We start from the raw sequence: 112,667 nt of genomic DNA on the forward strand, positions 1-112,667 counted from the left end.
TGGCATCAAGCCGGAACTGATTGAGGCGTCGTTCGAGATTGTAGTTCTCGACGAGATAGGTTCCCCCTGTCGTGACCACCATGTCCGCGTCGGCGTAAATGTCGAGACCGCGCCGGTCGCCCTGGCTGAAAAAAGTGCCAAGCGCGCTGGTGCCAAACCAGCGCAAAGCCTGGAGAACGAGCCGATTGTAGATCGGCTTGAACCGATCCTTCAGCCCGCTGCCATTCTTGTATCGGAACAGGGACTCCGACAGCAGCTTGTGAAATTCGAGGTCCGGATAATCCTTCTTCGGATAGAGCCTTTCTGCAACCTCGGGCTGGCTGTCGAACACGGCGAACCGCAAATTGCCCGGCACGATCGTCTTGAGAATGTGGCGGATCGCCAGCAGAATCGCCGCATCTCCGGTATTCAGGCAGACTGTGTTTTCGACGACGATCTTCATGGAATTACCTCATTTCGTCAGCAGGTCCCGCGGCAGGGCCCGCGGTGCTCAAGACGGGCGTAGTGACCGAAAATGCTGCACGCCAGGACAATCCCGATGCGGTCCGCGTCACGATTTAGGGCGTTGCACCGGGCTGGTGGCCAACGCACGGCCCGAGCGGCACTCAAGCAGGTCCGAGATTAGCTGATCAATTTTGCGCTGCAACAAAAAAACGTCCGCCTATTGCTACGGCGCACCAAAAATGTTGCGATGCAGCATCAAGTCGCACCGGCACGACCCAACCATCTGCTCGATATTCGACATAAGCAGCTTTCGCTGCCGGTTTCTTGACTTCACGGGCCGATATCGCTTCGCCTGTAACCGTGAAGGGTCATGACCAATCTGTCCGAGGCTGCCATTGGCTCCCATTTGCCGGCCCAGCGTGTGTCCATGACAGCGCCTGCCGCAACCCAAAGGTCGAAATATGGCTTCATGGGCTGGTTCGGAAAGGCGCCGCCAGTGGTGTCAGCCGGCGTGACGACAGCAGCTTCCTTCCCGTCGATGAAGAAGGCAACGCGTTTCCCGGCCTCATACTCTATGCCAAGGCGGTATCGCTTGCCCGACAGATCCCCAAGCAGAATCCATTTTACCCAAACGCTCTTGTGCTGGTTGTCGACGTCCGCCCAGACGGTGAGCTGCAACCCGTTCGTGCCGACGATCTCAAAATCGATTTCCTCATGGGCTTTGTCGTTGAATGTCCAAAGCGGCGCTGCGATCAACCCTGGCTTCATCGTCGGGAGCGTTACGTCCACTTCCCACCTTGCCGAAGAAGAATCGGATTTGCCGCCGGATATCACCTGCGCGGACGCTTTCTCGCTGACACTAAGCTGGAGTGCGCCGTCGACGATTTTGACGTTCGCGGCCTTCCAGTCATAGCCTCCGAGCTTGGGCTCGCTCCATTGCGACGGCACGAAGGGATTGGTGTATTTCCAGAGCTGGAGCTTGACCGCCGACCAGTCGGGAAGCTTGTCGAGGGCAGCGTCCCCTGCTCCTGCCGCGACGCTCTCCGCCAGCCCCTGTCCAGCAACCGATTGCACTGCCGTGGAGGCAGCCAGAAGCACCAGAAGTTTTCTGCGTGTGCAATTCATGCATGGCCTCCGTTGGCGCCTTTAACCTTTCGGCGGCGACTTCAAGCCGGCCGTTTGATGCAGCCCTTCGACGTATAGCAGCTTACGCGCCGCCTTGATCATTGAGCCGTGCACCAAGGATATGGCAACTTTTCGCCGCACTGCATCAAAAATGTTGCGAAGCAGCAAATGCGATCTCCTTTGCCCCACTCTCCTGGAACAAACCGCCCCTTCTGACCGACGGGCCAATGCGCCACGGCAAAGGAACCGCTGCCGCAACCTTCGGCGGTGCCCGGTGCTCAAGCCGCAGAGGCTGTCCGGATGGGGCGGGGCTGCTCCAGCGCATTCTGTCGGTTCGGCACGAGCGGCGATGATACAATTGGAATGGTTTCAGCCTGCAAGGATTGCGGAGAGGAAACGTCAAGAGCCGGATCGAGTTGCGCCGGATCCGTCGCGCGCTCCAGCGCAACACGATCGTAAAGCGCATCGAGAAATGCACCTGCGGGTTCGGCCGCAAACATGGTTTCCGCCGTCCTGCGGGCTTGGCGCCGTAGCGGCGCCATCAGTTCGGGGTGGCCTATATAGGTCTTCAACCGGTCAATCGCCAAGCAGGCAAGGCGCTCGACTTCATCGCGGAAATATTGGGCAAAATTCGCGTCGCCGCGGAAGTCGTATCCCGGGTTCCACCAATCACCGACCTCGTTCAGCTTCACTGGCAATGAAATCCCGTTGACGCCGTCCTCCAGGAATTCCGGCAGAGCGCAGACTCCCGTCCCAAGAATCGGAGTGTGCTCGGACATCGATTCCAGTGCAGAGTACCCAAACGTATCGCCGAACGTGGCGAGGATGCCGAAATGCGAATTGCGCAGCAATTCTCGCACCGCCTGGTTTGGCAGCACCCCGTGATGTTGGACATTCTTCAGTCCGAGCAGCTTGAGATAGGGGTCGAAGAACCCTGGAGCTGTCGGGTCCGTCCATATGGGACCACCAACCTGGAGACTGGAAACGATGTTCACCCGGATTGGCAAATTCTGCTCCAACGCCTTTTCCGCGATTTTGACCGCAACACATCCGCCCTTTCGGCCGAAATGGGCACCGACGAATGTCAGTACCAGTTCCGCTGCGGTGTCTTGGGACATCGCATCCTCAACCGCGGGCACGACGATATTCGGGTGACGAACCATCAGCTTTGCGGTCAGGAGGTCCAGCTGCGGATTTCCGGCATGCTGGGCCAGAAAACATCTGCGGGCAAAATGCGATAAGGCGATAATGCGGCGGCAGCCGGGGTTCGTGATCCGCGAGACCAGGTAACGCGCCATAAGTCCGCGTTTGCGAAGCGCGAACTGCCGCGGCAAATGGGATTCGAATGACATGATGTACTTCGAGGAATTGACAGGTATCCGATTGAACGCATGCACCATGTCAACGGACAGAGCAGGTTCGATCAGCGTCACACCTTCCAGCTTCGAAGAGATCAGGTTAAACGGCAGAAATCGCTGTCGCAGGATCGTATGTCGGGACGCTCGTGGCGTAACGAAACTGGTCGGATACTTGTCGTCATAGACGGCAATACGAAGAGACTTGCCCATACAGCACCCACCCGTATTTAAACAGTTGGCATCAGGAGTCTTCGCAAGCTATTTCAAAAGTGCAGCTGAGCTGCCATGCGCTCATCATCCCGCACTGCGGCAGAATGCAGCGCGGATCCCCTAGCCAATTCAAAACCCCAACTTCCCTAGGGTGAATTCAACATCATTTTTTGTTGCGGTGCAACACAATATTAGCAATTGGTTTACCACGATCGCCGGCATCGGAATTTTGATGGTCGGCGTGATCGGATCGCGATTTTGCCGCGCACGGGGGCAAAATTGCCCGAAACTGCCGGCTCCGCATGTCGTACCATTTTCTGCGGCTCACCTGTGTAGCCACTTTTTGCGCTGCCGCCTTCCGGCGATGTATTTGTGCGGCGCGGTAGAGGCGGCTAATTTTGCTACGGTGCACCAAAAATGTTGCGATGCAGCAAAAGCTGCGTTAGCATTCCTTTGGGTGGGCCAATAGTGGTCGAGTTTTCATGCTGCATGTCTTGTACCTTGTGCACGACGTTTCCGACCCGGCCGTGCGCCGGCGGATCATAATGCTCAGGGCAGGCGGCGCGCGGGTCACATTGGCCGGCTTCCGTCGGACCACAAATGCTGTTCCCGACGTCGAGGGCCTGCAGCCGATCGACCTTGGCGCGACGCGTGACGGCCGATTCGGCCAGCGCATGGCGGCGGTCGCCAAGGCGGCGCTGTCGATAGGCTCGAAGCTTGGGGCGATGCCGAAGCCCGATCTCATCATTGCGCGCAATCTGGAAATGCTGGCGCTGGCCAGACGTGCCAAGGCGGCGTTCCGGGGCGTGCCGATCGTCTACGAATGCCTCGACATCCACCGCCTGGTGCTGCGCAACGACATGCTGGGCAAGGCGCTGCGCACCGCGGAGCGCTATCTCGCCCGCGACGTGAAGCTGCTGGTGACCAGCTCGCCGGCCTTCATCGCCAATTATTTCAAGCCGTTCGGGCAAGTCGCAGCTCCGGTGGAGTTGGTCGAAAACAAATATTTCGAAACCGCGCCGGTCTCCACGGACGATCGCTTGAAGGCCGAAAACCCTGTCGCGCCGCCGTGGCGCATCGGCTGGTTCGGCGCGCTGCGCTGCCGCCGCTCGCTGGAACTGCTGGCCGATTTCACCCGCCGCCAGGGAGGGCGCTTCGAGGTGGTCCTGCGGGGCCGTCCGGCACTCTCGGAATTCCCGGATTTTCACGCGTTTGTCGAAGCCGAGCCCTATCTCTCTTTCCATGGCCCCTACCGCAACCCGGAAGACATGGCGACGATCTACGGCGAAGTGCATTTCTCCTGGGCCATCGACTTTTTCGAGGAAGGGCAGAATTCGGAATGGCTGCTGCCCAACCGTCTCTATGAGGGCTGCCGCTTCGGTGCCGTGCCGATCTCGATGGGCAACACCGAGACCGGGCGCTTCCTCAACCAGCAGGACATCGGCGTCCTGCTGTCCGACGCCACGCCGCAGACGCTGGAAACCGCGCTCGGCCGCATGGACCAGGAGCGCTTCGGCAAGGCCAAGGCACGCGTGTTGGCCCGCAATCCGCGAACCTGGAGCTACGATCGCAGCGACTGCCGCGCCTTTGTCGACCGGCTGCGCGGCCTGGCGGTTTCACCCGGCTCCTTCGTCACCGAGGCACTGGCTTAGGGATGATTGGCGATGACAAAAATACAGAGCGCGGTAAGGCACCGATGACGCAAACGAAAGCGCTTCCGCCAAGCCTGATCGTTATCCCGTGCCTGAACGAGGCGACGCATATCGGTGCATTGCTCGAGCAACTGAGGCCAGTCGCTGCAAGGCTCGGCGCCTGCATCGTCGTTGCCGATGGCGGCAGCACGGACGGCACTTTGGCCATTGTCGAGGCAGTTGCGGCCAAGGACCCTCAGGTCGTCCTCCTGCACAACCCAAAGCGCATCCAGAGCGCCGCGATCAACCTCGCCGTCGCCAGCTACGGCGTCGGCGCCGAGTATCTGATCCGCATCGACGCCCATGGCGGCTATCCCGCCGATTATTGCGACCGGCTGGTCGAGGAGGCGCTGGCCACATCAGCCGATTCGGTCGTCGTCTCGATGTTGACCAGCGGCAGCGGCGCGGTGCAGAAGGCAGTCGCGGCGGCGCAGAATTCCAAGCTTGGCACCGGCGGCTCCAAGCACCGGCACCTCTCGGCCGGCGAATGGGTCGACCACGGCCATCACGCGCTGATCCGGATCTCGGCCTTCACCGCGGTCGGCGGCTATGACGAGACCTTCAGCCACAATGAGGATGCCGAGCTCGACTACCGGCTGCGCCAGGCCGGCTACCGCATCTGGATGAGCGGTAAGACGCAGATGGTCTACTATCCGCGTTCCTCGCTGAAGGGCCTGTATTTCCAATATCTCGGCTATGGCCGCGGCCGCGCCAAGAACGTGCTCAAGCACCGCATGATCCCGAAGGTCCGGCAGATGATCCCGCTGCTGGTGGCGCCGGTCGTTCTTCTCGCGGCATTTTCCTTCATCCACTGGCTGGCGGCGGTGCCGCTGCTGGTCTGGGCCTCGGTCTGTCTCGGCTATGGCGTCTGGACCGCGATTGCCCAGCGCAACCCCAACAATGTGCTGACCGGCATTTCGGCGATGGTCATGCATTTCGGCTGGTCGGTCGGGTTTTGGCTGCAACTGCTCGGGGCGCGATCGCAGCGCAAGGTGGCGTCATGAGCATGGCCGCCAGGGATCGCCGCATCGACATCTGCGTCTGCACGTTTCGCCGGCCGGAACTGGCCGAAACGCTGCGCTCGCTCGCTGCCATGAACATGCCTGCCGGCTTCGGCATCGGCGTCATCGTTGCCGACAATGACGACGAGCCGACCGCACAGGCGCTGGTGACCGAGCTGGCGCGGGAATTGAAGCTGGTGGTCCGCTACCGGCACGCCCCGGCACGCAACATCTCGGTCGCCCGCAACGCCTGTCTTGACACCAGCACGGCGGATTTTGTCGCCTTCATCGACGATGATGAGACCGCCTCCGCGCAATGGCTTGCCGAGCTGGTCGCCACCGCCGAGACGAGCGGCGCCGAGGCCGTGCTCGGCCCGGTGCGGGCGCTCTACCGCGCGGACGCGCCGGACTGGATGCGCAAGGGCGATTTCCATTCGACCTTGCCGGTCTGGGTGCAGGGCGAAATCCGCACCGGCTACACCTGCAACGTGCTGCTCAGAATGGGCGCCGACAGCCTGCGCGACCGGCGTTTTAGCCTGGCGCGCGGCCAAAGCGGCGGCGAGGACACTGAATTCTTCGATCGGATGGTCAGGGACGGTGGCCGCATCGCCTTCGCACCGGAAGCCTGGGTCGAGGAAGTAGTGCCTTCCGCCCGTGCCGCGTTCGACTGGCTGCGCCGCCGCCGCTTCCGCTTCGGCCAGACACATGGCCACCTCATCGGCCAAAATGCCGGTGCTGCCAGACGCGTGAAGGACGTCGGCCTTGCCTCGGCCAAGGCCGCCTACTGTTTCGGCATGGCGGCGCTCACCGCGATCAGCCCGGTTCGCCGCAACCGCAGCGTGCTGCGCGGCATCATGCATGTCGGCGTCGTCAGTGGCCTGGTCGGTATCAGCGAGATTCGCCAATACGGCCTGCCTTCGCCACAGCAAGGAGGCAAGCGTGCAGCCTGACGTCTCCTTTGTCATCGCCGCGTACAATGCCGCGGCCACGCTTGACCGGGCGATCGTCAGCGCCATGGCCCAGCGCGATGTGAGCGTCGAAATCATCGTCGTCGACGACCAGTCGCGCGACAACACGCTCGACGTCGCAAGAGCCTACCCGCAGGACACCGTCCGCGTCGTCGCATTGCCCGCAAACCGCGGACCGGGCGGCGCCAGGAATGCCGGGCTCGAGCTGGCTTCCGGCCGCTGGGTCGCGGTGCTCGATTCCGACGATGCCGTCCTTCCCGGGCGGCTTTCCGCCATGATCGCGCGGGCGGAAAAGGCAGGCGCTGTGATCGCCGTCGACAACCTCCAGGTGGTGCGCGAGGACGGCGTTGCCGAAGCGACGATGTTTCCCGCCGAATATCTGGAAGGCCTGCGTGAGATCACGCTCGCCGACTACATCGCCGGCAACATCGTTTTCGAATCCACGTTCAATCTTGGCTATCTCAAGCCGATCTTCCAGCGCCGCTTCCTGACCGAAAACGGGCTCCGCTATGATGAAAATCTGAGCATCGGCGAGGATTACATCCTGCTCGCCAACGCACTGGCCAAGGGCGGCAAATGCGTGGTCGAGCCGACGACCGGCTATATCTACCACATCCGCACAGGCTCGATCTCGCGTGTGCTCGAACTTCACCATGTCGAGGCGATGCGAAAGGCCGATGCGGTCTTCGCTGAGACCAATTCCATGGACGCGGCTGCCGCGGCCGCCTTCGCCAGGCGCGCCCGCAGCCTGCGCAAGGCGGCATCGTTCCTGTCGCTGGTCCAGCACATCAAGGCGCGCTCGCCGTTGAAGGCGATACGCACCGCGCTAAGTGATCCGGCAGCTGTCAGGCATATGTCGATGCCGATCGCCGTCCGGCTGCGGAGGGTTGCGGCACAGTTTGCCGTGGGGACGGGGAGATGAAGCATGCGGGCCAGAGCATGATCCCGAAAAGTGGGAACCGGTTTTCTCGGACAAAACGGTTCCCGTTTTGTCCGGAGATCATGCTCCAACAGTGAATCGGCCGGCGATAGGTAGAAATCTTTTCTCTCAAGAAGGAATACCAGATGCAGAAAGTCAGGAAGGCAGTCATCCCGGTGGCGGGGCTCGGAACACGGTTCCTGCCGGCGACCAAATCGATGCCCAAGGAAATGCTGCCCGTGGTCGACCGGCCCGTCGTCCAATATGCGGTAGACGAGGCCTTCGAAGCCGGTATCGAGCACGTTGTGTTCGTCACCGGCCGCAACAAGGCTGTCATCGAGGACTATTTCGACCTGCATCCTGAACTGATCGGAACGCTTGAGCAGACCGGCAAGAAGACCCAGCTGGAGGCGCTCGAAAGCATGCTGCCGGTGGCCGGCGCCACCAGCTTCATCCGCCAGCAGTCGCCGCAGGGCCTCGGCCATGCCGTGTGGTGCGCACGCGAAGTCATCGGCGACGAGCCGTTTGCGCTCCTGCTTCCCGACATGGTGTCGTTCGGCGGCCGCGGTTGCCTCGCCGAAACCATGGATCTCTACCGCCAGACCGGCGGCAACGTCATCGCCGTCGAGCGCTGCGACCCGTCTGAGACCAGCAAATATGGCATTGTCGGCCGTGGCACTGAGGCCGGCAGCGGCTTCGAGGTGACGGCAATGGTCGAAAAGCCGGCGCCGGCCAATGCGCCGTCGAACTATTATATCAACGGCCGCTACATCCTGCAGCCCGAGATATTCTCACTGCTGGGCAATCAGCAGCGCGGCGCCGGCAACGAAATCCAGCTCACCGACGCCATGGTCCGCTTGGCGAAAAGCCAGTCTTTCTATGCCCAGCCCTTCAACGGCCGCATGTTCGATTGCGGCTCCAAGGAAGGCTTCATCGAGGCCACCATCGCCTTCGCGCTGGCGCGCGACGACATGAAGGGTCCGGTGCTGGAAATGCTGCAGGCGTTCGTGCGGTCGCATGAGCGTCAGGAAGTGGCCGCATAATGCCCATCTTTCGAGGGCATATGCGTTTGGACGATGGCGCAGCTCATGCTTGCGCGCCTGGCCGTTCAGGCCCGGCGCCAGATGGCATGAAGCTTGCGTTGCATACCTTGCCCCCGATCTCCGCAGCTTCGGATGAGACGGGGCCTGACCCCGTCTCGCTCCGGCGCCTGTAACCTAGAATTGGACCGAAGATGAATTATGCCAGCTTTCCTCTCGACAAGAGGATGCCATTGCCCAACACCGATCAGGAAAAGGGTGAAGACTTCATCGACGTCGAGCGCCTGCTTGGCATGGCGGCGCGGCAGGTCAAGGTGGTGGCGGTCTGCGCCATCATCGGCCTGTTCATGGGCGTGCTTTATCTGCAGACCACGCCCAAGCAATACACGTCGGTCGCCAGCGTGCTGATCGACGAAGGCCTGAACAAGGTGGTCGACGACATCTCGGCTACATCCGTCACCATGCAGACCGACGCCGCCCTTCTCAGCCAGATCGAAATCATCAACTCGGCGCGGCTTGCCTCGGTGGTGGTCGACAAGCTGAAGCTTGACCAGAACGCAGAATTCATGAACCCGCCGCAATCAGCCCTGGCCAAGGGCATCGGCTTCGTGCGCGGCGTGGTCGGCTATTTCCGCTCAAGTTCCGCCGACCAGATTCCCGGCATGGAAAATATCGATGAAGCGACGCGCCAGGCGATGATGCAGACGGCGCGCCATGACTATGCCGTGCTGAAGCTGCAGAGCGAGGTGCTGGCACAGCGCACCGGCCGCAGCTATGTGATTGCCATCGGTTACCAATCGACAAATCCGGCGCTGGCCACCGCCATCACCAAGGCCTATGCCGACGCCTATCTCGCCGACCAGCTCAACGCCAGCTTCGACGCCACCGAGCGCGCGGCGGTTTGGCTGCAGGGCCGGCTGACCGAACTTCGGCAAAACTCGCAGGCAGCGGCGCTCGCGGTCGAGAAGTTCAGGTCCGAGCACGGCCTGGCCGCCAACAGTGACGGCCAGCTGATCAGCGACAAGCAGATCGCCGACCTCACCGCCCAGCTGATCGTCGCGCAGGCCGATACGGCGCGCGCCGGCGCCCGCTACCAGCAATACAAGGCCATCGTCGAAAGCGGTTCCGACAACGCCTTCAACGATTCCGCCATATCGAGCGACCAGCCGGCGAGCTCGGTCATTGCAACGCTCAAGACCCGCTATCTCACGGTCGCCAAGCGACTGCAGGACGTGACGGCCAATTTCGGCGCCGAGCATCCGCAAGCCGTGGCGCTGACCAAGGAGAAGGCCGATCTGTCGACACAGATTTTCGGCGAGTTGAAGCAACTGACCGAAAGCTATCGCAACGAATATGAAGTGGCTCTGTCGCGCGAGACGGCGTTGAGGCAGAAGATCGCCGACGCCGCCGGCAAGAGCTCCGTCGACAACCAGTCGCAGGTCAAGCTGCGCGAACTCGAGCAGCAGGCGCAGGCGCTGACCACGCTCTACCAGACCTTCCTCGGCCGCTATGAGGAAGCCTCGCAGCAGCAGTCCTTCCCGGTCGGCAAGGTCCGCATCATCTCGGATGCGTCAGCACCGCTTTCCGCCTCGAGCCCGCGCACCTCCAGGGTGCTGGCGCTTGCACTGGTGCTTGGCGTGCTGCTCGGCGCCGGCTTTGGCGGCCTTAACGAGTTCAACGAGCGGTTCTTCAGGACCGGCGAGGACGTTCGCGATCGCGTCGGCCTCAAATTCCTCGGCTATCTGCCGACGATCGGCGGCAGGCTGAGCAAGGACGCCGATGAGGGTGCGGCGGATGCCAAAGGCACCAACACCTTGTCGGCGGCCGAGAAACGGGCGCGCATGCGGGTCAGCGTTGATGCGCCGGCCTCGATGTTTTCCGAAACGCTGCGCAACGCCAAGATCGCCTTCGACGTCGTCATGGAAGGGCAAGGCAGCCGGGTCATCGGCGTGATCTCGATCCTGCCTGGCGAGGGCAAGTCGACGGTCGCCGCCAATCTGGCTGGATTGCTTGCCGCCAACGGTTCGAAAACCCTTTTGATCGACGCCGATCTGCGCAATCCGGGCCTCAGCCGCAACCTCGGCATGGAGGCCGAGCAAGGGCTGATGGAAGCCGTGGTCAACGGCCAGACCTGGCAGTCGGTCGGAAAGGTCGACCGCCAGACCAAGCTGGCGATCATCCCGGCCGTGCTGCGCGGCCAGTTCTCGCACACTAGCGAGCTGCTTTCGTCGGCCGGCATGCGGCGCTTCATCGACAACGCCAAGGAGACATTCGAGTACATCGTCGCCGACCTGCCTCCGCTCGGCCCCGTGGTCGACGCCAAGGCCTTCGCGCCGCTGGTCGACGGCTTCGTGCTGGTCGCCGAATGGGGCCGCACGCCGCGCGCCATGGTGCGCTCGCTGCTGGAGCAGGAGCCCTATGTTGCCAACAAGATCGTCGGCGCCGTGCTCAACAAGGTCGACCTGAAGAAGCTTGCGAAATACGGTTCGCTCGGCGGCTCGGAGAAATTCTTCGACCGCTATTCGACCTATTATCTCGAAAAGTCGGATCTGCGCGCCAAGAAGGCCGCTTAGAGCCGGCGCAGAACGAGTTCAAGCAGGCCAGCGTTAAACGCTGGCCTGGCCGGAATGCCGCCTCTCATCCTCGCGCGCCTGGCAACTGTCAGGAAAAGATCAGCTTGCCGAACTTGTCGGCGATCCTGACGGCGGTCAGCCGGCCGCTGTGAAAGGCGCCCGTGTCGATGTCGAGCCTCCGTCCATCGAGCCGGGGGATGTCGACCGGCGTGTGCCCGTGCACAACAAAGCGGTCCAGCAGATGGGCAGCGTCGAAGAACTCGTCGCGGATGTTGAGCAGATCCTGCTCGTCCTGCGCCACAAGGTCGATGCCCGGCCTGATGCCGGCATGGACGAAGACGAATTTGTCCGAACAGAGTAATACCGGCAGGCTACGCAGGAAGTCGATATGATCGACCGGGATGACCTCCCTTATGCGCCTGTCGACCTCGTCGCTGGATGCATAGAGGCTGCTCAGTCGCTCCGGGTCGACGCCGTAGGAAAACAGCGTCTCGCGGCCGCCGACCGCCAGCCAGCGGTCCCGCGACAGATAGCCGTCGAGATAGTTCAGCATCGCCACTTCATGGTTTCCCGCCAGGCAGACGCGCAAAAACCCTTTCGGCGGCGGCGCCAGCAGATGATCTAGCACGCGCGCCGATTGCCGCCCGCGGTCGATATAGTCGCCAAGCATGACGATGATCTTGCGCCCGCGAAATTGCAGCCCGTCGAGCGCGATCTTCTCTTCCAGCGACAGCAATTCTTTGTAGCAGCCATGCACGTCGCCGATCGCGTAGACGACTGTATCCTCCATATCCATTTCCAGGCGCTCGCGCGGCGCCGGCCGAGGGGGTCTGGATCGCTGAAACAAGGCCACTGGGGCTCGATGCCTGCCGAAAATCGTGTTTCGTTTCCACGGGCGCGCCTTTGTGACGCGCCGCAAACCCGTGGATACATGGCAGGTGTTGGAAATTCCATAACGGCGGCTGCTTTCGCCGCCGGCCTCAAGGCCCGGTGGTCAGGCGGCGTTCAGGTCGAGCAGCAGCCGGATCCGTGGCTCAGCCGATCGCCACCACGCCTCTGCCCCGGCTCGGCCCCCGCAGCGCGAGTGGTCAGATTCCGATGCCGCGTCCTTTAAGCGCCGCGGTGATCTCGTCGAGGATGACGGGATCGTCGATGGTCGCCGGCATCGTCCATTCTTCCTTGTCGGCGATCTTCTGCATGGTGCCACGCAGGATCTTGCCGGAGCGCGTCTTGGGCAGTCGCTTGATCGTCACCACCGTCTTGAAGGCAGCGACCGGACCGATCCGTTCGCGCACCAGCCCCACCACCTCGCTTTCGATGGCAGCGGCATCGCGGGCGACGCCGGCATTGAGCACGACGAAGCCGAGCGGCACTTGGCCTTTCATAGCGTCGGCGATGCCGATGACAGCGCATTCGGCGACATCGGGATGCGCTGAAAGCACCTCTTCCATGGCGCCGGTCGACAGCCGGTGGCCGGCGACATTGATGATGTCGTCGGTGCGCGCCATGACATAAAGATAGCCGTCCTCGTCGATCATGCCGGCATCGGCCGTCTTGTAGTAGCCGGGGAACTCTTCGAGATAGGCTTGCCGGAAGCGGGCGTCGGCGTTCCACAATGTCGGCAGGCAGCCGGCCGGCAGCGGCAGTTTTACCACCACATTGCCAAGTGTGCCGCGCGGCACTTCATGGCCGGCATCGTCGAGCACGCGGATGTCGTAGCCCGGCATCGGCACGCCGGGCGAGCCGTATTTCACCGGCAGCAGGCCGAGGCCCGCCGGATTGATGGTCATCGGCGATCCCGTCTCGGTCTGCCACCAATGGTCGACCACCGGTACGTTGAGTTTCTGTTCCGCCCATTTGATGGTTTCGGGGTCGGCGCGCTCGCCGGCGAGGAACAAGGTGCGGAATTTGGACAGATCGTATTTCGCAACGAACTCGCCTTTGGGGTCCTGCCCCTTGATGGCGCGGAAGGCGGTTGGCGCGGTGAACAGCGCGACGACCCCATGCTCGGCAATTATTCGCCAATAAGTGCCGGCATCGGGCGTGCCGATCGGCTTGCCCTCGAACAGCACGCTTGTCGCGCCATGCAGCAGCGGCCCGTAGACGATGTAGGAATGGCCGACCACCCAGCCGACATCGGAGGCCGCCCAGAACACTTCGCCCGGTTTGACGCCGAACTCGTTTTCCATGGTCCATTTCAGCGCGACCATATGGCCGCCATTGTCGCGCACGATGCCCTTTGGCTGGCCGGTCGTACCGGAGGTGTAGATGATGTAGAGCGGGTCGGTGGCGAGCACCGGAACGCAGTCGACATTGGCGCCTGCCGCGCGCTCGCGCGCAACTGCGTCGGCAAAATCGATGTCGTAATGCTCCTTCAGATCGCAGCGCAGCTGGTCGCGCTGCAGGATCAGGCAGGCGTCCGGCTTGTGCCGCGACATCTCGATCGCCTTGTCGAGCAGCGGCTTGTAGGCAACGACGCGTCCGGGCTCCAGGCCGCACGACGCCGAAATGATCAACTTCGGCTTGGCATCGTCGATGCGGGTGGCAAGCTCGTGCGAGGCAAAGCCGCCGAACACGACCGAATGCACGGCGCCGATGCGGGCGCAGGCGAGCATGGCGATCGCCGCTTCGGCCACCATCGGCATGTAGATGATGACGCGGTCACCCTTGACGATGCCGCGGTTCTTCAGCACCGACGTCAGCGCCACCACTTCGCGCTTCAGCTCGGCATAGGTGAATTTCTTGACCGTGCCGGTGATGGCGCTGTCATGGATCAGCGCGATCTGGTCCGCGCGGCCGCCGGCGACATGGCGGTCGATGGCGTTGTAGCAGGTGTTGCAGGTGGCGCCGTTGAACCAGCGCCCGTAAACGCCCGCACTGGCATCGAACACGCTGGTCCACGGCGAATACCAGTCAATCGCCTCGGCGGCATCGGCCCAGAACTGTTCCGGGTCGCGTTTCCAGCTGTCATAGACCTCGTGGTAGCGTGACGCCATTCATCCCTCCCTCGGGAAAATTCCCTGTCTTGCAATAGCCTATGCGGGTTTTCCGGGCCATGTCTTCCCCGAAATGCCATGTGGCTCCCGAAATTTGGCGCATAGGCGATCTCGCCTTGGCCACAAATTGCATGCACGATTGCCCGGGTTTGAAATCGGGGCAGGGCGCGCAATGATGGTGCGATACGGGATTGCATTTGCCGTTGGAGCAGCGCTGCTGTTGACGATCGTTTCCGCCGCCCAGGCCGGCGATGCCGCGGCTCGGCGCATCATCGGCTTTTCGCCCGACGGCAATTATTTCGCTGTGACCGGGTACGCACGATAATCCGCGGCCTGCCTTGCGGCAGGCAGCAACGGTTTATGCGCCCCGTGAGGCTCGTGTCGGATATCAGCTCTTAAAGCGGCAAGGCCGCCAGCATCAGGCCGACGCCACCTGCAATCAATATGGCGGCTGCCAGTGCCTTCCGATGGCGTTCGAACGCCGTCGGAGCCCGCTCCCAATTGTAACGCATACTCGTAAGTCTCCCAAAACCCGGCGACTCAATAGCTTACTTAAGGTAAGAAAAGCAACACCTTGACCCTGTCCGACAGCCGGCTTGACGGTTTGCGCACCGACTATTTCTGGGGAGGGTTCCTGCTCTCAGCCTTGCGACGGCGTGGAAGTTACCACAACCCAGGATTGGATGTCTCCACCGTGTTTTGCTTGCGTGTGTCGTAGAGGTGTTGCCGTTGCCGGATTGCCACAGATCGTTTCGACCGGCCTGTTCTCCGTCCCGTCCGCGTAATGGACATCGCCGCATCGCCGCGCTATCTCCTCTTCAGGAAAGAGGTCTGGAGGGGCGCCATGGCCCAAATCGCTTCTGAAATGGTTCTGCGGCTGGCCGACGACGCCTCGGTCCAGCATGTCGGCGATGGCGCTGTCGTGCTCCTCGCACGCAGCGGTCAGCTTTACACCTGCAATGGCACCACGGAAGCCTTTCTCGACAAGGTCGACGGCGCCCGCAGCCTCGACCAGATCGTTGTCCTGCTTTCCGGCGAGTTCGAGGTCGACAAGGATACGCTCGACCAGGACATGGCGGCGCTGGCTGCCGAACTGGTGAGCGAAGGCATTCTCGCCGCCCCGGCTGTGTGATGGCGGACGGTGTTCTCCTGCGCACCCTGTTTCGCGTCCATTTGTGGACAAGTGCGCGGCTGATGCCGGTTCTGATCGGCCGCCGCAGCTTCGAATCGGTGTTGAAATGGGCGCCGCTCAGCGCGCCTGCCCCCTATCGCGGCCTGTCGTCCGCCTACATCGTGGCTGCCGTCAACCGCACCGTCCGACACCCCTGGCTCATGCGCGATCGCAGATGCCTCAGGGAAGGCCTGCTCGCCCACCGCTTCCTGCGCTTTGCCGGCTTCGATCCGGATCTGCGCTTCGGCGTCGATCCAAACTCGATGCAGGCGCCGCGCATGTCCGCCCATTGCTGGGTTTGCCTCGACGGCCGGCCGGTGGTCAGCGACTGCCTGCCCGGCATGGTGCAGATCTATCGCCATCACGCCGATGCCGGAAAGGCGCACGCTGCTTGACCGGTTCGGCGGCCACTTTCTGCTATGACCTCAAGGGCCAGGTCATCAGCATATCGGCCTCGCGGGCCGATCTCTGGCCGAGTTTCGACCTCATGCTCGGCACGTTGCGTGTGGCCGAACCCGTCGAGCCCGCTTTCCGCGTCAACATCGTCGAGACGTCGGCGCTGCAGGAATCGCCTGCCGGCAACCTCGCTTTCGACGGCGAGGTGCCGGAGGAAGGCCATTGCCGGATGATCGACGGCGGCGGCATCGTTCACCTGATCTTTCCCGGCCTGCAGACCGCCTCGATCAACGCCGATGAGGGCCGGGCCGAAATCCGTGTTCATCCCGACGCCAAGGTCAAATGGACGTTGCTGATGATGGTGCTGGATGCCGCCCTCGATGCCGGCGGCCAGCATATGCTCCATACCGCCGGCCTGACGTTGCCCGACCGCGAGGCGCTCGTGCTGATCCATGCGCCGAGCGGCACCGGCAAGTCGACGACCTCGCTGGCGCTGGCATCGCAAGGCTTCGGCCTGTGCTCGGACGACGTCATGATCCTCAAGCTTGCGTCCGACGGCGGTATCACGGCCTGGGGCTTGCCGCGCAAGGTGAAGGTCCACCGCAACACGGCGGCAATGCTGCCTTTCGTGGCTCCCTGCCTTGGCGACAAATGGGATACCAATGGCGAGCAGGCCGTCTCGCTGGAACGTCTCGCCGAGATCATCCGCATCGAGGAGACAGTCGACCGGCCGGTTGTAGCATTGCTTCATCTCGCCCGCTCGGCGGACGCGCAAACCCGGCTGGTGCCGATGGCCAGGACCGACGCCATGGTGGCGCTCGCCGCCGACAATGTCAGGACCGGCATGACCGGCCTTTTGCCGGCGCAGAAGCGCCGCATGGCAACGATCGCGATGCTGGTCAAAGCCGTTCCGACGTTTACGCTGGAAGTCGGCGCGAACCCGGCCGAGGCGGCCCCGTTGATCCGCTCGGCGCTGGCGGCGCGGGACTAAGCACCATTCAGGCGAAATGCGGCTTTGGCCTGGCAAGCCGCTGAACCCAGCGGAAGGCGTCGCGGCGCAGACGCGAATGCATCTTGTCCCTGGAATTGACGCCGAGCAGCGTATCGCCAGTGATGAGCCATTTGGCCAGACGTATCGTGAGATCGGGTTTGATGCGGTCGGCCAGTTCGACCGCGCGCGGTGCATTAAACAGCCGCCCCGTCACATTGAGAACCGTCGCCAGTTCCAGTTCGATGCCGCTCATGCGCGCCGCCTCGAACAGCCGGTCCTCGTCCGCAGGCGAGCGCAGTGCGCGTACGCCTTGCAACACGTCGACGCAAAGCTGCAGCCGGTGGAACTTGTGCCCGCCAGCGGCATGCACGATGGCGATGGTCAGCAGCGCGGCCGGCGTGTCGGCCTCGCCCCCGTCGATGATCTGCAACTCGCGAAAGCCCAGCGAAAGCCGCCGCCGCATGCCGGAATCATGCACCAGATTGCCGTGCAGTTCGATCAGCAGGCTGGTATTCTCCTTCTCCAGCCATTTGAACTCCTGCAGATCCTGCGACTGCGCTTCGCCACTCCAGAGATCGAAGCCGCATCCGGCAATTACGGCATTGGCCTCGACGATGCTGGCCGGCTCAACCAGAATGTCGATGTCGGTGAACGGCCGGTCGGCGGCGTGGCGATAAAGCTTGCGTGCGAACACCGGGCCTTTGACGATCCGAGCCGGAACGCCCTTCGCCGCCAATGCCTTCATGATGCGATCGCCATGATACTGCAGCAGCATCGACTGGCCGGTCGCCAGGGTCGACTGGTCGCGCAGTTCCGACAGTTTCTGTTGCAAGGCGGCGTCGACCGGCAGTTGGGCGTCGCCGATTTCCCTGAGCTTGCGCAGCATGATCGGCAGCACGCCGTGGAACTCGGCATTGGCGAGCAGTGCCAGCAAGGTTTTGGCAGCAACGTCACTGCCAACAGCAGCCGACGCCTCCGGGTCGGCGAAGGTCAGCAGCAGTTTTTCATCGGCAGGCGTAAGTGGTGGCAGCATCAACCCGGATGACGTTGGCTTCTGGAAGGGCGTATGTTGCAGAAAAGCATGCATGAAGCCAGCATAGGGTCGCAGAACCGGGCTCATGAATTGACTTTCTACCGTTTCCGTCCATTCTTTTTCGTTGGACTCAAAGGGTGTTTGGAAATGATCAAGAAAAAGTATGAGGCGCCTGTGCTGCGCAAGGCGGGAAAATTGTCCAGTCTGGTGGCCGGTGGAGCGTCGAAGGCACTTTAAGACTTCTGAGACTTCGGTTTGGCTGAGGCCAGATACCGGTGTCCTTGTCGGGGCCACCACTGGAGTTGCCGACAAAGGGGGAATGAAATGACCAAGAAGCAATACGAAGCGCCGGTGCTGCGCAAGGCGGGCAAGCTGTCCAGCGTGACCGCGGATAACGGTGCGTCCGGTCCGGCGGGCTAAGCGGCAAGTTTCATAAGACCGCCTGATCGAGGTATCGGGCAAAGCCTCTCCGTTACATTCCCCAGCGCAGCGCCGCCGTATGCACCGGCGCGTCCCACAAGCCCGTCATTTCGCCGTCCAGCATGGTCAGCGTGATCGAGCAGCCAGCCATGTCCAGAGATGTCACATAGGATCCGACCAGCGAACGGGTCACCGTCACGCCGTGCTTTTCAAAGATTGTGCGGGCGCTGTTGTACATCAGGTAAAGCTCCATCAGCGGCGTGCCGCCGAAGCCGTTGACGAACAGCAGCGCCGGGCCTTTCGCCCTGTCACGGAGATCGCCCAGGATCGCGGCGCAAATTTCGCCGGCGATCGCATCGGCGCTTTTCAATGTATCGCGACGCCGGCCGGGCTCGCCATGGATGCCGACGCCGAATTCCATCTCGCCATCGCCAATGTCGAAGGTCGGCTTGCCCGCCGCCGGCACGGTGCAGCTGGTCAGCGCCACGCCCATTGAGCGCGTTGCGCCGTTGACGCGATCGCCGAGCGCCTTGAGCTGCGTCAGCGCCATGCCTTGCTCGGCGGCGGCGCCGATGACCTTTTCGACCACTAGCGTGCCGGCAACGCCGCGCCGGCCGGTTGTATAGGACGAGTTTTCGACCGCGACGTCGTCATTCGTCACAACCTGCAGGACGCCGTCGGCCATCTCGGCGGCCATGTCGAAATTCATCACGTCGCCTTCATAGTTCTTGACGATGAACAGGCAGCCGGCACCGGTGTCGACGGCTGTGGCCGCCGCCAGCATCTGGTCCGGTGTCGGCGAGGTGAACACCTGGCCGGGGCAGGCAGCATCCAGCATGCCGTGGCCGACAAAGCCGGCGTGCAGCGGCTCGTGGCCGGAACCGCCGCCTGAGATCAGCGCCACCTTCCCCGGCTTCAGCACCTTGCGGCGGATGAATTTGTGCTCGTCACCGAGCACTAGAATGTCGGCATGGGCGGAAACGAAGCCATCGAGGCTTTCGCTCAGCACCGTGTCGACGGAATTCATAAACTTCTTCATGTGTCCTCCCGACACGAGACGATCAGCCACCACTCCTGCCGGTGATGCTGGTGATCTTCTGGATGAATTCGTTGATCGCGCGGTCGAGCGCCGCATTCTGCTTGTCGTCGCCGAAATCGGGCACGATCAGCGAGACATGCCGCGTCTTGCGCATGCCTGCGGCGATCGACATTTTGCCGGGATGCGCCAAATGGTAGGCGGCGAGAAAGTGGTCGCGCTCGACTGGGCTGAAATGGCAGACGGAAAAAATAGCCGGCAAATGTTTTGAAGGAATCGGGATCGAATAGGCCGCGCTGGAGATTTGCGTCACGAAGCTGCGGTGCTTGCCCAGCGCATCGGCAAGGCGCTGGCGCATGCCCGACGGGCGCTGGTCGATGACCTGCGACAGGATCGTCTTGTAGGCGCGGATCGCCTCTTCGGAACCGGGTTCTGGTGTCTTGTCGACCATCTCAGCCACGCCTAGATCGCAACATCGGCTATAGCCGCCTTGGCCATGGCGAGTTGTGCCGGAGCGACCGAGAGATCGCGCAGGCCGGCCTCGATCAGCGCCGGTATCGCCGCAGGGTCGCCGCCGGCATCGCCGCACAGGCTGACCGGAATCTTTGCGCGCAAGCCGAACGCGGTCACTTCCGCAATGAGCCGCAGCACGGCCGGATGTCGCACCGAATTGAGATGCGCCACGGCAGAGTTGTCACGGGCGGCCGCCATCACATACTGGGTCAGATCGTTGGAGCCGATCGAGAAGAAGGCGACATCGGCAAACGCCTCCGGCGCGATCGCCACCGACGGCACCTCGATCATGATACCGAGCGGCGGCATTTTTTGCGCGACGCCGCGGGCGACGAGCCCAGCCTGCTCCTCCGCGAACAAAGCGGTGGCGCGCTGGTACTCCTCCGTGACGGCGATCATTGGGAACATCACCTTCAGATTGCCGTGCACCGCGGCGCGCAGCAACGCCCGAATCTGCACACGAAACACGTTCGGCCTTGCCAGCGACAGCCTGATGCCGCGCAGGCCGAGGAACGGGTTGCTCTCCTCGACCGTAAAGCCTGGCACCGGTTTGTCGCCGCCGGCGTCGACGGTGCGGATGGTCACCGGCTTGTCGCCGGCCCATTCCAGCACTTTGCGATAGCAGCTGTATTGCGTCTCCTCGTCCGGCGGCGCCTTGCCGAACAGGAATTCGGTGCGCATCAGCCCGACGCCGTCGCAGGTTGCGATGTCGATGCTGTCGACCTCGGACGGATCGGCGATGTTGACCTGCACGCGCACCGTAGTGCCGGCCTTGGTCACTGCCGGCCTCGCCAGATAGGCTTCGGCCTTGTCGCGGCGTGCCGCAAACGAAGACGACGAACGGCGAAAGGTTTCGATCTCGGCCTTTGAGGGCGCCAATACAATGCCGCCATGTTCGGCATCGAGCAGGGCCAGGCCATCGGGATTAGCCGGCGAAGAGCCAAGCCCCACCACCATCGGCACACCGCGTGAGCGCGCGAGCATGGCAACATGACTGGCGGTGCTGCCGGCCCTTAGCGCGATGCCGCCGCCGGCGCTCCAGTCGGTCTCGAGAAAGCGCGTCGGCGCAATGTCCTCGCCATAGAGAATGGCGCCCGCTGGCGCAGCGCTCTCCTGCTCCTCGGTCAGGGCGCGCAGCACGCGGTCGCGGATATCGCGCATATCGGCAGCGCGCGCCCGGAAATAGTCCTGGTCTGACGTTTCATAGCCGGCAATCTCAACGTCCAACGCCTGCCGCCAGGCCAGGTCAGCCGGCATGCCGGATGCGATCGCGGCGAAGGCCGGACCGGTCAGGGCATCGTCCTCAATCATGGCGATCTGGAACTCAAGGATGCCGGCCGCCTCGCCATCGGCGGTTTCTATCAGGGTCGCGAGCCGACCCGTCGCGCTGACGAGTGCTGCTTCCAGTGCAGCCTTCTCCTCGCCGGCTGTCGCCTTGCCCGTGTAGCGCGCAGGGCCGCGGTCGAGATTGAACAGCGGCCCTTCGGCATAGCCGGCCGAAGCCGAAATGCCTTGCAGCCTAAGCGGTTCGGGCATGGCCCGCGCCCTCGTCGAAATCGCGCCGCACCAGTTCGGCCAGCGCGCTCACGGCATCCTCGGCGCCGTCGCCGGTGGCCCTGATATGCAGCATGGTGCCTTTCGGCGCCCTGGTTGCCATCACCTTGACGATGCTCTTGGCGTCGAACCACGGACCGTTGGCGGCAAGCGCTATTTCCACCTCGGCGGCAAAGCTCTTGGCAAGCTTGGTGAACTTCACCGAAGGGCGCGCATGCAGACCCACCTCGTGGGTGATCAGGACGGTCGCTTCGGCAAATGCGGACATGCGCTCAAAATTCCCGTTCACTCACGACGGCGACAATTCATGCGCCGTCGCCACCACTTCCTTCAGCGAGGCGCCGCCGGACGCCTCGGTCGCCGCCATCACGGCACCTTCGACGATCGGCGCGTTGCAGACGACAATCTTCTGCGCCCGCGGCTCACCGATCATTTCCACCGCCATCTCCGAGTTGGTCTCGGCGCCGCCGAGATCAACGAGGATGGCGACTCCGGCCTCCGACCAGGCCTTTTCGATGGCGCCCATGATCGCCTCGACACTGGTGCCGAGCCCGCCATGGCCGTTTCCGCCGCACCATGCAAGCGGCACTTCGTCGCCCACCATCTGGCGCACCATGTCGGCCGTGCCTTCGGCGACCAGCGGCGAATGCGAGACGATGACGATGCCGACATTGCTCATACGCTTTCCCCGATGGTTTCGGCGACGGTCCGCACCAGCAGCGCAGTCGAACGCGCGCCGGCATCCATATGGCCGATGGAGCGGTCGCCGAGGAATGAGGCGCGCCCGCGCAGCGCCTTCATCGGAATGGTCGCGTCGGCCGCCGCGTCAGCGATATTAGCGATCTCAGAACCTGTCTTTCCATCCGCAAGCGCGTCATGCACCGGCTGCAGCACGTCGAGCATCGTCTTCTGGCCGACCTGCGACTTGCCTCTGGCGGCCACCGCTTCGATCGCCTTGCCGAAGGCAGCTGTCAGGTTGGCGCGATCCGGCTCTGCCGAAATTTCCTTGCCGAACGCCAGGAAAAGCGTGCCGAACAGCGGCCCGGACGCGCCACCCACCGTCATCACCAGCTTGGTGCCGATCCCCTTCAGGGCCTCGGGCAGCAGCTTGGCCGAAAAAGCCTCGGCCTCGTTGCGCACGGCTTCAAAGCCGCGCTTCATGTTCAGCCCGTGGTCACCGTCACCGATCGCCTGGTCGAGCGCGGTCAACTCCTCGGCGTGAGCGGCAATCGTATCCGCGGCGGCCGTGATCAGCCCGACAAGGTCCAACGCCGCCATATCCAAATTCCCGGTTTCGGTCCTGCCGGCAGTATCGAAAGAATTTTCATTCGACAACTGAAGCATGCCATCAGGCCGCTGCATACAGCGCGGCGGCGGCGGCGAACACTTCGGCCACGGCATGCGCGCCGGGGTCGGCCACGCCCTGCAATTTTGTGCCGACATAGGCCGATCGTCCGGCCTTCGCCTTCTCCATGGCCGCCGTCGCCTCGGCGCCGTGCCGGGCTGCTGTCGCCGCAGCGTCCAGGCCATTGGCGTCGAGCGCTTTCAGCGCCGGTTCCAGCGCATCGACCATGGTGCGGTCGCCGATCTTGGCGCCGCCGTAGAAGGTCATCCGGTCAAGGCCGGCAAGCAGCGCCTTGGACAGGGTCGCACTCGTATTCGTAGCCTGCGCTGCCGCCGTGAAGAAGATCGACAGCAGCACGCCCGAGGAACCACCCATGGCGACACCCAGGAGATCGCCCACCGCCGCCAGCGTGGCGGCCGGATCGGCCAGCGGCAGCGCATCGAGCTTTTCCAGCACGCTGCGCGCGCCGGTCGCTACCGTCGAGCCTGTATCACCATCGCCCGCCTTGGCGTCCAGTCCGTTTAAAGTCTCTTCAAGCGCAATCAGCCGTTCGCAGATCGTGATGACAAGGCGCCTGGTGCCGGCGTCCTGGCTGGCCTTTTGGGCTGCGCTCTTTCCGGCCGCTTTCGCCATTGGCACAATGGCAGGCGCTGCAACGGGCTTTGCCGGCATCCAGGCGTGCGGTCCGACCGGCGCCAGCAAGGCCGCCTCGCGCGCGGCATCGAGCTTGATCAGCGACAGCGAAAAGCCGTTCATGTTGAGCGCCGTCATCAGCGGGCCGGGGCCGATGGCAAGCTTCACGGTCCTGGCCAGCGGCGAGGTCAGCACTGCATTGGCAACCAGCGACATTTGGAGCGGCGGCACCGAACCGAGATTGCTGATCAGCAGCGCATGCTTGGCCGACGGGTCGAGCCGTGCCGTAAGCCGCTCCGCCATGATCGCGACAAGCTTGTCGGCGCTCTGCACCGCGATCCGCTCGACGCCCGGCTCGCCATGGATGCCGAGGCCGAGTTCGCCATCGTTTTCGCCGAACCGCTCTTCATGTGGCTGGCCGGGGATCGAGCAGGATGACAGCGACATGCCGAGCGAGATGACGTCCTTCGCCGCCGCGCGCGCCGCCGTCGCGATCGCTGTCAGATCGCTTCCGGCCTCCGACAGATGGCCGGCTATCTTGTGCACGAACAAGGTGCCGGCGACCCCGCGCGGTTGGTTGATGTCCGGCAAGGCGATGTCGTCGGCGACGATCGCCATCTCGACACGAAACCCCTCGGCGCGCGCCTTCTCGGCCGCCAGGCCGAAATTGAGCCGGTCGCCGGTGTAGTTCTTGACGATCAGCAGGCAGCCGGCCGGACCGGTCACCGCGCGGATGGCCGCCAGCACCGCTTCGACGCTTGGCGAGGCGAAGATCTCGCCCGAAACGGCCGCCGTCAGCATGCCCTTGCCGACGAAGCCGGCATGCGATGGCTCGTGCCCGGCGCCGCCGCCGGAGACGACGGCAACTTTTGCCTTGTCCCAGTCGGCGCGCAGCACGACCTTGATCTCGGGATAGCCATCGAGGCGCGCCAGATCACCCGAACCGATGGTCCGCAACAGACCGTCCAGCGCCTCGGTGACGATCGTTTCCCTGCGGTTGAAAAAATGCTTCATCGAATTCGTCCTGTATTCGTCAATCAGAAGCCGGTGCCGTACCCTTGGCGAGACACCGAAACCTCACATCAGTCGTTGCCCATCGGCGCCGAAATAGAGTGGCGAGCGGTAGCGGATCACCACTTTGTCGCCTTGCGCCAGATCCGTGTCGGGGTCGGTCAGCGTCACCAGCTTCTTGGCCCCCACCGTCACATGCAGATGGTTCTGGTCGCCGAGATGCTCGACCCAATCGACGACGCCGTCGGCGAGGCCGTTCGCGGCCTTCGCGATCGACAGATGCTCGGTGCGTGCGCCGATCGTCTTGGTGCCGGTTGGAGCGCCGCCATCGGGCAACAGTCCGGCCGGCAGAAGATTGATCGCCGGCTGGCCGAGCCGTGCCGCGACATGAAGATTTGCCGGCTCGGAATAGATCGTGCGCGGCGTGCCGATCTGCACCAGCACGCCATCGGCGAGGATGCCGATGCGGTCGGCCATGGTCATAGCCTCGATCTGGTCGTGGGTGACATAGAGCATGGTGGCGCCGAGTTCGGCCTGGATACGTTTCAGCTCGAGCCTGAGATCGGCGCGCAATTTGGCGTCCAGCGACGACAGCGGTTCGTCCATCAGATAGATCGACGGTTTTCGCACCAAAGCGCGGCCGATGGCGACGCGCTGCATTTCACCGCCGGACAGCTTGGTCGAGCGGTTGTTCAGCTTGTGGTGGATGCGCACCATTTTCGCCACCTCCTCGACGCGGCGGCGGATCTGGTCCTCCGGTATTTTCCGCGCCGGCGAGCGCAGCGGGAAGGCGAGGTTGTCGTAGACCGACAGATGCGGATAGAGCGAATATTGCTGGAACACGAAAGCGGTGTCGCGCTCGGCCGGCGACAGCATCGTCGCATTTTGGCCGCCAATATGGATCGTGCCGCTGTCGGGCCGCTCCAGCCCGGCGATCAGGCGCAGTGTCGTCGTCTTCCCGGCGCCGGTCGGCCCGAGCAGCACGACGAACTCGCCATCCTTGATCTGGAGGTCGAGATTGCTGACGGCGGCGTGGTCGCCAAACGTCTTGGTCACGCCTTTGATGTGTACGTCAGCCATGCTGCGCTCTCCCTTGAGAGGCCGTGTCGTGAATCGCGGTGCGCACGGCGCGGCCCGATCCCTTGTCGAACAGCGACAGCCGCGCGCTGTTCAGGGTCAGGCCGACATGATCGCCGGCAGCGAGCCGGATTTCGGCCGGCACCCGCGCCTTGATGATGCCGTCCGCCGTCTCCACCGCGACGATCTGCGTGGTGCCGAGATATTCCGTGCCGTAAATCGCGCCGCGCAGTTTCGAGGCGTCGTCGAAGCGGATGTGTTCCGGCCTTATGCCGAGCGCCATGTCGGCTGGTGCGATGTCCTCGCGCACCTCCGGCACCGCCACCTTGGCGCCCTGGACGACGATTTCCTTTGCCCCCTTGGCCAGTCCGCCGCCAAAGCCCAGAAAGTTCATCGGCGGCGAGCCGATGAAATCGGCGACGAACATGGTCGCCGGGCGGTCGTAGATTTCGCGTGGGCTGCCGAACTGTTCGATGACGCCATGGTTCATGACAGCGATCTTGTCGGCCATCGACATCGCTTCCATCTGGTCGTGCGTGACGTAGACGGTGGTGGCGTGAATGCGGTTGTGCAGCTCGCGCAGCTCATGCACCATGAGGTCACGGAACTCGGTATCGAGCGTGCCGAGCGGCTCATCCATCAAAAAGCATTTAGGCCGCCGCACGATGGCGCGGCCGAGCGCGACGCGCTGGCGGTCGCCGCCGGCAAGCCCTGAGACCGATTTGTTCAGCAGATGGTCGATGCGCAGCAACTTTGCGGTCTGTTCGACGCGTTGACGGATTTCGGCCGACGGCATGCCTTGCGCCAAAAGCGGGAAGCCGATGTTCTTGCGCACATTCATGTGCGGGTAGAGCGCGAACAGCTGGAAGACGAAGGCGATGTCGCGCTCCCGCGCGCGCCGCATGGTGACGTCCTCGCCGCCGAGCAGGATCTGGCCGCCGGTCGGCAGCTCCAACCCGGCGATCATGCGCAATGTCGTCGTCTTGCCGCAGCCCGACGGCCCGAGCATGACGAAGAATTCGCCATCCTCGACGACGAAGCTCGAATCCTGCACGGCGACGAAATCGCCGAAGGCCTTTCTCAGGTGTTGGACGCGGATCTCGGCCATGACTATTCCGGGAATTTCGAGACGATGATGAACATCACCGTGCCGGCGAGCATGGTGATGAAGGAGTAGGTGTAGAGAGCCAGCGCGAAGGGCTGGAACAGCATCAGGAAGCCGATGGCGATGATCGCCGTGGCGATGTTTTCCAACAGGCCGCGCCGAGCCCAGCGCGGCCAGCGCGATTTGCGTTTGGTGGGTTGGCTGAGGCTCATTTGCGCACCGCGCCGAAGGTGATGCCGCGCAGCAATTGTTTGCGAAGCAGGATGGTGAAGACCAGGATCGGCACCAGGAAGATCGTCGTGCCGGCAGCCACCGCCGGCCAGTCCTGGCCGCCTTCGCCGATGATGGTCGGGATAAAGGGCGGCGCGGTCTGCGCCGTGCCCGAGGTGAGCAGGGCTGCGAACGCATATTCGTTCCAGGCGAAGATCAGGCAGAAGATGGCGGTCGCGGCAATGCCGGTGGTGGCCTGCGGCAGCACGGTGCGCCAGAAGGCCTGCAACCTGGTATAGCCGTCGATCATCGCCGCTTCTTCGTACTCGCGCGGGATCTCGTCGATGAAGCCTTTGAGCAGCCACACCGCCAGCGAGACATTGACCGCCGTGTAGAGCAGGATCATGCCGAGCGCGGTGTCGGACAGGCCGAGCTCGCGGTACATCAGGTAGATCGGGATCGCGACCGCGATCGGCGGCATGAAGCGCGTCGACAGGATGAAGAACAGCAGGTCGTCGGCCAGCGGCACCTTGAAGCGCGAGAAACCGTACGCCGACAGCGTGCCGAGGAAAACCGCGCAGAAGGTCGAGCCGAAGGCGATGATCAGCGAGTTGACGAAGCGCGGCAGGAAGTTGGACGGGCCGGCAATCACCATGTTGCGCTTGCGCACGGTCTCGTCGCAGAAGCCGGTCGCCGGTCCCAGCGAGTTGATGTATTCCGGCGTCTGCCGGGTGCGGGTCGTGAACAGGTTGCAATAGCCTTCGATGCTCGGTTGGAAGACGATTTTCGGCGGATAGGCGATCGAATCCGGCGGCGTCTTGAAGCTGGTGGCAAAAATCCACAACAGCGGCACGATCGAGATCAGCGCATAGGCGACGATGATCGTGCCGGCGATGCCTTTTGCCGTTCCCGACGGGGCGACGACGGAGTGGGCGGTGGTCAGGCTCATCTCTGCTTCACCTTGTTGAGCGCCTTGACGTAGATGTTTGCGAGGCCAAACACCGCGACGAACAGGATGATGGCGAAGGCCGAGGAATAGCCGGTGCGCCAGCTCTCGAAGGCCTGCCGTTTCAGCGTGATCGAGGCGACCTCGGTGGTGGAGCCGGGTCCGCCGCCGGTCAACAGATTGACCATGTCGAACATCTTGAAGTTCTCAATGCCGCGGAAAAGCACCGCCAGCATGATGAAGGGCAGCGCCATCGGCAGCGTGATCGACCAGAACTGCCGCCAGTTGGAGGCGCGGTCGACCTCGGCCGCCTCATAGATGTATTCGGGGATGGAGCGCAGGCCCGCGAGGCAGATCAGCATCACGTAGGGCGTCCACATCCAAGTGTCGACGATGATGATCGACCACGGCGCCAGCTCGACGTTGGACAGCATCTGGATGTTCGTCGGCGGAATGCCGGTGACGAACGAGATGGCGTAGGCGAACAGGCCGATCTGCGGTTCGTAGAGGAAGCGCCAGAAATTGCCGACCACCGCCGGCGACAGCATCATCGGCACCAGGATGATGGTCGTCCAGAAGGCATGGCCGCGGAATTTCCTGTCGATCAGCCAGGCGAGCGTAAAGCCGATCAGCGTCTGCAACAGGATGGTCCAGAACACGAAATGTGCCGTCGTCTGCATGGCTATCCAGATGTCCTGGTCGCCGAGGATGCGCTGGTAATTGGCAAAGCCGAGGTTCTTCACCACCTCGTTCGGCCGGTTGGCGCGGAAGTTGGTGAAGGACAGGTAGATCGCCCAGAACAGCGGGAAGATGTTGATGGCGAGCAGCAAAAGGATCGTCGGCGAGATGAACAGCCAGGCGAGGCCCTTGTCGCTGATGCCCCGGACCTTGCGGGCCAACGGCTCCGGGGTGGCCCGGGCAACGTTCTCCGCAGTCCGATTGAGCATGGTGAGTCCTGCTTCGGTCACGTCAAGTCTCGACACTGGAATTTATCTGAACTGCGTCCCGTGCCAAGGGCGGCACGGGACGCGTCGGTCTGGCTCGGGAGGAGCCGTTGGTCCGGTTACATCTTGCCGTCGTCCTGGAAGACTTGCGTCCAGTCCTTGACCAGGCCGTCAAGCGCATCCTTGGCCGAACCCTGGCCGGCAACGACATAGTCGTGGAAGCGCTTCTGCGAGGCCTGCAGCAGCGGTGCGTAGCTCGGCTCTGCCCAGAAGTCCTTCACGATCGCCATCGAGTCGAGGAAGGTCTGCGCATAGGGCTGGCTGGACGGGAAGGCCGGGTCCTTGACCACCGCGTTGAGGCAGGAATACCCGCCGAGCGACCACCACTTGGCCTGCACGTCCTTGTTGGCGAACCACTTGATGTATTTCAGCGCCGATTCCTGCTTGTCGGAATAGGACACGACCGAAATGCCCTGGCCGCCGAGCTGGGCGAACTGGTCGCCGTTCGGACCCTTGGGGTTGACGAAGTAGCCGATCTTGTCGCCGCCGACATTCTCGTCCTTCTGCAGGCCGGGCCAGGTGAAGGCGAAGTTCATATGCATGGCCACCTGGCCGGATTTGAAGGCGTCGACGCCTTCGCCCATGTAGCTGTTCGATGCGCCGGGCGGGGTGCAGCAATCATAGAGCGCCTTGTAGAACTCCAGCCCCTTCACCGATTTCTCGGAGTTGACGTAGCCTTCCATTTCGTAGGGCTTCTTCGGGTTTTCATACTGGAAGCCGAAGCTGTAGAGCACGTCCATGGCGCCCATGGTGATGCCTTCCGAGCCGCGCTCGGTGTAGATCGAGGCGCCATAGACAGTCTTGCCGTCGATCTCGCGCTTCTGGAAGAATTCGGCGATCTGCTTCAGCTGGTCGAACGTGGTCGGCGGGCCGAGGTCCCAGCCGTACTTTTCCTTGAATTCCTTCTGCAGTTCCGGCTTGGAGAACCAATCCTTGCGATAGGTCCAGCCGACAACGTCGCCCATGGCCGGCAGCGCCCAGTAATTCGGCGTGTTCTTCGGCCATTCGGAATAGCCGACGACGGTTGCGGGGACGAAATCGTCCATGCTGATCTTCTCCTTGTCGAAGAAGTCGTTCAGCTTGACGTAGTGGCCGTTTTCGGCCGAGCCGCCGATCCACTGGCTGTCGCCGATGATCAGGTCGCAGAGCTTGCCGTGCGAGTTGAGCTCGTTGAGGAAGCGGTCGGCATAGTTGGTCCACGGCACGAACTCGAATTTCATGCCGATGCCGGTTTCCTTGGTAAAGTCCTTGGACAGTTCGACAAGTGCGTTGGCCGGGTCCCAGGCGGCCCAGCACAGCGTCAGGTCTTCAGCGTGCGCAACGTTCGAGACGGCTGTCGACGCAGTGATCGCCGAGGTCAGTCCCAACGCCAGTTTCAAGCTCGATTTCATGCCTTCCTCCCATTTGCGAAACGCGCCCGGATGGCGGTTTCAAGAGCCCCTCAACCCTCGCTCCTCCGAGGGCCTAAACATGGCGGCGCGGTGCGTCGCGGATGTTTAGTAATTTGTTTAGTGATGCAATTTTTACTAAACAAGGCAAGCGAATTCGTTGCTGCGCCGCAGCATTGCCAAACGAGGATTGAAATCGTTGGGAAATGATTGTCGGAGGGTTCGCCCGGAAGTTGCTTAGCCGGCGTCTCTTACAATTTTCGTCTGTGGCGTCACTGGTCGCACAGGCGGCGCGGGCGGCAGCAATGCGCGAATATCGGCGAAGGGAAATGTCGGCTCGAAGCGGAAAGCCTCGGCCAGTGAGCCGGCGACGCCGTTGCACTGCCCGGCGCGAAACTCGTTCTGGACGCGCGCCCTGTCGACATATTGCTCCGGCATCTGCGAGCGATGCGCGCGGATCGCCTGTGTTTTGATATCCCGGTAGGCGGAAATGTCGACATAGTGCGTCGGCGAAAATCCGGTTCCGCCCATCGTGTCGGCATGCAGCACCGGCACCGCGAAGGAGGCCGCGATGCGCACGCCGTCCGACAGCGCGCGGTGGTCGGCGTGATAGTCGTTGGGCGCATGGGTGATCACCAGATCCGCTGCTGTCTCTCTTATCAGCGCTTTCAGCGAACTGATCAGCGCTGCATCGGCCACCAGTTCGCCGTCGGGAAAGTCGAGGAAGCGCGGGGTCGCGCCGAGCAAAGCCGCAGCGGCAGCCGCTTCCTCGCGCCGGACACGAGCCAAAACGCTTGGGTCGCCCTTGCCGCCCTTGGCGCCATCCGTGGCCACGGCAAAAGTGAGTTCTGCGCCTTGCGCCGCATAGGCGGCCATCGTACCGAACATGAATATCTCTATGTCGTCCGGATGCGCGCCGAGCGCCAATACCTTCACCGCACTCTCCCCGGAAATGGAAAAACGTGACGAACGGAATCCTGCTCGCTCTCATCGCCTATGCAAGCTATTCGTGCAGCGACGCCGTTATCAAGAGCCTTGGCGGACAGTTCACCGTCTTCGAGATCGGTTTCTTTGTGACGCTGTTTTCCGGCTTCTTCCTGCTCTTCACCCGGCCGAAAGGCGAGCGCTGGCGGGACTTCTGGCGGACCAAACGGCCGTGGGCGGTGCAGGCCCGCACTTGGGCCGGCATCGCGTCGGGCGTGCTCGGCGTTTATGCCTTCACCACCATCCCGCTGGCTGAGGCCTATGCGTTGATCTTCCTGGCGCCGCTCTGCGTCACCGTCCTTTCTACCGTCATTCTCAAGGAGAAGGTCGGCCCATGGCGCTGGCTGGCTGTGGTCGCCGGCTTCGCTGGTGTCATGCTGGTGGTGCGGCCGGGCTTTCGCGAGCTGCATCTCGGCCACCTCGCCGCTTTCGGCGTCGCCTTCCTTGCCGCCACCAGCATCATCCTGACGCGTTCGCTCGCCCAGCAGGAAAAGCGCACGACCATGCTCGGCGTCCTGGTCGGCTGCGCCCTGGTCTTCAATGGAATCGCCGCCGCCGCCACCTCGTTCAAGCTCCCGGATGCCAGGCAGCTGGTATGGTTTGTGATATCGGGCGCCTTCACCTCCTGCGGGCAGTTCCTGCAACTGCTTGCGGTCAAATACGCTCCCGCCAACCGCATCGCGCCAACGCACTATTCGCAGATCGTCTGGGCGGTGATCCTCGGGGCGCTGTTCTTTCAGGAATATCCCGACTGGCTGTCCCTGGTCGGCCTCGCCGTCGTTGGCGCTTCCGGCCTGCTGACCATGGTGCGCGAGGAAGTGCGGTTGGGTACGGTGCGCTGGAACCCGCTGTCGCGGACAAGACTGTGAGCGAGCGCCGGTTGCACGGCCATAGTGACCGCTGATATGCGGACGCGATGACGACAAGACCCTTGCCGGAGCTTCCGGTGTCCGCCGTACTGCCGGCGCTGAGCGAGGCGCTCGGCGCTAGCAACAGCGCCGTGCTGGTGGCGCCGCCCGGCGCCGGAAAGACGACGCTGGTGCCGCTGGCGCTGCTCGATGCGCCGTGGCTGGGCGCCGGCAAGATCGTCCTGCTCGAACCGCGCCGGCTCGCCGCCCGCGCTGCCGCCCGCCGCATGGCCGAATTGCTCGGCGAGGAGCCCGGCGCCACCGTCGGCTATGCCATGCGCATGGAAAACCGCACCTCGGCCCGGACAAGAATCCTGGTCGTCACCGAAGGCGTGCTGGCGCGCATGATCCTCGACGATCCGGAGTTGCCCGGCGTCTCCGCAGTGATTTTCGACGAGTTCCATGAGCGTTCGCTCGACGGCGATCTCGGCCTCGCTTTGGCGCTCGATGTGCAAGACGCGCTGCGGCCGGATTTGCGGCTGCTGGTGATGTCGGCGACGCTCGACGGCGCGCGCGTTGCGAAACTCTTGTCCGGCGCGCCGGTGATCGAAAGTCAAGGCCGGGCCTTTCCCGTCGACATCCGTTACGACGAGCGGCCGGCTGGCGTTCCCGTCGAAGACGCCATGGCCAAGGCAATCCGTTCGGCGCTTGCCGAGGAGAGCGGCAGCGTGCTCGCCTTCCTGCCGGGGCAGCGCGAGATCGAGCGCACCGCCGAGCGGCTGCAGGACCGCCTCAGCGCCGACACCGACATCGTGCCGCTCTACGGCCAGCTCGACAACAGGGCGCAGGACGCCGCCATCAAGCCGGCGCCATCGGGCCGCCGCAAGGTGGTGCTGGCTACGTCGATCGCCGAGACCTCGATCACCATCGACGGCGTGCGCGTCGTCATCGATTCCGGCCTGTCGCGGCTGCCGCGCTACGAGCCGGCAAGCGGCCTGACCCGGCTGGAGACGGTGCGGGTTTCCAGGGCATCGGCCGACCAGCGCGCCGGGCGCGCCGGGCGCACGCAGCCCGGTGTCGCCATCCGCCTGTGGCGGGCCGAACAGACGGCGGCACTTCCTGCCTTCACGCCGCCCGAAATCCTCGAAGCCGATCTGTCCAGCCTGCTGCTCGATTGCGCCGCTTTCGGCGTCGCCGATCCGGCGAGCCTGTCCTTCCTCGACCCACCGCCTACGCCGGCGCTCAACGAGGCGCGGGCGCTGCTCAGTGCGCTGCACGCCATCGACGCGACCGGACGGCTGACCGAGGCGGGCGGCGCGATGCGTAAGCTGGCGCTGCCGGTACGGCTGGCGCACATGGTCGCCGAAGCTGCGGGGACCGGCCATGCGACGGAGGCTGCGATGCTGGCGGTGCTGCTCACCGAACGCGGCCTCGGCGGCGACGGCGCCGACCTCGAACGGCGGCTGATGCGCTTTCGCACCGAGAAGTCGCCGCGCGCCGTGGCAGCAAGGCAGCTGGCTGAGCGGCTGGCGAAGCAGGCGGGCGGCGGCAAAGGCGATGCGCCAGCAGGTGCCGGCGCTCTCCTCATCCACGCCTGGCCGGACCGGGTAGCCAAGGCGCGCGGCGAGCGCGGGCGTTTCGTGCTCGCCAACGGCTCCGGCGCCATGCTCGACGCCGCCGACCCGCTGGCGGGCGAGGCCTGGCTTGTCGTCGCTGATTTGCAAGGCAAGGCGCAGAATGCCCGCATCACCGCAGCGGCCGCCGTCGACGAGGCCGACATCCGCGCAGCACTTTCCGACAGGATCGAGACCCGCCGCGAAGTGAGCTTCGACCGCGAGAGGCGAGCGGTGCGCGTGCGCGAGACCGCCCGGCTCAGCGCCATCACTTTGTCCGAGCGCATGCTGCCGGCGCCGTCCGGCACCGACGCCGACCGCGCCATTCTGGATGCCTTGCGCGAACACGGGCTCTCTCTGCTGGAGTGGGGCAAGGAGGGGGAGACGCTACGCCAGCGCCTTGGCTGGCTGCACCGCGGCCTCGGTGCGCCCTGGCCCGATGTTTCGGACACGGCCCTCATCGAACGCCTCGACGACTGGCTGCTGCCGTTCCTGCCCGGCAAGGCGTCCTTCGCCGCGATCGATCCGGGCACGCTGTCTTCAGGCCTGATGGCACTGGTGCCGCATGAATTGCAGCGCAAGATCGGCTCACTGGCGCCGACCCATTTCGATGCGCCGTCCGGCAGCCATGTGCCGATCCGCTATGACGGCGAATGGCCGGTGCTGGCGATCCGCGTGCAGGAGCTGTTCGGCCTCGACCGCCATCCCGCTATCGCCAACGGCACCGTGCCGCTGACGCTCGAACTTCTGTCGCCGGCCCACCGGCCGATCCAGACGACGCGCGACCTGCCCGGCTTCTGGCGCGGCTCCTGGGCCGACGTGCGCACCGACATGCGCGGCCGCTACCCCCGCCATGTCTGGCCGGAAAATCCGCTGCTCGCCGCTGCTACCGCGCGGGCAAAACCGCGCGGCACCTAGCGTTTCTGCTTTCCTGGCTATAATCCTTGGCCATGATCAACATCCTGCGTGCGCCCGACTTCCAGCAAAGCCAGCGGCTGCGCCTCAACACGCTGATCCGGCTGCGCTGGCTGGCCATTGTCGGCCAGAGCCTGACCGTGCTGGTCGTCGCCTATGGGCTGAAATTCCCGCTGCCGGTCAGCCTCTGTTTCGCGCTGATCGCATGTTCGGCCTGGCTGAACCTGGTTCTGACCTTCCGCTATCCGGCGGCGCACCGGCTGACCCCGTTTTCGGCCTTCGTCATCCTGACCTTCGACAGCCTGCAGCTTGCCGGCCTGCTCTACATGACCGGCGGTCTCACCAATCCGTTTTCGCTGCTGATGACTGTGCCCGTCGTTGTCTCGGCGACATCGTTGCCACTGCGTCTCACCGCCATTCTCGGCGGGCTGGTGATAGTGGGAGCAAGCTTGCTGGTGTTCTTCCATCTGCCGCTGCCCTGGTACGAGGGCGCGCCGCTGCCAATGCCGTTTATCTATGTCGCCGGCATTTGGATGGCGGTGTTTTCCTCGATCGCCTTTACCGCCATCTATGCCTTCCGCGTCGCCGAGGAAGCCCGCCTGCTCGCCAATGCGCTTGCCGCCACCGAACTGGTGCTGCAGCGCGAACAGCATCTGTCGGCGCTGGATGGCCTGGCTGCCGCCGCAGCACACGAGCTCGGCACGCCGCTCGCCACCATCGCGCTGGTCTCCAAGGAGATGGAAAAGGCGCTTGGCGACGACCCGAAATACGGTGAGGACGTCAAACTTCTGCGGTCGCAGAGCGAGCGCTGCCGCGAGATCTTGAAACGCCTTACCAGCCTGTCCTCGGAGGGCGAGGCGCATCTGTCGCGGCTGCCGCTGACCTCGCTGGTCGAGGAGGTGACGGCGCCGCACCGCGATTTCGGCATCTCGATCAAGCTTCGGCCGGGCGAGCGCATCGGCCCCGAACCGGTCGGGCGGCGCAATCCCGGCGTCATCTACGGCCTCGGCAATCTGGTCGAGAATGCCGTCGACTTCGCCCGCAAGACCGTCACCGTGCGATGGAGCTGGGACGAGCTCGACGTCACCTTTTCGATCATCGATGACGGGCCGGGCTTTCCGCCCGAAATCATCGACCGCATCGGTGAGCCCTATATGTCGACGCGCCAGGGCAACGAAGCCGGTGGCGGCCTGGGTCTCGGGCTGTTCATCGCCAAGACCTTGCTCGAACGCTCCGGCGCCACGCTCGACTTCCGCAATTCGAGCGGACTGGGCGAGGGCGCCATCGTGCAGATATCGTGGCCGCGCACGGTCTTCCTCAACCCGGAATCGGTGGGAACGTCGATGTTCGACACCGCCTGAAGCTTTGGCCGCAGCCGGCAAAATTGGACAATGGCGTTCAGGAACTATATCTGCGTAAAATTAAGGCAGCAGGATTTTTTGAGACGATGACTGGCGAAGAAACAATTGGCGCAATGGTTGAAGGCGAGGACACCTCGCTGCTGATCGTCGACGACGACAAGCCGTTCTTGACGCGGCTGGCGCGGGCCATGGAAACCAGGGGCTTTGTGGTCGAGACGGCCGAGAGCGTCGAGGAGGCGGTGGCCAAGGCGCGCGCCCATCCGCCGGCCTATGCGGTGGTCGACATGCGGCTCGGCGACGGCAACGGGCTCGACGTCGTCGCCGCCATTCGCGAGAAGCGCGACGATGCCCGCACGGTCATCCTCACCGGCTATGGCAACATCGCTACCGCGGTGACGGCGGTAAAGCTCGGCGCCATCGACTATCTGTCGAAGCCCGCCGATGCCGACGATGTGTTTGCGGCGCTGACCCGCACCGCCGGTGAACGCGCCGCCCCGCCCGAAAACCCGATGTCAGCCGATCGCGTGCGCTGGGAACACATTCAGCGCGTCTACGAAATGTGCGATCGCAATGTGTCTGAAACCGCGCGAAGGCTGAACATGCACCGCCGCACGCTGCAGCGGATACTGGCCAAGCGCGCACCGCGCTGAGGTTCACGCGGCGCAGGCCGCCAATTGCCGAACGTCAGCGCTGCCCCTCACCTGCCTGCCGGCATCCTCTCCCCGTATAGAGACGGGGAGAGGGGCGCTCTCATCGCTGGTTTCGCCAATCGCCGGCGTTGCAGGAAACGACGGCTAGGCTGAAGCTGCCCCTTTCTCCCCGTCACTATACGGGGAGAAATGTCCGGCAGGACAATGAGGGGCGGCGCCAACGCTGGAAAGAGTTGCGCTTGCCCTGCCATCGACCTTTGCGCATCATCGCTAACGCCACCGGGAAACCCGGCAACGGAGGAAACATGCGCGACGAGCGGCCGAAATCCATCCTGCGCGAATTCCTCGATGGCGAGGCGGCGGGCGGCATCATCCTGATGGTGGCGGCAGCGCTTGCGCTGATCGTCGCCAATTCGCCGCTGGCCGACACCTATTTCGCCGCACTCCACGCCTATCTCGGCCCGCTCAGCCTCTCGCACTGGATCAATGACGGGCTGATGGCGGTGTTCTTCCTGCTGGTCGGCCTGGAGATCAAGCGCGAGATGCTGGACGGCCAGCTCTCGACCTGGCCGCGCCGCGTGCTACCGGGCGTCGCTGCCGCCGGCGGCATGCTGGTCCCGGCGCTGGTCTATGCCGCCATCAACCGCAACAATCCGGCCGCGCTCTCCGGCTGGGCGATCCCGACCGCCACCGACATCGCCTTTGCGCTCGGGGTGCTATCGCTGCTCGGCAATCGCGTGCCGGCCTCGCTGAAAATCTTTCTCACCGCGCTCGCCATCATCGACGATCTCGGCGCTGTCATCATCATCGCCATCTTTTACACAAGCGGGCTGTCGCTCGCCTATCTCGGCGCCGCCTTCGCCGTCATTGCGGTACTCATCGTGCTCAACCGCATGCGGGTGACGGCTCTGACGCCCTATCTCGTGCTCGGCGCCATCCTGTGGGTGCTGGTGCTGAAATCAGGCGTCCATGCGACGCTGGCCGGCGTTGCGCTGGCGCTCACCATCCCGCTCAAAGTCTCTCCAGGCAGCGGCCACGATCTCGACCATTCGCCGCTGCACCGGCTCGAACACGGTCTGCACAAGATCGTGCCTTTCATCGTCATTCCGATCTTCGGCTTTGCCAATGCCGGCGTGTCGCTGGCCGGCCTCAGCGCCGCTGCCCTGGTCGAGCCACTGACGCTCGGCGTTGCCGCCGGCCTCGTGCTGGGCAAGCTGGTCGGCGTCTTTGGCTCGTCGGCGCTGGCGATCCGGCTCGGCTTCGCCGACCTGCCGGTCAACGCCGGCTGGCTGCACATGATCGGCATTTCGCTGCTCTGCGGCATCGGCTTCACCATGAGCCTGTTCATCGGCTTGCTCGCCTTCGCCAACGACGTGGCGCTGCAGGACGCGGTCAAGGTCGGCATCCTGGCAGGCTCGTTCATCGCCGCACTGCTCGGCGCCGCCGTGCTGCTGATGGCGCCGGCCGTGGGGGAGATTGACGAAGACTAGATTGGCGGCAGGCCGAAAGCCGCGAACAGTTCGGGTCCGAGCGGCGGCACGTAGATCGTCAGCGAGGCGATTTTGCCGTCCGCAGCTTCGATGACATGCAGCGAATGCGGGCGCCATAATAGATCCTGATGGCTGCGTGCGTAGACGCCGACCGCCGGTTGGGCGTTGGCTCCGATGGCCACCGTGCGGTAGCCCGAAAAATTGCCCCAGACGGTCTCGAAGAAAGCATGGATTGCCGCGCGTCCCCGGTACCATTCCCGCCATGGCGGCATGTGGTAGGTGGCGTCCTCCTTCAGGAGCTCGATGAGGCTGTCGAGCTTGGCCGCCTGCCAGGCCTGCATGTAGCGTTCGAGCAGCAAGGCCTCTTGCCGGCTGGGCCGTGACCGCTGCTGCGGACGCCCCTGGGGATATCGCTGGCCCAGCGTTGCGCGGGCTCGCTGCAAGGCGCTGTTGATCGAAGCGGTCGAGCCGCCCAGCAATTGCGCCGTCTCGACAGCCGACCATCCCAGCACATCGCACAGAAGCAGAATGGCCCGCTGCCTGGGCGGCAGAAGCTGGATCGCTGCCACGAAGGCGAGTTGCACCGCTTCACGCGCTTCGTAGCGCGCTTCCGGACCGGGCTCGCCGTCAACAAGGTCCGGAAGCTCTGTGTCCGGATACGGTTCCAGCCAGGTGAACTCGGCGGCAGGCCCGCCGGTGGCCCGCCCGTCGGTCTCAAGTCGTCCGGGCTGCTGGAGAATGCGATGCGCCGTCGACCTCGCCTTGATGGCGTTGAGGCAGCTGTGGGTGGCGATCGTATAGAGCCAGCCGCGCACCGAGCCCCGGCCGTCGAATTGCGACCTGCCGCGCCACGCCCTCAGGAACGTGTCCTGGACAAGGTCGTCTGCCTCGTGCAGCGAGCCCATCATCCGATAGCAATGGAGTTTGAGCTCGCGGCGGCGAGCCGCCGTCAAACGCTCGAAGGCCAGTCGATCGAGGATCGGCCGGCCCAGGGGCTCAACGGGGCGAGGAGCGTCTGTCATGGAGGAGCCTGCGGTGCTGAAGCTTCCTGGCATCGTGCGCGCCTCACGCCGCTGCCGCAAGTCCGCTGCCGCTGACGGTGAAGGAGCTGCCTTCCGATTTGCCGGTGGCGAGCGCGACCACCGCGCGGCCGACATCGGCCGGCGTCTGCAAGTCGGTCATGCTCGCGAGGACGTCCGCAGGCCGGATGCCCAAATAGGCCGCAAAGCCATCGAGCCCGGCATCGCCTATGCCGGTCCCTGGCATGATGCGAGCCGGTGCGAGCGCCATAAAGCGCAGGTCCAGTCCAAGCCGATCCGATTCCTTCTGGCAATGACCGGCCAGGAACATCTGCATGCGTTTTGCGCCTGCATACCCGCCGGCGAACGGCGGTCCGCCGGTCAAGGCTGCGCCACTGGAGATCAGCACAACCCGGCTGCCTGGCTTCAGCCGGCCCTGGAGCGCGGCCTTGCAGAACAGGAACGACGCCTTGACGTCCATTTCCCAGTTCACCGAGAAGTCCTCCCAGTTCTGATCCTGGACGGGCGCGGACGGGGCAAGGGCGCCGGCGCAGATCACCAGCACGTCCGGCGCGAGCGCGGCGAAAACCGCATCGGGTGCGGTCTCGTCGGTGGCGTCGACCGCAAGCGTCTTCACACCTGATGTCTCCCAGGAGAGTTCCTTCAGCGCCGCGGCACCACGGGCAACGGCGAGCACTGTCGCGCCCTCGCCAAGCGCAGCCTCCACGATTGAGCGGCCGACGCCCCGGCTGCCTCCAATGACGACGACATTCTGACCTTGTAACGATCCCATGGATCACCTCTCGTTCCGGCCACTGGACCATCCAGCGCCTATTGATCAGGACAATCGAGGTGATCGGAAATCATCGGTGCAGGTCAAAAATTGTCTCGATGGATCGGCGGGCTCGCGCGAAGCCATGGTCGGGCACAAGCGGGACGCGCCACCGTCGACCCGGCGCACACTGTTATTCGCTCTCTCCCTCCAGCGCCGGCACCGCCACGCCCGCCAGCTCCGCCGCCAGCAGCCGTGCAGCACCCGCCCTTGCAATGCGCAGCATCAGCGCCTTGCGCGTTGCCGCCGCCATGCGGTGCTCCGGCGCATCGCGCAGGACCTCGGCGCCGTAGCCGTCGGAAAGGATGAAGCCGCATTCCTCGGGGAAGATCTCCGCCGGCACGCCGGGATGGGTGGCGAAGAAGAAGCGGTCGGAATGCAGCCGGTAATCCGGCCATTTGCGGTCGACGCGAAAATCCTCGATCGAGGATTTGATCTCGATGATCCAGATGTCGCCCTGCCGGGTCAGCGCCACCAGATCGGCGCGCCGGCCTGTGGCCAGCGACAGTTCGGGCAGCACATGCATGCCCATCTGCATCAACAGCCGCTGCACGCCGCGCCGCACCAGCATGGCGCGTTCCGACTGGCGGCCGTCGATCAGGGGATTGAGGGGAATCGGCGAAATGATCGGCATGGCAGCCACCATGCCAGATTTTGTTCACGGTTTGAACCTGTTTTTGGAAAGGGATTGTGTACTTGGCAAACAGACACCCTCAAAGCACCTCAACCCTATAAAGATTTTGGGGATTTGTGGATTAGCGTCGCTGCGAACTCATCCGGGTTTTTCGGTGTGATCGCTAAGAACCTGGGCCACCACCGCTTTTCGACCAAGACCACCTTCCGAGGCCAACGATTGACGATGCTGACGGTATTCCAAGGATGCGAGCCTAGATTCAAGATAGCGGCGAAATTGAACCGACCTTCGATGACGTGGGCGGCGACGATGTTCGTCGCTTTCAGCCGATAGATTGGCAGAAACCGAAAGAGTCGAATCTCAAAGCATTCGGGCGTCGCATAGAACTCCCAGAGCAGACCCCACATTTCTCATGTCCGTCGCTTGCTACCGCATCAGGCGCCTTCGCTCGCGCGATCCTTCCCGTGTTTGTAAGGTACATAATCGCCTCCCAAAAGGGGATTATGTACTTTACAAACGCCGCCCCGCTACGCTTGAGATAGGCTACTGGGGGATGCAAACCATGAAGCGTAGAACCACACTCACCGCGCTGCTCGTATCGTTGGCTACGATAGGCCTCATCTTGCTGGGGATTGGCCTTCTTGCTAGCGCGGGAATCGTAGCGAATAAGGGTACTTGGCCGCATATTGTCGGTGGCTTCATTGCGGTATCGATGATGCCGATAGCGTTTGTGGCGTTTCTGTCCTGTATGTTTTCAGTTCTGACCGCCCTTCTTCTTGCGGCTATGCCGCGAGAAAAGCTGATCCCGTATCTCAGAGCGTGGCCATTCAAGTTCTTGCTCTGGAAGGAAGTCAGAGAAAAGTTTGAACCTACCTCGAGCTAGGTCTGCTTCTTACTCGTTCGGTCTGAAGGTGGCAGTCGCTTTCGGATTTTGATCCCAGCATCAGCGCCTCATTAGGCGATTATCCGGTTGGCAAACCTGGGGTGACGGCTTGATCCGAGCGCCGCGATTGCACCATATTCGTCTGGGTGCGGTCTGGTATTAATCAGCGGCGGCCCTATGTCGTGCCAATCAACTTCCGTTCTTAGCTATAAGACGGCAGGACTAAAGTCTTGCGCCGTGAGCGCAAAGGTCTGATGTAACCGCTTTGGTTCCGTTCTTGTCCATTGGACGTTCCGTATTTTAGTCAAGCGAGATATTAGACCTACCGAAGTCAGCTTTCGTGCGCCACCCAGCCATGGCGGCCCGAACCGGCCCGTTCCATACCATAGCGGCACCCTATCAACCCCTGGGGCATGCCTTCAGGCCACCTCGATCGTCACCGGCACGGCCCGCCGCAGCGAGTTGCTGATCGCGGAAATCTCACCGGCTTTGTCGATGACCTTCCGGGGATCTGAACCGTCCAGTGTTTCGCAGGAAACGGTCATCGTGGCTGAGGTCGCCAGCAACGGCTTGCCGTCCAGGTTCACGGTCACGCTGACGGCAATCTTCCCCAGACCAACGCCCATCTCCTCGGCGACATAGCGCAGGTCGTTGCAGAAGCAGCCGCCGATCGCCAGCGCCAGCATCTGGGCGCCGTTGAAGCCCAGGCCCATGCCGCCGGCCTTGCCTTCGGGCCGGTCGACCACCACCGTATGTCCGCCGGCCCAGCCCATCGCGGCCTGCGTGCCCTCGACCGTGCGCAGTTCAACGGTTGCCGACATCATTGCTGGATCGCCCTCCCTGCGAAGCGCCGAAAGCGTCCGGCGCCCAGTCCTTCAAGCCGTGGCCGAGGCCGGCCTGTCTCCGGCCGGCGCCGATCCCGCAATATCGTCCAGGATCGGGCAGTCCGGCCGGTCGTCGCCATGGCAGGCGTGGATCAGCTTCTGCAGCGTCGCGCGCATCGACTGCAGCTCGCGCACCTTCTCCTCGATCGCACTGACATGGGCGGCGGCGATCTCGCGCACGTCATGGCTGGCGCGGCTGCGATCGCGGTAGAGCGCCATCAACTGGCGGCAATCGTCGATTGAAAAGCCGAGGTTGCGGGCGCGGCGCAGGAAGGCCAGCCGGTGGATGTCGTCGCTGGAATAATCGCGATAGCCATTGCCGGCGCGCGCCGGCGCGATCAGGCCGATCTCTTCATAGTAGCGGATGGTCTTGGCCGGCAGGCCGGACCGCACCGCGGCATCGCCAACATTCATAGTGGTTCCTCGATTCCGGGCCATCCGACAGGACCGCCCATTGTTTTTCCTTCACAATCCCGTGACCCCTGTTGCCGAAATGCCATAGTTGACGGCTTACCAGCAGGTAAGGTCTCGCATATAGGCATCGCGCGCTTGGCAAGCAAAGCAAATGCCAGCATGAATGATTTCAGGAAAAGCGGCCGCAACGTGCCGCTCGATTCTGGGCGGGGCATCGGACCATTTCATGCGCATGAAGTCATTTGCAATCGTCGCTGCACTTGCGTTGTCGACCGCGATCTCGGGTTGCAGCACGATCGGCTCGCAGCTCTTCAGCAACAACTACGGTGCGGTGAACGATGCAGGCTATCAGCTGCCGCGCATCCCGATCGAGAAAGTGCCGCTGAAGTACCACCGGCAGGAGGTGAACTACGACACCTCGGAAAAGCCGGGCACCATTGTCGTCGATACGCAGAACAAGTTTCTCTACTTCGTCGAAGGCGACGGCCGGGCGATCCGCTACGGCATCGGCGTCGGCCGCGAAGGTTTTGAATGGCACGGCACCGCCCACATCGCGCTGAAGCGCGAATGGCCGACCTGGACCCCGCCGCGGCAGATGATCCAGCGTCAGCCGGAACTGGCCAAGTTTGCCGGCGGCATGGAGCCGGGCCTGAAGAACCCGCTCGGCGCGCGCGCCATGTACCTGTTCAACAAGGGCGGCGACATGGGCTACCGCCTGCATGGCAGCCCGGAGTGGAATTCGATCGGCAAGGCGATGTCGTCGGGCTGCATCCGGCTGATGAACCAGGACATCATCGACCTCTACGACCGCACGTCGGTCGGCGCCAAGGTCATTGTGATGTGATTACAGTTCGTGCGCGGACCGTCTAGGCAACAACGGACGTCCCAAACAGAAAACCGGGCAATTTGGCCCGGTTTTTTGTTTTTTACGGCACTGGCGGAAGATGTACGCTGAGAACTCTCAGGAAACCTGTTCGACTTGCTGTACTTCCGGCACAAAGTGGCGGAGCAGGTTCTGGATGCCGTGCTTCAGCGTCGCCGTCGACGACGGGCAACCGGCGCAGGCGCCCTTCATGTGCAGGAACACAGTGCCGTTCTCGAAACCGCGGAAGGTGATGTCGCCGCCATCCTGGGCGACCGCCGGGCGCACCCTGGTATCGAGCAGTTCCTTGATGGTGATGACCAGTTCCTCGTCGGCCTTGTCGTAGAATTCGCCGGTCTGGCTGGTCTCGGCGGCGGGGCCGGCGTTGACCATGACAGGCGCGCCCGACATGAAATGCTCCATGATGGCGCCGAGGATTGCCGGCTTCAGATGCTGCCAGTCGGGGCCGTCCTTGGTCACGGTGATGAAGTCATAGCCGAAGAACACGCCGGTAACGCCGGGAATCTCGAACAGCCGGCCGGCCAGCGGCGAGGCGCTCGCTGCACTGTCGGCGTCGCGGAAGTCGGCGGTGCCTTCAACAAGCACTTCCTTGCCGGGCAGGAATTTCAGCGTTGCCGGGTTCGGCGTCGATTCGGTCTGGATGAACATGGCCGTCTCCGTGCCCCAGTCGGGCAGCTAGTTTGGAATAATTCTAAATAGGCTCAATCGGCTGGACATTCAAGCGAAACGCATCGCTCAAAGGGCTGGCTGGCGGAATGTTTTTGCTGGCCCGAGCACTCACATCGAGATGTGCCGAGATTCAGGTCAGGCCGAGTCGAAAATGGCGGTTTCCGAGAACCGGAGCGGAGCGTACTTGAAGTACGTGAGCACCGGAAGCGCAGGAAGCCGTCATTTGCAGGCCGGCCTCACCTGAATATCAGCATATCTCAGGCGAGGCTGTCGATCTCCTCGTCCGACAAATTCTGCGGCACCACTGTGACCGGAATAGGGAAGGCCGCGCCCTTGCCGGCGACAGCGCCGACCAGCGGTCCGGGACCTTCCTTGCCGGCGCCTGCCGCCAGCACCAGGATGGCGATATCCTGGTCTTCCTCGATCAGCTTGTGGATCTCTTCGGTCGGCTTGCCTTCGCGCACCACCATTTCGGGCTCGATGCCGAGCTTCTGGCGCACCTTGTTGGCATAGCCGTCCAGCGCCGCGCGCGCCGTGGCGTTGGCCTCCTCGCGCATGATCTTCTCGACGCCCAACCAGTGCTGGAAATCATCCGGCGTGATGATGTAGAGCAGCACCAGCGTGCCGCTGGTGCTCTGCGCCCGCTTCGAAGCGTAGGCGACGGCGCGCTCGCACTCCGGCGTGTCGTCGATGATCGTCAGGAATTTCCTGCGATGGCCGGCTTCGCGACTGAGGCGTTTGGAGACCATGTCTATCTACTCGATGCTATTTCGGCCGCAATCTGCCACCACGGCAGACCGGCGGCAAGCCGCCGGCCTTGTGCCAGTGTGGTGCAGTGCACTGTGACGGCTAGAGCATGATGCCGAAAAGTGTGAAGCGGTTTTCTCGGACAAACGGGAAACCGTTTGTCCAGGCATCATGCTCTATCTCTTTGATCTAGGGCCGGATTCAGATTTCAGGTCGATTCGACCTGAAATCATCCGGCTCTAGGCTCAGCCCTGCAGCAGGCCGATAATGTCGCGCACGGTCTTCATCGTGGTCTCGGCCAGCACCCCGGCTCGTTCGCCGCCATCCTTCAGCACCGCATCGACATAGGCGCGGTCGCCCTCGATGCGGCGCATCTCGCCGGCGATCGGCGCCAGCTTTTCCACGGCAAGGTCGGCCAGCGCCGGCTTGAACACGGAAAACTGCTGGCCGCCGAATTCCTTCAGCACGTCGGCCTTCGACATTTCGGCCAGCCCGGCATAGATGCCGACCAGGTTTTCCGCTTCCGGGCGGCTTTCCAGTCCGTCGACTTCGCTCGGCAAGGCCTCCGGGTCGGTCTTGGCCTTGCGAATCTTCTTCGAGATGGTGTCGGCATCGTCGGTCAGATTGATGCGCGACAGGTCGGACGGGTCCGATTTCGACATTTTCTTGGAGCCGTCGCGCAGGCTCATGATGCGCGCTGCTGGGCCGCCGATGACCGGTTCGGTGATCGGGAAAAAGCCGTTCACGGTCTCTTCGCCGACCTGCATCTCGACGCCGACGCCAAGGCTGGCGATCCGGTTCGAAAAGTCATTGTTGAATTTTTGCGCGATGTCGCGGGTCAGCTCCAGATGCTGCTTCTGGTCCTCGCCCACCGGCACATGGGTGGCGCGATAGAGCAGAATGTCGGCCGCCATTAGCGAGGGATAGGCAAGCAGCCCCAGCGAGGCATTCTCGCGGTCCTTGCCGGCCTTGTCCTTGAACTGCGTCATCTTGTTCATCCAGCCGATGCGCGCCACGCAGTTGAAGATCCAGGCAAGCTCGGCATGCTGCATCACCCGCGACTGGTTGAAGACGATGTGCTTCTTCGGATCGATGCCGGAGGCGAGGAAGGCGGCGGTGATCGAGCGGGTCTGGTCGGCGAGGTCGTCATGGACGAGTTGCGCGGTCAGCGAATGCAGGTCGACGACGCAATAGATGCAGTCGGACGTGTCCTGCAGGGCGACGAATTTCTTGATGGCGCCGAGATAGTTGCCGAGATGCAGATTGCCGGTCGGCTGGACGCCGGAAAAGACGAGCTGTTTGAAGGCGGTCATGGGTTCCTCATGGCTTGTGGAGGGCCGTTTCGCACGCGGCGAAAGTCTTGCGACGGCGCGCTTATGGACGAAGGCGTGGAGAGGATCAAGAGGCGGGGGATGGTCCCTGAGCAACTGTTTCAGGCGGACTACTTGTTCGTTTTGTTCGTATCACGCTTGTTGGGTCTGTATCTCGGCCTGACAGGTCCGCGCCGCCCCTCATTGTCCTGCCGGACATTTCTCCCTGTATCCGGACATTTCTCCCTGTATATTGACGGGGAGAAAGATGCAGCCGTCGCCGATTTCGCCATCACCAGCGTTGCCAGGGAGGCGCAAGCGCCCGCCCAGCTTCTTTCTCCCCGTTTACGGGGAGAAATGCCCGGCAGGGCAATGAGGGGCGGCGCCGACATCGACATTCATGATATGGTGGGATGTGTCTTGCAGATAATGAGAAGATGGATGCCTCTCGCAGCTGACGACGACGAGCAAAGCGCGCCCAAGCGCCCACACGCCCGCGAGATGCCGCTGGAGACAGCGGCACGGCTTCGCGCCGAGTTCGGAATCCAACTTAGCAAGCAGGCTCGCGAACCCCTGCCACGCTCGGTCTACGACGAATTGTCTGGCGACGACTGATGCTTGCCGAGCGAGTCGCTACGGTCCGCCTTACGGATCTGGAGACGGTTCCTTAACGGGTGGCACCTTGCCCGATCCGCGTTTCACATTGCGCCGGATCATGCCGAAATCGGCGCCGCCTGTGGCAAAGGCGGTGACGAAATAGAGCAGGGCGCCGCCGGCGACCAGCGCCAGCAGCGTCGTCGCCTTGATCACCAGTGGCGAGCCGGGGCCGAGCCTGACGGCCAGCCAATGCTCGGCGAAATAGAGTGCCGCTGCCATCACCGCCGCCGACAGCACCAGCCGGGGAATACGCTTCAACAGCGGCACGTCGCGCCCCCAGTGGCCGCGCCGGATCAGCACTGCAAGCAGCATCATAGCGTTAACCCAGCCGGCGACGGCCGATGCCACGGCAATGCCGGGTGCACCCATCCTCGGAAACAGCGTCAGCGCCGTGATCACGTTCACGCCGACCGAAATGGCGGCGAACATCATCGGCGTGCGCGTGTCCTCGCGGGCGAAATAGCCGGGGGTGAAGGCCTTGATCAGCACGAAGGCCGGCAGGCCGAGGCCAAAGATCGCCAGGATCGCCGCCACCGTCGGCGTCGAATGGTTGGCTGCGAAGGCGCCGCGCTCGTAGACCAGCCGCACGATCGGCTCTGCCATCACCCAGAGGGCTGCCGCCGCCGGCAAGGTCATGAACAAAGTGAACTCCACCGAGCGGTTCTGCAGATTGGCCGCCTCGACCAGATTGCCCGATTTCAGCGCCCGCGACAGTTCCGGCAAAAGCACGATCGCCACCGCGACGCCGACGACGCCGAGCGGCAGCTGGTAGATGCGGTCGGCGTAAGCCAGCGAGGACACGGCGCTGTCCTGCGCCGAGGCGATCGCCGTGCCGATCAGCTGGTTGATCTGGGTGATGCCGCCGGTGATCGCCGCCGGCAGCGCCAGGATCAGCAGCCGCTTGACGTTGGGCGTCATCTTCGGCCGGCGAAAGCCGATTGCGATGCCGGCATTGCGCACCGCGATCCAGACGATGGCGAGCTGCACCAACCCCGCCGCCAGGACGCCCCAGGACAGGCTGAAGCCGACATCATGCGCATCCATGCCGTGGTACCAGGCGTAACCGAGCACGCTGATCAGGATGATGTTGAGGAAGGCCGGTGCGACGGCAGCCGCGAAATAGCGGCGCAGCGAATTCAGCATGCCGGCCATCATGGCCGCGAGCGACATGCAGATGAGATAGGGGAACATGATCGTCGCAAGCAGGACGGTCGTCTCGAACTTGCCCGGCGTGTCGGCAAAGCCCGGCGCCACCAGATAGCGCACGATCAGCGGCATCGCCAGTTCCATGACGATGGTCAGCGCCAGCAGCGCCGAGAACAGCACGCCGAACACTTCCTCCGAAAAGCGCTTGGCGCCGTCGGTGCCGTGGGTCTCGATCTCCTTGGCAAACAGCGGCACGAAGGCGGCGTTGAACGCGCCCTCGGCAAACAGCCGGCGGAACGTGTTGGGAAACTGGAACGCGGCGTTGAAGGCGTCCGCCACCGGCCCGGTGCCGAGTGCGGCCGCCATCAGCATTTCGCGGCCAAAGCCGAGCGCGCGGCTCATCAGCGTGCCGGACGCAACTGTGGCGAATTTCTTGACGAGGCTCATGCGCGCGGAGATTGCCTAGATGATTGGGAGAAAGGGGGTGATTGGGACAAAGTGATGGTCACTCGGCCGCCGCCTTGGCCTTGCCGCCGCGCTCGGGGGCCACGCCCTCGAGCGCTGTGATAAGCCTGGTGCGGATGGCGGCGGTGCGCGCCGGGCTGTCGATCTTCTGTCCCGTCAGGTCGGTGACATAGAAGGTGTCGATGACCTTCTCGCCGAAGGTGGTGATGTGGGCCGAGGCGATGTCGAGCGACAGGTCGGACAGCGTTCCGGTGATCTCCGACAACAGCCCGGGCCGGTCCAGGCCCTCGACCTCGATCACCGAAAACCGGTTCGACAGCGTGTTGCGGATCTCGGCGCGCGGCGGAATCCTGAACACCTTGGCGCCGCGCCGCGGCCTGGTGCGTTTCTCGATCATCTCCGGCAGCCAGCTCTTGCCCGACAGCACGTCCTCGATCAGCCGGCCGACGCGCTCGGCGCGGCGGCGCTCGTCCTCGTCGCGGTCGAACTCCCTGGAGATCAGGATGATGTCCAGCGCGCGGCCGTCGGATGTGGTGAAGATCTGCGCGTCGACGATGTTGCCGCCGGCCCCCGCACAGGCGCCGGCAATGACAGAGAGCAGGCGCGGATGGTCCTGCGCCAGCACGGTGATCTCGGTCACCGCCTCGAACTGGTGGGTCCTGACGACGGTGGCGAGCTTCTTGCCCGCCGCGTCCGCCTCGCGGATGAATTCGGCATGGCGCAGCTGATCGGCAAGATCGACGGTCAAGAGGTAATTCTCATAATGCAGGCCGACATAGCGCTTGCGCGCCTTGTCCGGCCAGTCGGCAAGCGCCTCGGCCAGCCGTTCGCGTGATGCCGCCGTGCGCTGGGCGCGCGACACTTCCGAAAAGCCGCCGGTCAACAAGAGTTCGGTCTCGTAGTAGAGCGTGCGCAGGAGCTGGCCTTTCCAGCCGTTCCAGACGCCCGGACCGACGCCTCTGATGTCGCATACGGTGAGAATCAGCAGCATCTTCAGCCGTTCGACCGACTGCACGATCGCAGCGAAATCCTCAATCGTCTTGCGGTCGTTGAGGTCGCGGGTCTGCGCCGTCATCGACATGACGAGATGGTTCTCGACCAGCCAGGCGACGGTCTCGGTGTCGGCCGCCGACAGGCCCATATGCGGACAGATGCGCCGCGCGATCCGGGCGCCGGCCTCGGAGTGATCCTCGGGCCTGCCCTTGGCGATGTCATGCAACAGCACGGCGACATAAAGCGCCTCGCGGCTTTTCTTCAGCCCCGGCATCAGCGTGTGCGACAGCGGATGCACCTTTTCGCCATCGCCGCGCTCGATCTCGGCCAGCACGCCGATGCAGCGGATCAGGTGCTCGTCCACCGTATAGTGGTGGTACATCGAGAACTGCATCATGGCGACGATCTTGCCGAAGTCGGGGATCAGCTTGCCGAGCAGGCCCGCCTCGTTCATGCGCCGCAAATTGAGCTCGGCATTGCGGTCCGAGGTCAGGATGTCGAGGAACAGCCGGTTGGCTTCCACGTCGCGCCGCAGCGACTTGTTGACGAGACCGAGCGAACGGGTGAGCAGCTTCAGTGCATCGGGATGGAATTCCAGCCCGTGCTTGTCGGCAAACCAGAACAGCCTGAGCAGATTGACCGGGTCGCGCTCGAAGACTGTGTCGTCGGCGACGTTGATGCGATGGTTGTCGACGATGAAATCAGAGGTGCCGGCCAGCTTGCGCTTGCGGCGCTGGAAGGTGAGGAAGATGCGGTTGAAGCCCGGCACGTGCTTGGCCTGCTCTTCCTCGAGCGCGGCGCAGAAGATGCGGGTCAGGTCGCCGACATCCTTGGCGACGAGAAAATAGTGCTTCATGAAGCGCTCGACCGCCGACAGGCCGGGATGGGTGGTGTAACCGAGACGCTCGGCGATTTCGCGCTGGATGTCGAAATGCAGCCGTTCCTCGGGCTTGCCGGTGAGGAAATGCATGTGGCAGCGCACCGCCCACAGAAAGTCCTCGGCCTTGAGGAACTCCCTGTATTCGGCCTCGGTGAAAACGGCCTTGTCGACCAACTCCTCGCCGGTGCGCACGCGATAGAAGTATTTCGCGATCCAGAACAGCGTCTGCAAATCGCGCAGGCCGCCCTTGCCGTCCTTGACGTTGGGCTCGACCAGATAGCGGCTTTCGCCGGCCTTGGCATGGCGCTCGTCGCGCTCGGCGAGCTTGGCCTGCACATATTCCGGCCCGGTGGTGCGCACCACTTCATGGTCGAAGCGGATCAGCAATTCGTCAAAGAGCTTTTGCTCTCCCCACAGGAACCGGGCCTCCAGGATCGAGGTGCGGATGGTGATGTCGCTGCGCGACAGCCTCAGGCATTCGTCGATGTTGCGGGTGGCGTGGCCGACCTTCAGCCCGAGGTCCCACAGCATATAGAGCATGTATTCGACGATCTGTTCGCCCCACGGCGTCTGCTTGTAGGGCAGCAGGAACAAGAGGTCGATGTCGGAACCCGGCGCCAGCGTGCCGCGACCATAGCCGCCGACCGCGACGACGGCCATGCGTTCGGCGGTCGACGGGTTTTTCACCCGATAGACATGGGTCGCGGCGAACTCGTAGAGGGCACGGATGATCTCGTCCATGAGATGCGACAGCCGGGCAGCACAGGCCGCGCCGCTGCCATCGTCCATCAGCATGCGCTCGGCGATCTTGCGGCCCTCGGTCAGGCGTCCCTTCAACAGCTTGAGCGCACCGACGCGCGCGCCGGACTCGGCGCCGTTGCCGGCCGAGGTCAGCGCCGTCATCTCGCGGCGCAAGGCCTCGCTGTCGATCAGCTCGTCGAGCTTGAGGGAGATTTTTGCCATAGATTGCCGGTTGGCCTCGCCTTTGCGCGGCGTCTATAGCGCGTTTTCGCGGCGCTGTGTATGGGGCCGACGGACGCGTCGGCCGCGATACTCGAACGGAATGATTTTCTCCCGCCGTAACCGGAAGAGATCGGCGATTTGCCGCGCCAGTCGCCTTATCTCGATCCCTATCTTGGCCGCAATCGGCTTGTGGCGTTTCGTGCTCATCCCGCTTGCCACCCGTTCCTCTGCGCGCTCCTGTTTGAGCAGGCTCGGCAATTGCACCGGTTCGCCGCCAAGGAACTGAGCCTGCAGGCACAAAGCCGGCACAAGCTGATAAATGATCTTGTCGGACGAAGTCGCAAAACGCGGATTGAAGACGAGATGATCGACGGGCATGGCGATCTCATTCGTCGCCTCGATGAGGTCTCGTGCAGCCTGTCTCGACAGGATGTACCCGGCCGCGCCGATATGGACGGCGTGCAGCCTGCTCGCAGAAAAACCGTGGCCACAAGCGACCCCCTTGCGTGAGATCACGGTTCGATTGAAGAATGTTTCCAGCTTGACAATGTCCGCATCGGCGGGGATCCAGGCCATATCGGCAAGCAAAGCGCCGGCATTGTCAGAGAAGACGACATCGTCCTCGAAGATGGCGCCATAGGCGTCATCGCCTGCCGCGATCATCGACCAGCACTGTTTGTGACTGAGCAGGCAAGCGATCTCGGTGTCGGCCATACGCAAACGCTTTTTCCTTTGCGGCATTTCGGCCAGATCAGGCCGATCGCGCGCGTCGATGGCGACGACCCGTTCAAAGGCGACGCCGATGCGGGCGAACTCGGCCGTCATATGGGCGAGGCGGTCGCGGGACCGATCGAGATTGATGACCAGGCATTTCATGTGGGTGGGTTCGATGCAGCGGATGCAGTTGGTCGCGTCCATAACATAGGAAAGAAATTGCGTAAGCGACTTTTCCCTCGATGCCGTCCGATGGCGGCCATGATCGAAAAGTGGAAATCGCCCCTTGACCTTCCAGTTACTGGAAGCACTACCTCCGCATCCAGACAGACATGAAGGCATTTATTCGATGGCGCATTCCGAGCATCACCACCATGGCGGCTGCTGTGCGGCAAAGGCGGCTGCACCGGCCCCCGAGGCCGTGGTGCGCGATCCCGTCTGCGGCATGAGCGTCGATCCGGCAGCGGGCAAGCCGTCGGTCGAGCATGGCGGTCGCCTCTTTCACTTCTGCAGCGAGGGCTGCCGCACGAAATTCGTCGCTGAGCCTGAAAAATACCTGACCGCCATCGACCCTGTTTGCGGAATGAGCGTCGACCGCGCCACCGCGAAGCATTTTCTCCGGCACGAAGGCCAGGGTTTCTATTTCTGCTCGGCCGGTTGCCAGGCGAAGTTCGGGGCCGAGCCGCAAAAATATCTCGGCGACAGGCCGGCACCGCTGCCAATGCCGAAAGGCACGCAATACACCTGCCCGATGCATCCCGAGATCATTCGCGACAAGCCCGGCTCGTGCCCGATCTGCGGCATGGCGTTGGAGCCGATGGGCGTACCCACTGGCGATGAGGGCCCGAATCCGGAACTGGTCGACTTCACCAGGCGCTTCTGGGTCAGTACGGTGCTGTCCGTGCCGCTGCTGATCGTCGCCATGGCGCCGATGCTCGGCCTGACCTTCCAGGCCTTTGTCGACGACCGCACGATGGTTTGGCTCGAACTGGCGCTGGCGAGCCCCGTGGTACTGTGGGCGGCCTTCCCGTTCTTCCATCGCGGATGGGATTCACTGGTCAACCGCAGCCCCAACATGTGGACGCTGATTTCGCTCGGTGTGGGTGCCGCCTATCTCTACAGCGTCGTGGCGACACTGTTTCCGGACATCTTTCCGCATCAGTTCCGCGGTCATGGCGGCACCGTGCCGGTCTATTTCGAGGCCGCTGCCGTCATCGTCGCGCTGGTGTTCCTTGGTCAGGTCCTCGAATTGCGGGCGCGCGAAAAGACCGGCTCGGCCATCCGCGAGCTACTCGACCTGGCGCCAAAGACGGCACGGCTGATTGGAGCGGATGGCTCCGAGACCGACGTGCCGCTCGACGCCGTCAAGGCCGGCGACCGGCTGCGCATCCGCCCGGGCGATGCCGTGCCGGTCGACGGCATCGTGCTTGAGGGTCGCTCCTCAGTCGACGAATCGATGATCTCGGGCGAGCCGCTGCCGGTGGAAAAGACCGAAGGCGATGCCTTGACCGGCGGCACGCTCAACAAGAACGGTTCGCTGATCATGCGCGCCGAAAAGGTCGGCGCCGAGACCACGCTGGCGCGCATCGTCGAACTGGTGGCCAAGGCGCAGCGTTCGCGCGCGCCAATCCAGGCCCTGGCCGACCGCGTCTCCTTCTACTTCGTGCCTGCGGTCGTGCTGGTCGCGCTCGCCGCCTTTGCTGCCTGGGCCGTCTTCGGCCCCGAGCCCAGCCTGATCTTCGCCATCGTCTCGGCGGTCTCGGTCCTGATCATCGCCTGTCCCTGTGCACTCGGCCTGGCGACGCCGATGTCGATCATGACCGCCACCGGCCGCGGGGCGCACGCCGGTGTGCTGATCAAGGAAGCGGCAGCGCTCGAGCGCTTTGCCTCCGTAGATACGCTCATTGTCGACAAGACCGGCACCTTGACCGAAGGCAAGCCGCGCCTGACCGATGTCGTCGCGGTCGGAGGCTTGTCGGAGAATGAATTGCTGACGCTCGCCGCCGGCCTGGAAAAAGGCTCGGAGCATCCGCTGGCCGAAGCCATTGTCGGCGGCGCCGGTGAGCGTGGCCTGACAATCGAAGAGGCCAGTGGCTTCGAAGCCGTCACCGGCAAGGGCGTGTCCGGCATGGTCTCGGGTAGACAGGTTGCGCTCGGCAACGCCGCCATGATGGCCGATCTCGGCATCGACACCGCTTCGCTGTCGGCCAGGGCCGAGGCGCTGCAGGCCGAAGGCAAGACCGTGATGTTCGTTGCCGTCGACAAAAAACTGGCCGGCATCGTCGCTGTCGCCGACCCGATCAAGGCAACGACGGCCGAGGCGATCCGGGCGCTGCACGACAGGGGACTGAAGATCATCATGGCGACCGGCGACAATGAGCGCACGGCGCGCGCCATCGCCAAAAGCCTCGGCATCGACGACGTGCGCGCCGGCCTGCTGCCGGAGCAGAAGGCGGCATTGGTCGAGGAACTGCGCGCCAAGGGCACCGGCGTCGCCATGGCCGGCGACGGCGTCAACGACGCACCCGCACTTGCCGCCGCCGATGTCGGCATCGCCATGGGCACGGGCGCCGACGTTGCGGTCGAAAGCGCGGGGATCACCCTGGTCAAGGGCGACCTCAACGGCATCGTCAGGGCCCGCACGCTCGCTCAGGCGACGATCCGCAACATCCGCCAGAACCTGTTTTTCGCCTTCCTCTACAATGTGCTTGGCGTGCCGGTCGCCGCCGGCGTGCTCTACCCGCTGACCGGCACACTTTTGTCGCCGATGCTGGCGGCGGCGGCGATGAGCCTGTCCTCGGTTTCGGTGATAGCCAACGCATTACGGTTGAGGACATTGAAACTCTAGGCGAAGCCCCCAAATACGAAGTCCAATCAACAGGAGATCATGGATGACCTTGGCTAGGAAGATCGTACTTTTGCTGATGGCGGCGGGAATGCTGCTTGCCGTTTTCCTCGAAAGCGTTCCGGCGCAATCCGAAGAGATGAAACATGACATGGGCGCGATGGCGACAGACGCGACCAGTCCGTCGACCGAAGGCTACAAGGCGGCGATGGACAAGATGCATGCTGACATGATGGCCTCGCAATATACCGGCAATGCCGATGCCGATTTTGTGCGCGGCATGATCCCGCATCATCAGGGCGCGATCGACATGGCCAAGGTGGAACTTGCCAATGGCAAGGATCCCGAAATCCGCAAACTGGCCGAAGGCGTCATCGCCGCCCAGGAAGCCGAGATCAAGCAGATGCAGGCTTGGCTCGCCGCCAATCCGGTGAAGTAGTGCAGCAGTTGCCGTGCGGGAGAGATCCATTCTGGATTTCTCCCTGTGCCTGTGATGGCATACGCACCGACCGCCACTCCAGCAATTCCAGGAAAAGTGCGAGCGGTTTTCCGTTCGGAATTGCGTAAACAAAGATAGAGCCTCTATGCCCACGACGATCAGAACCACCACGCTGCCTTCGGGCGAGGCCGTCCAGGTGCTGGGACAGGGCACATGGAAGATGGGCGAGGATTCCCGCCGCCGTGCCGGCGAGGTCAACGCCCTGAAGCTCGGGCTGGACCTCGGCATGACGCTGATCGACACCGCCGAAATGTATGCCAGCGGCGGTGCCGAGGAGGTGGTGGCTGAGGCCATTGCCGGGCGTCGCGACGACCTCTTTCTCGTTTCGAAAGTGCTGCCGTCAAACGCCTCGCGCGCCGGCGTGGCGCGGGCCTGCGAAAACAGCCTGAAGCGCCTGCGCACCGACCGCATCGATCTCTATCTGCTGCACTGGCCGGGCAGCGTGCCTCTGTCTGAAACCGTCGAGGCTTTCGAAGCGCTGAAAAAGGCCGGCAAGATCCGCCACTGGGGCGTCAGCAATTTCGACACTGACGAGATGGAGGAGCTGACCGGGCTGCGCTCGGGCGGCAATGTCCAGACCAATCAAGTGCTCTACAATCTGTCGCGGCGCGGCCCCGAATTCGATCTCGCGCCATGGAGCCGGCAGCGTGGCATTCCGCTGATGGCCTATTCGCCGGTCGAGCAGGGCGCGCTGGCTCGCAATGCCAGGCTGGAGACCATCGCCGCCCGCCACAACGCCACGGCGGCACAGATCGCGCTTGCCTGGGTGGTGGCGCAGCCAGGTGTTATCGCCATCCCGAAGGCCAGCAGCCAGGACCATGTCCGCCAGAATGTCGCCGCGCTCGACATCAAGCTCACCGGCGAAGACCTCACCGAGCTCGACCGCGCCTTCCCGCCGCCGACCCGCAAGCGCGGGCTGGAGATGATCTAGAGCAATTCTGCGTTTCCGCGAAACGGCGAACTGCTCTAAGGAAACAGGCTTTCGGAAGAGATTTTCCAGCGAAACAGAGAGTGGGCATTGGAACGAATTTCAGCTGGGCCTCGTCACACCGCGTACAAAATCGGCGATATCACGGTCACGTCGCTGCGTGACGGTTACGTCGACATGCCAATCAGGCGGCTGCGCCAGCCGGGAGATATTGCATTCGGCGATGACCTGCCATCGCAGGTATCACTCGTCGACGGTGCGCTCAGGCTATCGGTCAACGCCTTTGCCATCGATGACGGTAACGACATCACGCTCATCGACACGGGCTCCTCGAACGCCTGGCACCCGACAATGGGGCATCTGCCCGAGGCGCTGCGCGAGGCGAAGATGGCCATCGCTCGGATTCGGACCGTTGCCTTCACCCACACCCATCTCGACCATATCCACGGGCTGATCCTTGCCGATGGTCGGGACGGCTTCCAGCAGCTCTCTCGTCTGCTTGTCCCGCGCGCTGAGCTCGGCATGTTCCGGGAAGTGGCGAGGCTGGAACGCTTCCACGATCGCGCCCAGCCTCTCGACGCCGGACAGCGTCTGGGCGCGAACATCGAGACCATCGCCGCCGTCGGCCATGAAGTCGGGCACACGTGCTTTCGCGTGACGAGCGCCGGCGAAACACTGTTGATTTGGGGCGACACCGTGCATGTGCCGTCGCTTCAGTTCGATCGCCCGGAGATCGCCTGGGAATTCGACGCCGACCGGGAGCAGGCGCGCGCAAGCCGATTGCGACTGTTGGCCCTTGCCGCCGACAACGCCTGCTTCGTTGCGGGAGCGCATCTCGATTCACCTGGAGTCGGTCGGGTTTCCCGAACTGAAACGGCCTTCCGCTTCGAACCTGTCTAGATATCGTCACCTGCTGTCAGCCCCAACCGCATACGCGTCCTGCGCAGCGCGCGCGAAAACATGCCGGCATCGTCGACGGCGCGGGCAAGCGTGAGCGCGCCCTGGATGGCGGCGACGGCTTCTTCGGCAAGCTCGGCTGCCTCGGTCGCTCGGTGCCCGTCTCGCGCCAGCGCATCGGCGAGGTGCCCGACCCAGCGGCCGAAATAGTCCCTGATCTGGCTGGCGAAGAGATCGCGCGATTCCTCCAGCGCGAAGGCGCCGATAAGGCACACGCGGCGCCCCGAGCGGAAATAGCTGTCGGTCGCCTCGAACATATGCTCGATCCCGGCTCGCGGATCGGTGCAGTCGCGCAAGGGTGCGAAGACATTGTCCTCGAACCAGCCGTCGATATGGGCGATGACGGCCCCTGCCATCTCTTCCTTGCCGCCGGGGAAGAAGTGGTAAAGGCTTCCCTTGCCCAGCCCCGTCGCCGCGCCGATCAGCGCGATGCTCGCGCCCTCATAGCCGTGTTCGCGAAAGACCTCAGCCACCATCGCCAGCAGCTGGTCGCGGTCGGGTGCGATGCGCCGCATTAGCGACTTTACAGCCCGAGTTCGGTCAGGCCCGGATGGTCGTCGGGCCGGCGGCCGAGCGGCCAGTGGTATTTGCGCTCGCTTTCGGCAATGGGCAGGTCGTTGATGCTGGCGACGCGGCGGCGCATCAGCCCGGCGGCGTCGAACTCCCAGTTTTCATTGCCATAGGAGCGGAACCAGTGGCCGCTGTCGTCGCGCCATTCATAGGCAAAGCGCACCGCGATGCGGTTGTCGTTCCAGGTCCAAACCTCCTTGATCAGGCGGTAGTCGAGCTCGCGCGCCCATTTGCGCTTGAGAAAGCCGACGATCTCGCTTCTGCCGGCGACAAATTCGGCGCGATTGCGCCAGGTGCTGTCCTCGGTATAGGCGAGCGAAACCCGTTCCGGGTCGCGGCTGTTCCAGGCGTCTTCCGCGAGGCGCGCCTTCTGTGCAGCGGTCTCGGCGGTAAAGGGCGGCAGCGGCGGACGGCTCATGGAATTCTCCCATCGGCAAAGGCGATGAGAGGCATTGTACCGTTTGGTACAGTCGGGTCAAGGCCAATGGTCAAAGGCCTGAGTTAGGCTAGGGTTTCCCCGCCAGCCCCTTCAGTCGATAGAGCGCCTCCAGCGCCTCGCGCGGCGTCATCTCGTCGGGATTGATCTCACCAAGTGCTGCGCCCAATGCGTCAGTCTTCGCCGGCTTGGGCGCTTCCCGCCTCGCCGCCACCGAAAACAGCGGCAGATCGTCTACAAGCCGGTTGGTCTTGCCCGAAACCTCGCCTTCTTCCAACTGGTGCAGCACCTCCTTGGCGCGACCGACCACCGCTTCCGGCAGTCCCGCCAAGCGGGCCACTTGCACGCCGTAGGAACGGTCGGCGGCACCCTTGCCGACCTCGTGCAGGAAGACCACGTCGCCTTCCCATTCCTTGACCCGCATGGTGACATTGTGCAGTCGTGGCAGTTTACCAGACAGTGCCGTCATTTCGTGGAAATGGGTGGCAAAGATAGCCCGGCAGCGGTTCTTCTCATGCAGGTACTCGACCGCCGCCCAGGCAATCGACAGGCCGTCGAAAGTGGCGGTGCCGCGGCCGATTTCATCCAGGATCACCAGCGCCCGTTCGCCGGCCTGGTTGAGGATCGCGGCCGTCTCGACCATCTCAACCATGAAAGTCGAGCGTCCGCGGGCCAGATCGTCCGAGGCGCCGACGCGCGAGAACAGCCGGTCGACGACGCCAATATGGGCCGATGTCGCCGGCACGAACGAGCCGGTCTGGGCGAGGATGGCGATCAGCGCGTTTTGCCTGAGGAACGTCGACTTACCGCCCATGTTGGGGCCGGTCAGCAGCCAGATGGCGCCGGCCTTGGCGCCGCCTTGCGGCGACAGGTCGCAATCATTGGCGACGAACGGCCCTTCGCCTGAACGCCGCAGCGCCTGTTCCACCACCGGATGGCGCCCGCCTGAAATCTCGAAGGCAAGGCTGGCATCGACCAGCGGCCGGCACCAGGCTTCGCTCTCCGACAAGAGCGCCAGCGCCGCCGACACGTCGAGCACGGCGAGCGCATCGGCGCCGGCGCGGATCTTTTGCGCCTCGCCGACCGCCTCGGCCGTCAGCGTGTCGAAGGCGGCAAGCTCGATGCTGAGCGCCCGGTCGGCGGCATTGGCGATCTTGGTCTCGAGCTCGGCAAGTTCGGTCGTGGTGAAACGCATGGCGTTGGCCATGGTCTGGCGGTGGATGAAGCGCGCCTTGGCGCCGTCGCTGCCGGTCATGATCGAATGGTGGTTGGCGGTCACCTCGATGTAGTAGCCCAGCACATTGTTGTGCCGGATCTTCAGCGAGCGGATGCCGGTCTCGTCGATCAGCGAGCGCTCCAGTCCGGCTATGACCTTTCGCGACTCATCGCGCAGCGCCCGCATCTCGTCGAGTTCGGCATGGTAGCCGCCGCGCACGAAGCCGCCGTCGCGTCGGAGCAGCGGCAGTTCCTCGCCGAGCGCTTGCGTCAGATGCTGGGCCAGCGCGGTCGGCAGCGCTTGAATAGCAGCAAGGGCTTCCGCCAATTCATGCGGCAAACTAGTGGTCGCAACGATTTCGGCAATCGCGCCTGCCGCCTCGAAGCCGGCGCGCAGCGCGCCGAGGTCGCGCGGCCCGCCACGGTTGAGGGCCAGCCGCGACAGTGCTCGCGGCATGTCGGCGACGCTTTTCAGGCTTGAGCGCACCGCTTGGCAAACGTGAGTCTCCGCACGGAAGAACGACACCGAATCGAGCCTGGCAGCGATCGCTGCCGGGTCGGTCAGCGGCGCCATCAGCCGGTCGGCCAGCAGCCTTGCGCCGCCGCCGGTCACCGTGCGGTCGATCGCCTTGAACAGCGAGCCGTCGCGGCTGCCCGACAGCGTGCGCAACAGCTCCAGATTGCCGCGCGTCGCCGGATCGATGAACAGCGTCGAGCCCTGTTCCTCGCGCTCAGGACGCGACAGCGGCGGCCGCTCAGCCTTCTGCGTCTTTTCGACATAGGCGATGGCGCCGGAGATCGCCGACAGTTCGGCGCGCGAGAAGGCGCCGAAACTGTCCGGTGTCGCCACCTCGAAGAAACGCGCGATCCTGCCTGCGGCCGAAGCCGAATCGAACAGCGACGGCGGCTGCGGACTGGCGACGCGGCCGATGACGTCGAACACCGCCTTCAGTTCGGGATCGTAAAACACCGGCTCGGCGACAATCAGCTCGCGCGGATCGACGCGAAACACATCGGCCAGCAGGCGGTCGGCCGTGGTCTCGGCAACGCGAAAAACGCCGGTCGAGATCTCGATCCAGGCCAGCGCAAAGGCGTGTTCGCTGCTGCCGCCCTTCACCCGTCCCAGCGCCATCAGGAAGCTTGATTCCGATGGCGCGAGCAGTTTGTCCTCGGTGATGGTGCCGGGTGTGACCAGCCGCACCACGTCGCGGCGCACCACCGATTTGCCGCCGCGCTTCCTGGCTTCCGCCGGATCCTCGATCTGCTCGCAGACGGCAACGCGAAAACCTTGGCCGATCAGCTTCTGCAGATAGTCGTCGGCCGCATGCACCGGCACGCCGCACATAGGAATGTCATGGCCCTGGTGCTTGCCGCGCTTGGTCAAGACGATGCCCAGCGCCCGGCTCGCCTTCTCGGCATCGTCGAAGAACAGCTCGTAGAAATCGCCCATGCGGTAGAACAAGAGCGAATCCGGGTTCGCCGCCTTGATCTCGATATACTGCTCCATCATCGGCGTGACGCTGCCGGAGGCGGACGCCGGCGGTGTCACCTCGGGGGCGTCGGTTTCTGCTGAAGTGTGCATGTTCATGCCGGCACGCTAGCAGATGTGGATGCGGGGTTTAATGCCGGCGGCTCGAAAAGCAGGGGACGACCGGGCCTCTCTTGCCATTGACAGGCAGCGCCGCCGGCATTGCAAGGCGCTGGTGGTCGGCATAATCATCCATCGGGGTTGGTGAGGCGGATTATGGACGGGGTTGGCCGGAAATCGTTTGAGGAAACGTTCGGGGCGACCGGCTCGCCGACCGATCGCATGAGGCATCATGCCGGCCGGGCGCTTGACCGCCTCAAGCGTTCGGTACGCAAGCGCTTGCCTTTTGTGCTTCCGCAAAGCGGCCCTCTTTCCGATCTCGATGGCGACATGCAGGTGGCCGTTCATCTGGTCGGCCACGATCCACTGATCATCTACACACCGATCGGCGGACAGCGGCCGCTCGCAACCATCGCCGCCATCGGCCGGCGGCTGGCCTCGCGGCGGGCCGCATTCCTGATGATGCCGAGTTGGACACTCGAACGACCGCATATCGTTGAACAAATAGGCGGAGATCTCGCGTGGTATCGCCAGCGCTTCCCGCTGCATGAGCTGATTTTTCTGTGCAACACCGAGGAGGAACGCCGACGTGTCATCGCGGTCGGAGGCACGGCGATCTTTTCCAATCACAATCTGATGGTCTCGGAGGACATTTTCCGGCCTTTGCCTGAGGTTCCGGTCGAATTCGACGCCGTCTACAATGGCCGCATCTCGTACACCAAGCGTCATTATCTCGCCTTCGACGTCGAAAGATTGCTCCATATCACTGTATCGATCGGCGAATTGCCCGCCTCCGGCGATCGCGCCTTCATTCGACGCCTGCAGGCTCAGTCGCCTCTGCATCATATCGCCAACCCGATCGTCGATGGCCTGACCGACCGGCTGACGCCGCAGCAGGTCAATCGCGCCTACAACCAGGCCGCGGTTGGGCTGTGCCTGTCGGCGGCGGAAGGGGCGATGTGTTCCAGCATGGAGTATATGATGGCCGGACTGCCAGTGGTGAGCACGCCAAGCCTTGGCGGCCGCGATGTCTATTTCGACCCAGACTATTGCATCATCGCCGAGCCTGAGCCGGCGGCGATCCGGCGCGCGGTCGAAGAATTGCGTGACCGCGCCATTCCGCGCGAAGAGATTCGTGCACGCACAATGGCGAAGGTGTGGCCTCAGCGGCGGGAACTCATGGCTTTCCTGTCGGCGTTGCGCGAACGCATGGGAGGCACGGAGCCGCCGCTTTCCGAATGGCCCTTCCCCGGGACCGGTACGCTGCGTCGGTGGGCGACGGTGCGCCAGCATGCCCGGGAGATCGCAGCGCTGTAGAAACGCGGCATCGGCATCGAGCGATCTGGTGCGCGTTGAAGCAGCTTCGCCGCGCTTGGCGGTTTACAGCGGTGGCGTGTAGCCTTAATCCGGAAGTTCAAAAATACGCACCCGTCTCAAGGGTCCGGCACCGGTGAGGAAATCAAAAGCATCATGGCCAAGAAAACCGAAAACAGCGGCCCGTCCGTCAGCGCCCAGGAGGCGCTGGAATTCCACGCCATGGGCCGCCCCGGCAAGCTGGAGGTCGTCGCCACCAAGCCGATGGCCACGCAGCGCGATTTGAGCCTCGCTTATTCGCCTGGCGTCGCGGTTCCGGTCCTGGCCATCGCCGAGGACCCCAGCCGCGCCTTCGATTACACGACGCGCGGCAACATGGTCGCCGTCATCTCCAACGGCACCGCCATTCTCGGCCTCGGCAATCTCGGAGCGCTGGCCTCCAAGCCGGTCATGGAGGGCAAGGCGGTGCTGTTCAAGCGCTTCGCCGATGTCGATTCCATCGATCTCGAGGTCGACACCGAGGATGCCGACGAGTTCATCAATTGCGTGCGCTACCTCGGCCCCTCCTTCGGCGGCATCAACCTCGAGGACATCAAGGCGCCGGAGTGCTTCATCATCGAGCAGCGCCTGCGCGAGCTGATGGACATCCCGGTCTTCCATGACGACCAGCACGGCACCGCCATCATCTCGGCCGCCGGCCTGATCAATGCGCTAGAGATCACCGGCCGCGACATGAAGACCACGAAAATGGTCTGCAACGGTGCCGGTGCCGCCGGCATCGCCTGCATCGAACTGTTGAAGGCGATGGGCTTCGCGCCGGAAAACATCACCTTGTGCGATACCAAGGGCGTCGTCTTTCAGGGCCGCACCGAAGGCATGAACCAGTGGAAGTCGGCGCATGCGATCAAGACCGAGGCGCGCAGCCTCGCCGAGGCGCTCGACGGCGCCGACATCTTCCTCGGCCTTTCCGCCAAGGGCGCGCTGACCACCAAGATGGTGCAGTCGATGGCCAAGAACCCGATCATCTTCGCCATGGCCAATCCCGACCCGGAGATCACGCCCGAGGAAGTGACCGAGATCCGCACCGACGCCATCATGGCCACCGGCCGGTCGGACTATCCGAACCAGGTCAACAACGTGCTCGGCTTCCCCTACATCTTCCGTGGCGCGCTGGATGTGCGGGCGACAACCATCAATGACGACATGAAGATCGCCGCGGCACGCGCACTGGCAGCCCTCGCGCGCCAGGACGTGCCCGATGACGTCGCCGCCGCCTATCAGGGCAACCGGCCGAAATTCGGTCCCAACTACATCATCCCGGTGCCGTTCGACCCGCGCCTGATCTCGGCCATCCCGCTCGCCGTGGCCAAGGCGGCTATGGATTCGGGCGTCGCCCGCAAGCCGATTCTCGATCTCGACCGCTACGCGCAGGAGCTTTCCGCACGCCGCGACCCGATCGCCTCCACCTTGCAGCGCATCTACGACCGTGTGCGCCGCCAGCCCAAGCGCATCGTCTTTGCCGAGGGCGAGGAAGAGCAGGTGATGCGCGCCGCGGTCTCCTATGTGAACCAGAAGCTCGGCACGGCAATCCTGCTTGGCCGCGACGATGTCATCAAGGAGAATGCCAGGCACGCCGGCATCGACTTGAACAAGCAAGGCATCGAGATCATCAATGCCCGGCTGTCGCGCCGCAACGGCATCTACACCGACTTTCTCTACGAACGCATGCAGCGCAAAGGCTTCCTGTTCCGCGACTGCCAGCGGCTGATCAACAACGATCGCAACCATTTTGCCGCCTGCATGGTGGCGCTGGGCGATGCCGACGGCATCGTCACCGGTGTCACCCGCAACTACTCGACCGCGCTCGACGACATCCGCCGCATCATCGACGCCAAGCCCGGCCACCGCGTCATCGGCGTGTCGATCGTGCTGGCGCGGGGCAAGACGGTGCTCGTCGCCGACACCGCCGTGCACGACATGCCCAATGCCGAACAGATCGCCGACATCGCCGAGGAGGCGGCTGGCTTCGCCCGCCGCATGGGTTATGAACCGCGGCTTGCCATGCTCGCCTATTCCACCTTCGGCCATCCGCAGGGCGAGCGCTCCGAGCGCGTGCAGGAAGCGGTGCGCATCCTCGACAAGCGCCGGGTCGATTTCGAATATGATGGCGAAATGGCCGCCGACGTCGCGCTCAATGCGCGCGCCATGGCGCAGTATCCGTTCATCAGGCTCACCGGCCCGGCCAATGTGCTGATCATGCCGGCGTTTCACTCTGCCTCGATCTCGACCAAGATGCTGCAGGAGCTCGGCGGCTCCACCGTCATCGGCCCGCTACTGGTCGGCTTGAACAAACCGGTACAGATCGTCTCGCTCAACGCCAAGGACTCAGACATCGTCAACATGGCGGCGATCGCGGCCTATACGGCAGGAGCTTGACGAGCGGTCCGCGCTGCGGACTGTCTTTTTCTGCTTGGGCAGAGTCGCTGGCGTTGGCAGTGGCTCGCGTCGCCGAACGCTTGCACCGATGGCCTATTCGCGCCGCCCCATAAGAGATTGATAAGATTCAGCTGATATAAAACCCCTCTCGCCGACTTGCCGTTACGGCATCTACGGCGCGCTCAGACCGCTAACGGGGGTGCGGCCATGAAGCATGACGGGGTTTCTGCATCCGCGGTTGGCCAGGGGGTCTACCACGACGAGCGGCTGGACGCGCTGCTCAGCATTACCGGCCGCATGGACGGTTATCTCTACCGTTGCCGCAACGATGCGTCCTACACCATGCTCTATATCAGCGACGGCATCTTCACCGTCAGCGGTTATCGGCCGAGCGATTTCATCCACAACGCGGTGCGCGACTACGTCTCGGCCATCCATCCGGATGATCTTGCCGCCGTCTATGCCGCCGTCGATACCGCGCTCGAGGCGCGCTGCAACTGGAACGTCGACTACCGCATCGTGCCTCAGGTCGGCGAGCCGCTCTGGGTCCGCGAGATCGGCGGCGGCGTCTGGGACGAGGCCGGCGAACTGGAATTCCTGGAAGGCTTCGTCGTCGACATCAGCGACCGCAAGGTCGTCGAGGATCTCAACGCCGAGCTGCTTTTGGAGCTGAAGGCCGCCAATGAGGAGCTCTCCGCGCAAAAGCGCGAGATCGAGCTGGCCAAGCAGCAGAGCGACCATTCGGCCAACCACGACGCGTTGACCGACCTGCCCAACCGGCGCGCCTTCCACAACGAGCTGAAATCGGTGATCGACCGTTGCGCCGGCTCCGGCGACGCGGCGGGCCTTCTGTTCATCGATCTCGACCGCTTCAAGGAGGTCAACGACACGCTCGGCCACGAGGCCGGCGATGCGTTGCTGCAGCGCGTGTCGGACAAGCTTCGCGCCATCCTGCGCAGCGCTGATTTCGTCGCGCGCCTTGGCGGCGACGAGTTCGCTTTCCTGTTTTCGGGGAACGCGGAGCAGGCTAGGGAGAAGGCCGTGCGCGTGGCGGAGCGCGTGCTTGAGCGGCTGCGCATCAAGGTTCCCGCTCCGGGTGGCGACATCCATGTCGGCTGCACTGTCGGCGTTGCGATCTATCCGACGGAGGCTGCCGATCCGGACGCGCTGGTCGCGCTGGCCGACCGGCTCATGTACATCGGCAAGAAAAACGGTCGCGACCGGCTGGTCACCACCGACGCTTTGGGGTCCGAAGCCGGCGAGCTTCGCCAGTCCGCCTGAACGAAGCGCTCATCGCGACGACACAGCAACGCCCGGTGCTCGAATGAAAAAGGCCCGCAGCGTGCGCTGCGGGGCTTTTTTGTCGAGATCGATCAATCAGAACGAGCGCTGGAAGCGGAGGATACCGCCGAGGCTGCTCTTCTTGTTGGCCTTGGTGAAGTTGCCGTAGATGGAGTCGTCCCCGAAGTTGCCGTAGTGATTCCAGTCGACTTCGGTCGTGATCGTGAAGCCCGGGACGATGGTGTAGGCGATGTTCGCCGCAACAGCGTAGTTCTTGTCGTCGTCAGCCGAAACCTGAGCGTTGAACGAGGTCTTGGCGTTGAACTTGTAAGTGCCGCCACCCCAGATTGCCCAGTTGCCGCCCCAAGGCTTGTAGAAGCCGCGACCATGAGCATCGATGGTGTTACCGGCATCGTCACGCAGGTTGTCGTCGGTGCCATAGCCGCCCATGACGAACAGCGTCAGATCCTTGCCGACATTGACATCCAGGCGAACTTTGCCGGCCACTTCCTCGTAGTTGCTGTCATAGGCGACGACGCCGGTGAGCGCGCCCCAGTCGCCCTTGTACTTCAAGCCGCCGACGACGTGCGGGACATAGCTGTCGATCGTGCCAGTCGCACCGGAGCCTTCTTCGAGCGAGACAAAACCGGTGAAGCCGCTGCCGGCGTCGAAGTAATAGCTGACAACGTTCGTGTCCTTGATGCCGTACGGGATGATCGTGTCCTGGATGACGTTACCGGCATAACCGATGAACTGGTCATAGGGTGTTTCGTCCTTACCGACACGCAGTCCGCCGAGCTGGATCCAGGCGAAGTTCAGCGTGACGCCCCTGTCGAAGGCCTGATCGCTGGTTGCGGTGTTGCCGAAGTTCCATTTGGTCTCGGTGTAGGTTTTCAAGGTGCCGAGCTCGGTTTCCTGGCCGGTCCAGGTCTTCAACGTGAAACGGGCGTTCTTTTTCCAGGTGTCCTGGTCGTCGCCGTCCTTGCGGTCCCTGGCCTTCGCGCCGTCGAACGAGCCGACGTCGCCGCCGCCGATGTCGTAACGGACATAGCCGCCGATGCGCAGGCAGGTTTCGGTGCCGGGGATGTAGAAATAGCCGGCGCCGTAGACATCGCAGATCTTGACGTATTCGGCCGGTTCCGGCTCGGCGACGACGACCGCGTCGGCGGCGCGCGCGCCCGAGACCGCGACCAAGGCCGCGGCGGAGCCGAGAAGAAGGCTCTTGATGTTCATTTTCTTGAATCTCCAGTCAAAGGTTCAAAATCAGGTCGGACATGGCTCCAAGGCCTGCCGATACACCCCATATTGAAAGCCGCGCATCGCGCCGCGCTCTCGCCTTCGACATGGCCTATGCCGTGGTGGTGATCAACAGAGATTGTGTCTGAAACGCAGCTTTTGGTCTCTTCGAAAAGTATTGTTGCGCAATTATCACGTCATATATTTGCCAATATGGCACAAATGGCACAAACCGTACATAATGGACGGAGATATATGAAGATATATGGCAAAGAGCGCTCTTCGAGTTCGATTATGACTGATTCGTGAAATTTATTTACCTGGCTTAGTAGTGCCAAAGGCGCGAACAGCTGGTCGTTCTCGATCGAGGTGGAAAATCAGGTCGTCGCAAATCCGCGCGCGGCAAGCACGACTTCCTGCACCATGTCTTGCTTGAGCATCTCGATCGGAACGCGGCCGCCAAGTTCCGGCGCGGCGCGGGTCAGCCAGAACCAGGCAAGCCTCGGATTGACGATCTCCGACCGCACCTCTCTGATACCTGCCGCCGGCCTGCCATCGACGAACTGGGCCAGCGGGAAGACATGCTTGCGGCCGCCCTTGCGCAGCGCAATGACCTCGCTGCGCCGCTGCCAGCGATGCAGCGTCGAGCGCGGGATGCGAAACTTCTCCTCCAGATAGGTCGACCCGGCGACTTCGCCCGCCCAGTCCTCGATCAGCATCGACTGAAGCATCCGCTCCCCGGGTTGGGGGGATGCGGCCTTGTCTGCATCGGCTGCAGGAGCTGGCTCGTCAACCGCGGCTGGATTGCGAGGCGCCGTGGCTCGGCGCGCGGCCTTGTCCACCATCGACTGGACGAATTCGGTAGCGAATGCGGTCCATTCGCCTCTGACGGTATCGATGGCGAGCAGCTGTGTCTGCGAAAGGAAAGTCAAGGCGGCGGCGATGCTGCCGGCAACGGCGCCGGCCGAAGCCAATGCCTGCGGATCCAGGGCTATGCCGTGCTGGACCAGCGCCTGCTGCACCGCCTCGGCCATGAGGCCTGCCAGGGCCTCCTGCGAGATTCCGTCCGTCGGGGTCTGAAATCTGGTCATGCATCTGTCTTGCTGGCCACGCGCTCTCCTCCCAGGCTGCGGCCGGTTGTTGAATGGCTACAACGGAAAGCGGAAAGCGCGGTAACGACAGGCGCAGCGACCTGACCGGTTGCTGTCTTGCATTTGGACACCCCAACTGTCTGCGGGGCGCCTCGAAATGTCAGTCGCGAGACGCCTCACTGTGCATGTAGGAGGCCTCTGTGACGGGCGCACGACAGAGACGTCGTTTGACGCCTCGCCAGAGGTGACGCAGCGGGACTACAGCAGCCCGGCCAGTTGGGCCGCGCTGCGCAAGTTCTGCCGCGGTCGGGGCCCGAGTTGCTGGATCACCAGCCCGGCAGCGAGCGAGCCGAGATCGCCGCAATCCTTCAGGCTGCGCCCGGCCGTATAGCCGTAGAGGAAGCCGGCGGCGTAGAGGTCGCCGGCGCCGGTGGTGTCGACCAGTTCGCGGATCGTCGTCGCCTGGATGGTGACGGTCTCGTCGCCGCGCACGATCACCGAGCCCTTTTCGGAGCGGGTGACGGCGGCGATCTTGCAGTCCTTGCGGATAGCCTCCAGCGCTTCGTCGAAGGACTTGGTCTGGTAGAGCGATTTGATCTCGTGGCTGTTGGCAAAGACGATGTCGACGGTGCCCGAGCGCATCAGCTCAAGGAACTCGTCCCGGTAGCGGTCGACGCAGAACGAGTCCGACAGCGTCATCGACACTTCGCGTCTGGCGGCGTGCGCCAGCTTCGCCGTCTGCCGGATCGCCTCCTTGGCGCGCGGCGGATCCCACAGATAGCCCTCGAAATAGGTCACCTTGGCGCCGGATGCCTTATCGGCCTCGACGTCTTCCGGCCCGAGTTCGACGCAGGCGCCGAGATAGGTGTTCATCGAACGCTCGCCGTCGGGGGTGACGAAGATCATCGAGCGCGCCGTCGGCGGCTGGCCTTCAAGCGGCTTGGTGTCGAAGGCAACGCCCTGGGCATGGATGTCATGGGCATAGATTTCGCCGAGCGGATCGTTCGACACCTTGCCGAAGAAGGCGGCGCGGCCGCCGAAACTGGCGACGCCCGCCGCCGTGTTGCCGGCGCTGCCGCCGGAGGCCTCGATCGCCGGGCCCATGCGGCTGTAGAGCAGCTCGGCGCGCCTGGTGTCGATGAGGTTCATCGCACCCTTGATGATGCCGTTGGTCTCGAGAAAAGCGTCGTCGCACTGGGCGATGATGTCGACAATGGCATTGCCGATGCAAAGCACGTCATAATCCGGCATCAATGTCTCCGCCTTGGAATCTGCCGGCTTTCTGCCACGCCGGCCGGGCGCGGGTCTAGACCATGATCCCGAAAAGTGGAACCCGGTTTTCGGACAAGATCGTGGTCAAACAAAAATAGAGCCGCGTCCCGATGTAATCGGGACGGATCAGGTTCTCGATTTGGAAGGGTTTTGCCTAGCCGTCAAATCGAACTGGACCATGCGCACTGTCGTGATGTGCGGCTACAGTTGTGTCGTCATCGAAGCATTTCCTCCCCTCAGCGGATTAGAGGAACTTCGATCACAGCAGCTGAAGGCACTCACAGGCATGCAAGCAAAGACCGACATGACCACCGAACTGGCGCTGCTTGGCGTGCTGGCTGCTTTGTGGGGCGCGTCCTATACGTTCATCAAGATCGGTGTCGAGACGATCCCGCCGATCACCTTCATAGCAGCCAGAACCTTGATCGCCGGCGGCATCTTGCTCGCGCTGATCCGCTGGCGCGGCCTCGCCATGCCGAAGGACGGTGCAACCTGGTGGCGTTTCATGGTCCAGGCCTGCCTCAACAGCGTGGTGCCGTTCACGCTGATCGCCGCCGCCGAGCGCTCCATTGATGCCGGCCTCGCCACAATCCTCAACGCGACGTCGCCGATCTTCACCTTCCTGCTGACCGCGCTCATCACCCGCCACGAGCAGGTGACCGCACGCAAGCTGTTCGGCGTCGGCGCCGGCATTGCCGGAATTTGCCTGATCGTCGGCACCCAGGCGCTTGGCGGGCTCGGCCATCAATTGTGGGCGCAGCTTGCGGTTGTCGCGGCGACCGTCTGCTATGCCGGCGCCGCCATTTTCGGCCGCGGCTTCAGGGGACTCGACCCGATGCTGCCGGCCGCCGGCTCGATGCTGTGTGGCGCGGTCATCCTCGTACCCTTGAGTATGGTCTTCGACCGCCCGTGGACGCTGTCGCCTTCAATGGCTTCCATCCTGGCCCTGCTGGCCTTGTCGGTGTTCTCGACGGCGCTGGCCTTCTGCATCTTCTTCCGCCTCATCCACACGCTGGGTTCGGTCGGCACCACGTCACAGGCCTATCTGCGCGTGCCGATCGGCGTCGGCATCGGTGTCCTGTTCCTCGGCGAAAGCCTCGGGCCGACGGCGTTCTGGGGCATGGGCTGCGTCGTCGCCGGCGTTGCGGCGATGACCATCCCCGCCCGTTCGCGCGTGCTGGCGCGCTAGTTTTCGCCCGGAATTGCCGTCCGCTTCAGCAGACTTGCGGCTGACCGGGTCTCCGCCTATGTCGGAGATATCAGTTTGTTACCGGGAAACGCCGTGATCTCCAACGCTGCCCGCGCCGCCTTCAGCCGGCTGTTCTCTCCCGAATTCCACGCGGTTTTCCTGAAGACGCTGGGCTTGACCGTGCTGGCGCTCGTGGCCGTCTGGTTTGCTCTCACCGGGCTTGTCGATTGGCTGGCCCTGCCATGGATTCACTCCCTTTTACCCGGCCTGCCGTCCTGGGCCGGATGGCTGAGCGGCATCATCGCGGCCATCGCGCTTGCCTTTGGGATGGCGCTGCTGATCGCGCCGGTGACGGCAATCGTAGCTGGCCTGTTTCTCGACGATATTGCAGAAGTGGTCGAGCGCACCGACTTTCCTGGCGACCCGGCCGGCAGGGCCATGCCGGCGCTGCGCTCGCTGGTGCTGTCGGTGAAGTTCCTCGGCGTCGTCATCCTGGGCAACATCGTCGCCCTGCTGCTTCTGCTGGTGCCGGGCATCAACATCGCCGCCTTCTTCATCGTCAACGGCTATCTGCTGGGCCGCGAATTCTTCGAATTCGCCGCCATGCGCTTTCGCCCGGAGGACGAGGCGAGGGCGTTGCGCAGGAAATATGCCGGCACTGTTTTCCTGGCCGGACTGCTCATCGCCGCCTTCCTCGCCGTACCGCTGCTCAACCTTCTGACGCCGCTCTTCGCCGCCGCCATGATGGTCCATCTGCACAAGGCGATCGGCGCGCGGGAGAGCGCCAGGCGATAGGCCTTTCAACGCAGAAGAAAACCGCGCCCCAATTCGTCATCCGGTTCGACCGTAAACTCGGCTCGCCCGGAATAATAGGCGCGGCCGCCGACGCGGGCGATGATCGCCTCATGCGGCCCGGCCTTGGTCGTGCGCGCCACCGCGCCGGAGAAGCGCGAGCCGGCGATGCTTTCGAAGGTCCGCTCCTGACCAAGACCGATCTTGCCCCTGGCGCACATCGCCGCCAGCCGCGCGGTGACGCCGGAGCCGGTCGGCGAACGGTCGACCTCGGCATCGGCAAAGACGCAGACATTTTTCGTCGCCTCGCCGGAAAACGCATCGCGCCCGTCGGTCAGGATGGTGCCGTACAGGAAACCGAGATCGGGATGATCGGGATGCGATAGAGGGAACTCCACTTTCAGCCGCTCGGTCAGCGTGGTTGCCGCATCGACGAAGTCGCGCACCCGGTCGCGGCCGAATTCCAGCCCGAATTGATGGCAATCGGCCAGCGCATAGAAGGCGCCGCCATAGGCAACGTCGAAACGGATATTGCCGTATCCTGCCAATTCGATTCTCTGGTCGCGGGCAAACAGGAAGGCCGGCACGCTTTCGAACGACACGGCGCCCGCCTTGCCATCCCTGACCTCGACTGAGGCGACGACCAGGCCGCATGGCGCCTCGATGTTGACGGTCGTGATTGGCTCCTGTTTCGCCACCAGGCCTTGGTCGACGGCATAACGGCCGAGCGCGATGATGGCGTGGCCGCACATCGTCGAGTAGCCCTCATTGTGCATGAACAGCACGGCGAGGTCGGCGCCGGGCAGGTCGGGCTCCACCAGCAGCGCGCCATACATGTCGTAATGGCCGCGCGGCTCGAAGATCAGCAGCTTGCGCAAATGGTCGAGATGGTCGCGCACATAGGCGCGCTTTTCCAGGATCGTACCCTTGGGGATTTCGGGATAGCCGCTGGTGATGATCCTGAGCGGCTCGCCGCCGGTGTGCATGTCGATGACGGTGAGCGTCATGCGGCATGGACCCTTAGCTTGAGGATTTGGCAAACAGCGCCTGCAGCTTGCTGAACGGCATGGCGGTGCGGGTGAAGCCGAACGTGCCGTCCTGCTGGATCTCGCGCGCCGCTGTTTCCAGCATGCCGAAGGCGAAATTGGTCAGCCACGGCCCAAGCGAGATGCGCTTGACCCCGGCCATGGCGAGGTCGGCGATGGTGAAACCAGGCAGTGCCATGACATTGACCGGCCGGCTCACCGCCGAGCAGACTTTCCGGATCGTTTCGACATCACTGAGGCCAGGCGCATAGAGCACATCGGCGCCGGCCTTCTCGAAGGCCTGCAGCCGCTTGATCGTGTCGTCGAGGTCTGGTCTGTCCCACAGGAAATTCTCGGCCCGGGCGGTGAAGACGAAATCATGCTTGAGCGCGCGCGCCGCCTCCGCCGCCGCGGCGACGCGCTCGACGGCGTGCGAAAACTCATAGATCGGCTTGTCCGGATCGCCCGTATGGTCCTCGATCGAGCAGCCGGCGAGGCCGGCGGCCTCAGCGGCGAAAATGGTCTCGCCCGCCTGCTCGGCGCTGTCGCCCTTGCCCTTCTCGAGATCGGCCGATACCGGCAGGCTGGTCGCAGCCGTCACCTCGCGGCAATGATGGATCATCGCCTCGAACGTCACCGCCCCGTCGGGCAGACCGCGCGAAAAGGCAAAACCGGCGCTGGTCGTCGCCAGCGCCTTGAAGCCGAAGGAGGCCAGAAGCTTGGTCGTGCCGACATCCCATGGATTGGGCATGACGAAGGTCGAGGCGTGCAGGTCGCGAAAGATCTTGCCCTTGTCCATGGTGCTTCCCTTCATGTGCGGAACTGTCTGCGGATTCTATCGTGCCGATTTGCACCGGGCAAACGAATGCGGTTGGCTCAGAAGCGTTTGGCGTTCTCTCCTGCCAATTTGTCCAGCGCATCGGAATCCTTGACATAGCGCGACGTCTTCTTGTCCCAATGATAGGTGACGGAAATCGCGTGAGATTCAGGCTCGGGCGACGGGTCATCGCAGCTTTCACCGTTCGGCGCGGTGGCGTCGGTGACCGTCACCTTGATCGCGGCATAAGGCTGCCCGTCGTCGATCGTCTGGAACGCCACATCCTGCGTGCGCCTGTAGGCGCAGAGGTTCTCGTCGAACGTGTAGATCATGTCGACCAGCTCGAACTTGTCATCGCGCACCATGATCAGCGGCGTGATCACATAGCCCTGGCTTGAATTGAAATGCGTGCTCATGGTGATGAGGACATCGTCGCCGGCGCCGACAGAAAGCTTGCCGGGCTCGCGGAAATAGGTGCTGCGGTCGACGGCGACATTAACCGCGTCGAGCAGTTTCGGCTTTCCGGTGACGTCGTAGAGCGCCAGCACGGCATAGCCTTCGGCGCTGTCGGGAGAGTCGCCGAGGTCGTAGAGCATCACCAGCCGGTCCTTGCCGCCGGTCCTGATGGGAAGCACGGCAGCGTTGGGCAGACTCGATGTTTCGGGCGGTGAGCCGCCGCTGTCGGGCCCCTCGATGTGGCGCATCTCGATCGGCAAGCCGCCGTGATAAAAGCCGTCTGCGTTCAACGCCAGGTCGGGAATGACCAGCTTTGCAAGGTCGAGATAGGTGACGTTCTGATGACCGGGAACGGCACTGTCCAGCTCGGGAAAGCTGACAGCCTGCGCGCTTGCCGCCACCAAAAACCATGGCAGTAGCAGGCAAGCAAGGATCAGGCGAAGCAAATTGGAAGTCATGAAGTGGCGCCCCTCGAGGCGGGCACGCTAGCACGGGCAACTGAATCGCACAGCCGGCCCACTGCGCTGAAATCAGATCAGTGGATCGGCACCAGCCCCGCCAGTGCGCGCATGTCATCGAACAGGACGCCGCCGGCATCGGCCAGGCCATCGCGGTCGGAATAGGGATCGCCATGATAGGAATAGACGCGCATTCCGGCGGCAATACCGGCCTGTGTCCCGGCGACGCTGTCTTCGATGACGATGCAGTCGGCCGGCGCAAAACCCATGGTCTTTGCCGCATGCAAGAACAGGTCCGGGAACGGCTTGCCGCGGCTGACCATGGTTGCCGAGAACATTGCATGCTCGAACAGCGGCAGCAGCCCGGTCTGGCCGAGCGTGATGTGCATCTTCGAGATGCGTGCCGACGTGGCGACGCAATAGGCGATGCCGGCAGTGCGCACCACTTCGATGAAGTCGCGGACGTATGGGATCGCCTCGACGCCATGCGCGAACAGATCGGGCAGGCCGGCATTCCAGCGATCGACGAAATCGACGCCGAGCCGGGCTTCGGTCGAAGCTTCGATCTCTTTCTGTACCGAGATCATGCTGCGGCCGGAGAAATGCTTGCGGCAATATTCGAATGTGGCGGGATAACCGGCGACAGTTAGCCACTCGGCGAGCCGCCGGTTGGCAAGGTTCTCGGTGTCGACCAGAATCCCGTCGCAGTCGAAGATGACCAGTTTTGGAAGGCCCAGCATTCAGGCGGTGCCGGTCGACCCGAATCCGCCCGCGCCGCGCGCTGTGCCGCCGGCCAGGCTGCGTTCCTCGACCGTCGCCTGTGTCACCGTGGCAAACACGATCTGGGCAATGCGCATGCCGCGCGTCACCGCGAAATCCTCGTCGCCAAGATTGACCAGCAGCACCTTGACCTCGCCGCGATAGTCGCTGTCGACCGTGCCTGGTGAATTGAGGACGGTCAGCCCGTGCTTGAAGGCAAGGCCGGAACGCGGCCGCACCTGGCCTTCCATCCCCTCGGGGATCTCCAGGATCAGCCCGGTTGGCACCAGGGCGCGCTTGCCCGGAAGGATCAGCAGCGGCCGGTCGTCCGGGACCGCGGCGCGCAAATCCATGCCGGCGGCACCGGTGCTTTCATAGGCGGGGAGGGGAAGTCCTTCACCATGCGGCAACCGAACGAAGCCGACAGTGGGACCAATGACGGAGGAGGTGTGGAGGGCTGCGCGCATAAAATCGATCCTATCGGCGCGAACCGCGATTCGGTCAACTCGCCCGCCACGCTATCAACGGCTTTCTTTGCGGCGTCACGATGACCTAGCGCAGTTCCACGGGCACGACCGTCGTCTCCTTGATCTCTTCCATGACGAATGAAGCCGAAACATCGGACAGCGCCACCTTGGCGATCAGCCGCTGGTAGAGCCGGTCATAGGCCTTCACATCGGCGACGCGGGCGCGCAGCACATAGTCGAGATCGCCGGACATACGGTAGACCCCGGTAATCTCTGAGAAACCGGTCACCGCCGCCCGGAATTTCTGCAGCCAGTCCGGATCGTGGTTGGAGGTGCGGATCAGGATGAACACCGAAAGCCCGAGCCCGAGCTTGTCGGCATCGACCAGCGCCACCCGGCCGGTGATGACGCCGTCCTCCTCCAGCCGCTTGACGCGCCGCCAGCAGGCGTTGCGCGACAGCGACACTTTTTCCGAGAGCTGGTCGACCGACAGCGTGCCGTCGCGTTGCAGCTCGGCCAGCAATCTTCGGTCTATTTCATCGAATTCAAGCGCCATGTTGGGATGAATGTCCCGAACTACACCGTTAGGCAAGGACAAATTGAGACCGATGAACCTTTCCCCTATGGCAAGATACCCAGCATCGGGGCTTATCCCGGCTGGAGGGATCACCATGACGACGCTGTTTTCGAAGCTTTTCACCTCGCACCCGGCCAAGGTCGGCGAAACCTATTTCAGCCACATGGCTTTTGCCGCCTGGTTCTCCTCGCGCCTCCTGATGGCTGCCGGAGCTGCGCTTGTTCACGCTTTCTTGCCATTTCTCTTCGAGACTACGGCAAGCCGAATCGTTCGCGAACTCTATAAACGGACGCACAACAGAGGCTCACACGCGGTCAAAGAGCCCCAGGCTCTCTTGGATCGCGCCTAGGAACGGTCAAAAGCGATGTGCCGATGGGCGGCCTATCTTGGTGAAGCAGTCTTCCTCGAAGACATCGTCACCGCGCCCTGTCATTCGCTGATCGCCCAGAGCCATTGCGCCCAGGAAGCCAAGTCGCCGACCAATGGCGATGGTTTCGGCCTCGCCTGGTATGGCGACCGGCCCGAGCCCGGCCTTTACCGTGACATCCTGCCGGCCTGGTCGGATCCCAATCTGAAAAGCCTGTGTCGGCAGATCAAATCCGGCCTGTTCCTCGCCCATGTCAGGGCGTCGACCGGCGGCGCCACCAGCCGCATGAACTGCCATCCCTTCATCTCCGGCAACTGGTCGTTTATGCACAACGGCCAGATCGGCGGCTTCGAGAAAATCCGTCGCGCGCTGGAAAATTCGCTTTCCGACGCCGTCTTCGACCAACGCGAAGGCACCACCGATTCCGAACTGTTTTTCCTGCTGATGATCGACGAGGGTCTCACCAGTGACCCGCAAGGTGCCGTGTCGCGCGCCACCGCCCGCGTCATCGAGGCTTCACGCCGCGCCGGCCTTGAGCCGACCCTGAAACTCACTGCCGCCTTTTCCGATGGGCTGGCGCTGTATGCCGTGCGCTACGCGAGCGACGTCCACGCGCCGACGCTCTACACCTCGGTCCGCAATGGCGGCCGCTGCATCGTGTCGGAGCCCTTCGACCGCGAAGGCGGCGACTGGCAAGCGATCCCGCCGGCGAGTTTCGTCACCATTACAGGTGATGGCATGGCGATTCGGCCGTTTGTTCCGGCGTCGGCAAGGTTGGCGCTGGTCGTCTAAGCCAATCTAGGCCGCATTCCTTCGCGCCCCTCGACCGAACGGCTAGCGCAATTCCGATCAAGCGCTACCTGTCCTAGAAGTGCTGAACTTGGCTTCAAGCCGTCATAACGGGACAGCTGCCGGAGCATTCGTCATGGGCCTCGTCTTCTCCTCGACCACCGACCTCGCCGCCGCAATCGCTGCGCGAAAAATATCCGCCGTTGAAGCGTTTGACGCGCATCTGGCGCAGATCGACCGGCACAACGAAGCTGTCAACGCCGTCATAAATCTCGACCGTGAAGGGGCTCGTGAGCGCGCAAAAGAGGCCGACGCGACGCAGGCGCGCGGCGACGCTCTCGGCCCGCTGCATGGCGTGCCCTTCACCTTGAAGGACATGCACGAAACGGCAGGCATGAAGACCACCGTAGGCTTTCCACCGTTCGCCGACTATGTGGCAAAAGCAGACAGCCCGGTCGTCGCCCGATTGAAGGCTGCCGGCGGCATTCTCACGGCCAAGACCAATGTCGCGACCATGCTGGGCGACTGGCAGTCGGACAATCCGCTGTTCGGCCGCACCAGCAATCCATGGAACCTCGACCGCACAGCCGGCGGCTCGAGCGGTGGCGCCGCGGCAGCGGTGGCGACGGGCATGACACCGTTCGATGTCGGCACCGACATGCAGGCTTCGATCCGGTTGCCGGCCAGCTTCTGTGGCGTCTATGGCTTAAAGCCGACCGAGCATCGTGTGTCGTTGGCCGGCGCTTTTCCCGACCCGGGCGGTGCGGCACGCAGCGTGCGACTTATGTCCTGCCTCGGCCCGCTGGCGCGCTCCGTGGACGATCTGGCGCTGATCTACAAAATCATCGCCGGCCCGGATGGCGTCGACACCGATCTCGCGCCGGTGCCAGTCGAGGCCATGCCAAAAATCAATCTCAAGACATTGCGCATCAATGTGGCGCCGTCCTTTCCCGGTTTTCCTGTGGCCCGAGACATCAGCGCTGCCGTCGACGCTCTGGCGAAGCGAATTCAGGCGGCGGGTGCGACCGTCGAGCCGGCAAAACTACCTGAGATCGATCTGCTCAACGATCTGGAGCAGGGCGGCGCGCTGATCGGCATGATGCTGGAGGCCGCGCAACCCGAACCGCCTGAACAGCCGACTCCGGTCGCGCGCTGGTTCGACGTGCTCGCCCGCCGTGACAGGTCCATCCTCGCCTGGGACAGGTTCTTCGAAAATTGCGATGCGTTGCTGTGCCCGGTCGCCATGACCACGGCCTTCCCGCATTGCGAACCCGGCACATCGATCAAGGTCGACGGCAAGGAGCAAAGCTACTGGATGCTCCCGGCCTATGGCGCGGCCTTCAATTACTCAGGCCATCCGGCCCTTTCGCTGCCTTGCGGGCAGGACCGCGACGGCCTGCTCATTGGCCTGCAGCTGGTCGGCGCGCGCTGGTCGGAAGCGCGGCTGCTCGGTATCGCCAGAGCAATCGAACCGCTCACCGGTGGCTTTCGCCGGCCGCCGGGCTATTGAGCGAAACGCTCCATACCATAGGGCGCCAGCAGCGGGTCGCGCTCGCCATCGAGGATTTCGCGTGTGGCGAAAAGTCCAACCGCCGGCGCCAGCGTGATGCCCGAATGCATGACCGCAACGTAAAGGCCATCCATGCCCTCGGCGTGGCTGACGATCGGAAAGCCATCGGTCGGCGTCGGCCGGTAGCCGACCGTGTGGAAATCAAGCTCCAGCCCGTCGCCACCACGCAAGGCTGCCTTCGCTGCCGCAAACAGTTCGCGCGCTGTTGCGTCAGGGTTGTCGCCCGGATCGCCGCCGGCGAAATCCGAGCCGGCGATGATGCGGCCCTCGGCGGTCTGGCGCATATGCAGCTTTTCGGCATGCACCAGCCCGTTGAGCAGTTTTTTGTATGGCCGCGAGTGGACAATCAGGCCGGGCGGCGTCTCGATCGGCAGTTTGATGCCGGCGGTGGCGGCAATGGCTGGGGCGCCGGTGCCGGCCGCGATCACCACTTCGTCGGCGACAATCGTCTCGCCCGAAACAACCACGCCGGTCACCTTGCCGTTGACTAGAGCGAGCCTGTCGACTGTGCCCGCAACCACCCTCGCGCCGTGCCGTTCAGCATCGGCCAGCAGCGCCTTGGCCGCCGTAACCGGCTCGGCCACGCCTTCCTCAGCGACATAGACAGCGAATTCAGGCGGCTCGACCAGATTGGGCTCGATTTGCGCCGCCCGTTCGCGGCCCACGCGTTCGATGCCGTAACCCCATGAGGAGTGCTCGGTGGCATAGGCTTCAAGCCTGCCGGCAGGCAGATCCCAACACAGCCCGCCGCACCAGGCGAGCGGCAGGCCGGGCAACTCGTTTGCCAGCCGTTTCCACTCGGCCATGGCGCGGGTTCGCAGCCGGAAATACACCTCGGGATTGCCCCAACTGGCATTGATCCAGGCAAAGGAATTGGGTGTGGCGACCCCACCTGCGCCGCTCTCGGAGATCACCGTCACCTGCGCGCCCGCCTTAGTCAGGTGCCAGGCAATGGACGCGCCAATAATGCCGGCGCCGATGACGATGACTTGTTTCGGATTGCTCATGCCGGTCCTCTTCAAACTGGCATCCGTGATGCCATTGCGGCGGCTCAAGCTCAAGTGCGCTCAGGGTCCACCGGCCCGAAACTGTCGACAGGCCGGGAAAGCGCTGCTAGAAGCCCGCGCCACAGACAGGATTCCACAAATTGGCTGAAGACATCGAACAGGCGGTATCGCGCCGCCGCACTTTCGCGATCATCGCCCACCCCGACGCCGGCAAGACGACGCTCACCGAAAAGCTGCTGCTGTTCGGCGGCGCCATTCAGCTTGCCGGCGAGGTCAAGGCCAAGAAGGACCGCATCCAGACCCGGTCCGACTGGATGAAGATCGAGCGCGAGCGTGGCATTTCGGTCGTCACCTCGGTGATGACCTTCGAATATGAAGACAATGTCTTCAACCTGCTCGACACGCCCGGCCACGAGGATTTCGCCGACGACACCTATCGCACGCTCTCGGCTGTCGATAGCGCCGTGATGGTGATCGACGCGGCCAAGGGCATCGAGCCGCGCACGCTGAAACTGTTCGAAGTCTGCCGGCTGCGCGACATTCCGATCATCACTTTTGTCAACAAGATGGACCGCGAAAGCCGCGACCCGTTTGAGATTTTGGACGAGATCGAGCAGAAGCTGGCGCTGGATACCGCCCCCATCACCTGGCCGATCGGCCGCGGCAAGACGTTTGCCGGCACCTATCATTTGGCGCTGAATGCGGTGCGCAAGGGCGACGCGGAGAAAGACCGCACGCCGGTCAATGGTCCCGATTCCAACCGCGTCGCCGGCCTGTTGCCGGAAAACGAGCGCGAGGCCTTCATCGAGGAGCTGGAACTCGCGCGCGAAGCCTGCCGCCCGCTCGATATCGATGCATTCCGCGAAGGCCATCTGACGCCGGTCTATTTCGGCTCGGCGCTGCGCAATTATGGGGTGCGCGACCTGATCGAGGCGCTCGGCGCCTTCGGGCCGCCGCCGCGCGCGCAGGAGGCCGACACCCGCAAGGTCGAAGCGACCGAGGAGAAAATGACCTCCTTCGTCTTCAAGATTCAGGCCAACATGGATCCCAACCATCGCGACCGCATCGCTTTTGTCCGCGTCTGCTCGGGCAAACTCGAGCGCGGCATGAAGGCCAAGCTGGTGCGCACCGGCAAGCCGATGAGCCTGTCGGCGCCACAATTCTTCTTCGCCCGCACCCGCGTCACCGCCGACGAGGCCTTTGCCGGCGATGTCGTCGGCATCCCCAACCACGGCACGCTGCGCATTGGTGACACGTTGACCGAGGGTGAGGAAATTCTCTTCAGGGGCGTACCGAATTTCGCCCCGGAAATCCTGCGCCGCGTCCGCCTCGGCGATGCGATGAAGGCCAAGAAGCTCAAGGAAGCACTGCACCAGATGGCCGAGGAAGGCGTCGTGCAGCTGTTTTCGCCCGAGGATGGCTCGCCGGCAATCGTCGGTGTGGTCGGCGCCCTGCAGCTCGACGTTTTGAAGGAACGGCTGAATTTCGAATACACGCTGCCGGTCGAATTCGAGATGTCGCGCTTTTCCGTCTGCCGCTGGATTTCGGCCGACGACAAGGCCGAGACGCTTCGCTTCATCGAGGCGCATCGCGGCGATATCGCCCGCGACCTCGACAATGACCCGGTGTTCCTCGCCCAGCACGCCTTTTCCCTGAACTACGAAGCCGAGCGCTGGAAAGCTATCCGCTTCGCCACCATCAAGGACTACCAGGTTCGCGACAGAGCGGCGTAGGTTCTTCCTTCTCCCACAGGGGGAGAAGGGAAGATCGTGCAGTTCTCACCCCTTGGCCGCCGCTTCGATCTTCGCGATGTCGATCTTGCCCATCTGCATCATTGCCGACATCACCCGCCCGGCCTTGGCCCGGTCCGGATCCAGAAGCAGGCGCGGCAGTTGCTCCGGCACGACCTGCCAGGAGACGCCGAACTTGTCTTTCAGCCAGCTGCAGGCTCCGGGCTCGCCGCCCTCGGTGAGCTTCTCCCAGAAATAATCGACCTCTTCCTGCGTTTTGCAATCGATCGACTGTGACATCGCCTCGTTGAACTTGAATTGCGGGCCGCCATTGAGCGCCTGGAACGGCACGCCGTCGAGCTCGAACGTGGTCAACAGCACTTTGCCCGCATCAGCGTGGCCTTCGGGCCAGCGCAGGACGCTCGTAACCTTCGAATTCTTGAAGATGGAGACGTAGAAATTCATCGCCTCTTCGGCCTGGCCGTCGAACCACAGGCAGGTGGTGATCTTTTGCATGTCTCGCTCCTCGGGGTGTTTTGGTTGCGGTTACGGATGAAACGGCTGACTCTAGAAATGGTGCCATTCCCTTGCCGTTGACCCAAGGACGCGCGTCCAGCAGACGATCCGACACTGGCCGCAATTTTTTTCGCAAACTCCGATTTTTACGAGAATCTGGCGCATTGCAAAAATGTGGCCAGACCATACTTGGCGGTCTATAAACCCTGCGATCCAAATTCAGCGCCGCCACGCTCCGCACTGGGCGCAGCCAGCCAGCTAAGGAATATCCATGCCAGCCTATCGTTCCCGCACCACCACCCATGGCCGCAACATGGCCGGCGCCCGCGGCCTGTGGCGCGCTACAGGCATGAAGGATTCGGATTTCGGCAAGCCGATCATCGCGGTGGTCAACTCCTTCACCCAGTTCGTGCCGGGCCATGTCCATCTCAAGGACCTTGGCCAGCTGGTGGCGCGCGAGATCGAGAAGGCCGGAGGCGTCGCCAAGGAATTCAACACCATCGCCGTCGATGACGGCATCGCCATGGGCCATGACGGCATGCTCTATTCGCTGCCGTCGCGCGAGCTGATCGCCGATTCCGTCGAATACATGGTCAATGCGCACTGCGCCGACGCCATGGTCTGCATCTCCAATTGCGACAAGATCACGCCTGGCATGCTGATGGCCTCGCTACGCCTCAACATCCCCACCGTCTTTGTGTCAGGCGGCCCGATGGAAGCCGGCAAGGTGGTGCTGGCCGGCAAGACGCAGGCGCTCGACCTCGTCGACGCCATGGTTGCCGCCGCCGACGACAAGATCTCCGACGAGGACGTCAAGGTCATCGAACGTTCGGCCTGCCCGACCTGCGGTTCCTGCTCGGGCATGTTCACCGCCAATTCGATGAATTGTTTGACCGAGGCGCTCGGCCTGTCGCTTCCGGGCAACGGCTCGACGCTGGCCACCCACGCCGACCGCAAGCGCCTGTTCGTCGAGGCGGGCCATCTCATCGTCGATCTCGCCCAGCGCTATTATGAGCAGGATGACGAGACGGCATTGCCGCGCAGCATCGCCTCCAAGGGCGCCTTCGAAAACGCCATGACGCTCGACATCGCCATGGGCGGCTCGACCAACACCGTGCTACACATCCTGGCGGCCGCGCATGAGGGCGAGGTCGACTTCACCATGGAAGACATCGACCGGCTGTCGCGGCGGGTTCCGGTGCTGTGCAAGGTCGCACCGGCCAAATCCGACGTGCATATGGAAGACGTCCACCGCGCCGGCGGCATCATGGCCATCCTCGGCCAGCTCGACAATGCCGGGCTGCTCAACCGCGACCTGCCGACGGTGCATACGGCGAGCCTTGGCGAAGCGCTCGACCATTGGGATATTTCCCGCACCACGAGCCAGAACGTTCGCGACTTCTTCCTTGCCGCCCCCGGCGGCGTGCCGACGCAAGTCGCCTTCAGCCAGGACCGCCGCTGGGACGAGCTCGATCTTGACCGCGAGAAAGGTGTCATCCGGTCGGCCGAGGCGCCGTTCTCGAAGGACGGTGGCCTTGCGGTGCTGAAGGGCAATCTGGCGCTCGACGGCTGCATCGTGAAGACGGCCGGCGTCGACGAGTCGATCCTGAAATTCACCGGCCCGGCGCGGGTGTTCGAAAGCCAGGACGCTTCGGTGAAAGCGATCCTGTCGAACGAGATCAAGGCCGGCGACGTCGTCGTCATCCGCTATGAAGGGCCGCGCGGCGGCCCCGGCATGCAGGAAATGCTCTATCCCACGAGCTATCTGAAGTCGAAAGGGCTGGGCAAGGCCTGCGCGCTGGTCACCGACGGCCGCTTCTCCGGCGGCACGTCAGGCCTGTCGATCGGCCATGCCTCGCCGGAAGCGGCGGAAGGCGGGCTGATCGGACTGGTGCAGGAAGGCGATACGATCGAGATCGACATCCCGAACCGCATCATCCACCTGGCGGTCAGCGATGCTGAACTCGATGCTCGGCGAGTGGCGATGGAGGCCAAGGGCGCCTTAGCCTGGAAGCCCGAGGAAAAGCGCAAGCGCAAGGTGACGACGGCGCTGCGCGCCTACGCCGCCTTCGCCACCAGCGCCGACAAGGGCGCAGTGCGGCACGTGCCGGAGTAAGTTAGTACCTCCCCCTTGTGGGGAGGTCGGACCGAAGGTCCGGGTGGGGGTGCGGCGCCGACCCCCGCCCCGCTGCTTCGCAGCGACCCTCCCCACAAGGGGGAGGGTAAGGCTCACGGCATCAACTGATACTCATAAAGCTTCTGATACAGCCCGCCCTGGTTGAGCAGCGTGCGATGCGCGCCGCTTTCCACCACCTTGCCGGCTTCCAGCACCACGATCGTGTCGGCCTGGTGCACCGTCGACAGGCGGTGGGCGATGACGATGGTGGTGCGCCCGACCGTCAGCTGCTGCAGCGCATCGCGGAACAGCGCCTCGGATTCGGCGTCGAGCGCGCTGGTCGCTTCGTCGAGCAGCAGGATCTCCGCATTGCGCAGCATGGCGCGCGCGATCGAGATGCGCTGGCGCTGGCCGCCTGAAAGCAGCGCGCCGTTTTCGCCGACCTCCGTCTCATAACCCTTGGCCATGGCGCTGATGAAGTCATGCGCATTGGCGGCCTTGGCGGCGGCGATCACCTCTTCGTCGGTCGCGTCCTGACGGCCGAGGCGGATATTGTGCATCACCGTGCCGGCAAACAGGAACGTGTCCTGGCTGACATACGCGATCTTTTCCCGGACCGAGGCAAGCGTGGCGCCGGAGATGTCCTGACCATCGAACAGCACTTTGCCGCACTGCGGGTCATACATGCGCATGATCAGATTGAGGATGGTCGACTTGCCGCTGCCCGAGGGCCCGACCAGCGCCGTCATTTTGCCGGCCGCAAGCGTCAGATCCAGTCCTTCGAACACCGGCGGGCTTTCCGGATAGGCGAAGCTGACCTCGTCGAAACGGATTTCGCCCGGCCCGGCCAGCAACGGCTTTGCATCCGGCTTTTCGGCCAAGGTCAGCGGCCGGTCGGCGAGTTCGAACATCATGCGCACGCCGACAATGCCGCTCTCCAGCGAAATACGGACGCGCGCCAGGCGCTTTGCCGGCTCATAGGCCAAAAGCAGCGCCGCGATGAAGGCCATGATGTTGCCCGGCATCTGGCCGCCCTCCAGCACCAGAAGCCCGCTGACCAGGACCGACCCGGCAATGGCCAGCCCCGCCAGCGTTTCCATCACCGGACTGGTGGCGGCTTCCAGCGTGGCGATGTTGTTGGCGCGGTTCTCCACGTCCGACACCGCCTTGTACATGCGCTTGCGCATCGCGCCTTCGAGACCGAAGGATTTGACGACACGCACGCCGATTGCCGTTTCCTGCATCACCTGCACGATCTGGCCGAGCGAGCGGAATTCCTGCTTCGCAATCTTGCGCACACGCTTCAATATGTGGTTGACGCCGTAAATGGCGACAGGCCCGATGACGAAGCAGATCAGCGACAGCCCCGGTTGCTGCCAGACCATGACTCCGACCAGCACAACCATCGTCACCAGATCGCGCACATAGGATGTGACGACGAGGTCGAGCACGCTGCGCGCCGCTTGCGCATTGTTGGTCATGCGGGTGATCAGGTCGGACGACGAGGTCGAATGGTAAAATTCGATGCCTTGCGCCAGGATGCGGTCATAGATCTTGCGCTGCCGGTCGGCGATGATGGCATTGCCGACGCGGCTCATGAAATAGGCCTGGACGAAATTGGCGATGCCCTTGAAGACGAAGATCGCGGCGACCCCTCCGGCGATCAGGTTGACGCGGTCGAGCCTCTTGTAGATCACGAATTCATTGGTGATCTCGCGCAGGATCCAGGCGCTGGCGCCCGTCATGGCGGCCACCACCAGCATCGACGCGATCGCGGCGGCATAGCCAAACTTGTGCTCTTTGAAGGATTCCCTGACTAGCCTCGCGATGAGGCGCTGGTTTTCCGTCGAACGGAAGAAGCGAAACAATGGTTGATCCCATGCCTGACTGAGACGAATTTCGGATTCGCCACGGGGGCGACTGGCGGCTTATAGAGCGAGTTGCCGCCGGATGGAACCTTTGGAAAAGAGGGTGCCCATCGCGACGATAGGCGCTCAATCTGCAGGGAGATGACGACAGATGGATTTCGACCTTGTTGTGCGCGGCGGAACGCTGCCTGATGGCACTATCGCCGATCTCGGCATTGTCGGCGAGACGATCGTCGCCATCGAGCCAAAGTTGAACGTCAGCGCCGGCACGTCGATCGACGCCCATGGCAATCTGATCTCGCCGCCCTTCGTCGACCCGCATTTCCACATGGATGCGACGCTGTCCTACGGCATTCCGCGCATCAACGCCTCGGGCACGCTGCTCGAAGGCATTTCGCTGTGGGGCGAGCTGAAGCCGCTGCTGACGCATGATGCCGTGCGTGAGCGGGCGCTCGCCTATTGCGACTGGGCGGTCTCGATGGGGCTGCTCGCCATCCGCACTCATGTCGATGTCTGCGACGACCGCTTGCTGGCGGTCGAGGCGCTGCTCGACGTCAAGAAGATTGTCGCGCCCTATATCGACTTGCAACTGGTCGCTTTCCCGCAGGACGGCTTCTACCGCTCGCCGACGGCGCGGCAGAACACGCTGCGCGCGCTCGACATGGGCGTCGACATCGTCGGCGGCATCCCGCATTTCGAACGCACCATGGCCGACGGCACGCGCTCGGTGACCGAACTTTGCGAAATTGCGGCAAAGCGCGGGCTGATGGTCGACCTGCATTGCGACGAGACCGACGATCCGCTGTCACGCCATATCGAGCAGCTTGCCTATGAGACGCAGCGCCTCGGCCTGCAGGGCAGAGTGGCCGGCTCGCACCTCACCTCCATGCATTCGATGGACAATTATTACGTCTCAAAGCTCCTGCCGCTGATCGCCGAGGCCGGTGTGTCGGCGATCCCCAATCCGCTGATCAACATCATGCTGCAGGGCCGCCACGATACGTTTCCCAAGCGCCGTGGCCTGACCCGGGTGAAAGAGATGCTGGCGCTCGGCATCCGTGTCGGCTGGGGCCAGGATTGCGTGCTCGACCCCTGGTATTCGCTGGGCACCGCCGACATGCTCGACGTAGCCTTCATGGGCCTGCACGTCGCGCAAATGTCGAGCCCGGCCGACATGGCACGCTGCTTCGACATGGTCACCAATGTCAACGCCGCCATCATGGGTCTCGATCATCTCGGCCTTGCCGTGGGCAAGCGCGCCAGCTTCGTCATCCTCGACGCCGGCAACCCGATAGAGGCCTTGCGCCTGCGCGCCGAACGGCTCTGCGTCGTTGCCAGGGGCAAGGTGGTGGCCGAGCGCACGAAGCAGGAGACGCGGCTGTCGATCGCCGGGCGGTCGGGCCAGGTGAACCGCCGGCATAATGCCGCAAGTGCGTCGGCGTCGTAGGCAAGCAGGCCGGCCCAACAGGCCATTGCATCTGCTTCACAAAAAAGTACGACGGCCTTTGCCGAGTGCCTGCAGCGCATCGACCTCGATCGGCGCGCCGAATTCAGAAGGGTTTCGGTTTTCGATCCTGGGACAGGCCGATCATCTATCGCCCGATCATTATCCGCCCGCGGCCCCAATAGCCCGGCTTTCGCAGCAAGGTTGCGGATAGCCAGGAAAGGCATAGAGACAGCCGATTTCCGCCGCTGGTCTTACCGATTTGCCTCGTCAAAGCGGCGACTTGGAGCTAGGGAGCCGCATGGCCCAGTCGCTCGCTCGCAACTTTACGATCAGGAACGTGCTTCTGGCCGGCATTCTCTTGATGCTGGCCGGCGACTTCATGTTCGCGCTGAACGACGCGATGGGCAAATGGCTGGTCGCCTCTTTCTCGGTTGGCCAGGTGGTGTTTATCCGCTCGATCGGCGCGTTCATCGTGCTTGGCCCGATGATCGCCAACCAGGGCACTGCCAAGCTGTTCCAGATGGAGCGGCCTGTCCTCCAGTCTCTGCGCGTGGTTGCGACAACGGTCGATACCGCTCTGTTCTATGCCGCCGTTGTCTATCTGCCGCTTGCCGACGTGATGAGTTTCTACATGGCCGGGCCGATCTATGTGGCGGCGCTGTCGCATTTTCTGCTCGGCGAAAAGGTCGGATGGCGCCGCTGGGCTGCCATCCTGGTCGGCTTCTGCGGCGTGCTGATCATACTGAAGCCGTCCTCGGCAGCGTTTTCGCTCTCCTCGATGTTCGCGCTGGTCGGCAGCATTGCCTTCGCTTTCGCCATCATTCTCAGCCGCCGCCTGCGCGGCACCAGCGACACCACACTGGTCACCTGGCAGACGATCGGAACGCTTTTGGTCGGCGGCGTGATGACCATCGGTGCCTGGCAGACACCGTCGGCACTCGATTTCGGCGCCATGCTCCTGCTCGGCATCGTCTCCTGCAGCGCCCATCTGATGATTACCAGAGCGCTGAAGCTGGCGCCGGCCTCGACGCTGGCGCCGCTGCACTACAGCCTGCTTTTGTGGGCGGTGATCTTCGGCCTGGCCTTCTTCGGCGATGTGCCGGGCCCGCGCATCCTGATCGGCTCGGCCATCGTCGTCCTCGCCGGCCTGTTCATCTTCCACCGCCAGAAGGTGGTGGAAACCGTGGTGCCGCCGGAGAACGTGCCGAAGGGCGTGAACTGAAGCGGCAAGCGTAAAGCGGGTCGAACGGTACCGTTTTGAAGCGAGACGCTTTAGCATCTGATAACAATACGATTATCGCGCAGAATCACTGAAGTGTTCTGTCAAAAAATTTCGGTATTTACATCGATATCTTGCGGAGTAAATTTCCTGCCGGGCGCAATCTCGGATTGATTCTTGGTGGGATAGGCCAAGACCAATATCTCCGGGGAAACTGTGATTGGGGGGACAATGGGTAGCTTTTCTATATGGCATTGGCTGATCGTTTTGGTCCTTATTGGCCTGCCATTGATATTTGTTTTAAGAGCCCCGCCGGCTGGTAGCAATCGTTTCGGAGACATGCCGCCTCCGATGAATTTTATGGAAGCTATTTCGAGCTTTTTCCAAAATTATGTGAATTTTTCCGGCAGGGCCAGCCGCTCCGAGTTCTGGTATTCCTATCTTTTTCTCATCATTGTCGCTGTGATTGCCTCGGTAATTGACCTTGTTGTGAACAATGAAATCATCTCCTCGCTCTGGAATCTTGCCGTTCTTCTGCCGACACTTGCCATGACCACGCGCCGGCTGCACGACATCAACAGAAGCGGTTGGCATCAGCTCCTTGCGGGATTGTTTCCCATCGGCACCATCGCGCTGATCGTCTGGTACTGCAAAAAGTCCGACGACACAGTGACGATGAGTGAAATAGAGCGGGTTTTCAAATAACCGGCAAAGGAGCTGAGCGCTCTGCGTCAGCCTCTGCGCACAGCCGCCAGGTGCCGTGAAAACTCTGGCGTCTCCATCAGCGCCTTGCAGCGAGCGAAACGTCCGTCGGCATAGGCGCGGAAATCCTCGACCGGATTGTTGTTGGCAAGCTGGATCAACCCCCACAGCGTCCACAACAGGTCGCACATCGCCTTGTAGATGACGACGCGGCCGCGTTCGGCCGGTCTTGCCTCGCCGCCGAAATAGGCGCGCATCATCTCTTCCTCTTGCGCTGCATCGAACCTGCCTTCGACCGAGAGGTCGCCGAGATCCCAGAGCGGGTCGTTCATCCCTGAATATTCCCAGTCGACGATCCACATCCGCTCGCCCGTATCGAGAAAATTCTCGCACAGCGGGTCGCAATGGCAGGCCGCAAGCGGCAGCTTGTGAGCTGCAAGGGCAGAACGCACGGTTTCAGATTCGCGCACGACATCGTGGTAGCCGGGAGGCAAGGCCACGTCCTTGGTCGACAAGACCTTGAGGTAGTCGTCGATCATCGCAAACAGCTCGAAGCGGAACGGAAACACTGCGCCGGACGTGTGCAGCTTGCGGAAGGCCTCACCGGCGCGGGCCGGGCTGCCGGCACGCAGCTTGAATTTTTCCGGCGACATCGTCTCGGCGCCGGCAACGAAGCGGCTCGCCATCACGCCCGTCTTTGGGTCGACATGCAGCACTTCTGGACTGACGCCGGCTTTGGCCGCCTCGCTTGCCGCCACGGCTTCATTGGCGCGGTTGATGTATTCTTCAGTGCCTTTGCCGGGGATACGCAGGCAGACATCGCCGGCCCGGAAGACGAGATTGGTCATGCCGCCCAACCGCTCCAGCGGTCCGTCATAGCCGGCCAATGCCGGAATCGCCGCAAGTGTTGCGCGTGCCTCGTCCGTCCCCATGGCTGTTGCCCCTGGCCGTGTTATTTCTTTCGATAACGGTTCCACAGTTTTCGCCGTTTGGCTATCATCGGTTCGAGGGTGAGCATCGAGCTGGCGGAGAAACAGCGATGGCGGGAAACAAGGATCATGGCGGGCTCGGCGCCGCCTATGCGGCGCAACGGCCCGAGGACGTGGCCGCGATCTATGACAACTGGTCGGAAACCTACGATGCCGACATGTCGGCCGCCGGCTACCGCCACCCAACGATCTGCCTGGCCCTGCTCGCCCGCCATTTGCCGCGTGGCGCCGCCCCGCTACTCGATGCCGGCGCAGGCACCGGGCTGATCGGCGAATGGCTGGCCATTACCGGCTACCCCGAGGTCGAGGCGCTCGACATTTCGCAGGGCATGCTCACCAAGGCGGCGGCAAAGGGCGTCTATTCGGCGTTGCATTGCCTGGCGCTCGGCGGCCCGCTGCCCTTTGCCGACAATGCCTATGCCGGCATCGTCTCGGCCGGCATCTTCACCTCCGGCCATGTCGGCGCCGAGGGGCTGGACGAACTGATCCGCATCTGCCGGCCGGGCGGCGTCATCGTGCTGACGGTCAAGAACACGTTGTGGAACGCAGGCTTTGCCGAACGCATCGCAGCACTGGAGGCCGAGGGCAGGGTGGTCCGCGCCGAGGAGACGGCGCCCTATGTCTCGATGCCAGGCGAAGCCGACACCGTGCCCAGCCGGGGTCTTGTCCTGCGGGTGAATTGATTCTGGCTCGGCCTATGCCTTGATCTTGCTCATCGCCGGATCGTACATCGGCTCGAGATGGATCTTGGCCGGCGTCCGCTCCATCGCCACCACCAACTCATAGTCGCCTGAGCTGAGGAAGTCGTCGCTGACGCCGTCGGCATTGCGCACATAGCCATAGCCGATGTTCTTAGCCACCGTGTAGCCATAGCCGCCGCTGGTGAGGTACCCGACCGGTTCGCCATTGCGCAAAATCGTCTCGCGCCCGACCAGCACGATATCGGGGTCGTCGACGGTGAAGCCGGCAAAGCGTTTCTTTAACGTCGCGCCATTGACCTGTTCGAGCGCGCGGCGGCCGACGAAATCGGTGTTCTTCCTCAGCTTCACCGCCCAGCCGAGACCCGCCTCCTGCGGCGTGTCGTTGGGCGTGATGTCGGAGCCCCAGGCGCGGTAACCCTTCTCCAGCCGCAGCGATTCCAGCGCCCGGTAGCCGACCGGGCGGATGCCGTGCGGCTCGCCCGCCGCCATCAGCGCATCGAAGATCTCGCCGGTGGCGGCGATCGGCACGTGCAGCTCCCAGCCAAGCTCGCCGACATAGGTGACGCGCAGCGCCCGGATTGTATGATCAGCGATCCCGATCTCGCGCACATGGCCGAATGGGAAGGCGGCATTCGAGACATCCGTCTCGGTGACCGCCGCAAGCACCTCGCGGGCGCGCGGCCCCATCAGCGACAGCGTGCCGAAATCCTCGGTGACATCTTTCAACGTCACGTCGAGTTCCTTGCCGACATGGTCGCCGATCCAGGAGAGATCGTGCGTGCGGAAGCCGGTGCCGGTGACGATGTAGAATTTGTCTTCGGCAAGCCTTGCCACCGTCAGGTCGGCTTCGATGCCGCCGCGCGTGTTGAGAAGCTGCGTGTAGGTCAGCCGTCCCACCGGCTTGGCGACATCGTTGGCGCAGATCCAGTCCAGCGCCTTTTGTGCGTCCGCACCCGTCATCTCGTATTTGGCGAAGGAGGACTGGTCGAAAATACCGACCTTTTCGCGCACATGCCGGTGCTCATCACCGACGGGCGCGAACCAGTTTTGACGGCCCATCGAATAGATGTCTTCGGGCTTGGTGCCCTCAGGCGCGAACCAGTTCGGACGCTCCCAGCCGAGTTTGGAGCCGAACACGGCGCGGTGAAGCTTCAGCCGGTCATAGAGTGGCGAGACGATGCGTGGCCGTCCCGAGACGTATTCCTCATGCGGAAAGCCGATCGTGTAGTGCTTGCCGTAGGCTTCCAGCGTGCGGTCGCTGACCCATTGCCGGTCGCGGTGCAGGCCGGAAAAGCGCCTGATGTCGACCACCCACAAATCGAGTGGCGCTTCCCCGTCGACCACCCATTGCGCCAGCACCCAGCCGGCGCCGCCACCCGACGCAATACCGAAGGCGTTGAAGCCGGCCCCGACGAACATGTTGGCGCATTCGGGCGCGACACCGAGGATGAAATTGCCATCCGGCGTAAAACTTTCCGGTCCGTTGATCATCTGCTTGACGCCGGCGCGCTCCAGCGCCGGCACGCGCGCGATCGCCTGACTCATGTGTTGTTCGAAGTGATCGTAATCGTCGTTGAACAGGCGAAATTCCCACTCGTCAGGCACATCGCCGCCGGGCAGGCCGGTCGCCCAGGCCTGCGGGTTCGGCTCATAGCCACCCATCACCAGCCCGCCGACCTCTTCCTTGAAATAGGTGCGGCGGTCGGGGTCGCGGATGGTTGGCGCGTCGGTCGCCAGCCCGTCGATCTTCTCGGTGATGATGTATTGGTGCTTGACCGGCTGCAACGGCACGGAAATGCCGGCCATGGCGCCGACCTGGCGCGCCCATTGCCCGGCGCAGTTCACCACCTTGTCGCAGGCGATGTCGCCCTTGTTGGTCTTAACCGCGGTGATACGCCCGTCCTTCATGTCGAAGCCGGTGACGCGGACATCCTCGAACAGTTTGGCGCCATGCATGCGCGCGCCCTTGGCCAGCGACTGCGTGATGTCGGAGGGGCTGGCCTGGCCGTCGGTCGGCAGCCAACTCGCGCCGACGAGGTCGCTGGTCTCCAGCAGCGGCCACATCTTTTTCACCTCAGCCGGTGACAGCAACTGCATGTCCATGCCGAAGCTTTTTGCTGTCGTCGCCAGCCTTTTGTATTCGGTCCAGCGGTCGGCGTTGGTGGCAAGCCTGAGGCACCCCGTCATCTTCCAGCCGGTGGCGAGCCCGGTCTCGGCCTCCAGCCCCTTGTAGAGCTCGACCGAATATTTGAGCACGCGGGTGATCGAGGCCGACGAGCGCAGCTGTCCGACCAGCCCGGCCGCATGCCAGGTCGAGCCGGAGGTCAGCTTGCCCTGCTCCAGCAGCACGACATCGGCCTTGTGGTCGCGCGCCAGATGATAGGCCGTCGAACAGCCGATAATGCCACCGCCGATGACGACGATGCCGGCTTGCGTTGGCAAGGTCATGGCCGTGTTCCGTATTTCGTGCGGTAATTGTCCAGCGCTGCGTCGAGCCGCGTCAGGTTCTCTGCGGTATAGGCGACGTAGTCGATGCCCGGCGCATCGAGATAAAGCTCGGAAACCATGCTCCACATCGCCTCGCGCAACAGTGATGCACATTGCATGGCCGCATGAGAACGACGGATCGCCTCATCCGGCTCGCGCATGAAATAGGCGGTGAGGAAGGCGAAGGACTCGGCGTCGCTCATCTCGGCATTGGAGGCAACGCCGGCAAGATCGAACATCGCGGTGTTGAAGCCGGCATATTCGAAGTCGATCAGCCATAGCCTGTCACCGTCGTCAAGAATATTTGCCGGCAAAAGATCGTTATGGCCGAACACGATCGGCAGCAGCTTCTGCGCCCGCTCCAACTCGTCGGCCAGCGCCAGCAGCCGGGGCAGCTCGTCGCGCTTGCGGCTGCCGCCTTCGCTCAGTGTGCGCGCATAGTCGCGGATGACATGGAAGACCCAGAACATGAAGCCGGCGCCGGAGATGTGACTGGGCATCTCGCGATGGAACCCGCGCATCAGCGCAGCCACCCGGCCGATATTGGCGCGCACGTCTTCGGCGACATAGGTTTTTGCGCCGAGGAATTCCGTGACCATGATGCCGGGCTCGGAGTATAGAACCGCCGGCGCGAAGCCCGCTTCATGCGCAGCCCGCGATGTCATCACCTCGCGGTCGCGAAAGACGTGGTGGAACGGATAGTCCTGGCCGAAGCGCACGACGTGCCGCCCGGCCGCGTCCTTGACCAGGTAGTTTGCGTTGCTGAGGCCGCCCGGCAGCGGTGCAATGTCGACGCTGCCGTTCCAGCAGGGCAGGGCCCGGATGCGATCTTCAGCAGTCACGGGCCACCCCTGATTTGACGGAGCTTCGACAAGGCGGCGCGCCGCGCAAAGAGGGTTGGGGGAACGCAAAAATCTCGTCGGTGCGGGACGCCGGGACTCTCCCGTCCCGCGCCGCACCGACGAGCCCCTTTGGCCAGGTTTTGATACCCGGTCTCCGCCCCCGCGGATTTGAAAAGCCTTTGTGCCAGATCAATCCCAGACGGTCTGGCCAGACGGTCCGGTCCGTGAATTGCGGCTCTGCCATCACCCTCCCGTGGCAGTTCCGAAGCCTGTCACGCGATCAATGTCACGCCAGTGCCGCCCGGGTGTCAATCAAATGTTGTGACTTTTTCTGGGTGTTTTGCCCGAAACCGCCTGCAATTCCTTTAAAAACGTCTGTATTGCCCTAAAACCGGGCAGATCGCAGAATTCGAGAGGCCACATGATCCATTCGAAACGGCATGGCGAAATCCTCCGTCTCCTGAAGGAAGAGGGTACCGTCACCATCGCCAGCCTGGCCGACCGGCTGGGGGTCTCGCTTGAAACCGTGCGCCGTGATGTCAAGCCGCTCACCGGTAACGGCTCGGTGCTGAAGATGCACGGCGCCATCGGCCTGCCGTCGATGACCGGCGAAGCGCCGTTCGAGCGGCGCATGCGCGACAATGCCGAGGCCAAGCGGCTGATCGCCCGCATGGTCGCCGCCACCATCCGCGACGGTGAATCGGTGATGCTGGATACCGGCACCACGACCTCGTTCCTGGCCCGCGAGCTGCTCGGCCACCGACGACTGACGGTGGTCACCAACTCGTCCGACATCGCCCGCACGCTGGCCACCGTCAACGGCAACAAAGTCTATATGGCAGGCGGCGAGCTGCGCAGCGATTCCGGGGCAGCCTTCGGCGTCTCGGCGATCGACTTCGTCAGCCGCTTCTCGGTCAGCCACGCGGTGATTTCGATCGGCGCGGTGGACGCCGCCGCGGGGCTGGCGGACTATGATCTGGAAGAGGCGGAGTTCGCCCGCATGGTGCTGTCGCGCGGCCAGCGCTCCCTTGTCATCACCGACCACACAAAATTCGGCCGCCAGGGTCTGGTCCAGGTCTGCGGCTTCGACGGTTTTTCCGAACTCGCCACAGACCAGCCGCCGCCGCGCGACATTGCCGTAGCACTCGCCGAGGCGGGAGCGCGCCTCAGCATCGCGGCGGCCTAGCGCGATTCCAGTGGACCAGTTCTAGCCAAACACCAGCGACTGGTGCGCCGTGATCCCGGCCATGCCGCCGCCCGATATCGCAAAGGCGATGTTGTGCATTACGCGGGCTGCATCGCCGGTCGCATATGTTGCGTGGTGCGGTGTCAAACCCGTGCGGTGTATAAGGTGTCCAGGATTAAGAACCTCAAGACCTATGACTGGCGCTTCTCATGACCGATCCGCTGTCGGCGATCCTGGGCCTCGGCCTGCTCGGCGTCGCCTGCCTCGCCTTTACCGAAAAGATCCTGCCGCTGCCGCCCTCGCATGTCCTGTTGCTGTTCCTCGGCATGACGGCAGCGCCTGATCTATCGAGGCTGGCGGTCCTGCTCCTGGTGACGACGCTGTCCGCCATTACAGGCTGCCTTGTCTGGTATGGAGTGGGACGGCGGATTGGATTGGATCGCGCTGACAGGCTGGTCGAGCGTTTCGGCAAATATGTCTGCCTGCGCTATGCGACCTATTCCAGGCTCGGCGAGGCCTATCGCCGCCATCACGTGCGGGTCTCCTTGCTGGCGCAGTTCATTCCGACGGTTCGCAACTACCTGCCGATCGCGGCCGGCGCACTCCGCCTGCCGCCACTACCCTTCGCGGCAGCGACGCTGCTCGGTGCCACGCTTTGGAATACGGGTTTTCTGGTCACCGGCTATCTCATGCGCGGCAGCGGTCGGGATTCCTATGCCATCGGCTTTCGCATCATCGTCATCGTGGTGGCGCTGGAAGCGACCTGCATGCTTGCCTTGCGTTATGGCTCGGCCTGGCGGCGGCGCATCAGGCTGTTGTTCGGCTGAGCGCGCGGCGCCAGATATCCTGCCAGGGATAAGCCCGGCGCCGGCTTTCCTTCCCTGCTGCGCCGGTGTTTAGTCCGGCCATGGCCTTCACCATCCGCCAATTGCAGTTCTTCATTGCCGTCGCCGAGCAAGGCACGGTGTCGGGCGCGGCCCAAAACCTCTCCATCTCGCAATCCTCGGTCACCGAGGCAATCAAGGAACTGGAAAGCGATCTTGGCGTCGAACTGTTCGAGCGCCATCCGCGCGGCCTCAACATCACCCACAAAGGCCACCAGTTTCTGCGCCATGCCACCAAGATCCTTGCCGACGTGTCTGACGCGCGCCGGGCTTTCTCCGACGACCAGGTGGTGGCTGGCGGACGCCTGCAGCTCGGCGTCACCTCGTTGGTCGCCGGCTATGTGCTGTCCGACCTTCTGGCGCGCTACCGCCGCGCCTATCCCGGCGTCGATGTTTCGGCCATCGAGGACAATGGCGACTATCTCGAGCACCTCCTGATCGGCGGCAAGCTCGATATCGCCGTCATGGTCACCTCTAACTTGCGCGACCGCACGGCGCTGCAGTCGGAAATCCTCGAAGTCTCGGCCTACCGGTTGTGGGTGCCGCTCGGCCACAAACTGGCCAGCGCCGACATTATCGGCATTGGCGATATTGTCGGCGAACCGCTGATCATGCTCACCGTCGACGAGATCGAGGAAAGTACCGGCAAGCTTCTGGCGGCGATCGGCGCCAAGCCGCATGTCGCCTTCCGCACCCGCTCGGTCGAAGCGGTGCGCAGCCTCGTCGCCACAGGCGCCGGCGTGGCGCTGCTGCCCGACCTCGTCTATCGGCCCTGGTCGCTGGAAGGCGACCGCATTGAATCGCGTGATATTTCAGGCACTTTGCCGGTGGTCCAGGTCGGCATGGTCTGGCGCCGCGGCTCCGGCCTGCCGCAGGCGGCACGCGACTTCATCGGCCTTGCCCAATCGCAGCGGACGGTACGCCAGCAGCGCTGATCGGATGTGCAGCTATCTATCGGAAAAACCGATATCGTGTTTCTGATAAATCAATTTGCGAAACCGGAATTTTCCAAGCACTTTTCATTTCAGGGACCGAACCGCCGCTAGAGCGGTAAGTGTCCATCGGACGAACTGACACTTTTCAGCCTGCGGCTGACCGCAGCGAAGACCGGCTTCGCAGTCAGGCGCCAAAATGGGAGATTGACGATGAATTCATTTCTGAAGACGTGCACGGCTTTGACGGTCGCGCTGACCTTTTCCGGTCAGGCCGTCGCCCAGGTCAAGGAGCTTGGCAAGGGCGAAGGCGAGGTCAGCATCGTTGCCTGGCCCGGCTATATCGAGCGCGGCGAAACCGACAAGGGCTATGACTGGGTAACCTCCTTCGAGAAGGAGAGCGGCTGCAAGGTCAACGTCAAGACCGCCAATACGTCCGACGAGATGGTCTCGCTGATGAATGAGGGCGGCTTCGACCTCGTCACCGCTTCGGGTGACGCTTCGCTGCGCCTCGTTGCCGGCAAGCGCGTGCAGCCCATCAACACCGATCTCATCCCGAGCTGGAAGACTGTCGACGACCGGCTGAAGGATGCGCCCTGGTTCACCGTCGACAAGGTGCACTACGGCGTCCCCTATCAGTGGGGTCCGAACATCCTGATGTACAACACCGATGTCTTCAAGGAAGCGCCCAAGAGCTGGAACGTCGTCTTCGAGGAAATGAACCTGCCTGACGGCAAGTCGAACAAAGGCCGCGTCCAGGCCTATGACGGCCCGATCCACATTGCCGATGCCGCCAACTATCTGATGTTCCACAAGCCGGAACTCGGCATCAAGGATCCCTACGAGCTGAACGAAGACCAGTACAAGGCGGCGCTCGAATTGCTGCGCGTCCAGCGCACGCTGGTCGGCCGCTATTGGCATGACGCCGCTATCCAGGTCGACGACTTCCAGAACGAAGGCGTCGTCGCCTCCGGTTCGTGGCCCTACCAGGTCAACACGCTGGTCGCCGCCAAGAAGCCGGTCGCCTCGACCGTGCCGGAAGAAGGCGTCACCGGCTGGGCCGACACCACCATGATGGAGGCCGACGCCGCGCACCCGAACTGCGCCTATATGTGGCTCGAACATTCGCTGTCGCCCAAGGTGCAGGGCGATGTCTCGGCCTGGTTTGGTTCGTTGCCGGTCGTCCCCGCTGCCTGCAAGGGCAACGAGCTTCTGACCGACGAAGGCTGCAAGACCAACGGCTACGACAACTTCGACAAGATCAAGTTCTGGAAGACTCCGGTCTCGAAGTGCGCCACGCAGAACGACCAGTGCGTGCCGTATTACCGCTGGGTGTCGGACTATATCGGCGTCATCGGCGGACGGTAATTTCGCCTTTACCCTCCCCTTGTGGGGAGGGTCGACGCGCAGCGTCGGGGTGGGGGTCGCGGCGGTTCGTGTCAGGCCACCCCCACCAGCGGCTTCGCCCCGACCTCCCCACAAGGAGGAGGTAGGGCGGCGCGCGACATCAACACATCAAACTGGCAACAGACTGGCAACCCATGACCTCGGCCGTTTCCTTCCAGAAAGTGTCTCGCCATTTCGGCAGCGTGCGTGCCGTCGATGCGGTCGATCTCGACATCGTGCCGGGCGAGTTCTTCGCCATGCTCGGTCCCTCGGGGTCCGGCAAGACGACGTGCCTGCGCCTCATCGCCGGTTTCGAGCAGCCGACCTCGGGCTCGATCTCGATCTTCGGCGAGCGCGCCGAGGGCGTGCCGCCCTATCGTCGCAACGTCAACACCGTGTTCCAGGACTACGCGCTGTTCCCGCATCTGAACGTGCTCGACAACGTCGCCTACGGGCTGATGGTCAAGGGCGTCGGCAAGGCCGAAAGGCAGAAGGCGGCGGAAGAGGCGCTGTCGCTCGTGCGTCTGCCCGGCTATGGCGCCCGCCGTCCCGGCCAGCTCTCCGGCGGTCAGCGCCAGCGCGTCGCGCTTGCCCGTGCGCTGGTCAACCAGCCCAAGGTGCTGCTGCTCGACGAGCCGCTCGGCGCGCTCGACCTCAAATTGCGCGAGAACATGCAGGAAGAGCTGAAGTCGCTGCAGAAGGCGCTCGGCATCACCTTCGTCTTCGTCACCCATGACCAGGGCGAAGCGCTGTCGATGGCCGACCGCGTCGCCGTCTTCAATGACGGCAAGATCATGCAGATCGGTACGCCGGAAGACATCTACCAGCGTCCGAAGACACGTTTCGTCGCCGATTTCGTCGGCTCGTCCAACGTGCTGCCGCCGGATTTCGTCCAGCGTTACTCCGGCCAGCACCGCTGGGGCAGCTTGCGCCCTGAGTCCATCCGCATCGGCCGCGCTGCGAAAGGCGATGGCGTTGCCGCGCGCCTGGTCGGAACCAACTATCTCGGCGCCACCACAAAGCTGGCGCTCGACGCCGACGGCTTGAGGCTGCACGCCATCGTGCCGGCCGGAACAAAATTGCCGGCGGAAGGCGAAGCGGTGGTGCTGACCTTTAACCGCGAGCATCTGCATCTGATGGACGAGCCGGCATGAGCCTCGACGCCGCCATACCGCGCGCCACCGCACCCGCCATCCTGCCCGGCAGCGGCGGTATGCGCGGTGCGCTGTCGGACCTTTTCTGGCGTCGGCCGCAATTGCTGCTCTTCCTCATGCTGCTGCCGCCGGTTCTGTGGCTGGGCGTCGTCTATATCGGCTCGCTGTTCGCGCTGCTGGCACAGAGCTTTTTCTCGATCGACGAATTCTCCGGCCTCATCAACCGTGAGTTCACGCTGAAGACCTATGGCGACCTGTTCCAGGCCGCCAATCTCGACATCATCCTGCGCACGGTGACGATGGCGGCGCTGGTCACGCTGGCCTCGGCCATCATCGCCTTCCCAATCGCCTACTACGCGGCGCGCTATGCCCGTGGCCGCTGGAAGGCGCTGTTCTATCTCGGCGTCATGCTGCCGCTGTGGTCGAGCTACCTGGTCAAGATCTATGCCTGGAAGCTGATCCTGGCCAAGGAAGGCATTCTGACCTGGCTGCTCGCCAAATTGCATCTGCTCTGGGTGCTCGATGGCTGGCTGTCGCTGCCGGTCGTCGGCGGCAATTCGCTGTCGGTCTCGGCCACCGGCACCTTCATCGTCTTCGTCTATGTCTGGCTGCCCTTCATGATCCTGCCGGTGCAGGCGGCATTGGAGCGCGTCCCCGGCAATCTGGTCGAGGCGTCTTCCGATCTTGGGGCGTCGCCGGGCCAGACCTTCCGCAACGTGCTGTTCCCGCTGGCACTGCCCGGAATCGTCGCCGGCTCGATCTTCACCTTCTCACTGACGCTGGGCGACTACATCATCCCGCAGATCATCGGCACGTCGCGCCTGTTCATCGGCCAGGCGGTCTATTCGCAGCAAGGCACCGCCGGCAACATTCCGCTCGCCGCCGCCTTCACCGTGGTGCCCATCGTCATCATGGGTTTCTACCTCTGGGGCGCCAAGCGCATGGGGGCGTTCGATGCGCTCTGACGGTTCGCAATCCGCCCCGCCTGGCCTCAAGATCGCAGCAGCTTGCGGCCTGCTCTTCCTGCATCTGCCTATCCTGCTGATCTTCGTCTACGCCTTCACCACGGAGGAAAAGAGCTTCGTCTGGCCGCCGCCCGGGCTGACCACGCAATGGTTCGCCGTCACCTGGAACCGGCCGGATGTCTGGCAGGCGCTGTCGCTCTCTGTCCGTGTCGCTGCCATCTCGACGGCGATTGCGCTGGTGCTGGGCACGCTGTGCGCCGCCGCCGTGTCGCGGACAAAATTCTTCGGCCGCGAGACTATCTCGCTGCTGGTCATCCTGCCGATAGCGCTGCCCGGCATCATCACCGGCATCGCGCTGCGCTCGGCCTTCTCGCTGGCCGATATCCCGTTCTCGTTCTGGACGATCGTGCTCGGCCACGCCACCTTCTGCGTGGTCGTCGTCTACAACAACGCGGTCGCCCGCTTTCGTCGCACCTCCGGCTCGATGATCGAGGCCTCGATGGACCTCGGCGCCGACGGTTTCCAGACCTTCCGGCATGTCGTGCTGCCCAACATCGCCACCGCACTGCTCGCCGGCGGCATGCTCGCCTTCGCGCTGTCGTTCGACGAGGTCATTGTCACCACCTTCACCGCCGGCCAGCAGCAGACCGTGCCGATCTGGATGCTCGAGGAACTGATCCGTCCGCGCCAGCGACCGGTCACCAATGTCGTGGCCATGGTCGTCATGCTGGTGACGCTGCTGCCCATCCTGTTTGCCTATTACCTCACCCGCGACGGCGACCAGATCGCCGGTTCGGGCAAGTAACGTCAGTTCGTAAGGGAGAGACGTCCATGGACACCCAGATGCTGATCGGCTCGAAATTCGAGAACGGCGCCGAGACCGAGGAGCCGATCCTCAATCCAAAGACCGGGGCGACCATTCTCAACCTGCCGGAAGCAAGCCCCGCCCAGATCGAGGCGGCGGTGACTGCGGCCGAAAAGGCGTTCATCACCTGGTCGCGCACCACACCGGCGCAGCGCTCGGCCTATCTTCTCAAGATCGCCGATCGCATCGAGGCTGAGGCCAAGGAATTCGCCGCGCTCGAGGCGCTGAACTGCGGCAAGCCGATCAATGCCGTGCTCAATGACGAAATCCCCGCAATCGTCGACTGCTACCGCTTCTTTGCCGGTGCGGTGCGTTCCATGCCCGGCGTAGTCGCCGGCGAATATCTGCCCGGCCACACCTCGATGGTGCGGCGGGACCCGATCGGCATCGTCGCCTCGATCGCGCCGTGGAACTATCCGCTGATGATGATGGCCTGGAAGCTGGCGCCGGCGATCGCCGGCGGCAACACCGTCGTCTTCAAGCCGTCGGAACAGACGCCGCTGACTTCGCTCAAGCTGGCGAAGATCCTTGCCGACATCCTTCCCGAAGGCGTCGTCAATGTCGTGCTCGGCCGTGGCGACAGCGTCGGCAACACGCTGATCAACCACGCCAAGGTCAACATGATCTCGATCACCGGTGACGTCGCCACCGGCAAGAAGGTGCTGCAGGCCGCCGCCAAGTCGGTCAAGCGCACGCATCTCGAACTTGGCGGCAAGGCGCCGGTCATCGTCTTCGACGATGCCGACCTGGGTGCGGTGGTCAACGGCCTGCGCGCCTTCGGCTACTACAATGCCGGCCAGGACTGCACCGCCGCCTGCCGCATCTATGCCGGCAAGAAGATCTACGACAAGCTCGTCGCCGATCTCTCCTCCGCCGTCTCGACCATCAGGTACAACCAGCCGGACGATACCGAAAACGAAATCGGGCCGCTGATCTCGCGTCGCCAACGCGACCGCGTGTCGAGCTTCGTCGAGCGCGCCTCTGAACTGAAGCACATCGAGATCACCACCGGCGGCAAGCCGGGCGAGGGGTCCGGCTTCTACTACCAGCCGACCGTCGTCGCCGGCGCGCTGCAGGAAGACGAAATCGTGCGCCGCGAAGTGTTCGGGCCGGTCGTCTCGATCACGCGTTTCACGGAAGTCGATGAAGCGGTGAACTGGGCCAATGACAGCGACTACGGCTTGGCGTCATCCGTGTGGACCAAGGACGTATCACGCGCCATGGCGACGGCCGCCCGCCTGCAATATGGCTGCACCTGGATCAACACCCATTTCATGCTGACCAACGAGATGCCGCATGGCGGATTGAAGCAATCAGGCTACGGCAAGGACATGTCGCTCTATGCGCTGGAGGACTACACCGCCGTGCGGCATGTGATGGTAGCCCACGGCTAGCGCTTGAGCGCGCAATACAAGCATTCAACCAGGGAGGAAATAACCATGCATCGCCGCCAGTTTATGACAACCGCAGCCATCGCCGCGACGCTTTTCGCCACGGCGCCGTCCTTAGCCGCCGATACTGCGCAATCGGTGGTCGAAGCCTATCTCGCCGCCTGGAATGCGCATGACTCGGCCAAGGCCGCCGGCTACTTCGCCGACGACGTCACCTATTACGACGCCTCGGTCGGCAAACCGGTCAAAGGCAAGGAGGCCGCCAAGACCGGCGTCATCGACAATTTCCTCAAGGCCGTTCCAGATGCCGTCTGGACGATGAAGGGTGCGCCCGTCGTGGAGGGCGATCGCGTCTCGTTCGAATGGGAGTTTTCCGGCACCAATACCGGCGCCTGGGCCGACGGCACCGCCGCCACCGGCAAGAAGTTCTCCTTCACCGGTGCCTCGATGTTTTCGGTCAAGGACGGCAAGATCGCGACCCAGAGCGACTATTACGACGCGCTCGGCTTCTACAAGCAGCTTGGCCTTATGTAGCAGCGCCGCTTCCCTTCTCCCCGTTGCCGGCGGGGCGATCGCATATGGATTCTTACGAAGATAGACCCCCACCCTAACCCTCCCCACAAGGGGGAGGGAATGCTGCCGCGCTCTTACTCGGCGTCAAAACGTCGGCAATCTGCCGATGTCAGCGCCAATGGAAGTCTCCCTCCCCCTTGTGGGGAGGGTTAGGGGTGGGGGTAGATCGTAGAGCGAAAGCCCCGGTCTCCTATGCGATTGCCCCTTCGTTGCCGGGGGAGAAGGGCGTCAGCCACTACTCCACGATGCGGTAGATGTTCCAGAGGCTGGTGCCTGACACGACATAGGGCTCCATCTCCTTGCCCCATTTGGCGTGCGCATCGATCTTGCCGATCTTGGCGAAGAACGCCTCCAACTGGGCCAGGCTCTCGACCTGGTGATGCGACTCGACCGTCGCCTCCCGCGCGCCGATCGAGCCGGTCATGATCTGGAACTTGAGGTCGGCGATGCCGACCTGAGAGCCGATTTCGCGCTCCCATTTCTTGAGCAGTTCAAGCACGGTCTGCTTGTGCCCGAATTTGGCGTCGATCTGCCATCTGGCGCTGAACATGTCGGCCTCCTCACTCGTCCCAGGCTTGCACGACGGTCTGTCGTGCAATGCGGCCGTTCTTCAACTCCAGCATCGCTGCGCAGAACACTTTCGTTCCGTCCGGATAGGCGCAGGCCTGGGTGAAGGCGAGGTTGTCGCCATCGGCGATGGTGGTGTCGACCTTGTGGGTCATTGCCCGGCTGCAGATATCGTCCCAGAACGTGCTGATCGCGGCCCGGCCGCGGATCTCGCGCGGCTTGCTCGGCGGGTTGTTGCGATCGATCACCCGCACCAGTGCATCGTCGGCATAGAAGCTCGCAAGCATCCTGCCGTCCCGTCCTTCGATCGCTTTCTTGATCGCCGCGCCGTCCACGCTTTGCGTCTTGGTCAGCATTATTTCCTCCATGGCCCGTCGGTCGGGCGGTTGATGATCAGAAGCACTGCCCGGCGCTCGCCGCCGGGCAGGGTCTTTCACTGCGACTTGGCTTTGACGGCCGCGAACACGCCGTCGGTCTGCTGTTTGAAGGTCGCGAAATCGACCTGGCTGCCGTTGAGCATCGTCGACCAGTGGCGCACGATGGCCGCCATCGCGATCGCCTCCTTGATCTCCTCATCGGTCGCGCCATTGAGCTTGGCTGCCTCGGTGTGGAAATAGATGCAGTACTGGCAGGGGATCTGCGAGGCGACGGCCAGCCCCATCAGCTCCTTGGTCTTGCCGTCGAGCGCGGTCTTGGGGTTGAGCTGAACGCCCTTGATCTCGGCCCAGGCGCCGGCAACCGCGACATCCGGCAGCGTCTTGAACATGTCCGGCACCGAGCCCAGCGTCGCCTCGATGTCCTTGTAAGCGGCGGCCGCCGCGGCATCCTCGGCCTTGGCAGGGGCGATGGTGAACAGCGCGCCAACGCTTGCCGCTATCACCAGCGATTTGATCGACCTGTTTGACTTCAGCATTGCATCCTCCGTTCGCAGCGCCTTCCCGGCGACATCCGCCTGGGCTGCATGGAGAGAATTGGTAGCGCCCGCGCGCCCTTGGCCGCTTCGCCCGAAAGCGCCATGGCTGCTATGGCCCGTCCGGGCCAGTGTGCCTGGCGGAAAATGCCGCTGCCGCCGCCCGCGACGGCAGGTCGAGCTTCAGCAATATGTTTGCGACGTGACGCTTGACCGTATGCTCGCTCAGCCTCAACTCGGCAGCGATTGCGGCATTGCTCTTGCCGTCGGCGATCAGGCCCACCACCTCGCTTTCGCGCGCCGTCAGTTGAGCCGGCTCGGCAGGCTTGGCCTTGGGACGGCAGGCCGGCTCGAGATGCTGTTCCGACGTCGCCTGGACCAGCGCCAGCGGCTCGTCCAGCTCGTCCACCGTGACGCGCCCGGCATCGATGAAATGCAGCCCGGAACCGGCCGCCAGGTCGGCGACCAGCCGCGACGCCAGAATATCGCCGCGCCCGGCATGGGCGGCGATCTGCATCGTCACCCGGGCCATCAGCCCGACCGGCGGCCCGCGCATTTCGACCTCGCCGACATGCGCGCCCTGGGCGCTTGCAATGCCCATATGCTGCGCCGCATCGCGCAGCGCCGCCGCACAGCGTATGGCCCGCGCCGGCCCGTCGAAGCGCGAGATCATCCACTCGCCCTGGATGCCGGCGATGCGTCCGCCATGACGGCCGACCAGCTGCCGCCAGGTCTCCTGGAAGCGCTGGCTGCGTTCGTTCCACATGCGTTCGCCCACCCGCGCCGTGTCGTAGATACGTGTCGCCAGAAGAGCGGCAAGCACGCGTTCCGCTTCGGCCACGGCGCGCTCGCCGGTCAGGAACTCTTCGATCAGGTCGGCCACCCGGTCGACATCGCCGGTCCAGATCGGGTGATCGCGCCCGGGGATTTCGACCAGTCGCGCATTCGCGATCTTTTTCGACAGGAAGCGGCTGGCAGCGGGGTCGACCCGCACATCGTTGCGGCGATGGATGAGCAGCGTCGGTGCGCCGATCGCCGAAAGCACATCGCGCACGTCGATGTCGGCATTCATCCGGGCCAGGGCCGCCGCTGCCGTCGGGCTGGCCGACAGCCGTTCGAAGCGCGCCCACCACTGGGTGAAATGCGGGTCATCGACCCGGCCCGGCGCGAAGTTGGGCAAAGTGGCGCCGGTGCCCCACTCGGTGCCGGCCGTCGCGATGAAGGCCTCGAGGCGGTCCGGCGGCATCACCCATTTGTGGAAATGCGCATAGCCGCCATAGAGCGCCAGCGCCCGCGTCCGTTCCGGATAAGTGGCGGCAAACAGCATTGCCAGCGGCGCGCCTTCCGAGGCGCCGAGCAGGGCGGCACGGCCGCTGCCGGTGGCATCCATCACCGCGCGCACGTCGTCCATGCGGGTCTCTAGGCTGGGCAGATGGCGTGCGTCGACCCGATCGGACAGGCCGGTGCCGCGCTTGTCGAACAGGATCAGCCGCGAGAACGCCGAGAGCCGTTTCAGCAGCCTGGTATAACCCTCGTCTTCCCAATGCAGGTCGAGATTGGAAATGAAGCCGGGCACGAAAACCAGGTCGAACGATCCCTGGCCGACCACCTGATAGGCGATCCGCACGTCGCCGCTGAGGGCATATCGCGTCTCGATCGGCCTCACGACTTCATCCCGCCCGGCCAGACGATATCTGATCGCTGACAATAGCAGACGCCTGCCGGATGCGGCAGTCAAACTTTAGAAAACAGGAATATAGCCTTGCGGTCCGAACCGCTTTCGCCCGGCCCCTTCTGGGGAGCCTATTTCTGGGGAGCGGCGCTCTCTGTATCTGCGGGCTGGACGTAGCCAATGCTCATATCGGCCTGCTCCTCGGTCTTTGGCCGCTTGATCCGGGCAGAGGCCTCGACGACGAGCTCGTCAAAATTTTCGCCGCCGCCGTCCAGCATCTCGAAGAGCTGGCGGCGCATCCTGGGCTCCCAGAACTTGTTGATGTGCTCGGCCACACCCGCTACGCCTTCGTCGCGTGGCCTCGAATGGAAGAAGGCCGCGATCTGATTAGCCATCCGCACCAGCTTTTCCCTGGTGCTCGTGATGTGGTCTTCGTCATGCGACATGCTGGGCAACTCCCAAGACCACCCGTTCCGGGTGGGTGAAAACATCGAAATCGTCGCCGCGCACCAGCGCCACCAGCGTCATGCCGGCCTCATCAGCGGTGCGGATGGCAAGCGCGGTCGGCGCCGACACGGCCATGATGAAGGCAGAGCCGATGGCCGCCGTCTTCTGCACCATCTCGACCGAAACGCGGCTGGTCACGACAACAGCGCCGGTGGCGCCGCCGATGCCGGCCTTGGCCAGCGCGCCGGCCAGCTTGTCCAGGGCATTGTGGCGGCCGACATCCTCGCGCGCCATGACGATGCCTTTGCCCGGTACATAGAAGCCCGCGGCATGCACGGCGCCGGTTTCCGAATGCAGAGGCTGCACCTTCGACAGCAGCTTCACCGAACGGGTGATGTCGTCGGCATCAAGCGTAAGTTTTGACGCACCGACCCTATTGACCGAGCGCATCGCTTCCTCGATGGATTCGATGCCGCACAGCCCGCAGCCGACCGGTCCGGCCAAGCGCCGGCGCCGCGCCTCGAAGCGGGTGTTGGCCTGGTCCTTGAGCCGGATCTGGATGTCGATGCCGGCGCCGTGGTCCTCGACCTCGATCGCCTCGATCTCCTGGGGATCTGCGATGATGCCTTCGGTCAGCGAGAAGCCGAGCGCGAAATCCTCGAAATCGGCCGGGCTCGCCATCATCACCGCATGGGTGGTGCCGGCGAACGAGAACGCCACCGGCGTCTCCTCCGGCACCATGCGGTTGGCCGAGGTCGTGCCGCTGGCACGGTGCGCCAGCCGCGAGGTCTGCGTCGTAGCTTTGCGGCGCACGGCCAAGACTACTCGGCCGCCTGCAGCCGAGCGATGCGGCGGCTGTTGCGCGCCTGCTCGTCATATTCGCGCTGCCATTCCGACGGCCCGTTCGACGCGCCGACCTGCACGGCGGTCACCTTGTACTCCGGACAATTGGTCGCCCAGTCGGAGAAGTCGGTGGTGATGACGTTGGCCTGCGTGTCCGGATGGTGGAACGTCGTGTAGACCACACCCGGCGACACCCGGTCGGTGATCAGCGCACGCAGCGTCGTCTCGCCCGAACGGCTGGTCAGCCGCACCCAGTCGCCATCGCGCAGGCCGCGGTTCTCGGCATCGTGCGGATGGATCTCAAGCCGGTCTTCCGAGTGCCACATGACGTTTTCGGTGCGCCTGGTCTGGGCACCGACATTGTACTGGCTGAGGATGCGGCCGGTGGTCAGCAGCAACGGGAAACGCGGCCCGGTCCGCTCGTCGGTCGCCACATATTCGGTGCGGATGAACTTGCCCTTGCCGCGCACGAAGCCGTCGATATGCATGATCGGCGTGCCGAGCGGGGCCTTCTCGTTGCAGGGCCATTGCACCGATCCGACACGGTCGAGCAGATCGAAGGACACGCCGGCGAAGCTTGGCGTCGTCTTGGCGATCTCGTCCATGATCTCGGAGGGATGCTGGTAGTTCCAGTCAAGCCCGATCGCACGGGCGAGCTCCTGCGTCGCTTCCCAGTCGGCATAGCGCGCCTTCGGCTCCAGCACCTTGCGCACCATGTTGATGCGGCGCTCGGCATTGGTGAAGGTGCCGTCCTTCTCCAGGAAGGTCGAGCCCGGCAGGAAGACATGCGCGTAGTTCGCTGTCTCGTTGAGGAACAGGTCGTGCACGACCACGCATTCCATCGCCGCCAGGCCCGCCGCGACATGCTTGGTATCAGGGTCGGACTGCAGGATGTCCTCGCCCTGGATGTAGATGCCCTTGAAGGAGCCGTCGACCGCAGCATCCAGCATGTTGGGGATGCGCAGGCCCGGCTCGTCATCGAGCTTCACGCCCCACAAAGTCTCGTAGATGTCGCGCACCGCCTCGCCGGAGATGTGGCGGTAGCCCGGCAGCTCATGCGGGAACGAGCCCATGTCGCATGAGCCCTGCACATTGTTCTGGCCGCGCAGCGGATTCACGCCGACGCCCGGGCGGCCGATATTGCCGGTCGCCATGGCAAGGTTGGCGATAGCCATAACCGTGGTCGAACCCTGGCTGTGTTCGGTGACGCCGAGGCCGTAGTAAATCGCGCCGTTGCCGCCCTTGGCATAGAGCCGCGCAGCGCCGCGGATCAGCTCCGGGTCGACGCCGGACAGCTTGCCGACGGTCTCGGGGCTGTTCTCCGGCAAAGCGACGAAGGAGGCCCAGTCCTGGAACTCCGTCCAATCGCAGCGTTCGCGGATGAAGGCTTCGTCGAAAAGCCCTTCGGTGACGATGACATGCGCCAGCGACGTCAGCACCGCCACGTTGGTGCCCGGCTTCAGCGGCAGGTGGTAGTCGGCCTCGACATGCGCCGACTTGACCATTTCGGTCCGGCGCGGATCGAGCACGATCAGCTTGGCGCCCTGGCGCAGCCGCTTCTTCAGCCGCGAAGCAAACACAGGATGCGCGGAAGCCGGATTGGCGCCGATGATGACGGCAACATCGGTGAACTCGACGGAATCGAAATCCTGGGTGCCGGCCGAGGTGCCATAGGTCTGGCCGAGGCCGTAGCCGGTCGGCGAGTGGCAGACGCGGGCGCAGGTGTCGACATTGTTGTTGCGGAAGCCCTGGCGCACCAGCTTCTGCACCAGATAGGTCTCCTCGTTCGTGCAGCGCGAGGACGTAATACCGCCGATCGAGGTGCGTCCGTACTGATATTGGATACGGCGGAATTCCTTGGCGGTGTGGGCAATCGCCTCTTCCCAGCTCACCTCGCGCCAGGGATCGCTGACCTTTTCCCGGATCATCGGCGACAGGATGCGGTCCTTGTGGGTCGCGTAGCCATAGGCGAAACGGCCCTTCACGCAGGAATGGCCGTGGTTCGCCTTGCCGTCCTTGTAGGGCATCATGCGAATGACTTCGTCGCCCTTCACTTCGGCCTTGAAAGAGCAGCCGACGCCGCAATAGGCACAGGTGGTGACGGCGGAACGCTCGGGCATGCCTTTCTCAAGCACGGTCTTTTCACGCAGCGCATCGGTCGGACAGGCCTGCACGCAGGCGCCGCAGGACACGCATTCGGAGGCGATGAAATCCTCATGCATGCCGGCGACCATGCGCGATTCGAAACCGCGGCCCTCGATCGTCAGCGCGAAGGTGCCTTGCACCTCCTCGCAGGCCCGCACGCAGCGCGAGCAGACGATACATTGCGCCGGATCATAGGTGAAATAGGGGTTGGACTCATCGCGGGCGATGTAGTCGACCGCCTGCGAGCCATGGCCGGGCGCCACGCCGTTTTCCGGCTTGACGTGGTTGCGGCCCTCGATGCCGAAGCGGTTCTCGGTCAGGCCGACCGACTTCGCCACAACGTCGAACTCGCTGGCGCCGGTACCGGCCTTCTCGTTCCAGCCGGTCGGATGGTCGGAGACGTAAAGCTCCATGACACCGCGGCGGATGGCGTCGAGCCGCTCGGATTGCGTGCGCACCACCATGCCTTCGCCGACCGGCGTCGTGCAGGATGCCGGCGTGCCGCCGCGCCCTTCGATCTCAACCAGGCAGACGCGGCAGGAGCCGAACGAGTCCAACATGTCCGTGGCGCAGAGTTTTGGGATCTCGACCCCGCCTTCCATCGCCGCGCGCATGATCGACGTACCCTCCGGCACGCTGATACTGCGGCCGTCGACGACCAGCGTGACCTGCTTCTGCGCCTTCGATTCCGGGGTTCCGTAGTCGAGTTCTTCGATGAGTGTCGGGAAGTCGGCCTTGATATTCATCTGCCAGCTCCTATTCAGCAGCCACGCGCGTCGGCGCGGGCTTGAAATCTTCGGGGAAATGGGTGATCGAACTCATCACCGGGTAGGGCGTGAAGCCCCCCAGCGCGCAGAGCGATCCGAACTTCATCGTGTTGCAGAGATCGGTGACCAGAGCCAGGTTCTTTTCCGGCTCGATGCCGGCGGCAAGCCTGTCGATGGTCTCCACCCCGCGTGTCGAGCCGATGCGGCAGGGCGTGCACTTGCCGCAGCTTTCGATGGCACAGAATTCCATGGCGAACCGCGCCTGCTTCAGCATGTCGGCGGTGTCGTCGAACACGGTGAGGCCGGCATGACCGATCAGTCCGTCCCGCTTGGCGAATTCTTCGTAGTCGAACGGCGTGTCGAACAGCGAACGCGGGAAATATGCGCCGAGCGGGCCGCCGACCTGCACCGCCTTCACCGGACGACCGGTGGCCGTACCGCCGCCGATATCGTCGACGATCTCGCCAAGCGTCAGGCCGAACGCCGTCTCGAACAGGCCGCCATGCTTGACGTTGCCGGCGATCTGTATCGGGATCGTACCGCGCGAGCGGCCCATGCCGAAATCCTTGTAGTAGGCGGCACCCTTGTCCATGATGATCGGCACGGAAGCCAGCGAGATGACATTGTTGATCACCGTCGGCTTGCCGAACAATCCTTGGATCGCCGGCAGTGGTGGCTTGGCGCGCACCACACCACGCTTGCCTTCAAGGCTGTTCAGCAGCGAAGTTTCCTCACCGCAGACATAGGCGCCGGCGCCGACCCGGATTTCCATGTCGAAGGCGTTGGGCGAACCCAGCACGTTGACGCCCAGCACGCCTGCCTTGCGGGCGACCTCGACAGCCTTGTTCATGACAGCCACCGCATGCGGATATTCCGAGCGGATATAGACGAAGCCCTTGGTCGCGCCGGTGGCGATGCCGGCAATCGTCATGCCTTCGATGAGCACGAAGGGGTCACCCTCCATGATCATGCGGTCGGCAAAGGTGGCGCTGTCGCCTTCGTCGGCGTTGCAGACGATGTATTTGCGTTCACCGGCGGTATCAAGCACCGTCTTCCACTTGATGCCGGTCGGGAAACCAGCACCGCCACGACCGCGCAAACCCGATTCGGTGACCTGCTTGACGATGTCGAGCGGCGCCATAGCCACCGCGTTCTGCAGGCCCTTCAGTCCGCCGAGCGACTTGTAGGCGTCGAGCGACAGCGGGTCGTTGATGCCGCAACGCGCGAAGGTCAGGCGCGTCTGCTTGGCCAGGAACGGGATTTTGTCAGGCGCGCCCAGCCAGCGCTTGTGATGGCCACCCTTGAGGAAG

102 protein-coding genes and 1 pseudogene (2 of these 103 cut by a window edge) are annotated in these 112,667 nt (G+C 63.5%); 46 read left to right on the forward strand and 57 right to left on the reverse strand.

Annotated elements, in window-relative coordinates; translation table 11 throughout:
* The 3 genes and pseudogenes from AC1DXM_RS13455 to AC1DXM_RS13465 all read right to left on the reverse strand — a co-directional run.
* A pseudogene (locus AC1DXM_RS13455) lies at positions 1 to 442 on the reverse strand (polysaccharide pyruvyl transferase family protein) (its annotated part extends 608 nt beyond the left edge of the window); the annotation flags it as partial.
* Positions 443 to 774: 332 nt separating this feature from the next.
* The gene (locus AC1DXM_RS13460) at positions 775 to 1,542 is read right to left on the reverse strand and encodes a family 16 glycosylhydrolase (RefSeq protein WP_477233488.1); all 768 of its coding nucleotides are present in this window, start codon (positions 1,540 to 1,542) and stop codon (positions 775 to 777) included.
* A 305-nt stretch (positions 1,543 to 1,847) separates the two neighbouring features.
* A complete protein-coding gene (locus AC1DXM_RS13465) occupies positions 1,848 to 3,137 on the reverse strand; it encodes a glycosyltransferase family 4 protein (protein WP_477233489.1) in 1,290 nt (429 codons plus the stop codon).
* Between the two features lie 482 nt (positions 3,138 to 3,619).
* Here AC1DXM_RS13465 and AC1DXM_RS13470 point away from each other — a divergent pair, with 482 nt between their 5' ends.
* From AC1DXM_RS13470 to AC1DXM_RS13495, 6 genes are all read left to right on the forward strand, one after another.
* On the forward strand, positions 3,620 to 4,789 hold the full coding sequence (locus AC1DXM_RS13470; RefSeq protein WP_477233490.1) for a glycosyltransferase: 1,170 nt from the start codon (positions 3,620 to 3,622) through the stop codon (positions 4,787 to 4,789).
* A 44-nt stretch (positions 4,790 to 4,833) separates the two neighbouring features.
* The gene (locus tag AC1DXM_RS13475) at positions 4,834 to 5,832 is read left to right on the forward strand and encodes a glycosyltransferase family 2 protein (protein ID WP_477233491.1); all 999 of its coding nucleotides are present in this window, start codon (positions 4,834 to 4,836) and stop codon (positions 5,830 to 5,832) included.
* Positions 5,829 to 6,779: a glycosyltransferase family 2 protein gene (locus AC1DXM_RS13480; RefSeq protein WP_477233492.1), complete on the forward strand. Its 951-nt coding sequence runs from the start codon at positions 5,829 to 5,831 to the stop codon at positions 6,777 to 6,779. The genes AC1DXM_RS13475 and AC1DXM_RS13480 overlap by 4 nt, the downstream gene beginning before the upstream one ends.
* Complete coding sequence (locus tag AC1DXM_RS13485; RefSeq protein WP_312037241.1) at positions 6,769 to 7,719, forward strand: glycosyltransferase; 951 nt, start codon at positions 6,769 to 6,771, stop codon at positions 7,717 to 7,719. Before AC1DXM_RS13480 ends, AC1DXM_RS13485 begins: the two co-directional genes overlap by 11 nt.
* Before the next feature lie 143 nt (positions 7,720 to 7,862).
* Positions 7,863 to 8,759 (forward strand): UTP--glucose-1-phosphate uridylyltransferase GalU, encoded by an 897-nt coding sequence (gene galU / locus AC1DXM_RS13490; RefSeq protein ID WP_477233493.1) that lies wholly within the window; start codon positions 7,863 to 7,865, stop codon positions 8,757 to 8,759.
* Positions 8,760 to 8,950: 191 nt separating this feature from the next.
* The gene (locus tag AC1DXM_RS13495; RefSeq protein WP_477233494.1) at positions 8,951 to 11,329 is read left to right on the forward strand and encodes a polysaccharide biosynthesis tyrosine autokinase; all 2,379 of its coding nucleotides are present in this window, start codon (positions 8,951 to 8,953) and stop codon (positions 11,327 to 11,329) included.
* Positions 11,330 to 11,417: 88 nt separating this feature from the next.
* On the opposite strand, the gene AC1DXM_RS13500 is transcribed toward AC1DXM_RS13495, so the two are convergent.
* Both AC1DXM_RS13500 and AC1DXM_RS13505 read right to left on the reverse strand, forming a co-directional pair.
* Positions 11,418 to 12,125, reverse strand: coding sequence for a metallophosphoesterase family protein (locus AC1DXM_RS13500; RefSeq protein WP_477233495.1), 708 nt, complete (start codon positions 12,123 to 12,125; stop codon positions 11,418 to 11,420).
* Between the two features lie 292 nt (positions 12,126 to 12,417).
* The gene (locus AC1DXM_RS13505; RefSeq protein WP_477233496.1) at positions 12,418 to 14,325 is read right to left on the reverse strand and encodes a propionyl-CoA synthetase; all 1,908 of its coding nucleotides are present in this window, start codon (positions 14,323 to 14,325) and stop codon (positions 12,418 to 12,420) included.
* Between the two features lie 844 nt (positions 14,326 to 15,169).
* On the opposite strand from AC1DXM_RS13505, the gene AC1DXM_RS13510 reads away from it, so the two are divergent.
* From AC1DXM_RS13510 to AC1DXM_RS13520, 3 genes are read left to right on the forward strand one after another with little or no spacing between them, the layout of a single operon-like run.
* Entirely contained in the window at positions 15,170 to 15,457 is a 288-nt protein-coding gene (locus tag AC1DXM_RS13510; RefSeq protein ID WP_477233497.1) for a PqqD family protein, read from the forward strand.
* On the forward strand, positions 15,457 to 15,891 hold the full coding sequence (locus AC1DXM_RS13515) for a lasso peptide biosynthesis B2 protein (RefSeq protein WP_477233498.1): 435 nt from the start codon (positions 15,457 to 15,459) through the stop codon (positions 15,889 to 15,891). Before AC1DXM_RS13510 ends, AC1DXM_RS13515 begins: the two co-directional genes overlap by 1 nt.
* Complete coding sequence (locus AC1DXM_RS13520; protein WP_477233499.1) at positions 15,888 to 16,883, forward strand: serine kinase; 996 nt, start codon at positions 15,888 to 15,890, stop codon at positions 16,881 to 16,883. The genes AC1DXM_RS13515 and AC1DXM_RS13520 overlap by 4 nt, the downstream gene beginning before the upstream one ends.
* A gap of 7 nt (positions 16,884 to 16,890) precedes the next feature.
* Here the strand turns inward: AC1DXM_RS13520 and AC1DXM_RS13525 are convergent, their stop codons facing one another.
* Positions 16,891 to 17,916, reverse strand: a complete 1,026-nt coding sequence (locus AC1DXM_RS13525) for a nucleotidyltransferase family protein (protein WP_477233500.1) — start codon at positions 17,914 to 17,916, stop codon at positions 16,891 to 16,893.
* A 33-nt stretch (positions 17,917 to 17,949) separates the two neighbouring features.
* On the opposite strand from AC1DXM_RS13525, the gene AC1DXM_RS13530 reads away from it, so the two are divergent.
* Positions 17,950 to 18,153, forward strand: a complete 204-nt coding sequence (locus AC1DXM_RS13530; RefSeq protein ID WP_477233501.1) for a hypothetical protein — start codon at positions 17,950 to 17,952, stop codon at positions 18,151 to 18,153.
* Positions 18,154 to 18,240: 87 nt separating this feature from the next.
* Positions 18,241 to 18,336, forward strand: a complete 96-nt coding sequence (locus tag AC1DXM_RS13535; protein WP_477233502.1) for a lasso RiPP family leader peptide-containing protein — start codon at positions 18,241 to 18,243, stop codon at positions 18,334 to 18,336.
* A gap of 52 nt (positions 18,337 to 18,388) precedes the next feature.
* Here AC1DXM_RS13535 and dhaK read toward each other — a convergent pair whose 3' ends face one another.
* The 14 genes from dhaK to AC1DXM_RS13605 form a co-directional block, all read right to left on the reverse strand.
* Entirely contained in the window at positions 18,389 to 19,375 is a 987-nt protein-coding gene (gene dhaK / locus AC1DXM_RS13540) for a dihydroxyacetone kinase subunit DhaK (protein ID WP_477233503.1), read from the reverse strand.
* A 22-nt stretch (positions 19,376 to 19,397) separates the two neighbouring features.
* A complete protein-coding gene (locus AC1DXM_RS13545; RefSeq protein WP_477233504.1) occupies positions 19,398 to 19,823 on the reverse strand; it encodes a hypothetical protein in 426 nt (141 codons plus the stop codon).
* A gap of 11 nt (positions 19,824 to 19,834) precedes the next feature.
* Positions 19,835 to 21,421, reverse strand: a complete 1,587-nt coding sequence (ptsP, locus tag AC1DXM_RS13550) for a phosphoenolpyruvate--protein phosphotransferase (RefSeq protein WP_477233505.1) — start codon at positions 21,419 to 21,421, stop codon at positions 19,835 to 19,837.
* Entirely contained in the window at positions 21,405 to 21,707 is a 303-nt protein-coding gene (locus AC1DXM_RS13555) for an HPr family phosphocarrier protein (RefSeq protein ID WP_477233506.1), read from the reverse strand. The genes ptsP and AC1DXM_RS13555 overlap by 17 nt, the downstream gene beginning before the upstream one ends.
* Positions 21,708 to 21,728: 21 nt before the next feature.
* Positions 21,729 to 22,118, reverse strand: coding sequence for a dihydroxyacetone kinase phosphoryl donor subunit DhaM (gene dhaM, locus AC1DXM_RS13560; protein WP_142867578.1), 390 nt, complete (start codon positions 22,116 to 22,118; stop codon positions 21,729 to 21,731).
* Complete coding sequence (gene dhaL / locus AC1DXM_RS13565) at positions 22,115 to 22,717, reverse strand: dihydroxyacetone kinase subunit DhaL (RefSeq protein WP_477233507.1); 603 nt, start codon at positions 22,715 to 22,717, stop codon at positions 22,115 to 22,117. The genes dhaM and dhaL overlap by 4 nt, the downstream gene beginning before the upstream one ends.
* Before the next feature lie 70 nt (positions 22,718 to 22,787).
* Positions 22,788 to 24,431 (reverse strand): dihydroxyacetone kinase subunit DhaK, encoded by a 1,644-nt coding sequence (locus AC1DXM_RS13570; protein WP_477233508.1) that lies wholly within the window; start codon positions 24,429 to 24,431, stop codon positions 22,788 to 22,790.
* A gap of 63 nt (positions 24,432 to 24,494) precedes the next feature.
* Entirely contained in the window at positions 24,495 to 25,508 is a 1,014-nt protein-coding gene (locus AC1DXM_RS13575; RefSeq protein WP_477233509.1) for an ABC transporter ATP-binding protein, read from the reverse strand.
* Complete coding sequence (locus AC1DXM_RS13580) at positions 25,501 to 26,613, reverse strand: ABC transporter ATP-binding protein (RefSeq protein ID WP_477233510.1); 1,113 nt, start codon at positions 26,611 to 26,613, stop codon at positions 25,501 to 25,503. The genes AC1DXM_RS13575 and AC1DXM_RS13580 overlap by 8 nt, the downstream gene beginning before the upstream one ends.
* A gap of 2 nt (positions 26,614 to 26,615) precedes the next feature.
* Positions 26,616 to 26,822 carry a hypothetical protein gene (locus AC1DXM_RS13585; protein WP_477233511.1) on the reverse strand — a complete coding sequence of 69 codons (207 nt, stop codon included), beginning with the start codon at positions 26,820 to 26,822 and terminating at the stop codon, positions 26,616 to 26,618.
* Entirely contained in the window at positions 26,819 to 27,769 is a 951-nt protein-coding gene (locus AC1DXM_RS13590) for a carbohydrate ABC transporter permease (protein ID WP_112560588.1), read from the reverse strand. Before AC1DXM_RS13590 ends, AC1DXM_RS13585 begins: the two co-directional genes overlap by 4 nt.
* Positions 27,766 to 28,713: a carbohydrate ABC transporter permease gene (locus tag AC1DXM_RS13595; RefSeq protein WP_477233737.1), complete on the reverse strand. Its 948-nt coding sequence runs from the start codon at positions 28,711 to 28,713 to the stop codon at positions 27,766 to 27,768. Before AC1DXM_RS13595 ends, AC1DXM_RS13590 begins: the two co-directional genes overlap by 4 nt.
* 116 nt (positions 28,714 to 28,829) lie before the next feature.
* Positions 28,830 to 30,161 (reverse strand): ABC transporter substrate-binding protein, encoded by a 1,332-nt coding sequence (locus tag AC1DXM_RS13600; RefSeq protein WP_477233512.1) that lies wholly within the window; start codon positions 30,159 to 30,161, stop codon positions 28,830 to 28,832.
* Between the two features lie 234 nt (positions 30,162 to 30,395).
* Entirely contained in the window at positions 30,396 to 31,094 is a 699-nt protein-coding gene (locus tag AC1DXM_RS13605) for a PIG-L deacetylase family protein (protein ID WP_477233513.1), read from the reverse strand.
* Between the two features lie 26 nt (positions 31,095 to 31,120).
* Between AC1DXM_RS13605 and AC1DXM_RS13610 the strand changes: the two genes are divergently transcribed.
* From AC1DXM_RS13610 to nhaA, 5 genes are all read left to right on the forward strand, one after another.
* Positions 31,121 to 32,011 carry a DMT family transporter gene (locus AC1DXM_RS13610; protein WP_477233514.1) on the forward strand — a complete coding sequence of 297 codons (891 nt, stop codon included), beginning with the start codon at positions 31,121 to 31,123 and terminating at the stop codon, positions 32,009 to 32,011.
* 47 nt (positions 32,012 to 32,058) lie between these two features.
* Entirely contained in the window at positions 32,059 to 34,521 is a 2,463-nt protein-coding gene (hrpB, locus tag AC1DXM_RS13615; RefSeq protein ID WP_477233515.1) for an ATP-dependent helicase HrpB, read from the forward strand.
* Between the two features lie 32 nt (positions 34,522 to 34,553).
* Positions 34,554 to 35,879, forward strand: a complete 1,326-nt coding sequence (locus tag AC1DXM_RS13620) for an ActS/PrrB/RegB family redox-sensitive histidine kinase (RefSeq protein WP_477233738.1) — start codon at positions 34,554 to 34,556, stop codon at positions 35,877 to 35,879.
* An 86-nt stretch (positions 35,880 to 35,965) separates the two neighbouring features.
* Positions 35,966 to 36,529: an ActR/PrrA/RegA family redox response regulator transcription factor gene (locus AC1DXM_RS13625; RefSeq protein ID WP_112560594.1), complete on the forward strand. Its 564-nt coding sequence runs from the start codon at positions 35,966 to 35,968 to the stop codon at positions 36,527 to 36,529.
* Between the two features lie 305 nt (positions 36,530 to 36,834).
* Complete coding sequence (gene nhaA / locus AC1DXM_RS13630) at positions 36,835 to 38,019, forward strand: Na+/H+ antiporter NhaA (protein WP_477233516.1); 1,185 nt, start codon at positions 36,835 to 36,837, stop codon at positions 38,017 to 38,019.
* On the opposite strand, the gene AC1DXM_RS13635 is transcribed toward nhaA, so the two are convergent.
* The 3 genes from AC1DXM_RS13635 to AC1DXM_RS13645 all read right to left on the reverse strand — a co-directional run bounded on the left by AC1DXM_RS13635 (position 38,016) and on the right by AC1DXM_RS13645 (position 40,504).
* Positions 38,016 to 39,041 carry an RNA polymerase subunit sigma-70 gene (locus AC1DXM_RS13635; RefSeq protein WP_477233517.1) on the reverse strand — a complete coding sequence of 342 codons (1,026 nt, stop codon included), beginning with the start codon at positions 39,039 to 39,041 and terminating at the stop codon, positions 38,016 to 38,018. The two genes, nhaA and AC1DXM_RS13635, sit on opposite strands and share 4 nt — an antisense overlap.
* A gap of 43 nt (positions 39,042 to 39,084) precedes the next feature.
* Positions 39,085 to 39,831 carry an SDR family NAD(P)-dependent oxidoreductase gene (locus AC1DXM_RS13640; protein ID WP_477233518.1) on the reverse strand — a complete coding sequence of 249 codons (747 nt, stop codon included), beginning with the start codon at positions 39,829 to 39,831 and terminating at the stop codon, positions 39,085 to 39,087.
* A 172-nt stretch (positions 39,832 to 40,003) separates the two neighbouring features.
* Positions 40,004 to 40,504: an MmcB family DNA repair protein gene (locus AC1DXM_RS13645; protein ID WP_162712051.1), complete on the reverse strand. Its 501-nt coding sequence runs from the start codon at positions 40,502 to 40,504 to the stop codon at positions 40,004 to 40,006.
* Positions 40,505 to 41,066: 562 nt separating this feature from the next.
* On the opposite strand from AC1DXM_RS13645, the gene AC1DXM_RS13650 reads away from it, so the two are divergent.
* Entirely contained in the window at positions 41,067 to 41,387 is a 321-nt protein-coding gene (locus AC1DXM_RS13650; RefSeq protein WP_477233519.1) for a hypothetical protein, read from the forward strand.
* A 419-nt stretch (positions 41,388 to 41,806) separates the two neighbouring features.
* Here the strand turns inward: AC1DXM_RS13650 and AC1DXM_RS13655 are convergent, their stop codons facing one another.
* Entirely contained in the window at positions 41,807 to 42,211 is a 405-nt protein-coding gene (locus AC1DXM_RS13655) for an OsmC family protein (protein ID WP_477233520.1), read from the reverse strand.
* Between the two features lie 51 nt (positions 42,212 to 42,262).
* The gene (cueR, locus tag AC1DXM_RS13660; protein WP_477233521.1) at positions 42,263 to 42,685 is read right to left on the reverse strand and encodes a Cu(I)-responsive transcriptional regulator; all 423 of its coding nucleotides are present in this window, start codon (positions 42,683 to 42,685) and stop codon (positions 42,263 to 42,265) included.
* 226 nt (positions 42,686 to 42,911) lie between these two features.
* Here cueR and AC1DXM_RS13665 point away from each other — a divergent pair, with 226 nt between their 5' ends.
* Positions 42,912 to 43,529, forward strand: coding sequence for a L,D-transpeptidase (locus AC1DXM_RS13665; protein ID WP_477233522.1), 618 nt, complete (start codon positions 42,912 to 42,914; stop codon positions 43,527 to 43,529).
* 117 nt (positions 43,530 to 43,646) lie between these two features.
* Here AC1DXM_RS13665 and AC1DXM_RS13670 read toward each other — a convergent pair whose 3' ends face one another.
* From AC1DXM_RS13670 to trpS, 3 genes are all read right to left on the reverse strand, one after another.
* Positions 43,647 to 44,216, reverse strand: coding sequence for a NifU family protein (locus tag AC1DXM_RS13670; protein ID WP_112560600.1), 570 nt, complete (start codon positions 44,214 to 44,216; stop codon positions 43,647 to 43,649).
* A gap of 278 nt (positions 44,217 to 44,494) precedes the next feature.
* Positions 44,495 to 44,986 carry a universal stress protein gene (locus AC1DXM_RS13675; RefSeq protein WP_023672856.1) on the reverse strand — a complete coding sequence of 164 codons (492 nt, stop codon included), beginning with the start codon at positions 44,984 to 44,986 and terminating at the stop codon, positions 44,495 to 44,497.
* A 243-nt stretch (positions 44,987 to 45,229) separates the two neighbouring features.
* Complete coding sequence (gene trpS / locus AC1DXM_RS13680) at positions 45,230 to 46,297, reverse strand: tryptophan--tRNA ligase (RefSeq protein WP_477233523.1); 1,068 nt, start codon at positions 46,295 to 46,297, stop codon at positions 45,230 to 45,232.
* Positions 46,298 to 46,360: 63 nt separating this feature from the next.
* Here trpS and AC1DXM_RS13685 point away from each other — a divergent pair, with 63 nt between their 5' ends.
* A complete protein-coding gene (locus AC1DXM_RS13685; RefSeq protein WP_477233524.1) occupies positions 46,361 to 46,909 on the forward strand; it encodes a hypothetical protein in 549 nt (182 codons plus the stop codon).
* A gap of 30 nt (positions 46,910 to 46,939) precedes the next feature.
* Here the strand turns inward: AC1DXM_RS13685 and murJ are convergent, their stop codons facing one another.
* Genes murJ through AC1DXM_RS13700 form a run of 3 tightly spaced genes read right to left on the reverse strand, consistent with a single transcriptional unit; the run spans position 46,940 to position 52,454 of the window.
* Positions 46,940 to 48,544 carry a murein biosynthesis integral membrane protein MurJ gene (murJ, locus tag AC1DXM_RS13690; protein WP_477233525.1) on the reverse strand — a complete coding sequence of 535 codons (1,605 nt, stop codon included), beginning with the start codon at positions 48,542 to 48,544 and terminating at the stop codon, positions 46,940 to 46,942.
* A 58-nt stretch (positions 48,545 to 48,602) separates the two neighbouring features.
* On the reverse strand, positions 48,603 to 51,398 hold the full coding sequence (locus AC1DXM_RS13695) for a [protein-PII] uridylyltransferase (protein ID WP_477233526.1): 2,796 nt from the start codon (positions 51,396 to 51,398) through the stop codon (positions 48,603 to 48,605).
* 33 nt (positions 51,399 to 51,431) lie between these two features.
* A complete protein-coding gene (locus AC1DXM_RS13700) occupies positions 51,432 to 52,454 on the reverse strand; it encodes a glycosyltransferase family 25 protein (protein ID WP_477233527.1) in 1,023 nt (340 codons plus the stop codon).
* A gap of 7 nt (positions 52,455 to 52,461) precedes the next feature.
* On the opposite strand from AC1DXM_RS13700, the gene AC1DXM_RS13705 reads away from it, so the two are divergent.
* From AC1DXM_RS13705 to AC1DXM_RS13720, 4 genes are all read left to right on the forward strand, one after another.
* Positions 52,462 to 54,960, forward strand: coding sequence for a heavy metal translocating P-type ATPase (locus AC1DXM_RS13705; protein WP_477233528.1), 2,499 nt, complete (start codon positions 52,462 to 52,464; stop codon positions 54,958 to 54,960).
* Positions 54,961 to 55,003: 43 nt separating this feature from the next.
* A complete protein-coding gene (gene copM / locus AC1DXM_RS13710; protein WP_477233529.1) occupies positions 55,004 to 55,396 on the forward strand; it encodes a CopM family metallochaperone in 393 nt (130 codons plus the stop codon).
* A 145-nt stretch (positions 55,397 to 55,541) separates the two neighbouring features.
* Positions 55,542 to 56,387, forward strand: a complete 846-nt coding sequence (locus AC1DXM_RS13715; protein ID WP_477233530.1) for an aldo/keto reductase — start codon at positions 55,542 to 55,544, stop codon at positions 56,385 to 56,387.
* Between the two features lie 87 nt (positions 56,388 to 56,474).
* Complete coding sequence (locus AC1DXM_RS13720; protein WP_477233531.1) at positions 56,475 to 57,284, forward strand: MBL fold metallo-hydrolase; 810 nt, start codon at positions 56,475 to 56,477, stop codon at positions 57,282 to 57,284.
* Here AC1DXM_RS13720 and AC1DXM_RS13725 read toward each other — a convergent pair.
* The 3 genes from AC1DXM_RS13725 to mutS all read right to left on the reverse strand — a co-directional run bounded on the left by AC1DXM_RS13725 (position 57,281) and on the right by mutS (position 61,150).
* A complete protein-coding gene (locus AC1DXM_RS13725) occupies positions 57,281 to 57,856 on the reverse strand; it encodes a TetR/AcrR family transcriptional regulator (protein ID WP_477233532.1) in 576 nt (191 codons plus the stop codon). The genes AC1DXM_RS13720 and AC1DXM_RS13725 overlap by 4 nt on opposite strands.
* An 8-nt stretch (positions 57,857 to 57,864) precedes the next feature.
* On the reverse strand, positions 57,865 to 58,329 hold the full coding sequence (locus AC1DXM_RS13730; protein WP_477233533.1) for a nuclear transport factor 2 family protein: 465 nt from the start codon (positions 58,327 to 58,329) through the stop codon (positions 57,865 to 57,867).
* An 88-nt stretch (positions 58,330 to 58,417) separates the two neighbouring features.
* Positions 58,418 to 61,150: a DNA mismatch repair protein MutS gene (gene mutS, locus AC1DXM_RS13735; RefSeq protein ID WP_477233534.1), complete on the reverse strand. Its 2,733-nt coding sequence runs from the start codon at positions 61,148 to 61,150 to the stop codon at positions 58,418 to 58,420.
* 222 nt (positions 61,151 to 61,372) lie between these two features.
* On the opposite strand from mutS, the gene AC1DXM_RS13740 reads away from it, so the two are divergent.
* From AC1DXM_RS13740 to AC1DXM_RS13750, 3 genes are all read left to right on the forward strand, one after another.
* Positions 61,373 to 62,467 carry a glycosyltransferase gene (locus tag AC1DXM_RS13740; RefSeq protein WP_477233535.1) on the forward strand — a complete coding sequence of 365 codons (1,095 nt, stop codon included), beginning with the start codon at positions 61,373 to 61,375 and terminating at the stop codon, positions 62,465 to 62,467.
* A 153-nt stretch (positions 62,468 to 62,620) separates the two neighbouring features.
* A complete protein-coding gene (locus AC1DXM_RS13745; protein ID WP_477233536.1) occupies positions 62,621 to 64,900 on the forward strand; it encodes an NADP-dependent malic enzyme in 2,280 nt (759 codons plus the stop codon).
* A 207-nt stretch (positions 64,901 to 65,107) separates the two neighbouring features.
* On the forward strand, positions 65,108 to 66,181 hold the full coding sequence (locus AC1DXM_RS13750) for a sensor domain-containing diguanylate cyclase (RefSeq protein WP_203277755.1): 1,074 nt from the start codon (positions 65,108 to 65,110) through the stop codon (positions 66,179 to 66,181).
* Between the two features lie 96 nt (positions 66,182 to 66,277).
* Here AC1DXM_RS13750 and AC1DXM_RS13755 read toward each other — a convergent pair whose 3' ends face one another.
* The 3 genes from AC1DXM_RS13755 to AC1DXM_RS13765 all read right to left on the reverse strand — a co-directional run bounded on the left by AC1DXM_RS13755 (position 66,278) and on the right by AC1DXM_RS13765 (position 69,759).
* Positions 66,278 to 67,414, reverse strand: a complete 1,137-nt coding sequence (locus tag AC1DXM_RS13755; RefSeq protein ID WP_477233537.1) for a porin — start codon at positions 67,412 to 67,414, stop codon at positions 66,278 to 66,280.
* Between the two features lie 380 nt (positions 67,415 to 67,794).
* Complete coding sequence (locus tag AC1DXM_RS13760) at positions 67,795 to 68,508, reverse strand: antitoxin Xre/MbcA/ParS-like domain-containing protein (protein WP_477233538.1); 714 nt, start codon at positions 68,506 to 68,508, stop codon at positions 67,795 to 67,797.
* A gap of 258 nt (positions 68,509 to 68,766) precedes the next feature.
* Positions 68,767 to 69,759, reverse strand: coding sequence for an adenosine kinase (locus AC1DXM_RS13765; RefSeq protein ID WP_477233539.1), 993 nt, complete (start codon positions 69,757 to 69,759; stop codon positions 68,767 to 68,769).
* A 307-nt stretch (positions 69,760 to 70,066) separates the two neighbouring features.
* Between AC1DXM_RS13765 and AC1DXM_RS13770 the strand changes: the two genes are divergently transcribed.
* Together AC1DXM_RS13770 and AC1DXM_RS13775 are read left to right on the forward strand one after the other, a co-directional pair.
* The gene (locus AC1DXM_RS13770) at positions 70,067 to 70,969 is read left to right on the forward strand and encodes a DMT family transporter (protein WP_477233540.1); all 903 of its coding nucleotides are present in this window, start codon (positions 70,067 to 70,069) and stop codon (positions 70,967 to 70,969) included.
* Positions 70,970 to 71,062: 93 nt separating this feature from the next.
* Positions 71,063 to 71,764, forward strand: coding sequence for a sulfate transporter family protein (locus AC1DXM_RS13775; protein ID WP_477233541.1), 702 nt, complete (start codon positions 71,063 to 71,065; stop codon positions 71,762 to 71,764).
* Positions 71,765 to 71,769: 5 nt separating this feature from the next.
* On the opposite strand, the gene AC1DXM_RS13780 is transcribed toward AC1DXM_RS13775, so the two are convergent.
* The 6 genes from AC1DXM_RS13780 to AC1DXM_RS13805 form a co-directional block, all read right to left on the reverse strand.
* Positions 71,770 to 72,768: a proline racemase family protein gene (locus AC1DXM_RS13780; protein ID WP_477233542.1), complete on the reverse strand. Its 999-nt coding sequence runs from the start codon at positions 72,766 to 72,768 to the stop codon at positions 71,770 to 71,772.
* Between the two features lie 13 nt (positions 72,769 to 72,781).
* Positions 72,782 to 73,585 (reverse strand): isocitrate lyase/PEP mutase family protein, encoded by an 804-nt coding sequence (locus AC1DXM_RS13785; protein WP_477233543.1) that lies wholly within the window; start codon positions 73,583 to 73,585, stop codon positions 72,782 to 72,784.
* A 77-nt stretch (positions 73,586 to 73,662) separates the two neighbouring features.
* The gene (locus tag AC1DXM_RS13790; protein ID WP_477233544.1) at positions 73,663 to 74,517 is read right to left on the reverse strand and encodes a hypothetical protein; all 855 of its coding nucleotides are present in this window, start codon (positions 74,515 to 74,517) and stop codon (positions 73,663 to 73,665) included.
* 77 nt (positions 74,518 to 74,594) lie between these two features.
* Positions 74,595 to 75,254: an HAD family hydrolase gene (locus AC1DXM_RS13795; RefSeq protein WP_477233739.1), complete on the reverse strand. Its 660-nt coding sequence runs from the start codon at positions 75,252 to 75,254 to the stop codon at positions 74,595 to 74,597.
* A 3-nt stretch (positions 75,255 to 75,257) separates the two neighbouring features.
* Positions 75,258 to 75,743, reverse strand: coding sequence for a dUTP diphosphatase (dut, locus tag AC1DXM_RS13800; protein ID WP_112560621.1), 486 nt, complete (start codon positions 75,741 to 75,743; stop codon positions 75,258 to 75,260).
* A gap of 85 nt (positions 75,744 to 75,828) precedes the next feature.
* Positions 75,829 to 76,299, reverse strand: a complete 471-nt coding sequence (locus tag AC1DXM_RS13805; RefSeq protein WP_477233545.1) for an Lrp/AsnC family transcriptional regulator — start codon at positions 76,297 to 76,299, stop codon at positions 75,829 to 75,831.
* A 115-nt stretch (positions 76,300 to 76,414) separates the two neighbouring features.
* Here AC1DXM_RS13805 and AC1DXM_RS13810 point away from each other — a divergent pair, with 115 nt between their 5' ends.
* The 3 genes from AC1DXM_RS13810 to AC1DXM_RS13820 all read left to right on the forward strand — a co-directional run bounded on the left by AC1DXM_RS13810 (position 76,415) and on the right by AC1DXM_RS13820 (position 78,986).
* A complete protein-coding gene (locus AC1DXM_RS13810) occupies positions 76,415 to 76,669 on the forward strand; it encodes a DUF6356 family protein (protein ID WP_477233546.1) in 255 nt (84 codons plus the stop codon).
* A 15-nt stretch (positions 76,670 to 76,684) separates the two neighbouring features.
* Entirely contained in the window at positions 76,685 to 77,479 is a 795-nt protein-coding gene (locus tag AC1DXM_RS13815; protein WP_477233547.1) for a class II glutamine amidotransferase, read from the forward strand.
* Positions 77,480 to 77,612: 133 nt separating this feature from the next.
* Entirely contained in the window at positions 77,613 to 78,986 is a 1,374-nt protein-coding gene (locus AC1DXM_RS13820; protein ID WP_477233548.1) for an amidase, read from the forward strand.
* Here AC1DXM_RS13820 and AC1DXM_RS13825 read toward each other — a convergent pair.
* Positions 78,980 to 80,053, reverse strand: a complete 1,074-nt coding sequence (locus tag AC1DXM_RS13825) for an NAD(P)/FAD-dependent oxidoreductase (RefSeq protein ID WP_477233549.1) — start codon at positions 80,051 to 80,053, stop codon at positions 78,980 to 78,982. The two genes, AC1DXM_RS13820 and AC1DXM_RS13825, sit on opposite strands and share 7 nt — an antisense overlap.
* A gap of 140 nt (positions 80,054 to 80,193) precedes the next feature.
* On the opposite strand from AC1DXM_RS13825, the gene AC1DXM_RS13830 reads away from it, so the two are divergent.
* Entirely contained in the window at positions 80,194 to 81,786 is a 1,593-nt protein-coding gene (locus AC1DXM_RS13830; RefSeq protein ID WP_477233550.1) for a peptide chain release factor 3, read from the forward strand.
* A gap of 45 nt (positions 81,787 to 81,831) precedes the next feature.
* Here the strand turns inward: AC1DXM_RS13830 and AC1DXM_RS13835 are convergent, their stop codons facing one another.
* Complete coding sequence (locus AC1DXM_RS13835) at positions 81,832 to 82,299, reverse strand: VOC family protein (protein ID WP_477233551.1); 468 nt, start codon at positions 82,297 to 82,299, stop codon at positions 81,832 to 81,834.
* Between the two features lie 271 nt (positions 82,300 to 82,570).
* On the opposite strand from AC1DXM_RS13835, the gene ilvD reads away from it, so the two are divergent.
* Entirely contained in the window at positions 82,571 to 84,415 is a 1,845-nt protein-coding gene (gene ilvD / locus AC1DXM_RS13840; protein ID WP_477233552.1) for a dihydroxy-acid dehydratase, read from the forward strand.
* 113 nt (positions 84,416 to 84,528) lie between these two features.
* On the opposite strand, the gene AC1DXM_RS13845 is transcribed toward ilvD, so the two are convergent.
* A complete protein-coding gene (locus AC1DXM_RS13845; protein ID WP_477233553.1) occupies positions 84,529 to 86,283 on the reverse strand; it encodes an ABC transporter ATP-binding protein in 1,755 nt (584 codons plus the stop codon).
* A gap of 151 nt (positions 86,284 to 86,434) precedes the next feature.
* Here AC1DXM_RS13845 and AC1DXM_RS13850 point away from each other — a divergent pair, with 151 nt between their 5' ends.
* From AC1DXM_RS13850 to AC1DXM_RS13860, 3 genes are all read left to right on the forward strand, one after another.
* A complete protein-coding gene (locus tag AC1DXM_RS13850) occupies positions 86,435 to 87,730 on the forward strand; it encodes an amidohydrolase family protein (RefSeq protein ID WP_477233554.1) in 1,296 nt (431 codons plus the stop codon).
* A 298-nt stretch (positions 87,731 to 88,028) separates the two neighbouring features.
* Complete coding sequence (locus tag AC1DXM_RS13855; RefSeq protein ID WP_477233555.1) at positions 88,029 to 88,952, forward strand: DMT family transporter; 924 nt, start codon at positions 88,029 to 88,031, stop codon at positions 88,950 to 88,952.
* 228 nt (positions 88,953 to 89,180) lie between these two features.
* Complete coding sequence (locus tag AC1DXM_RS13860; protein WP_477233556.1) at positions 89,181 to 89,654, forward strand: DUF805 domain-containing protein; 474 nt, start codon at positions 89,181 to 89,183, stop codon at positions 89,652 to 89,654.
* A 26-nt stretch (positions 89,655 to 89,680) separates the two neighbouring features.
* Here the strand turns inward: AC1DXM_RS13860 and AC1DXM_RS13865 are convergent, their stop codons facing one another.
* Positions 89,681 to 90,583, reverse strand: a complete 903-nt coding sequence (locus AC1DXM_RS13865) for a phosphotransferase (protein ID WP_477233557.1) — start codon at positions 90,581 to 90,583, stop codon at positions 89,681 to 89,683.
* A gap of 107 nt (positions 90,584 to 90,690) precedes the next feature.
* Between AC1DXM_RS13865 and AC1DXM_RS13870 the strand changes: the two genes are divergently transcribed.
* Positions 90,691 to 91,323 (forward strand): class I SAM-dependent DNA methyltransferase, encoded by a 633-nt coding sequence (locus AC1DXM_RS13870; protein WP_477233558.1) that lies wholly within the window; start codon positions 90,691 to 90,693, stop codon positions 91,321 to 91,323.
* A gap of 12 nt (positions 91,324 to 91,335) precedes the next feature.
* Here the strand turns inward: AC1DXM_RS13870 and AC1DXM_RS13875 are convergent, their stop codons facing one another.
* Both AC1DXM_RS13875 and AC1DXM_RS13880 read right to left on the reverse strand, forming a co-directional pair.
* A complete protein-coding gene (locus tag AC1DXM_RS13875; RefSeq protein WP_477233559.1) occupies positions 91,336 to 93,789 on the reverse strand; it encodes a GcvT family protein in 2,454 nt (817 codons plus the stop codon).
* Complete coding sequence (locus tag AC1DXM_RS13880) at positions 93,786 to 94,670, reverse strand: phosphotransferase (RefSeq protein ID WP_477233560.1); 885 nt, start codon at positions 94,668 to 94,670, stop codon at positions 93,786 to 93,788. The genes AC1DXM_RS13875 and AC1DXM_RS13880 overlap by 4 nt, the downstream gene beginning before the upstream one ends.
* Positions 94,671 to 95,091: 421 nt before the next feature.
* On the opposite strand from AC1DXM_RS13880, the gene AC1DXM_RS13885 reads away from it, so the two are divergent.
* The 9 genes from AC1DXM_RS13885 to AC1DXM_RS13925 all read left to right on the forward strand — a co-directional run bounded on the left by AC1DXM_RS13885 (position 95,092) and on the right by AC1DXM_RS13925 (position 103,967).
* Complete coding sequence (locus AC1DXM_RS13885; protein ID WP_477233561.1) at positions 95,092 to 95,856, forward strand: DeoR/GlpR family DNA-binding transcription regulator; 765 nt, start codon at positions 95,092 to 95,094, stop codon at positions 95,854 to 95,856.
* A 209-nt stretch (positions 95,857 to 96,065) separates the two neighbouring features.
* On the forward strand, positions 96,066 to 96,683 hold the full coding sequence (locus tag AC1DXM_RS13890) for a DedA family protein (protein ID WP_477233562.1): 618 nt from the start codon (positions 96,066 to 96,068) through the stop codon (positions 96,681 to 96,683).
* A gap of 80 nt (positions 96,684 to 96,763) precedes the next feature.
* Positions 96,764 to 97,675 (forward strand): LysR family transcriptional regulator, encoded by a 912-nt coding sequence (locus tag AC1DXM_RS13895; RefSeq protein ID WP_477233563.1) that lies wholly within the window; start codon positions 96,764 to 96,766, stop codon positions 97,673 to 97,675.
* Positions 97,676 to 97,885: 210 nt separating this feature from the next.
* Positions 97,886 to 99,040 carry an ABC transporter substrate-binding protein gene (locus AC1DXM_RS13900; RefSeq protein ID WP_477233564.1) on the forward strand — a complete coding sequence of 385 codons (1,155 nt, stop codon included), beginning with the start codon at positions 97,886 to 97,888 and terminating at the stop codon, positions 99,038 to 99,040.
* A gap of 173 nt (positions 99,041 to 99,213) precedes the next feature.
* Entirely contained in the window at positions 99,214 to 100,212 is a 999-nt protein-coding gene (locus AC1DXM_RS13905; protein ID WP_352582115.1) for an ABC transporter ATP-binding protein, read from the forward strand.
* Complete coding sequence (locus AC1DXM_RS13910; protein WP_477233565.1) at positions 100,209 to 101,177, forward strand: ABC transporter permease; 969 nt, start codon at positions 100,209 to 100,211, stop codon at positions 101,175 to 101,177. The genes AC1DXM_RS13905 and AC1DXM_RS13910 overlap by 4 nt, the downstream gene beginning before the upstream one ends.
* Positions 101,167 to 101,982: an ABC transporter permease gene (locus tag AC1DXM_RS13915; RefSeq protein WP_477233566.1), complete on the forward strand. Its 816-nt coding sequence runs from the start codon at positions 101,167 to 101,169 to the stop codon at positions 101,980 to 101,982. The genes AC1DXM_RS13910 and AC1DXM_RS13915 overlap by 11 nt, the downstream gene beginning before the upstream one ends.
* Positions 101,983 to 102,008: 26 nt before the next feature.
* Positions 102,009 to 103,436, forward strand: coding sequence for a gamma-aminobutyraldehyde dehydrogenase (locus AC1DXM_RS13920; RefSeq protein WP_477233567.1), 1,428 nt, complete (start codon positions 102,009 to 102,011; stop codon positions 103,434 to 103,436).
* A 45-nt stretch (positions 103,437 to 103,481) separates the two neighbouring features.
* On the forward strand, positions 103,482 to 103,967 hold the full coding sequence (locus AC1DXM_RS13925; protein WP_477233568.1) for an ester cyclase: 486 nt from the start codon (positions 103,482 to 103,484) through the stop codon (positions 103,965 to 103,967).
* A gap of 274 nt (positions 103,968 to 104,241) precedes the next feature.
* Here the strand turns inward: AC1DXM_RS13925 and AC1DXM_RS13930 are convergent, their stop codons facing one another.
* The 8 genes from AC1DXM_RS13930 to AC1DXM_RS13965 form a co-directional block, all read right to left on the reverse strand.
* On the reverse strand, positions 104,242 to 104,556 hold the full coding sequence (locus AC1DXM_RS13930) for a hypothetical protein (RefSeq protein WP_192249776.1): 315 nt from the start codon (positions 104,554 to 104,556) through the stop codon (positions 104,242 to 104,244).
* A 10-nt stretch (positions 104,557 to 104,566) separates the two neighbouring features.
* A complete protein-coding gene (locus tag AC1DXM_RS13935; RefSeq protein WP_023688799.1) occupies positions 104,567 to 104,929 on the reverse strand; it encodes a nuclear transport factor 2 family protein in 363 nt (120 codons plus the stop codon).
* Positions 104,930 to 105,006: 77 nt separating this feature from the next.
* The gene (locus AC1DXM_RS13940; protein ID WP_477233569.1) at positions 105,007 to 105,486 is read right to left on the reverse strand and encodes a carboxymuconolactone decarboxylase family protein; all 480 of its coding nucleotides are present in this window, start codon (positions 105,484 to 105,486) and stop codon (positions 105,007 to 105,009) included.
* A gap of 109 nt (positions 105,487 to 105,595) precedes the next feature.
* Positions 105,596 to 107,149 (reverse strand): alpha/beta fold hydrolase, encoded by a 1,554-nt coding sequence (locus tag AC1DXM_RS13945; RefSeq protein WP_477233570.1) that lies wholly within the window; start codon positions 107,147 to 107,149, stop codon positions 105,596 to 105,598.
* 137 nt (positions 107,150 to 107,286) lie between these two features.
* Positions 107,287 to 107,601 carry a formate dehydrogenase subunit delta gene (locus AC1DXM_RS13950; RefSeq protein WP_477233571.1) on the reverse strand — a complete coding sequence of 105 codons (315 nt, stop codon included), beginning with the start codon at positions 107,599 to 107,601 and terminating at the stop codon, positions 107,287 to 107,289.
* A complete protein-coding gene (fdhD, locus tag AC1DXM_RS13955) occupies positions 107,591 to 108,421 on the reverse strand; it encodes a formate dehydrogenase accessory sulfurtransferase FdhD (RefSeq protein WP_477233572.1) in 831 nt (276 codons plus the stop codon). Before fdhD ends, AC1DXM_RS13950 begins: the two co-directional genes overlap by 11 nt.
* Before the next feature lie 2 nt (positions 108,422 to 108,423).
* Positions 108,424 to 111,336, reverse strand: a complete 2,913-nt coding sequence (gene fdhF / locus AC1DXM_RS13960; protein WP_477233573.1) for a formate dehydrogenase subunit alpha — start codon at positions 111,334 to 111,336, stop codon at positions 108,424 to 108,426.
* Between the two features lie 10 nt (positions 111,337 to 111,346).
* On the reverse strand, positions 111,347 to 112,667 hold the 3' portion of the coding sequence (locus AC1DXM_RS13965; protein ID WP_477233574.1) for a formate dehydrogenase beta subunit. Its footprint extends 236 nt past the window's final position; only the last 1,321 of its 1,557 coding nucleotides appear in the window; its start codon lies off the right edge, out of view; it ends in the stop codon at positions 111,347 to 111,349.

The sequence above is a fragment of the Mesorhizobium sp. P3_A2 genome (assembly GCF_056403115.1).

What these genes read in the sequence shown, in the direction of transcription:
- AC1DXM_RS13730 (WP_477233533.1), bottom strand. Translation starts at nt 58,329, where the DNA reads ATGAGCCGTCCGCCGCTGCCGCCCTTTACCGCCGAGACCGCTGCACAG.
- AC1DXM_RS13805 (WP_477233545.1), bottom strand. Translation starts at nt 76,299, where the DNA reads ATGGCGCTTGAATTCGATGAAATAGACCGAAGATTGCTGGCCGAGCTG.
- AC1DXM_RS13820 (WP_477233548.1), top strand. Translation starts at nt 77,613, where the DNA reads ATGGGCCTCGTCTTCTCCTCGACCACCGACCTCGCCGCCGCAATCGCT.
- AC1DXM_RS13895 (WP_477233563.1), top strand. Translation starts at nt 96,764, where the DNA reads ATGGCCTTCACCATCCGCCAATTGCAGTTCTTCATTGCCGTCGCCGAG.
- AC1DXM_RS13780 (WP_477233542.1), bottom strand. Translation starts at nt 72,768, where the DNA reads ATGACGCTCACCGTCATCGACATGCACACCGGCGGCGAGCCGCTCAGG.
- AC1DXM_RS13910 (WP_477233565.1), top strand. Translation starts at nt 100,209, where the DNA reads ATGAGCCTCGACGCCGCCATACCGCGCGCCACCGCACCCGCCATCCTG.
- AC1DXM_RS13815 (WP_477233547.1), top strand. Translation starts at nt 76,685, where the DNA reads ATGTGCCGATGGGCGGCCTATCTTGGTGAAGCAGTCTTCCTCGAAGAC.
- AC1DXM_RS13635 (WP_477233517.1), bottom strand. Translation starts at nt 39,041, where the DNA reads ATGACAGACGCTCCTCGCCCCGTTGAGCCCCTGGGCCGGCCGATCCTC.
- AC1DXM_RS13915 (WP_477233566.1), top strand. Translation starts at nt 101,167, where the DNA reads ATGCGCTCTGACGGTTCGCAATCCGCCCCGCCTGGCCTCAAGATCGCA.
- AC1DXM_RS13920 (WP_477233567.1), top strand. Translation starts at nt 102,009, where the DNA reads ATGGACACCCAGATGCTGATCGGCTCGAAATTCGAGAACGGCGCCGAG.
- AC1DXM_RS13905 (WP_352582115.1), top strand. Translation starts at nt 99,214, where the DNA reads ATGACCTCGGCCGTTTCCTTCCAGAAAGTGTCTCGCCATTTCGGCAGC.
- AC1DXM_RS13750 (WP_203277755.1), top strand. Translation starts at nt 65,108, where the DNA reads ATGAAGCATGACGGGGTTTCTGCATCCGCGGTTGGCCAGGGGGTCTAC.
- AC1DXM_RS13580 (WP_477233510.1), bottom strand. Translation starts at nt 26,613, where the DNA reads ATGGCCGAGATCCGCGTCCAACACCTGAGAAAGGCCTTCGGCGATTTC.
- AC1DXM_RS13900 (WP_477233564.1), top strand. Translation starts at nt 97,886, where the DNA reads ATGAATTCATTTCTGAAGACGTGCACGGCTTTGACGGTCGCGCTGACC.
- AC1DXM_RS13505 (WP_477233496.1), bottom strand. Translation starts at nt 14,325, where the DNA reads ATGGCGTCACGCTACCACGAGGTCTATGACAGCTGGAAACGCGACCCG.
- AC1DXM_RS13925 (WP_477233568.1), top strand. Translation starts at nt 103,482, where the DNA reads ATGCATCGCCGCCAGTTTATGACAACCGCAGCCATCGCCGCGACGCTT.
- fdhF (WP_477233573.1), bottom strand. Translation starts at nt 111,336, where the DNA reads ATGAATATCAAGGCCGACTTCCCGACACTCATCGAAGAACTCGACTAC.
- AC1DXM_RS13725 (WP_477233532.1), bottom strand. Translation starts at nt 57,856, where the DNA reads ATGCGGCGCATCGCACCCGACCGCGACCAGCTGCTGGCGATGGTGGCT.
- AC1DXM_RS13650 (WP_477233519.1), top strand. Translation starts at nt 41,067, where the DNA reads ATGAAGCGTAGAACCACACTCACCGCGCTGCTCGTATCGTTGGCTACG.
- AC1DXM_RS13940 (WP_477233569.1), bottom strand. Translation starts at nt 105,486, where the DNA reads ATGCTGAAGTCAAACAGGTCGATCAAATCGCTGGTGATAGCGGCAAGC.
- AC1DXM_RS13495 (WP_477233494.1), top strand. Translation starts at nt 8,951, where the DNA reads ATGAATTATGCCAGCTTTCCTCTCGACAAGAGGATGCCATTGCCCAAC.
- nhaA (WP_477233516.1), top strand. Translation starts at nt 36,835, where the DNA reads ATGCGCGACGAGCGGCCGAAATCCATCCTGCGCGAATTCCTCGATGGC.
- AC1DXM_RS13835 (WP_477233551.1), bottom strand. Translation starts at nt 82,299, where the DNA reads ATGCAAAAGATCACCACCTGCCTGTGGTTCGACGGCCAGGCCGAAGAG.
- AC1DXM_RS13685 (WP_477233524.1), top strand. Translation starts at nt 46,361, where the DNA reads ATGGACGAAGGCGTGGAGAGGATCAAGAGGCGGGGGATGGTCCCTGAG.
- dhaM (WP_142867578.1), bottom strand. Translation starts at nt 22,118, where the DNA reads ATGAGCAATGTCGGCATCGTCATCGTCTCGCATTCGCCGCTGGTCGCC.
- AC1DXM_RS13475 (WP_477233491.1), top strand. Translation starts at nt 4,834, where the DNA reads ATGACGCAAACGAAAGCGCTTCCGCCAAGCCTGATCGTTATCCCGTGC.
- ptsP (WP_477233505.1), bottom strand. Translation starts at nt 21,421, where the DNA reads ATGCCCGAACCGCTTAGGCTGCAAGGCATTTCGGCTTCGGCCGGCTAT.
- AC1DXM_RS13855 (WP_477233555.1), top strand. Translation starts at nt 88,029, where the DNA reads ATGGCCCAGTCGCTCGCTCGCAACTTTACGATCAGGAACGTGCTTCTG.
- murJ (WP_477233525.1), bottom strand. Translation starts at nt 48,544, where the DNA reads ATGAGCCTCGTCAAGAAATTCGCCACAGTTGCGTCCGGCACGCTGATG.
- AC1DXM_RS13785 (WP_477233543.1), bottom strand. Translation starts at nt 73,585, where the DNA reads ATGGACAAGGGCAAGATCTTTCGCGACCTGCACGCCTCGACCTTCGTC.
- AC1DXM_RS13760 (WP_477233538.1), bottom strand. Translation starts at nt 68,508, where the DNA reads ATGACCAGATTTCAGACCCCGACGGACGGAATCTCGCAGGAGGCCCTG.
- AC1DXM_RS13865 (WP_477233557.1), bottom strand. Translation starts at nt 90,583, where the DNA reads ATGGGGACGGACGAGGCACGCGCAACACTTGCGGCGATTCCGGCATTG.
- AC1DXM_RS13675 (WP_023672856.1), bottom strand. Translation starts at nt 44,986, where the DNA reads ATGGTCTCCAAACGCCTCAGTCGCGAAGCCGGCCATCGCAGGAAATTC.
- AC1DXM_RS13885 (WP_477233561.1), top strand. Translation starts at nt 95,092, where the DNA reads ATGATCCATTCGAAACGGCATGGCGAAATCCTCCGTCTCCTGAAGGAA.
- dut (WP_112560621.1), bottom strand. Translation starts at nt 75,743, where the DNA reads ATGCGCGCAGCCCTCCACACCTCCTCCGTCATTGGTCCCACTGTCGGC.
- AC1DXM_RS13770 (WP_477233540.1), top strand. Translation starts at nt 70,067, where the DNA reads ATGCAAGCAAAGACCGACATGACCACCGAACTGGCGCTGCTTGGCGTG.
- AC1DXM_RS13570 (WP_477233508.1), bottom strand. Translation starts at nt 24,431, where the DNA reads ATGAAGCATTTTTTCAACCGCAGGGAAACGATCGTCACCGAGGCGCTG.
- dhaK (WP_477233503.1), bottom strand. Translation starts at nt 19,375, where the DNA reads ATGAAGAAGTTTATGAATTCCGTCGACACGGTGCTGAGCGAAAGCCTC.
- AC1DXM_RS13655 (WP_477233520.1), bottom strand. Translation starts at nt 42,211, where the DNA reads ATGATGTCGGCAACCGTTGAACTGCGCACGGTCGAGGGCACGCAGGCC.
- AC1DXM_RS13715 (WP_477233530.1), top strand. Translation starts at nt 55,542, where the DNA reads ATGCCCACGACGATCAGAACCACCACGCTGCCTTCGGGCGAGGCCGTC.
- AC1DXM_RS13825 (WP_477233549.1), bottom strand. Translation starts at nt 80,053, where the DNA reads ATGAGCAATCCGAAACAAGTCATCGTCATCGGCGCCGGCATTATTGGC.
- galU (WP_477233493.1), top strand. Translation starts at nt 7,863, where the DNA reads ATGCAGAAAGTCAGGAAGGCAGTCATCCCGGTGGCGGGGCTCGGAACA.
- AC1DXM_RS13620 (WP_477233738.1), top strand. Translation starts at nt 34,554, where the DNA reads ATGATCAACATCCTGCGTGCGCCCGACTTCCAGCAAAGCCAGCGGCTG.
- AC1DXM_RS13645 (WP_162712051.1), bottom strand. Translation starts at nt 40,504, where the DNA reads ATGCCGATCATTTCGCCGATTCCCCTCAATCCCCTGATCGACGGCCGC.
- AC1DXM_RS13695 (WP_477233526.1), bottom strand. Translation starts at nt 51,398, where the DNA reads ATGGCAAAAATCTCCCTCAAGCTCGACGAGCTGATCGACAGCGAGGCC.
- AC1DXM_RS13670 (WP_112560600.1), bottom strand. Translation starts at nt 44,216, where the DNA reads ATGTTCATCCAGACCGAATCGACGCCGAACCCGGCAACGCTGAAATTC.
- AC1DXM_RS13500 (WP_477233495.1), bottom strand. Translation starts at nt 12,125, where the DNA reads ATGGATATGGAGGATACAGTCGTCTACGCGATCGGCGACGTGCATGGC.
- AC1DXM_RS13530 (WP_477233501.1), top strand. Translation starts at nt 17,950, where the DNA reads ATGTTGCAGAAAAGCATGCATGAAGCCAGCATAGGGTCGCAGAACCGG.
- cueR (WP_477233521.1), bottom strand. Translation starts at nt 42,685, where the DNA reads ATGAATGTTGGCGATGCCGCGGTGCGGTCCGGCCTGCCGGCCAAGACC.
- AC1DXM_RS13590 (WP_112560588.1), bottom strand. Translation starts at nt 27,769, where the DNA reads ATGAGCCTGACCACCGCCCACTCCGTCGTCGCCCCGTCGGGAACGGCA.
- dhaL (WP_477233507.1), bottom strand. Translation starts at nt 22,717, where the DNA reads ATGGCGGCGTTGGACCTTGTCGGGCTGATCACGGCCGCCGCGGATACG.
- hrpB (WP_477233515.1), top strand. Translation starts at nt 32,059, where the DNA reads ATGACGACAAGACCCTTGCCGGAGCTTCCGGTGTCCGCCGTACTGCCG.
- AC1DXM_RS13470 (WP_477233490.1), top strand. Translation starts at nt 3,620, where the DNA reads ATGCTGCATGTCTTGTACCTTGTGCACGACGTTTCCGACCCGGCCGTG.
- AC1DXM_RS13930 (WP_192249776.1), bottom strand. Translation starts at nt 104,556, where the DNA reads ATGTTCAGCGCCAGATGGCAGATCGACGCCAAATTCGGGCACAAGCAG.
- AC1DXM_RS13545 (WP_477233504.1), bottom strand. Translation starts at nt 19,823, where the DNA reads ATGGTCGACAAGACACCAGAACCCGGTTCCGAAGAGGCGATCCGCGCC.
- AC1DXM_RS13515 (WP_477233498.1), top strand. Translation starts at nt 15,457, where the DNA reads ATGGCGGACGGTGTTCTCCTGCGCACCCTGTTTCGCGTCCATTTGTGG.
- AC1DXM_RS13890 (WP_477233562.1), top strand. Translation starts at nt 96,066, where the DNA reads ATGACCGATCCGCTGTCGGCGATCCTGGGCCTCGGCCTGCTCGGCGTC.
- AC1DXM_RS13700 (WP_477233527.1), bottom strand. Translation starts at nt 52,454, where the DNA reads ATGCCTTCATGTCTGTCTGGATGCGGAGGTAGTGCTTCCAGTAACTGG.
- AC1DXM_RS13755 (WP_477233537.1), bottom strand. Translation starts at nt 67,414, where the DNA reads ATGAACATCAAGAGCCTTCTTCTCGGCTCCGCCGCGGCCTTGGTCGCG.
- mutS (WP_477233534.1), bottom strand. Translation starts at nt 61,150, where the DNA reads ATGAACATGCACACTTCAGCAGAAACCGACGCCCCCGAGGTGACACCG.
- ilvD (WP_477233552.1), top strand. Translation starts at nt 82,571, where the DNA reads ATGCCAGCCTATCGTTCCCGCACCACCACCCATGGCCGCAACATGGCC.
- AC1DXM_RS13575 (WP_477233509.1), bottom strand. Translation starts at nt 25,508, where the DNA reads ATGGCTGACGTACACATCAAAGGCGTGACCAAGACGTTTGGCGACCAC.
- AC1DXM_RS13870 (WP_477233558.1), top strand. Translation starts at nt 90,691, where the DNA reads ATGGCGGGAAACAAGGATCATGGCGGGCTCGGCGCCGCCTATGCGGCG.
- AC1DXM_RS13555 (WP_477233506.1), bottom strand. Translation starts at nt 21,707, where the DNA reads ATGTCCGCATTTGCCGAAGCGACCGTCCTGATCACCCACGAGGTGGGT.
- AC1DXM_RS13790 (WP_477233544.1), bottom strand. Translation starts at nt 74,517, where the DNA reads ATGACTTCCAATTTGCTTCGCCTGATCCTTGCTTGCCTGCTACTGCCA.
- AC1DXM_RS13705 (WP_477233528.1), top strand. Translation starts at nt 52,462, where the DNA reads ATGGCGCATTCCGAGCATCACCACCATGGCGGCTGCTGTGCGGCAAAG.
- trpS (WP_477233523.1), bottom strand. Translation starts at nt 46,297, where the DNA reads ATGACCGCCTTCAAACAGCTCGTCTTTTCCGGCGTCCAGCCGACCGGC.
- AC1DXM_RS13875 (WP_477233559.1), bottom strand. Translation starts at nt 93,789, where the DNA reads ATGACCTTGCCAACGCAAGCCGGCATCGTCGTCATCGGCGGTGGCATT.
- AC1DXM_RS13535 (WP_477233502.1), top strand. Translation starts at nt 18,241, where the DNA reads ATGACCAAGAAGCAATACGAAGCGCCGGTGCTGCGCAAGGCGGGCAAG.
- AC1DXM_RS13465 (WP_477233489.1), bottom strand. Translation starts at nt 3,137, where the DNA reads ATGGGCAAGTCTCTTCGTATTGCCGTCTATGACGACAAGTATCCGACC.
- AC1DXM_RS13525 (WP_477233500.1), bottom strand. Translation starts at nt 17,916, where the DNA reads ATGCTGCCACCACTTACGCCTGCCGATGAAAAACTGCTGCTGACCTTC.
- AC1DXM_RS13595 (WP_477233737.1), bottom strand. Translation starts at nt 28,713, where the DNA reads ATGCTCAATCGGACTGCGGAGAACGTTGCCCGGGCCACCCCGGAGCCG.
- AC1DXM_RS13625 (WP_112560594.1), top strand. Translation starts at nt 35,966, where the DNA reads ATGACTGGCGAAGAAACAATTGGCGCAATGGTTGAAGGCGAGGACACC.
- AC1DXM_RS13860 (WP_477233556.1), top strand. Translation starts at nt 89,181, where the DNA reads ATGGGTAGCTTTTCTATATGGCATTGGCTGATCGTTTTGGTCCTTATT.
- AC1DXM_RS13665 (WP_477233522.1), top strand. Translation starts at nt 42,912, where the DNA reads ATGCGCATGAAGTCATTTGCAATCGTCGCTGCACTTGCGTTGTCGACC.
- AC1DXM_RS13740 (WP_477233535.1), top strand. Translation starts at nt 61,373, where the DNA reads ATGAGGCATCATGCCGGCCGGGCGCTTGACCGCCTCAAGCGTTCGGTA.
- AC1DXM_RS13480 (WP_477233492.1), top strand. Translation starts at nt 5,829, where the DNA reads ATGAGCATGGCCGCCAGGGATCGCCGCATCGACATCTGCGTCTGCACG.
- AC1DXM_RS13810 (WP_477233546.1), top strand. Translation starts at nt 76,415, where the DNA reads ATGACGACGCTGTTTTCGAAGCTTTTCACCTCGCACCCGGCCAAGGTC.
- AC1DXM_RS13935 (WP_023688799.1), bottom strand. Translation starts at nt 104,929, where the DNA reads ATGCTGACCAAGACGCAAAGCGTGGACGGCGCGGCGATCAAGAAAGCG.
- AC1DXM_RS13600 (WP_477233512.1), bottom strand. Translation starts at nt 30,161, where the DNA reads ATGAAATCGAGCTTGAAACTGGCGTTGGGACTGACCTCGGCGATCACT.
- AC1DXM_RS13765 (WP_477233539.1), bottom strand. Translation starts at nt 69,759, where the DNA reads ATGCCGGATTATGACGTGCTTTGCATCGGCAATGCCATTGTCGACATC.
- copM (WP_477233529.1), top strand. Translation starts at nt 55,004, where the DNA reads ATGACCTTGGCTAGGAAGATCGTACTTTTGCTGATGGCGGCGGGAATG.
- AC1DXM_RS13510 (WP_477233497.1), top strand. Translation starts at nt 15,170, where the DNA reads ATGGCCCAAATCGCTTCTGAAATGGTTCTGCGGCTGGCCGACGACGCC.
- AC1DXM_RS13640 (WP_477233518.1), bottom strand. Translation starts at nt 39,831, where the DNA reads ATGGGATCGTTACAAGGTCAGAATGTCGTCGTCATTGGAGGCAGCCGG.
- AC1DXM_RS13950 (WP_477233571.1), bottom strand. Translation starts at nt 107,601, where the DNA reads ATGTCGCATGACGAAGACCACATCACGAGCACCAGGGAAAAGCTGGTG.
- AC1DXM_RS13850 (WP_477233554.1), top strand. Translation starts at nt 86,435, where the DNA reads ATGGATTTCGACCTTGTTGTGCGCGGCGGAACGCTGCCTGATGGCACT.
- AC1DXM_RS13745 (WP_477233536.1), top strand. Translation starts at nt 62,621, where the DNA reads ATGGCCAAGAAAACCGAAAACAGCGGCCCGTCCGTCAGCGCCCAGGAG.
- AC1DXM_RS13585 (WP_477233511.1), bottom strand. Translation starts at nt 26,822, where the DNA reads ATGAGCCTCAGCCAACCCACCAAACGCAAATCGCGCTGGCCGCGCTGG.